Consider the following 115,343-nt stretch of genomic DNA (forward strand, 5'->3'; position numbering starts at 1 on the left):
TCGGGTATTTATTAACTAGGTCAGCCCAGTAATCTACCATCTCTTCTTTGCTCTTTCTTATGTTTGTCTTCCAGAAGAAATATGACCCATCCTCCTGATACATTTCTGTTGCAGCAGCATCAATAGCTATTCTGAAATCATCCCCGGGTTTGTAGCCGGCTTTTTCAACTGCCTCCAATATTACCTGAATTGCCTGTTCATCTGTTTCAAGATTTGGTGCAAAGCCACCTTCATCACCTACTGCAGTACTAAAGCCTTTGCTATGCAAGACTTTTTTGAGATTGTGGAATACTTCGGCGCACATTCTAAGAGCTTCCTTAAAGCTTTCAGCACCAACCGGCATTATCATGAATTCCTGTATGTTTACGCTGTTATCGGCGTGCTTTCCTCCGTTTATTATATTCATCATAGGCACCGGAAGTGTCTTTGCATTTACTCCTCCGATATATTGATACAAGCCTAATCCCACAGCCTCTGCAGCCGCTTTTGCAACAGCAAGGGATACACCCAGTATTGCATTAGCACCTAATCTCTCCTTGTTAGGTGTACCATCAAGATCAATCATAAGTTTATCTATGGCAACCTGATCAAATACATTCATTCCTTCCACTTCAGGTGCTATAGTATTATTAACATTGTCTACTGCTGTTTCCACGCCTTTTCCCATATACCTGTCGCTGTTTTCATCTCTCAGCTCAATAGCCTCGAAAGCACCGGTTGATGCTCCGGAAGGTACAGAAGCACGTCCGACAAAACCACCCTCGGCAATAACCTCGACCTCAACAGTCGGATTTCCTCTGGAATCAAGAATCTCTCTAGCGAAAACGCTTTCAATTGGTATATATTGTTTCATACTTAATTCTCCCTTCAAGGTAGTTATTCTTAATTAGGATACCATTTGCTTTACTTTATTGTAAAATATTTCCCTAAACATTATTTACCTATCGTCTCTTATTATATGTAGATGTTCAGATAAAATACAAAATATAACTTAACATTAATTGGTATCCTTATTAAAATTTTTATTTAATATATACCTACCACTGGGAATGATTTTTAAACACCTAAAAAACTAAATAAGCGAAAGCAGTACCTGTCAAGAACACTGCTTCCGCTTGACTAAGCTTTACTTTTATAGATTTAACTCTTTTACAGGCCTTGCCTCAATATACCCTCTATATCCCATTGGAGCAAGCTGAAACCTTGGAGCTTCATCGTCCGCCCACTGAAATCCGTATATTTCAGGGTTATAGTTATTTATTACCTTCCAGAGATATAATATAGATTCCTCAAACTTTTCATCTTCGTAAGGCTGACCCTGAAAAATCATCATCTTGCAAGGATTTAAGTCTATTATCTCAAATCCTTCCGGAATGTTTCCGGAATAGTCCAGGGGTACTTCAACCCCCTGAACATATGGTGACGTACCGGGCTTAATCATTTTTTCCGGCAGCCACATTCCTGTGGGCTCGTAAATTGCCTCCTTTATACCTGATAATATATCCCATATACCGCAACCAACTTCTTCACAATATTCAAAGTAATGTTCAGCATTTTGTCCTCTCTTTAATATGAGCTTTCTCGCAGGTCTTTCAACTACTTGCACAAATACGGTTTCGGTACATGAGTTAGGATTCTCAGCCATATTATCCACTCCTTTTTGAATTCTAAGGTAATATCCACGGATTTTTTCCGGAATATAGAATCTTATTTCCGGTTTTGTTTTTGAATACTGTTTCGGAGTTATGCCAAACTGCTTTGAAAAGGCTCTGGTGAAACCCTCATGAGAATCAAAAACAAAGTCAAAAGCAGCATCAATAACTTTGATATTGTTATCCCTCAGTTTCTCAGCGGCCATATTTAATCTCAATAACCTAATATACTCAAAGGGAGCTTTACCGGTAAGCTCTTTAAATATCCTCGCAGCATACCAAGGGGAGTATCCCGCTTCGTTAGCCAGCATGTGAAGCGAGATTGGTTCTGAGATGTGCTTGTCAATGTAGTTTTGCATTTTATCAACGGTTTTTATCTTACTCCATGCATCCATTTTAATCACCTCATATAAAAGGATATCATCAGGTACAACGGATTTATTGACCTTCTTTGCAAAGAATAAAACTCAAGTATAAATTTGAGTTTTTTCCTTGCAATATTATTGTATCGCATATTTTGTTCGTTTTCAACATTTTTCTAGAATATTTTATTCTATTTTATCAAATGATTTTTGTTGCCTGTTATATTTATATTTGGAGGCATATTATGAGATTTGGTGACAGATTAAGAGAACTAAGGGAAGAACGAGATATTACCCAAAAGGAATTGGGAGAATTAATAAACGTTTCTGCCAGAGTTATTGGTTATTATGAAGCTAATGACAGATTTCCCAGAGATGAAAATGTATTAAAAACCATCGCTGATTACTTTAGTGTGTCTGTGGATTATCTTGTGGGCCGTACCGAAATCAGACATTTTTCCGATGATATTGTAGCAGAATCAAAAATCCCTTATAACCTGGATGTTAAGGGGCTTCCTGATGAAGCTCTGAAAAAGGTTGAAGAATATATTGATTTAATTAAAACCAAATACAAAACCAATAACAATTCTCCTCAAAAAAATAAAAACTCCCGGAATGTCATTCGGGAGTAAACATAAATAATATTTTTACTATGTCATTAGCATTGAATTACTTTTAAATATCCTCAGTTCCCTTTCATACTCACTTATAAGCTGCCGCCTTCTGTCTTCAAAAGTACCGTGATCCTGAATAAAATTAGTATCTTCATCCAAAAATCCAACGTTGTCTGCATTATCATTAGTCCCTTGGGGCAATATATGAATTATTTTCCCCATAGTGTTGCTCATACTTACTCATCCCTTCCAAATAACTCTTTCTTCTTTCTTTACTTTTCTTTAGTATATCAAATTTTTTAATTAATACATTAAACAGTTCGTCTCTATAGTAATTAACCATAAGGATATGCACATAGGCCATAAATGGCTTTACAAACTCTCTGATTTCCTCTGTAGTTCTTCCCAACAGCTGTTTTTCAGATATTTCAATCTGCAAAAGTGAAACTATTCCCTCATTTTCACAGAATACTGGGATAGCAATGTATTGTTCAATATTGTTTTCAGTACACTTTTTACCGTATACAAATTCTTTTTTTATCTCACCATCATTTTTCAATATATGTAAATCATTTTGCTGTTCATTAAATATTTTTACATGGTAATAACTCAAATCACTGTCAAGATAGAAGTGTTTATCAAATATACTTGGCGAAATCTGATTTGAATTACCATAGCTAATCATTTTAATATATTCCCGGCCTGTTTTTTTCTCTTTGAACCTGTGCATCAGAGAAACCTGATGAGTGTCGTTTTCCGTTGAAATTTTAATAGCGTCATAAATGTTGTGGCATACCAGAGAGGCAATGTCCTGATAGCTGAGAGTGCTAAAGTCAGCTTTTGACGGTATCATAACTGCTTTAACACAGACACTTCTGGTTATGTCGTTGAGTTTTCTGCTAATTGTCTGATTGATAACGGCTTCCCGGTTTATTACTTCTCTCAGGCACTTTACCCTGCGATCCTTGTATTTCTGATAATTATCAATCATTAAGGTTACCCAATTGTACATGATAATAAACACGAATGTTATCAGTATATGCAGCTTATCTCGGTAAAATTCCTTTTCATAGATATTATATGTCTTGAAATCGGTTAGTTGCATTTGAAAAGCAAACACAAAAGTAAATAGAAAGTTGACAAAGGTTCTGAAATACGAGGATTTAAGCAGTCTATAAAAGTAATAGAGCACAGAACCCAACTTTTTGTAATTGTTGGCAAACTTCTTTATTCTAAATATGACTTTCGAGGGTTTTTTCATTTATTGCACCTCCCTACTTTTACATAATATATTCTATAAATGGTAAAAATATCCTTTATGGGTAATAAAAAAAATCCACCGTTTTTTTATTGCCCTACGGTGGATTTTCCTGAAATATAGTTATAACAGCACTTTGAACAATTATACTTTTTATTTTTGCAGAAGTGAAGTTCCTGTCATTTCAGCAGGCTTATCAACACCCATTATGTCAAGCATTGTTGGTGCCAGGTCAGCAAGTCTTCCTTCTTTAAGTGTTGCATTTCCCAAACCAATACCGATAAGTGGTACTACGTTTGTTGTGTGTGCGGTGAATGCTCCTCCATTTTCATAATCAACCATCTGCTCTGCATTTCCGTGGTCGGCAGTTATTAATACCACTCCGCCCTGTGCAGTAACAGCATCAACTACTTTTCCTACACATTCATCAACTGCTTCAACAGCAGCCTTTGCAGCATCAAATACACCTGTGTGTCCAACCATGTCACAGTTAGCAAAATTAAGAATTATTACATCGTATTGTTTTGAATCAATTCTCTTAACCGCTTCATCAGCAACTTCATATGCACTCATTTCAGGTTTCAAGTCATAAGTAGCTACTTTCGGGGAAGGTATAAGTGCTCTGTCTTCTCCTTCGTATTGTGTTTCAACACCACCGTTGAAGAAGAAGGTAACATGTGCATACTTCTCGGTTTCAGCAATTCTCAGCTGTCTGTAGCCAAGTCTGCTTATATATTCTCCGAAGGTGTTATCCAAAGTCTGAGGCTTAAATGAAACCACAACGTTTGGCATTGTCTTGTCATACTGTGTCATACAAACAAAGAATAGAGGGAAGAAGCCTTTTGCTCTTTCAAAGCCTTTAAATTCAGGGTCAACAAAGGTTCTTGTTATTTCTCTTGCCCTGTCAGGTCTGAAATTGAAGAATATTACCGAGTCATTTGCATCTATTGTTGCAACGGGTTTACCGTTCTCCATTATAGCTGTCGGTTTTACGAATTCATCAAATTCGTTTCTTGCAAAAGATGCCTCTACAGCTTCAACTGCTGAATTTGCAGTTAAACCTTTTCCGGATACCATTACATCATATGCAAGCTGTACTCTTTCCCAGCGGTTGTCTCTGTCCATGGAATAGTATCTTCCCATTACAGATGCGATTTTGCCCACTCCGATTTCTTTAAGCTTTGCTTCAAGTTCTTCAGTATATACCTTTGAGCTGTCCGGCGGAACGTCCCTGCCGTCGTAGAAGCAGTGAATAAATACATCTTTTAAACCATTCCTCTTTGCCATCTCAACTAAGCCATACAAATGTGTATTGTGGCTGTGTACTCCGCCGTCAGATACAAGTCCGAACAGGTGAAGCTTGGAATTATTCTTTTTGCAATTCTCTACTGCCTTTAGAAATTCCTCTTTCTCAAAGAAATCTCCATCTTTTATTGACTTTGTTATTCTGGTTAATTCCTGATAAACAATTCTTCCTGCACCGATATTGGTATGTCCGACCTCAGAGTTTCCCATCTGACCCTCAGGTAGTCCTACATCCATACCGCTTGTATGAACAATGGTATTTGTATATTTAGTAAGATAGCTGTCCAAATTTGGCTTGTTTGCAGCCTGTATGGCATTTCCTTCTTGTTTCGGGTTGTTTCCGAAGCCATCAAGGATCATTAAGGTTACTAATTTCTTTTCCATATGGTTATCTCCCTCTTTTAGTGTTACTATAGTTAGACCCTCCAGTACTAACCGGAGGGTCAGATAATTCATTTTTATGCTTAAACCTAAATTTGCAGACAGAGAAGATTTATGCTTTTGCTATTATTGAGAAATCCTCAACCTTTAAGCTTGCTCCACCAACGAGTCCTCCGTCTATATCAGACATTGCAAACAAGTCAGCAGCGTTCTTTGCATTTACGCTTCCGCCGTACTGGATTCTAACCTGTTCAGCTACTTCTGAGCCGTAAAGCTCTACAACCAACTCTCTGATAATTGTGCAAACTTCATTTGCCTGTTCATTTGTAGCAGTCTTACCTGTTCCGATAGCCCAGATTGGTTCGTATGCAATAACAAGCTTGCTAACCTGTTCAGCAGTCAAGCCAAGTAATGCTACCTTTATCTGATATCTGATATGGTCAGCTGTAACTCCCTGTTCTCTCTGAGTGAGTGTTTCACCACAGCAGATGATTGGAGTCATTCCATATTTGAATATTGCATGAGCCTTTTTGTTTATCATTTCGTTGGTTTCACCGAAATATTCTCTTCTTTCGGAGTGACCGATTATTACATAGTCAACACCAAGGTCTGCAAGCATTGGGCCTGAAACTTCTCCTGTAAATGCTCCGTTTTCTTCCCAGTGCATATTCTGTGCTGCAACCTTTATGTTTGAACCCTTAGCAGCTTCAACAACTCCAGGCAGGCATACAAATGGAACACCAACTACTACTTCATTTTTTGCATCAGCAACAGCAGGCTTTAATGCATTTACAAATGTAACAGCTTCAGAAGCAGTCTTATTCATTTTCCAGTTACCAGCAGCAATTACTTTTCTTGGATTTTTATCCATAAGTACTGCTATACCCGGAAGCTCTTTACCTTCGAGGAATTCAAGAGAAGCTCCTCCACCTGTTGAAATATGTGTAATCTTATCAGCGAAACCGAGTTGTTCAACTGCAGCAGCTGAATCTCCGCCTCCAACTATAGAAAGTGCTCCTGATTCTGCAACTGCCTTTGCAATTTCCTTTGTACCTGTTGCAAAGTTAGGGAATTCAAATACGCCCATAGGTCCGTTCCAGATAACTGTCTTTGATTTCTTTATTTCTTTTGCGAATTTTTCAATTGTAAGTGATCCGATATCCATACCCATCCATCCGTCTGGCATTGCATCTGATGGAACGTATTTGATTTCAGTATCGTTCTTGAATTCCTGAGCTACCATACTTCCTATTGGAAGCATCATGTTAACTCCCTTTGCTTCTGCTTTTTCCATAAGAGTCTTAGCAAGCTCAAGCTTGTCGTCTTCACAGATTGAATTTCCGATGTGATATCCTTTTGCCTTTAAGAAGGTATAAGCCATACCACCACCGATTATCAAAGTATCAACCTTGTCAATGAGGTTTTCAATAACTGCGATTTTGTCAGAAACCTTTGCACCACCAAGGATTGCTACGAATGGTCTTGCAGGGTTAGCTAATGCCTTACCCATGAAATCGATTTCTTTCTTTATAAGGAATCCGCATACAGCAGGAAGATAGTCAGCCAACCCTGCAGTAGAAGCGTGTGCTCTGTGAGCAGTACCGAATGCATCATTTACAAATATTTCAGCCATGCTTGCAAGTTCTTTTGCAAAGTTAGCATCGTTCTTTGTTTCTTCCTTATGGAATCTTACGTTCTCAAGCATAAGAACTTCGCCGTCTTTTAATGCAGCAGCCTTTGCCTTTGCATCTTCGCCTACAACATCTTTAGCCATTATTACTTCTTTTCCAAGAAGTTCGCCAAGTCTAACAGCTGTTGGCTTCATGCTGAATTTATCTTCAAAACCTTCCTTTGGTCTTCCTAAATGGGATACAAGTATAGTCTTAGCTCCCTTGTCAACAAGATATTTGATTGTAGGAAGTGCTCCAACTATTCTCTTGTCATCAGTAATCTTTCTGTCTGCGTCCAATGGCACGTTAAAATCAACTCTTACTATTACCTTTTTGCCGGCAACATCAATGTCTTCAATTGTTTTTTTGTTCATCATGCTCATAACTTCACGCTCCTGTATATATTTTATTTATTTAAAAGATGAGTCAAAATTTAGGAAATGATTGCAATATGTATAATATCCAAATTTCCATCCAAATAACCAAAGTAATTTTACCTCTTTTTACTGGCTATTTCAATACTTTGTTAGCAAATTAACATATTTGCGACCTTCTTTAATGTTGAATAAAAGCCTTCTAACTGCTATACTTTGAAAGAAAGTAGGCAATTATAAATTTTACTTAAATTATAGTTAATTTTAAGGAGCTAATATGAAGTTGCAAAAGCCTAAGATACCTGAAAAATTAATGCAATCTGAAAATATAAATGAAATAGTAATGAACTTAACCTCTTCAGGTTATGATATTGAAAATTATCACTTTAAAAACAGCTGTTTGAGTGATATTTCCTCCATTTCTGTGGAATTTAACAAATGTATCATTGAAAAATGTCGCTTTATGAAATGCGATGTGCAGAACTTCGTGTTTGACAATGTTATATTCAGGGATTGTGATATTTCAAATATGGATTTCAGCGATGCCGTATTCAGAAATACCGAATTTATCAACTGTAATCTGACTGGTATCATACTTTCTCAGGCAAGGCTTAGTGATATATCCGTCATCTCCTGCAATATGCAGTATTCCAATTTGACAAACTCAGATATCACCCGGAGTCACATTGAAAAGTCCAACCTCTCTAACGGCTACATATGGGAAGCGAATCTAAAGGATGTGGAATTTGAACAATGTACTCTGGTATCAGTAGAATTTACAGGAACTATGTTAAAAGGGATTGATTTTACCTCCTGTAAAATGGAGGGTCTGCTTATCAGAGGGCCTGAATTAAAGGGAGCCATAGTTAATGAATTTCAAGCCCTTTCCTTGTCAAAGTTGCTTGGAATTATCATTAAGGACTAATATTTCCGCTTATTGCTTTTTCTATTTTACCAAGTGCTTCTACATAACCGCAAAGGCTATCCCAGACTTCAAGTGCAGCTGTTTTGTAATTTACTTCCGCTTCCTTTAAAGACAGTTCGGTTGCAAGCTTGTAGTTATATTTATTGAGCTGTATTATGTACTTTTGGTAAAGTGCATTTGCCTTTTTTTCTTTTATATCTATTTCATAATATTTACTTTTATAATCAGAATAGTAATTCTGGAGTAAAGCTCTTCTTTGAACAAACCATCTCCTTGCTTCAAGTTCCGCTTGCTTTTTTTCGTTAACAGCAAGTTTTATCTCATTGGATGAATCCTTATAACATTCCTTTAATATACTTATTTTTCCATCCAGTATTCTTATCTTATCCCCCATCTGCATACTTTTGTAATCATTTAAGTAAAAGCTTTTCTCTACGTCAGGAAATTTTTTAAAGGGAATAGCTTTAATAGGTGCTACAGGAACACTGATTGTTACCGCCCTTGACGTGTCCATGCCGCTGCTGCTCAATAAATTCTCCATATTCGTGTTGACTTGCTGTGTAAGTAACTCCTGCTGACTAATGTAATAGTCATAATCGGCATTATATAAGTCTATATCTGACTGGAAGGCCATATCTTTTGATTTATTTATTTCTTTTGAATTTGCTTGGAGTCTGGCGAATTCGGCAAGGGTTTTCTGAACTAAGCCTTTTTCGTACAAAAGTTTCATATTATATATATTGTCTCTAAATAAGGATAATTGGGAAGTACGTTGAATGTTACGATATAGAGATGAGTTATTATATATAAATATACTGGTTTCCTTATTCACGTACAGCTCTGCCTTCTGTGTTATTAAATCAGCCAGCACCTGTTGATTTTCAACAACGTCCTTATTTTGGTCAATGAGTTTTTTTATGTTTATAATATCATTATTAATTTTATCAAACTCCAGAGAATACTGCTGATAAAGTAGACTGCTGTTCTCTATATCCATTTCTGTGCTTTGTACATTATAGTAATTATTTAAATACAAATTCTGCATTTCGTCATATGTGTACTTTGTTGAATTTCCCGTACCGTATACAAGGTTAAAGCTATCTCCCATACTCCAGCTCCCAAGGGACACAACAGAAGCAGCGCCAGTGGCACTACTAGATGCTGTCATCATGGATAATGCCAATATTACTGCACAAAATTTTTTTATAAACATTTTATTCTCTCCTATAACAAATTTTAAGCTATGCGACATTAATCAAGCAGATTTATTTTTTCAAGGAAATAACGTAAAAAGCTCTTTTCCTTGGTTATTACATTTGCTTCACATATCATTCCTGCCTTTATTTCTCCCTGTCTTCCGGAACTGCCCATCATTTTTGTTACCGGAACTGTTGCTTCAACAGTATAGTAGCTTTGTCCGTCTGCATTGTTCACCGCATCCTTTGATATACTTGTTATCTTTCCTGCTGCCTGACCATATTCCCTGTAAGGTAGAGCTGCAAAGCTGTATTTAACCGTATCCCCTGTATGTATTTCACCGATGTCTTTGTTACTGACAGTTATCTGCATTTTAAAAGCTGAATTTGTGTCAGGTATTATTGTTAATATTTCAGCGCCTGCTGCCACCAAGTCTCCCGGATACATTTCTGTTATTATGTTAACTTCCCCATTTACACTGGCCTTTACAATGGCATTGTTAATACTTAATTGCAGTTTTTTTATATTTTCTTTAAGTCCTGTAATACTGTCTGCTACTGCTTTAATCTTTTCATCAGCGGCAACCAATTCCTGAACCTTTGTTCTTTCCACCAGTGAATAATTAAGAGAGTCATTATTATTGCCATCAGCATCTGTTATGGTTTTAAGTTCTGCATCGGAAAGCACATTTTTTTGTCTTAGAGTATCGGCTGTATCGGTTAAACTGTCTATTGCCTGAGCTGCATCATTCCTCTCCTGTAAATACAATGCTTTCAAGCTGTTTTTCCTGTCCTTCTCATTTAAATCAAGAAGTCCCTGTTTGCCTTGTGTCCCGGAAAGCTTGCTTTCCTTTTCCTTTATGCTTATTTCAGAATTATTTATGTCTTTTTCCAATTCGGATAAAAACTTGCTTTTGTATGAAGTGTATTCACCTTGGGAATTCTGCATTTGTACACGTGCATCCTCCAGTTCGGATTTTGTAATGGCTATTCCGCTAAGTGAAAGGTATGCCTCGTATATTCTTTTTTTCTCATCGTATGTATTTTTCAGCAAGTTCAATCTATTTTCATAATCTGTGTAAAGGTACGAATACCTGTCCCCGGCCGGAAAATTATTTTTTGATTCACTGACGCTCTTTTTGAGTGTCTGATATGCCTTTAAATGAGATTTTTCCTCTTCTAATGATTGTTTCATGGCTTCGGGGCTGTTACTCTTTATTTCATTATCCTGTTGGTCGTATTTTCTTTGTATTTCTGTCTTTGCTATGAGGTACTTATCATATTGTTGTTTGTATTGCTTTTCCAGTTCATTTCCCGAATTCAAATAATTTTTATCGCTATCCAAGGATTTTATATACTTTTTTAAGTATTCTATTTCTTTAAGGTTTTTATTGAGTTGTGTGCTGTTCAGAATCTTTTCTTCACTAAGCTTTGTAGTTTTATATGCCGTGTCTGTTTGTGAAAATCTTATGTCCATCAGAAGTTTTCTTACTTTTTCATAATATACAGGCTCACTATTCGAATCAAAATTGTTTTCTTCCGTAGTAATGCAATTTCTATATATTTTAAGGTTTTCCAGTTCTTTTTCCAATTCTTTAAGCTTTTCTTCTGCGGACTCTTTTTCCATTAACAAATTGTCGTGTTTGATTATGTATAGAATATCACCAGCCTTTGCTGACATTCCTTGTTTGTAATAAGTGCTTTTCAGTTCTCCCCCCATAATGTTCCTGACAGTACTAATTCCTGATTCGGGTCTTACCTGTCCGGGGGCTTTTACAACTATTTCCTTTTTGCCAAAAGCCGCCCATATCACAGCCATTACAACCAACCCAATCAAAATATATGTAAATACCCACACGAAGGGATGAGGCTTAGAATGGTACATTTCACGGCTGTCTGTAAGTTCATTTATTTCAACTAATACTTCCTTCATGCTAAAGTCCCCCTCCTGTCATTGAATATGTAGCTGTTTCGGGCAACTGGCCCTTCCATAATTCAAAATATTTACCTCCAAGTTCCATAAGTTCCTGATGGCTACCCTGTTCAATAATACTGCCTTCCTCCATTACATATATCCTGTCACAGCGTTTAATGGTGCTTAATCTGTGGGCTATTATAATGGTAGTTACACCGCTGCACACGGTCTCCAGTGTTTCTTCAATGGCCCTTTCGGTAATCGAATCCAGATTGCTGGTGGCTTCGTCCATTATAAATATGTCAGGTTTTTTTAAAATTGCTCTGGCTATTGCAAGCCTTTGCTTTTGCCCTCCCGATAAATTTGTTCCATTTTCTTCAAGATAAGTTTCATACCGCAATGGAAGCTTGTTTATAAAATCATGTGCCTGTGCCATTCTGCATGCATCAATTATTTGCTCCATATCAGTATTTTGGCTACCCAAGGTAAGATTTTCCCGGATTGTTCCGCTGAACATAAAAATATCCTGAGAAATGTAGGCAAGCTTTTCTCTGAGAGACTCAAAGGATATATCCTTTATATTATAGTCTTTTATCGTGATCTCACCTTTTTCCCATGTATATAGATTTAATAAAAGCTTGACCAGCGTAGTTTTACCTGATCCGCTTTCCCCTACCAAAGCAATTTTTTCACCCTGCTTTATTTTAAAATCAATATTTTTTAATACCAGAGAACGTGTTCCATACCTGAAATCAACATTTTTAAAGGAAATATCTCCCTTTAGATCAACAGGTTTTATTTTTTCGCCTTCATTTTGGCACTTTTCCAATTCAAGGTCAAAAATTTCTCCGAGTCGGTCTGATGCTACTATTGCGGTTTGCAACATTGGCTGTAGATTGATGAGGTTTTTTATGGGATCAAGAAAATATCCCAGCAGCGCATTAAAAGTTAAAAGCTGCCCTACGGACATGCTGCCCTTAATTACATTCCATGCACCCGCCCACAAGATAACTATGCCTCCAGCCAGTGCAGCAAAGGATGTAATTGATGAACGTACATTATTAATTATACCGCCTTTGAATATAGAGCGGAGCAGCTTTACAAACCTTGTTTCGGTTTTTAGTGCTGCTTCGCCCTCAGCATTAAAGGACTTTACAGTTTCGATACCATTCAACGATTCAACAAGATAAGAGGTAAGTTGCGCATTCTCCTCCATCTGCTCCTGATTTATTTTCTTTATTGGTTTGTTAAATGCAAAAACAATAACTCCATATATTACCCCTATAATGGCTGCTATTAAAAAAAGTGTAGAATTCTGTGTATATAGTATGATTGCTCCTGCCAGCGCCATCAGCGTGTCAATCATAATTGTAAGAGTAGCACCTGAAATTGCATCCCTTACCTTTGATGCATCCATAAATCTTGAAACAATTTCTCCGACCTTCCTTGTACCGAAGAAATTCATAGGAAGTCCAAGAACATGCTGATAGTAGCCCAATATGAGAGGGATATCTATTTTCTGTGACAGATACAGTATCATATGAGACCTGAAAGCTCCCAACAAGGTCTGAAAAAGGTAAAGCAGAATTATGCCTATGGAAATTACATGAAGGGTTTTTTCAAGGTTGTATTGCAGAATATCATCAATTAAAAATTTAAAATAAAATGAACCTAGAATTCCTAACACCGTATATACTAAAGATGTTAAAAAAATATTTATTAAGAGCTTCTTTTGTGGGAGAAGCAGATTGAAAAATCGTGAAAACAGACCTTTTGTTTCATTCCCTTTGCTAAAGGAAACATTGGGAACCATCAGAACAAGTACACCTGTCCATATTTTAAAAAAATCCTCCGGTGTGTACTCTAACATACCCCTTCCCGGGTCAGCAACCAAAACCTTTTTTTTAGTTATTTTATGTATTACAACATAGTGCAATAACGTTCCGTCAACTACAACATGGGCTATGCACGGTAGCGGAAACTCAGAAAAAAAGGCCTCCTGATTGCCCTTCACTCCTTTTGCTGTGAAACCCAGACTTTCAGCTGCCTTTATCAATCCATATGCATTTGTACCTTGTTTGTCGGTGCCAGCCGTTTCTCTTATCTTTGTTATTGATGTTTTAAATCCATATTGCTTACTTATAGTTGCAAGACATGCTGCACCGCAATCAGTGATATCATGCTGCTTGACACAATAATAGCGTTTAAATGGGGTATTCATTTTTCGACTCTCCAATTTTACTATTTAATTACATAGTTTAACATATTTGATGAATTTATAGAAGAAAAACTTCAATTTTTGTAAAATTACTCATTGAAAGATGAAAGGCATTCAGCTTCTATTATTAGAAACCTGAACGCCTTTTCAATGAATACAATATAAGTTGTAAATAGAAATGAATATCGGTAAAACCGATACTTCGGAAAAGCTTAATAAATTAAACACATCATATTTCAAGCAAGAAGGAAATCCTTTTGCTGTGAGCTCCTGGATAGTTTGTCGTAGATATTCCAGCACAAAAAATTATGGATTTTGCTTGTTTCCTTTTCACTTTCTTTTGAAATACATACCGCATTAACCATATGAAAAATAGGTTTAAAAACATATTCACTCGATATAGTTATCCTTTTTGGTAGCGGGACAAGTATTTCCATATCTATCAAAGGTACTCCATTTTGCATTTCTATTGAAAATGTTACCGTTGTTATTGATCCAGATTTTTTTAAACCGTTATCTTTAAGAAATTTTTTTAGCTTAATAATTTCGAAAATGACCTCTTGACTTGTCATTTTTTTTCTTAAAGTAAGAACATTTCTTAATCGATAGTCCTTTTCTACTGCTGATAATGCCATTTTAAATACCTCATTTGCCAAATTTATTTAATGCTCCTATTATTACGTTGATTATTGCAGCAGCCAGAAAAATACTAGAAAGTATAATACCTACAACTGCCATCCACCTTTTAGTTGATTTTATACCGAGTATCCCCAATATCAGTCCTACAATTGAAACCGGAATCCCTATAATAGGCAACAACCAAGCCACGGTATCAACTATACCCAATATAAATGAAGTACGAGCTTTATCCATACAATCCGGTTCATTATTTGAAAAAGACAAACCTACAATTTATTCCACCTTCTATTCGTAACAAAATTGATAGACATTAAAAATAGTCTATAATTTTAATAATACCTATAATAATAGTTGTAATGCATTGCCTAGGCGAATCGATTCCCCCATCTACGTACATAGCCTCATCGTTTTCCAAAACTTCAAATTGATCTGCCTTAATATCCATACAAACGTTTTTCTTACTCATAAAAACCCTCCTTAAAAAAAACTGTATTTGGCAATGTCTCAACTTCAACCAAATACAGTTTATTATATTTACAGTTATATTCAATATTTTTTGCACAACATGTCTGTATAATGTCATAAAATGCATATAATCATATTTTTATATTAAGTAATATTTCCAGCTTGAATACTTTATTTTCACATATGGTGCTCAGGCTACCACCATATTTTCCCACACTATCATTGATATTTTTAAGTCCAAAGCCGTGTTGTTCCTTGTTTTGTTTTGTAGTTTCAATCTCTTTTCCTGTAATTTTTATATCCTTTTCAACTGAATTTTCCATTAGAATAAACAGGCATTTACCTTGAATGTAGGTGGAAACCTTGATAAACCGCTCAGAATCATCGGATTTCACAGCTGCTTCTATAGCATTATCCAGAGCATTTGAAAAAATTGTACTGATATCAAATGGATTTATAAAGTTTTCCCTTGGCAATATCCCGGAAAAATCAAATTTTATTCCCAAGTTATGTGCCATCTTATTCTTTTCGTTTAATATTGCATCTGTGATACTATTACCACTGCTTATTTCAAGGTCAAGTCCACGCATAGTATCCTCAATTTCGTCAAGCAGTTCCTTTGCTTCATCAATATCATTATTTTCAATCAGGGTCCTAATCAATCTTAAGTGATTTTTCATATCATGCTTTAGCTTTCTGGTTTCCTGGTTTTTACTCATTATCTGTTCGTAATGATTGAACTGGGTTCGTAGTTGAGCTTCGGACATTTCATTGAGATGTTTATATTTTTTATTAAGAATCATCTTATCAATTAAAATCATTACTATTACGTTGTATATTATAGTACATAAAGATGCAATAAGCAGAAATGCAGAGGTATTTATAGGGATGTTTACAAAATTCCTTACTCCCCAGTCGAGAATTGTGATGGTGGCAAAGCTGAAGGCAGGAAGCATGATGAGAATTAAAGTCTGTACAGATGATAATATATTTATTTTCAATGTTGTATTTGTAGCAAAGTTTTTCATCAGAATATATAAAAGTATGAACAGTATTAGCTTGATTACTGTAACCCATATTCCTCTTATACCTCCGGATAATGTACTGAAAAACAAATTATAGTTAAATCCCATATTTGTAAAGGAGATAATAAAAATATCAATAACATAGTTAAGGCAAACCGCTGTACAAAATGCAAATATTTTGTGTGCAAAGTTCCCTTTAAAAGCAGTAAAAACAAAAATTAGTACAAATAAAGAAGTGATAAAATCAACTAAAAACAAAATAGGAAAAATAATTTTAGCAACTTTAAGTAATCCGTATATAACAAAGTATAATATTACATTTTCTTTGGCTCTTTCGGTAAAATCTAAAAATATTGAAATCATAAAAACAAAAATCAATATTTCAAATATACTTGAAATCAAGTCAATTAGGCTGTTTCCCAAAATTCCTAGCATTTTATATTTCCTTTCATAAACGCCCTGAAAGCCTCCTTGAATGAATTAATCTTTAGTCTGCTGATTAAAACTTTCTGGTTGTTGGTCAAAATAATCTCATTATTTGAAAATTCGCAAACATGCTCAAGATTTACAAGATAACCCTTATGACATCTGAAAAACTGCTTGTTTCTGAGAGAGGCTTCTATTTGATTCATTTTCCCCAAAATCGTAATTGTTCCGTTTTTTGAATGAATGTCAATTTTTCTCCCGTTACACTCAAGGTAGTAAATATCCTCTATTTGAATTCTGAAAGTATGATTGTTACATACCGCTTCAAAATGGGTAGTTTTCCTGTCTATAACTTCATTTATCGCATTTTTGAGAATACTGTTAACTTTGTCTATATCAATGGGTTTTACAATATAGTTGTACGGCTTGACCTGAAAAGAATCAAAAACCATTTCCTTGTGAGATGTAAGAAATATAATCATTCCCTCATAGCCGCCTTTGCGAAGCTCACGGGCTGTTTCAATACCGTTTATTCCGGTCATTTCAATATCCAGTAATACAATATCGTTATATAGATACTTACTGTCAAGCAAATCCTCTCCACAATCATAGGAAAGTACTTCTATATCAGGCCTTATGCCTATTATATTAGCGGCTAATGTTCCAGTAATTTGATTTTCATCATCACAAAGGGAAATTCGTATCATTGTATCACCTGCAAAAAAATATTATGTATATTGTACCATAATTTTCTAATATTCTGAATATTTTTTGTAACAGATGATAAATGCATTTATAATCTGCTGAAAATCGAGAAATTTTTCACTTTAATGCTATCGTTAATTATATAAGTCCAGGTAGCCGACGGGGTTTGCAGTCCCTTATCAGCCAGCTCACTGTCATCCATGGAAAAGTCAGTATTTTCGAGAGCATGGAGTATTTTCCCATCGATTTCTTCCCGGAGTTGTTCAAATTTATTGATACTATGCCTGTTAAACTCGTCCACAGGGTCTTTTCTGCCTGCCGACACCAGATTTATTCCTTCCTTTATGTTTTCGCAGTATTCAAGAAAATCATACCAGACCTCGTCCATACAATTAAGAGATATTTTTCTCTGAATTTCATCAACCCTTTCTTTTCCATACTTACTGCACAGCTCTTTATACAGCTCTTTTTTTTCAATGGACAAAATCCCTGGGACATTGCAAGATAAGACATCAAACCTGCTTTTAAAGAATGTCCTTCTTTGCCATTCAAGCAGATATGAGTATCTTCCCAATGTTTTTCTTATCTCAAAATTCTGACCGTTGACTACTCTCTGTATATGGCATATCAATGACAAAAGCTTACTGTCATCAATTCTTTCCTCTTGTCTGAATCCATAGTATTTTGATGGGATAACTTTTTTAATGCCAAATTGGACTAGTAAATCGTCTTCCAAGCTTATAAAAAAACGTGAAGAGCCGGGGTCACCCTGCCTACCTGCCCTACCCCTCAACTGATTATCTATCCTGACACATTCATTTCTGCTAGTACCTATAACATAAAGGCCTCCCAATTCCAGAACCCTTTTTCTTTCTTCGGGAGAGTCCTCTCCGCCCAGCTTTATGTCCACTCCACGCCCTGCCATATTGGTAGAAACGGTAACAGCTCCAAACCTTCCGGCAAGTGCGATTATTTTAGCTTCCTCTTCATCATTCTTTGCATTTAATACAACACATTCTATCCCCCGTTGTTTGAGCATAGCTGCCAGCATCTCGGACTCCTTTATGCTGGAAGTCCCTATAAGTACAGGACGCCCCACATTATGAGAAGTACATACCTCTTTAACTACAGCATTGTATTTTGCTTCTTTATGAGTAAAAACATAATCATCGTTATCAATGCGAATACATTTTTTATTTGGCCGAACAACATATACATCATGTTCATATGTACTCCTGAATTCATCCTCAGACGACTTTGCCGTTGCCGTCATCCCTGAAATTTCAGGATATAAGCTTATGAAATTCTGAATTGATATTTTTCCAAGTATTCTATTACTGGCTGTGCATTTAATTCCGTGAAGAGCTTCCAAGGCCATCTGTAGACCATAATCCCATTTTCTTCTGTCCGCAACTCTACCTGTAAATTCATCAATAATTTCAATCTGTCCTTCTTTAATAATATAATCAATATCTTGTTTTAAAAGGACTTTTGCATGCAGGAGATTGTTAATATCCGTAAGTGTTTCAACGTTCTTACGGCTATACAGATTCCCGCAGCCAAGGTAATTTTCGACTACAGAACTTCCTTTTTCAGTTAAATAAACATTTCTGCTGTTCTCATCAGTCATAAAATCTATATTCCGCCTTAATAACCCTATCAGTTCTAAAAGTCGGTTATCTATTTGGTGTTGAGTCCCAATGCTCCCTGCTATAACCAGAGGTGTTCTGGCTTCATCAATAAGAATTGCGTCTGCCTCGTCAACAATTACACAGTTGAACGGCCTATGTACAATTTCATTTTTATCATAAACTATGGAATCCCTTAAATAATCAAAACCTGCTTCTTTTGGCGTAACATATGTTATGTCAGCCAAATAAGCATTCCTTCTTTGAAACCTGTCCATGTTTTCCTGAATATATGATGCTTTTAATCCCCAAAATTCATATATTTCCTGCATCCATTGGGCATCTCTTTTCGAAAGGTAATCATTAAAAGTAAAGACATGAACACCTTTTCCCATGAGGGCATTTAAAACTGCCGGGAAGACTGCCGCAAGGGTTTTTCCCTCTCCTGTTGGCAGTTCTGCAATTTTTCCAAAATATAGTGCTATTCCCGTCAATAGTTGTGAATCATACGGGTCAAGACATAACACTCGTCTGCATATCTCTTTCGTAATTGCATAGCATTCAGTCATGTATTCGTTAGCAAATTGCCGATTGTCACGAATATTGGAAATATCGTTATTATCAAGATACTGGAAATAGTTTTTTTTATAAGTATTTATTAATTGCTTCAACTCAGAATCAGAAAGTATTGTAAAGTCTTTTTCGTTTATTATGTTAACCAACACTTTGTACTGTGCCGGCTTTATACCTTTTTTTCTTTTTAAAAACATAAAATGCCTCCATTAATAATTTAAGGAGTTATCTCTCTTGCACCGTCACCTGTCTCACTTATATAGAATTCAGGAGTCAAGCCTGTCCGGTCTTTGTAATTCCTGCCAACCTGATTTATAAAAAGTTCAACCTTATCTTCCCGCACTATATTTACATTGCAGCCTCCAAAGCCAGCCCCTGTCATTCTTGCACCAATAACACCATCTACCTTTAAGGCCTCCGCTGTCATAATATCAAGCTCCCTGCCTGTCACTTCATATAAATCCCTGATTGAATCATTTGCCTCCACCATTAATCTTCCCAGTTCATATATATCATTTCTCTGCAAAGCATCTGCTGCTTTCAGTACTCTGGCATTTTCACCTATAACGTGAGTTACCCTTTTTCTGATTACTTCATTTTTTATTTTTGATTTATATTGTTCAAACTCATCTAATGTTATATCACACAGGTTATTTTTGTCAGTCATATATTGCCTTAGTATTCTTAAACCCTCGGCACATTCACTGACTCTTTCATTATATTTCGATTCTCCAAGTGCACGCTTTTTCTTTGTATTTCCAAGAACAATCCTGAACCCATCAAGTTTAAGAGGTAAATATTTATATTTTAATCCCCCACAGTCCAGCAGGATTGCATGTTCCTTTCTTCCCATGGCGGAAGCAAACTGATCCATAATTCCACAGCTGACCCCGCAGAATTCATTTTCAGTCTTTTGGCCTAATACCGCCATTTCCACCATATCTACATGCTTATTAATGTCATTTGCCTCGTTGCCCAGCGTCACCAGTGTAACTGCAGTAACCAGTTCTATAGCGGCTGATGAAGAAAGTCCCGACCCCAGAGGTACCGTATCATGAAACAGCATATCTACCCCTGTGAGGCTGTAGCCTGCCTTCTGAAGCATAAATGCCACTCCTGCCTGATAATTCCCCCATTTCAATTCTTTTGCACTCTCAAGGTCACCCAGACTGATTTCAACCCTATTCGGCAAATCGGTTGCCGCAAGACCCAGAACATTTTTTCCGTTTGGCCGTGCTATTACAGTTGAATCCAGACTTAATGCTGCCGGAAGTACATATCCTCCGCAATAGTCAATATGTTCCCCGATAAGATTTACCCTGCCGGGTGCGGAAAAAATTCGTAAATCCTCTTTTTCTCCTCCGTAAATATGGCAAAACTTATCTTTCAGTTCATCATAGTTCTTGTTCATATATTAAGCTCCAATTCCATTGATTTCAAAAATCTGCTAAAGGCTTCATGTCCCTTTTCATCCTGTTTAAACACTCCTGCATGCTCCAGACAAATTTCAAATTTTTTACCTGTTTCATTCTTAAGCGCCCGGTCTGCGTCATCCTCGGACATAGACATCCCGTACTTTGAAATAAGCTGCTCAATCCAGTTTTTGTGTTTGAAAAGGATATTGTCACTATCATAAATACTGTCTGTATCCGAATTACCCACCAGAATTTCTTTTATCTTAATGATTTCATTTTCTAGTCTACCCGGCAGTATTGCCAAACCCATTACCTCAATTAATCCGATATTCTCCTTCTTTATATGATGGATTTCCTTATGAGGATGAAAAATACCATCGGGATGTTCCTCTGTAGTTCTATTGTTCCTCAATACTAAATCGAGCCCATATCTACCCGATTCATTTATTCTTGCAATAGGAGTTATTGTATTATGAGGAACCCTGCCCTCCTCAGTGTCCGTACATGCTAAAACTTCCACGCTTTCGTCACTATAGCCTTTCCAACAGGTCAGAACATAATCAGAAAACTCAACTAATTCATCTATTCTCTCACAGGATAAACGGATAACCGACAGGGGCCATTTTACCAAACCAATGTCTACATTTTTGAATTTATCTGATTTATATTTTGCAGTTATAGGTGCCTTTTGCATTGGAAACAGGTAATTTCCGCCCTGAAAATGGTTATGGCTTAATATAGAGCCTCCAACAATTGGCAGGTCTGCATTTGAGCCACAAATGTAATGAGGGAACTGTCTAACAAATTCCAACAGCAATTGGAAGGTCATTTTTGAAATAAACATAGGCTCATGTGTTTCACTTAAAACTATGCAATGCTCATTGTAATAGACATATGGAGAGTATTGCAAATACCATTGTTCCCCGCAAAGGGTCACCGGTATAAGCCTATGAGTCAGTCTTGGAGGAAAATTAATCCTCCCTGCATATCCTATGTTTTCTATGCATAGCATGCATTCAGGATAATTGCTTTGGGGCTGAAGTCTTTCCATGGCAATGGTTTTGGGGTCCTTTTCCGGCTTGGTCAGATTAATGGTAATTTCCAGCTTTCCGTATTTTGATTCGTTAACCCATTTAATGTTCTTTGCTATCTGAGATGTTCTTATATAATTTGATGCAAGGCACAAATCATAAAAATAGTCTGTTGCAGCTTTCATAGACTGTTTTTCAGCCAAATCCGTAAAATTTCTTATTATTTCAGACTCTCTGGGCATCATTGTCCCCATTATTGCGGTATCAAAAAGTTCACGGCAGACGTAGATGTCTTTGTCAAAGAGTCCTGACTCACCGGCATAATCCACGATTCTTTCAAGTATTTCCCAGGGATATTTCATATATTCATCCGGTATTTTACCGTAAAATGGCTCTTTGAGTTTTAGTAAATCCAGAAGCTTATTTCTGGCAATAATTTTATCTAATTTATCTATCATTCCATGTCTTTCACCAAATTGAAGAAGTCGCTCAATCTCATAAGCAGGATTAATCAATGCTCTGCCCCCTTTTGCCCGTCTATTACTTCAACAAAAATGTACATTCAGATTATTTATTTTATTATATATCACTATACCACCGTTTTATAGAAAAATTTTCATAAAAAAAGCATAAAACCGGAACAACTGCACTATGCAGAATTTAACCGGTTTTATGCTTTTTAACAATAGTTTAATCTATGGCTTCAATACTTGCTTCTATGTCAACATCGGCGCTATAGTCAACACCTTCAAACTCAAAGCCGAAAAGTCTGAAAAACTCTTTTCTGTAGCCTTCAATATCAGTAATGTCTTTTACATTATCGTTATTAGCTTCATTCCAGAGTTTTGTTACCGCAGCCTGAACCTCTGGAAGCATTTCCAAATCATCCATACAGATTCTGCCCTTGCTGTCTAGTTTCAAGTCCCCTGAATAGAGCCTGTCACTGAACATTCTGTACATTTGTTCAATACAGCCCTCATGAATATTTTTTTCTTTCATTACTTTAAATAATGCACTAATATAAAGAGATATAACAGGTATGGCTGCGCTAGCTTGAGTTACAACCGCCTTATTAATGGAAACATAAGCTTTTCCGCCGATACCCTTAAGATTCTCGTTAATTTTTGCCACAGTAGCCTCAAGGTCATCCTTGGCTTTTCCGATAGTTCCCTCTCTGTAAACAGAATGAGTCATTTCAGGGCCTACGTAGGAATATGCAAGTGTAATTGCATTTTTCTCAAGAACATCAGCATTTTTCAGTGCATCCATCCACATTGCCCAGTCCTCTCCACCCATTACTGCAATAGTTTGTCTTATTTCATCTTCGTTAGCAGGCTCAATAGTTATTTCAGAAACAAGTTGTGTATGAAAGTCTACCGTTTTCGATGTATAAGTTGATCCAATCGGCTTTATAACCGAATTGAATACCTCACCGGTTACAGGATGTGTCCTTCTTGGAGAAGCCAAACTGTAAACTACCATGTCTATCTTACCAAGGTCTTTTTTTATCAAATCTATAGTTTTCTGCTTTATTTCATTTGAAAAGGCATCACCGTTTATACTTTTTGCATACAGGCCTTCTTCTTGCGCTATTTTTTCAAAAGCAGCTGAATTGTACCATCCTGCAGAGGCTGTTTTATTTTTGGATGAAGGCCTTTCAAAGAATATACCGATTGTGGCTGCTCCGCACCCAAAGGCAGCAGTTATTCTGGATGCCAATCCATAGCCTGTCGAAGCTCCAATAACCAGTACTTTTTTAGCACCATTTACCTTTTTCTGATTTTTAACATACTCAACCTGTTGCCTGACACTATATTCACAGCCGGCAGGGTGAGATGTTGTACAAATGAATCCACGGAATTTAGGTGTAACTATCATAAAATCCTCCTTGAATTTCAGCTTTATATATCATAAGCCGGATTAATGCTTAACATACTATTTTTTAGTCTACACTGTATATTATAGCACAGTATGAAGTGATTTAAAACTAGATATTAATACTTGGTACTAATTATTATCACTTTACTTATTCAAAAGACACATAATAGCTTCCACAATTGCCTCCAGGCAACATAAATTTAAAATTCGCAGTTTGTCCATACCCCAAATCCTCTGTCCAGAACATACCCGTTGTAATCTTTTCACCAACCATCCAAGGGCCATTGTTGACGCTGTAAACAAGTGTTGCATATGGCCTGTCCTGGCTCCACTTGGGATTTATTATTATTTTCTTATTAGAAGCATGGTTTATTGTTATATTGTATACAACACCATAGTTTCCGGCGTGGTATTTTGATGCACCCGGTTTTGAGTTTATTACACCGTCGTACTCATATGTATTAAGTGACTGAGGCCATTCACACAGGTTTGTTAAGTTACTTGAATCTGCATCAAGTGTAACATTTTTCTCGGTATAACCCAATTCACCGCAAAAACCATGTCCTACCCCCTTTACCGGAAGCGTTTCTTTGAAAACATCCTCAGCAGTTTTAGATTGTCCGGCTGCAAATACTCTCAACCAGACTCCAAATTTCTGATTGGATTTAAACTGAGCTCTACCATACACAAATTCAGAAAATCCGGGTGTAAATCTGAAGTCATCTGACCATACTATTTTCTTTTCTCCCGGATTAAGTATGACAGTCTGATATTTTGCCTTCTGAAAGTTTTTTAGCACCTGTGAAGTGTCTTCAATAACAGCGAAATTATATCCGTCCAGCGTTGCAGTACAACTTCCTTTATATGTTATTTTTGCGGGCTTTGGACCTTTGTTCATTATCGCCACTCCGACTCTGCAGGCTCCTGCATTTGACCAAGCGTTATACAAATGGTGATAAAATTCAACGTCCTTATAAGAATTTCCAAGGTTTGTACCATACAAATATACCAAATCCCCCGCATTAAGGCCAAAGGACTCCGGATTATTAACATAAATTAAATGGTTTCCACTGCTTGAAAACGTTGAACCGGTTAATGCATATGATGTAAAGCTAAAAAATAAACATAAGGTAAAAATAATGCAAATAAGCCTGATTAAGTTTGTTTTTTTCATTTGTTCCTCCTGCACCGGCAAAGATTAAGCCTAGCAGGCAGACACCTGTAGGCTTATCAGCTCTGAATCCGTATTTAATAAATTATTTATGTTAAGTATAAGCAAAAAATGGAAATTTAACAAGTTGTATTTTTAATGATATTATTTATTTAAAGAAATTAGGGCGAGAATACTCTTTATTCCGACATAGTATGCAGGATAACAAAAAAAGACCCGTCAGGAAAACCTGTCGGGTCTTTTTTGTGCACTTCACAGTGCTTATTTTATAATTAATTATTTAGCATCAACAGTAGCCATATGCTCAATAAGGTTAACAACTTTGTTTGAATAACCCCATTCATTGTCATACCATGATACTAACTTAACGAAGTTTCCGTTCAATGCGATACCAGCTTCAGCATCGAATATTGAAGTACGTGCATCGTGGATGAAGTCAGTTGAAACAACTGCATCTTCAGTGTATCCGAGGATACCCTTGAGGTTAGTTTCTGAAGCAGTCTTAACAGCTGCTTTGATTTCTTCATAAGTAGCTGATTTTTCAAGACGAACTGTGAGGTCAACAACTGAAACGTCAGCTGTAGGAACTCTGAAAGCCATACCAGTTAATTTTCCGTTCAATTCTGGAATAACCTTTCCAACTGCTTTTGCAGCACCAGTTGATGAAGGAATGATGTTTCCGAGGATTGATCTTCCGCCTCTCCAGTCTTTCATTGAAGGAGCGTCAACAGTCTTCTGAGTGTTAGTAGCAGCATGAACTGTAGTCATAAGACCTTCTACTATACCGAAGTTGTCGTTGATAACCTTTGCTAAAGGAGCCAAGCAGTTAGTAGTACATGAAGCGTTTGATACAACTGTCATGTCCTTAGTGTACTTGTCATTGTTAACGCCCATTACGAACATTGGAGCGTCAGCTGAAGGAGCACTGATAACAACTTTCTTTGCTCCACCCTTGATGTGAGCTGAAGCCTTTTCAGTAGTAGTGAATACACCTGTTGATTCAACAACATAATCAGCACCACAAGCGCCCCAAGCTATAACTGTAGGATCTTTTTCAGCAAATACTGCGATTTCTTTTCCGTTAACAACTAATTTGCCATCTTTTACATCTACAGTTCCTTCGAATTTACCATGAACTGTGTCGTAAGTAAGCATATATTTCATGTACTCGAGATCGATGAATGGATCATTGATTCCCTTTACTTCTACATTAGGGTTGTTTATTGCAGCCCTGAAAACAAGACGTCCAATACGTCCAAAACCATTAATACCCATTTTTACTGCCATTGGTGTTACCTCCTAAGTTTTTTATTAATTAGTCAAGCAAATTAATGCTTATCGACAAAAGAATTGGTTTCCTTTTCCTAAACCAAAATAATTCTATAATATTTCAAAAACATTTTCAATAGTATATACGCTTAATTTAATAATTATTTAACAAACTTCTATTGTGTATTTTTCAATCAAGTGATCAGGATTATAGGATAATTTGGCCTTTCTTAACCCTGCAATTCCCATGTCCTGTTCTCTATTTACATACTCCATATGGAGCCATTGATTGTTTATAAACTGCTGATTTATCATTGTGTAAACACCGTGAATTTCAGCGTTTGCCTTTTCAACATGAATTACTGCGGTATTTTTATTAAGTTGTTCTCCAACCGTAAAAGCCTGTGCTTCACCGTTAACCCTGATTAATCCGCCTTTTAAGCGAAGTATTCCGTAGTTGTCAAGGAGTTCATGGTTTGCGATTCTTTCATGAGAAAGGCTTTCATCATCTGATCTCTGATGATACCATTTTTCTACTATATTCTTGCAATCCTGTATATTTGCCAGTGTTATTTCTTCATACTCATGGCTGTAAAGTTTCTTGAACCTGTTAATATGGTTTCTCTTGCCGTCAAGCTTCTTTCCAGCCAATGTTGACAAACTTTTCACAGTATACACATAATCAGCATTGTCTCTATCTTCTGTAGAGTTATACTCGATTCCAATTTCGTCAAGAATTTCCCTCTGCTGTTTGGTTACTCTTGAGAATATTAAATTCCATCCCTCTGAAGCAAAATACTCCTTTATTAAGTATATAGTCTTTTTTAATTCTTCACCTTTTTTGTAATCTCCTACAGGAAAAAAGCAAAAAGGTTTTAAATCATCCCTTACTGACATTATGCATAAAAAATCATTTATTATTCCGAATCTTATTTTATAGTGGTCCTTCCACATGAAAAAGTTTGTAAAACTCATTTCAGATGCAAGGACATCGGCTGTTTCAAAATATTTATCGAAACACTCCTTGTCGTTAATAGATATTTCCTTATCTATTAAAGTAGTTTGCAACATATATATCCCCCTGTTAGCTGCCTCGTTGTCAGTTATTTGACGTTTTGTATAATTGCAGTAAGATAAGTAGCGGCATCTATCATATCCTTTATTGATATCTGTTCTTTAACACTGTGTACATTGGTCATACCAACGCTCAAATCAACTGCTTCAATTCCTTTTGAATTAAAAATGTTTGTGTCACTACCGCCTCCGGTAACTACTGTCTCAAATTCAATACCGCAGTCTTCCGCTGCTGACTTCATTATACTTATAATTCCAGAATTCATCGGTAAATTGTAAGCAAGATATTCCACTTCATAGTCAAATTCAACCTGTCCGCCGAATTTTTCTGCAGCCTGTACAAAACAGTCTTTCATATGATCTGTCTGCGCCTGCAGCTTATCCTGCTGTCTGCTTCTGGCTTCACCTTCAATCTCAACTCTGTCGCATACAATGTTTGTAGCTGTTCCGCCGTGAATTACACCAATGTTTGCCGTTGTTTCCTCATCAATTCTTCCAAGTTTCATGTTTGCCATAGCGTGAGCCATAATTGTAAATGCGCTTATTCCGTTTTCCGGCTCCATACCGGCATGAGCAGCTTTACCTTTTATTACCACATTTATCTTGTGGTGTGAAGGAGCTTTTACTGCCGCACAGCCTATCCTTCCGTCGCTGTCCAGAATGAATCCGTATTTTGCGTGTATTTTGCTGTAGTCCAGGTTTTTTGCACCAAGTAATCCGATTTCTTCAGCTACTGTGAATACTATCTGTATATCACCGTGAGGAATGTTTTCCTCTTTGAGAATCTTCATTGTCTCGAGTATAATTGCTATCCCGGAAGCATCATCACCACCCAGAATTGTTGTTCCATCGGTTTTGATTATATCTCCGTCCACAATGGCTTTTTTCCCAATTCCGGGAACTACAGTGTCCATATGTGCCCCAAGCAAAATAGCAGGTACATTCTTGTTTCCTTTAACGGTGCATATTATATTTCCGCTGTTTCCACCAATTTTCTCTCCTGCATTGTCCTCTACAGGCATATATCCCATATTTTCGAGCTTTCGCTTCAGTATATCGCACATTTGTCTTTCTTTTCCCGATAAGCTATCTATCTTTACCAATTCGAAAAATTCATCAACAAGTCTGGTTCTATTAACCATTTTAACCCTTTCTTAGGTTGCACAATTTTATTATACTTTTTTAATATACCCATTTTTTTAAGGTTAAACACCATAATATTTTTACCACTCGTATTTTACCATATGTCCCTCAAGCTTCATTTCTTTGAAATTCTGCTGTCTTAGTGCCTCATATAAAACGATTGCAACAGAATTTGAAAGATTAAGAGACCTGATGCTGTTTTTCATAGGTATTCTTATGCAATACTCCTTATTCTCTCTCAACAGTTCCTCGGGAAGGCCTGCTGTTTCCTTTCCGAACAGAATAAAACTATCGTCATCAAACTGTACGTCACAGTAGTTATTTACTGCTTTAGTGGTTGAATAATAGAAGGTTTTTCCCGGGAACTTTTCAAAAAACTCGTCAAGGCTGTTATAATACCTCACATCCGCCTCGTCCCAGTAGTCAAGTCCGGCTCTTTTCAGGTATTTATCCTCTATGGAAAATCCAAGAGGCCCCACAAGATGCAGCACAGTTCCCGTTGCTGCACAGGTTCTCACTATATTTCCGGTATTCTGCGGAATTTCGGGCTCCACCAGTACTATATTAAGTGCCATATTTAATCACATTCCTTTCAGTAACTTATCAAAGAATCTACTAAAATAAACATACAATAAAAAGATGGCTTTACTAACCATCTTTTTATTGTATGTTTATTTATTTTATCATTTTACTTATAATTTCTCAATCCTGAACGGATATATCAATCTCAAGAATCTCATTATCCGACAGATATAAAGGTATACATATTGTCTTCATTTTAGACTGTGAAATCTGCAAATTCTCACCAAGTAGCAATGAAGGAGGGGTGATTTCTATACCTATTCCTTTATTATAAAGTAAAGTGGCTGTATTCCCCAATATCATATTTGTAAGCTCGGACAGTGCACTTTTTGATATTTCATTTAATTCGTCAACAGGCATACCCATCATCATAGCTGAAGCTATTTTAAAGGCTACGTCCTTGGACATTGTAAAAATAGCTTGTCCACGAATTTTACCGGTAATTCCTACAATTATAAGTATCGACTCTCCCTGATAAGGAGAATTTTTCAAAAACACTTTTCCCAACCTAGCATCAACGTTCACAACTTGTTTAAGAACTGTCTGGCTTGCTTCAATAAATGGGTTTATATACTCTATGTTCATAATTCATCCACCTTGTTTTTATGTATTGTTCTTCTACATTCAAAATTTCGTTGATGAGTATAAAAAAATCTTCTTCAATTATAAACAATTTCAAGGTAAAATTCCATATATTTTTTTAAAAAGTAAAAAAAGAGGAATATTTAACTTAGCAAAACTAAAAAAATTACTTTAGCCTTGACCTTAAATATTCCTCTAAAATGTTTATTTTTTTGCTTTCGGTTTAAATATCGCAGCCATCATAAACCCAAAAAATACAGCTGCAGCAAGCCCCGCAGCACCTGCTTTGAATCCTCCAGTAAATGCTCCCAGCAATCCCGTTTCATCCACATCCCTGAACACACCTTTTGCCAGATTATAGCCAAATCCGGTAAGGGGAATAGTGGCACCTGCTCCTCCTATATCAACTATTTTCTGATATATTCCCAAGGATGCCAGTACTACCCCGGCCACTACATAAACTACCAATATACGTGCAGATGTTAATTTCGTTTTGTCTATCAATATTTGACCAATGGCACAAATTATTCCACCGACTATAAAAGCACTCAAGTAAGTCATTATTTCACCTCATTATTTTAACTTGTTAGTTTAATGTTCTGTGGATAGCCACAGCATGTGCTATACCCGGTATGGATTCCTTTTGCTGAGAACTTATAGGACTCATTAATGCCCCTGTAGCAATAAATAATACTCTCTTTAAGTTCCCCTGAGTTAGCTGTTTATATATATGTCCTGCAAGAACCGTTGCCGAACATGCACATCCGCTTCCTCCCGAATGAGTATCCTGCGTTTCTGCATCAAATATCATTACTCCGCAGTCATTAAATCTGGATTCTATATCCAACCCGTTTGACTTCAGCATTTCCTGACAAATTTGTTTTCCAACCTTACCCAAATCACCGGTTACAATAAGATCATAATAATCAGGCTGCAACCCTGTATCCTTAAAGTGAGCGAATATGGTATCCGCTGCTGCCGGAGCCATAGCCGCACCCATATTATTTGCATCTGTTATTCCTAAATCTATAATTTTTCCTGTTGTAATATGCTTAATATACGGGCCGGCACCACTAGAAGACAGTACTACCGCACCGGAACCTGTTACAGTCCACTGTGCAGTGGGGGTTCTCTGACTTCCCAATTCAAGAGGAAACCTAAACTGCTTTTCTGCTGAACAGAAATGGCTGGAGGTCATACATACTATGTTTTCCGCAAAGCCTCCCTCAACCAATAGACTTCCAATGCTCATTGATTCAGCCATGGTTGAGCACGCACCGTATAAACCAAAAAATGGAACTTCAGTTTCTCTTAGTCCGTAGTTTGCTGCTATACACTGGTTTAGAAGATCCCCTGCCAGAACATAATCTATTTGATCATTTGGGAGCTTTGCCTTCTGGAGAACTTTTGCAAAAGCTTCCCTTACAAGCTTACTTTCAGCTTTCTCCCAACTGTCCTCTCCCCATAACTCATCTGGAATAATATAATCAAAGTCGTTTTTTAAAGGGCCCTTACCTTCCTTTGGCCCTACAAATGATGCTGTAGCTTTAATGGAAGGTGGATTTTTTAAAAATACAGTCTGCTTTCCGATATGCTTTTCTGCCATGTTTATTTTATTAGCCTCCTTTAGCCATAGTTATTTCTTTATTTCCCTTCATCCGAACTTTTATGCGGATAAAAGAGGGCTATTAAGTAATAAGGTAGTGTATAATACCTGCAATTATTGATGAACAAATTCCATATACTATTACAGGTCCTGCAACAATAAACATTTTTGCACCCATTCCAAGGACGTATCCTTCGGACTTAAATTCCATAGCAGGAGATACTACAGAGTTTGCAAATCCCGTAATTGGTACTATCGATCCTGCTCCCGCAAACTTGCCTATTTCGTCATAAACGTTAAGTCCCGTTAAAAGCGCTGCCTGAAAAATCATTATAATACTGGTTATGGCGGATACAGCATCATTGTCCAAGCCTCTATTTTTAAGCAAATTAATAAATAGCTGTCCAATATCACATATAATACCTCCAACCAGAAAAGCCTTTAAAACATTTGTAAAAAGTTTAGATTTCGGCGAGACTTCTTCAACGTATTTTGAGTATTGATCCTTGGTAAAACTCTTTTTCATAAAAGGCCTCCCATATGAATATAAAAAAATGAAAATGCAATTTGCTATATTTAATATACTTTGCATTTTCATTCTAATTATTATGGTAAATTTTATATTCTGTTATAATCTTAATTCAATAGGACTATGGTTTAAAACATAAACTCCCTTGTTGTGTATTTTTTTTGAAGACGGGAAACCGGTGAGAACCAGCACAATTATTATAGCTCCCAAAATCAACGCAGCTATGACTGCAATAATAGCTTTGGTTTTATAAAAAGTCATTTTTCCTGTTTTAAAGTTGTTAATCATATCAAAATGCCACCTCTTATGATGTATAAACCGTTGACCTTTAATTATTGTTTGCAATCATTTTAGATTTAATATCCCTAAGTATCTTCTTTTCGATTCTGGAAACTTGTACCTGAGAAATCCCTAGCAGTTTTGCTATCTGAACCTGGGTCTTTTCCTTGAAATATCTTAATATGATTATCTGTCTCTCTCTTGTATCCAGTGTATCCAGTATTTGTCGTATTGCAATTTTGTCAATAAGATCGACTTCACAGCTGTTATTGTCTGCTGCATCTATCCTGTCTATAAGCAGTATGGGCGAATTGTCTCCATCGCCTATAGTACTGTACAGGGATTCAGGAGTACATCCTGCTTCAATAGCCATGACAAGTTCTTCAGGTGAAATATTCATACGCTGAGCAATTTCATTAATTGTAGGCTCCCTACCAAGTTCCTTACTCATTATCTCCTTGGTTATACGTGCTTTTGAGGAAACCTCCTTGAGAGATCTGCTTACTTTTATTATTCCGTCATCTCTGATAAATCTTTTTATTTCACCAATTATCATAGGAACAGCATATGTAGAGAATTTGACATCATAAGATGTATCAAACTTGTTTATTGCTTTGATTAACCCAATGCTTCCTATTTGAAATAAATCGTCAACTTCATATCCTCTGTTCTGAAATCTCTTTACAATGCTCCATACAAGGCCTACATTCTTTTCAACCAGAACGGATTGGGCTTGTTTGTCGCCAGCCTTGGCCTTTATTATAAGAGTTAAAACAGCATCATCTGATGTTTCCTTCATATTTTCTGCCTAAACCTTTCTGTCACATATTTTGCCTGTCCAGGCCGTATCTTATTACTTCGGGGAATGAAATCTTGTATAATCTAATTATTAGCCGCAATATATATATTTATACATAAATTCTAATTATTTACATTTAAATGCAAAAATCTCTAGCCCCCGGTGTTATTTCTATTCTGAAAATGTTTTTAAGATTTTAATTTTTTAAACATTGTGACAGTTGTACCCATATTGGGTTCAGAAACTATTTCGACGCTGTCCATAAAACTCTCCATAACAGTAAAACCCATTCCTGAGCGTTCCATGTCCGGCTTTGAAGTGTAAAGAGGCTGGCGTGCCAGCTCAATGTCTTCTATTCCTTTTCCTTTATCTGATATGATTATCTGAATACCTTCGTCATATAGTCTGCAAATCATTTCTACTGTTCCTGAAGAATCTTCATATCCATGTATTATGGCATTTGTCACAGCCTCGGAAACAGCCGTTTTTATATCCGCCAATTCCTCTACAGTAGGGTCAAGCTGAGACGCAAATGCCGCAGCAACAACTCTTCCGAAGGATTCATTATTGGATTTACTCATAAATTCAAGCTTCATCTCATTAACCAGTTGCATTTTTCTTCCTCACTCTCTTTAACATGATGTTACATTATTAACCGCACATGCTTGAAATAGCTGTATCCAAACTGTTGTACACAGGAATAATCTTTAATACGCCGGACATCTCAAATATTTGCAATATTTTTGGATTTGCATTTACTATAGCTGCCTTACCGTTCAACTTGCATACATTTTTGTACCTACCTACAACAACACCTATACCAGAGCTGTCCATGAAGTTTACATTGGTAAAATCAAATACAATATTTTTTATAGTTGCCTTGGTAATCTCACTGTCTATCTTTTGTCTGAGATACTGTGCAGAATGATGGTCCATATCTTCCATTATTCTTACAACAAGGGTTGTCCCTTTTTTTGAAAGTTTAACATCCAAACCTGTTTCCTCCTATTTGTTTATTCACAGTATCAATTCTATATTTCCCTGATTTTACCTTTCGTTATTTTTTCTAATCTCATCAGCAATTTCATCCAGCTTTCTTAATCTGTGGTTTACTCCTGACTTTCCAAGTTTCGGGTGAAGCATTTCTCCAAGCTCTTTAAGGCTTGCATCACTGAATTGAAGCCTTACGTCGGCTATCTCTGCAAGGTTTTCGGGGAGCATGTCTATTCCTATTGTGGATTGAATATACTTTATATTTTCTATTTGTCTAATAGAAGCATTTACCGTTTTCTCAAGATTCGCCGTTTCGCAGTTTACTATCCTATTTACACTGTTCCTCATATCTTTTAGTATTCTTACGTTTTCCAGTTCCATAAGCGCTGTGTGTGCACCAATAATATTCAGGAAATCCACTATCTGCTCTCCTTCTTTTATATAAGCCACAAAGCTGCCTTTGCGTTTGATTATCTTTGTATTTATATCATAATCATCCAGCAAGTCTTTTATAATTTCGGCAGACATAATATTGTGAGTTGCTATTTCCAGATGATATGTCTTTTCAGGATCGCTTATTGAACCTCCCGAAAGAAAAGCCGCCCTCAAAAAGCTTTTTCTGCAGCACACCTTTTCAAGTGTACTTGCAGTTGGAATATATTCGTCTCCAGAGAAAGCGCTTATTCCAAAGTCATACAGTATTCTGTTTATCATCTGGTTCGGTACCAGCGTAAGAGAATACGATACATGCTTTTTGAGTTTGCTGCTTCTTCTGATAGCAACCTCCGGGCAAATGCCGTATATTCTCCGGAATATTGAATATATTCTTCTGGCAAAAGCGGCATTTTCAGTGACCACTTTTGTATTTCTTAATACTTTTTCATGGGAAAAGAGGTTACCTGTAAGGATAACCCCTAAAATTTCGGATTTCATGCAACATTCCTCATGTAGCTCAATCCTGCAAAGCTCATCTTTTACTATAGTCGAAAAAGACACTTAACAACACTCCCGCACACTAATAATTTATTCTTTGACCAAGCTGGTCAATACCTATGTCTTCAACAGCAGCCCTCAGTATCTCGGAAACACTCCATGCCTGTGCAAAGCATCCTCTGGGATAGTGTGGATTGTCCCCGTCAAATATTTCTGAAATACTGCCCAATCCACCGTTTTTAACATGATCTGAAAACGGGTTTATAAATTCCAGAGCATTTCGTCGTGCCTGCTCTGTTCCACCCTTTATGTGAATATATGCCTTTATAAACCTTCCCAGAAGCCATGTCCAGACTGTTCCCTGATGGTACGCACCGTCTCTTTCAAGTTGGGTTCCGCAATAAACGCCCTTGTATCCACTGTTAGTACTGGATAATGACCTAAGCCCATAAGGCGTATATAGCTCTTCCCACACCTTATTCAGTATTTTTTCAGCCTTTTGTCCTTCAATAACCGGATAGGAAAGTCCTATGGCCAGAATCTGGTTTGGCCTGATATCTGAATCTTTCCCTTCAGAATTAATTACATCATACAAGCATTGATCCTTTTCATTCCAGAATTCCTTTTGAAAGGACTCCTTCGTTTTGGAGGCTATAGCCGAATAGATATCAATATCACCAAATCTTTCAGCAAGACCGGACATAATCATTAAAGCGTTATACCATAACGCATTTATTTCTACGGCTTTCCCATGACGAGGCGTTACTACCCAGTCTCCTACCTTGGCGTCCATCCATGTTAGCTGTGTATTTTCACTACCTGCCGTTACAAGGGCATCATCCGTCATTTTAATGTCATAGATGGTACCATTTACAAATCCACTACATATATCCTTGAGACAAGCGTATATATTCTTCTGAATAAAATTATAGTCCTCTGTGTAAGAAAGATAACTATTAACAGCCTCAAAATACCACAAGGCAGCATCTACACTGTTATAGGCCGGTTCTTCCCCGTCATCCGGAAACATATTGGGTATAAGCCCATGATTAACATACTTTGAGAATGTCAACAATATATCCTTTGCATCTCCATATCTGCCCGTTGCCAAGGTAAGGCCGCTGAAGGCAATCATAGTATCGCGGCCCCAGTCTGTAAACCATGGATACCCTGCTATAACCGTCTTTGATTTTGTTGATTTTCTGTATACAATGAAGCTATCCGCAGCAAGTACCAGCCTTCTGCATAGCTCGTTCTGAACACCGGCCCTGTCCAGAAGCTCTTTTAATCTTTCTTCTTCAGATTGTATAACTCGTGATGCATTTATATTTTCAAGGTCATAGTTTTCAGTTGATGCAATAAATGAAACTGTTTTTGTTTCCCAAGGTTTAACTTTTATGCTGAAACAGCCCGGTATAAAATGGTCTTCAGTATAGTCCAATCCCCGTTCCCTCTCAACCTCATAAAACATGTCATAAAAAAAGCAGTCATTGTAGCTTTTAAATTCTCCGCCATCAACCAGAAACCTGATTTCCGATTCTCCGTCTCCTGATACACGGATTACATTTGCTTCATGTTTTATGCTGAATTTTAAATGACTGCTTTTACTGGTATAATGATGGTCTCTGTTGTTTACAAGGGGGGTCAGCTTAAAAACCGCTTCCTTATTGCCGTTTCGTACCTCATACTGTACAATCACGGTATTATCTCCCTGCTTCATTGATACTTTCTTTTTTACAAAAATATCTTTATAAGAATAAATGAATTCCGGAAGATAATTATATTCAACCCTTTGAAGATGTGTATAGCCGTTATTTATATATCCGGTACCTGTTTGAAAGGAGCTAAGAGATACAGTAATTCCATCTTCAAAGCTCATGTCTTCGAGAATATTGGAAAGAAAAAGCTGCCTTTTAGTTGGAGGTACTGATGCAGAAACCAGTAAGCCGTGGTATCTTCTATTATTTGAACATATCAGGGACAGTGATGAATAACCTCCGATGCCATTTGTGATTAACCATTCTCTTTGACAGCCTTGCTGGTAGCTGTACCAGCAGCTTTTTCCAAAGTCCATATTATCAGCCTCCGATTTTATTGATTCTATCTTTTGCATAATAATAGTCAAGTATTCTGTCTCCGTCGTTTGCCAGAACAAGCTCGGTTACCAGTTCCATAATATTTTTTGCCAGCTTGTTTGAATCATGCCTTACATAGCCATTATTAATACTCTTAAAATCTCCGGTAATTATCTCAATCCCCATCTTCTTGACTACGTCAAAGTCAACCTTGACAAGCTCAGCTCCGTCTTTGCTGTATCTTTCCGCCATTTCTTCAGGAATTGTTGACGTATTTACAATACAGTAATCAATTAAACCCCTGTGAGAGTGTTTTTCTATTGCCTTTATATGATCACTCAATTTGTAGCCTTGAGTTTCACCCGGCTGTGTCATTACATTACACACGTATACTATAACAGCCCTTGTTTTGCCCAATGCATCACATACCCCGTCAACCAGAAGATTCGGTATTATGCTTGTATAAAGGCTTCCGGGGCCCAATACAACAATATCCGCTTCCAAAATGGCTTCAATTGCTTCATTCAAAGGCTTAACCTTTGTCTGATTCAGGAAAACTCGGTTTATTCTGGATTTATCACTTTCACTTCTGTGGCCTATGTTAAATTCGCCAAGGATTGTGTTTCCATTGTCTGTTTCGGCACATAACCTGACATCTTCAAGGGTAATAGGCAATACTGTTCCTGTTACTGCCAGAACATCACTCATTTTTTTTACAGCCTCTTCAAAGCTGTCTGAAATACCATCCATTGCAGCCAGAAACAGGTTTCCGAAGCTCTGTCCTTTTAACATTCCATCCTGAAATCTGTATTGAAGCAGTTTTTGCATTATAGGCTCCGTATTTGCCAATGCAAGAATACAGTTTCGGATATCACCCGGAGGCAACATACCAAGATCTTCCCGCAATACCCCTGAACCGCCTCCATCATCCGCTACGGTAACCAATGCTGTAAGATTTGACGAGTACTTTTTTAGTCCTCTCAACATTGTTGAAAGGCCTGTACCGCCTCCTATTGCCACTATTTTAGGCCCCTTGACCGAAATTTTTTTTTCATGGAGAAGGCTACTTATATCCTGTCCGTTCATTAACTTACCTGCAAAATTTTTCACAAGAAGTCTGAAAGCTGCAAAAACACCTGCAAGACCCAAAAACGCTAAAGTAGCCATTTCAATAATGTATGGGACTCCCTTATCGTAATTATATATGGTAAATAAGATACTGAAACATATTAAGGCTATACCTGCTGAAAGTAATGCTATCCACCTTTTGATTCTGGCACCAGGCTTCATCCAACTGAACCGACTCATTTTCCAACCCCTTTACCGTCTTTCTCTATATCTCTGTGTTCAATAACCACCCTATGCATTTTTTCTTCCAGTCTTCTATATATTTCATCCGCTATTGCAACCGACCTGTGTCTTCCGCCTGTACAACCTATTCCGATGTCCAACTGGGATTTTCCCTCTTTTATATAGTTTGGAATCAGGAAATCCAGCATATCGTCCAGCTTTGATATAAACTCCTTTGTTTCCGAAGCAGTTAGTACGAATTCCTTAACCATCTGATCCTTTCCTGTCTGTTTCTTCATAGGAGCTATATAATAAGGGTTAGGTATAAACCTGACATCAAAAACAAGGTCGCAATCTGTTGGAATCCCATATTTAAATCCAAAGGATACCACATTGATTATTATCCCTTTAAAAGTTTTGCCTTCTAAAAATATACCGTTTATCTCCTGTTTGAGTTGTCTGGTTACTAGAGTCGATGTATCTATTATATAGTTTGCATTTGATTTTATGGTCTGAAGTGCTTTTCTTTCTTCCCTGATTCCCTTAATAAGGCGGCCTTCCGGTGATAAGGGATGCTGTCTTCTGCTTTCCTTATATCTTTTTACAAGAACATCGTCATCTGCTTCAAGGAAAAGTATTTCATAGCTGAAACCCGATTCCTTGACCTCTGCTAAAGCAGGGAAAAGGTCGTGTAAAAGTTCACCGCCTCTAATATCTATAACCAGAGCAATTTTTTCCATCTTGCCCTCGCTCTGGGCACTGATTTCGGCAAATTTGGGAATCAGTGCTGGAGGAAGGTTATCGACGCAGAAAAATCCTATATCCTCTAAATATTTGGTAACAAGGCTTTTGCCCGCACCTGACATTCCCGTTACTATTACAAATCTCATCCTAATCCCCCAAATCTTTTGTATGTGTAATCTTTATTAGTTAAAGTCTCCTATAATCCTTAGTTCAGGCTCTAACTGAACTCCAAATTTCTCATCAACCGTACTCTGTATGTGCTTTATCAAGGCTAAAACATCACTACATGTAGCGCCTCCCCGATTTATAATGAAGCCGCTGTGTTTATCTGATATTTGTGCCCCTCCAATCCCAAAACCTCTAAGTTCACTATCGTCAATAAGCTTACCCACAAAATATCCCTGGGGTCTTTTGAAGACACTCCCTGCACTGGGCCATTCCAAAGGCTGCTTATCCCTTCGCTTAAAATTGAACTCATCCATTTTTTCCTTTATTTTTAAGCTGTCACCCTTCTGAAGCTTTAATCTTGTTTTGAGAACTATCCCCTTTGATTTCTGTATGATACTGTTTCTATAGGAAAAACAATGTTCATCCCCGATTATCGTCCTGATATTCCCCTCTCGATCCATGTATTCGGTCTGGTGAACAACCATACACATTTCACCTATATAGGCTCCTGCATTCATAGTTACGGCCCCGCCCACAGTACCTGGGATTCCTTCAGCAAATTCCAGCCCTGTAAGTGAATATTCAAGTGCCAGTTTAGATGCCTTTGAAACAAGTATTCCTGCTTCAAGCTCGATTGTATCATTGTCAACCTTGAAGGCTGCCATATTGTCATATATTTTAATTACAACGCCCCTGATTCCCTGGTCTGACACCAGCAGATTAGTACCGTTTCCCATAACCATAAATGGGACATTGGATTTCATGCACTCTCTTACAATGTTTACTAGCTGAGTGCTGTTTTTGGGATAAGTCATTATATCAGCAGGCCCGCCTATTTTAAAGGAGGTATGATTAGACATAGGTTCATTAACTGACACTCCGTCCTTTCCGGTAACAGAAACTAGCTTCTGAACAAACTCCTCATTCTGTAATATAACGCATTCCTCCTTCTCTAGCATATCTATTTTTCAATACGTTTTTTCCTTTCGGAGAGATAATTTTCCATCTTCTCAACAGAAGTAGTAACAACCAGATCTTCCGGCATCTCCACTTCCTTTAAAATCTTCATGACATTATCAAACCTGCCAATATTAAAGCTTATGTGAGCGTCTGTCCCTGTTGTTATCCTTACACCGTATTTTTTACACATTCGTGCTATGTCCCTGCAATTCCCTTCACTTCCCTTGCGCACATTAAAGGAATGGTTGTTCAGTTCAATAAGCTTGCCGTAATCCTTAGCTGTTTTAACAACCTTCTCAATGTCTATCTGGAATTGGGGATTTCCCGGATGAGCAAAAATATCTATATATGGATTTTTTAATATTTCAATGGCTGCATTGGTATGATTTTCAATCGTAGAAGGTTCTATACAGATATCATGAAAGCTGGCAAGAACCAGCTCCAACTTTTTTAAATATCTCTCCGGCAAATCAACCGTACCATTATAATCCGTTATGTTTAATTCTATACCACGAACAATCCTTACCCCATACAATATATCCGGTATGATTTCAAGATTCCCGAAATGATAGAGAAATGGAGCTCCCTTCATTGCCGGACCGTGATCGGAAATATTAATCATGCGAATTCCATTTGTATAAGCCTCTTTGGCGTTTTCCTGAACTGTACTGTATGCGTGTCCACTTGAAACTGTATGTGTGTGCGTATCAACTACTATATTCAATGATCCTACCTCCCCAGCCGGGTTTTAAATGTATTTATAAATCTTTATTTATATTTCCAAGTACTCTTTCGCTAAGAGCTTTTGCAGCATTGTATCCCATTTTCTTCTGTCGGTTGTTCATGGCAGCTACCTCTACTATAATTGCCAGATTTCTTCCGGGGCTAACCGGAATATTAAGACAAGGCACTGCAAGACCCAATATTTCTGTAAATTCATCTTCAAGACCAAGTCTGTCATATATTTTCTTATCGTTCCAATGTTCAAGCTTTATTACAAGGTTTATATTCTCTGTCATTTTAACGGAACCTACGCCATAAAGGTTTTTTACATCAAGAATACCGATACCTCTTATCTCTATAAAGTGACGTATTATATCAGGAGCAGTACCTACAAGGGTCTTATCCGAAACCTTTCTGACTTCGACATTATCATCGGCTACAAGCCTGTGTCCTCTTTTTACCAGTTCCAGAGCTATTTCACTTTTTCCAACTCCACTTTCTCCAAGTATCAGTATACCTTCACCGTATACTTCTACAAGCACGCCGTGCATACTTGTTCTTGGTGCAAGCTGAAGATTCAGATATCTTATTACACCGCTCATAAATCTGGATGTTACATCATCTGTCCTTAAAACAGGAATGTTATATTTACGGCCTACTTCTATCATTTCAGGGAAAACCCCTAATCCTCTTGCTACAACCATACACGGGAATCCGCATTTAAAGAAGTTATCCAGTCTCTTATACCGTTCTTCCTCTGTTAGCTGCATCAAGTAGGCAGTTTCACCTTTACCGATTATCTGCATTCTATCTGTTCCAAAATATTCCATATATCCGGCAAGCTGTAATCCCGGCCTGTTCACATCGGCTGATGAGATTTCCACATTCTCGTAGTCCGGGGTCCCGGTTAATTCTTCAAGCTGAAACTCTTCCATTATCTCTCTTATGGTTACAGAAAACATCTGAAACACCTCAATTCGTTGTATATTAGGCTAACGCAATACACTTGTTTTCTTCTTTTTGATACATACCTTATTATTATATTATAATGGAGATAAAAAGGAAATGGGCTGGAGCAAAACTGTGCTTTGGCCGTATGTTTCAGCCAAAGCACCAACTGTATTTATGTTCCCTCTAGTTTTTCTTGTCTATCCTCATTCTATAGAAGGATCTCCATACAAAGAATAATGCACATACCAAAAATACTAACCCCACATAAGGTGCAGCATCCTTGAAGGTATCTGAAATAGCTATTTCCATTGCCAGCAGGCCAAAAAGAGTAGTAAATTTGATTATCGGGTTAAGAGACACAGAAGAAGTATCCTTAAAGGGGTCTCCTACCGTATCTCCTACTACCGTGGCATCATGAAGAGGTGTACCCTTCTGCTGCAAATCCACTTCAACCACCTTTTTAGCATTATCCCAGCACCCTCCGGCATTTGCCATAAATATTGCCTGATACAGACCGAAAACTGCTATAGACATCAGATATGACACAAAAAGTGCTACCGAATCATTTCCTGATTTTGGAGAAGACAAAAATGCAAACGCCAACGAAAATGAGAAGATTGCCACAAAAATATTGAGCATTCCTTTTTGCGCATATTGTGTGCAAATTTTTACAACCTCTTTAGATTTCTCCACAGCTGCTTTTGAACTGGCATCCTCATCCAGCTGTATGTTTTTCTTTATATATTCTACTGCCCTGTAAGCGCCTGTTGAGACAGCCTGAGTAGAAGCTCCCGTAAACCAGTAGATTACAGCTCCACCGCAGAGAAAGCCAAGAATAGTGAAAGGATTAAGCAGGTTTAATATTTCCTCAGGTTTGACTCCAAGAGTGTCCTTAATCACCAGTATCAGTGAAAAAATCATTGTTGTGGCCCCAACTACTGCGGTACCTATCAATACCGGTTTTGCTGTTGCCTTGAAGGTATTGCCCGCTCCGTCATTTGCCTCCAGATAATACTTTGCTTTTTCAAAGTCAGGCGTAAAACCAAAGTCTTTTTCTATCTCGAGATCAATTTCAGGTATAGATTCTATTAATGATAACTCATATATAGATTGGGCATTATCCGTAACAGGCCCATAGCTGTCAACTGCAATGGTAACAGGCCCCATACCTAAAAATCCGAATGCCACCAAACCGAAAGCGAATATTGAGGGGTAACTCATTATATCTGCCAGCCCAATCCTGCTTGCAATATAAGCTGCAAACATCAGAACAATGAAAACCATGCCCTTCCAGAAGGCACTAAAATTACCGGCTACAAGTCCGGAAAGGATATTAAGGGATGGTCCTCCTTCTCTGGAGGCTGTAACCGTTTCCTTTACATGAACTGATTTGGGACTTGTAAATATCTTTGTAAACTCAGGTATAAGCGCAGCTCCCAGAGTTCCGCAGCTTATTATTAAAGATAAGACAAGCCATAATCCGTCTGAAGTATCGTTTGTTAAGGTTCCCGGGCCTATCATAATAAAGCTTGTCAGGAAGGTTGCTATTATTGACAAAAAAGAAGTAATCCAGACGAGGCTTGTCAGAGGCTTTTCAAAATCAATATTTTCACTGTTCCCGAATCTGATTTTACTGAGTAATTTGTTTATATAAAATGATGCTATTGAAGTTATTATCATGAGAATGCGCATTGTAAATATCCATATGAGCATATGACTTTGAAGATTGCATGTTACAGCCAGCATAATAAATGTTATCAGCGCCACTCCTGTGACTCCGTAGGTCTCAAAGCCGTCCGCTGTAGGGCCTACACTGTCTCCCGCATTATCACCTGTGCAATCCGCTATAACACCCGGATTTCTTGGATCGTCCTCCTTGATTTTAAAAACAATTTTCATAAGATCAGATCCAATATCAGCTATCTTGGTAAAAATGCCTCCTGCTATACGCAATACGCTGGCTCCAAGGGATTCACCTATTGCAAATCCTATAAAACTTGCACCTGCCAGTTCACCGGGAACAAACCTCAGAATTATAAGCATCATAACAAGCTCAATGCAAATAAGGATTACACCTATACTCATTCCCGAATCAAGAGGTATAAAGAGCAGCTTCAAGGGTTTTCTCTCCAAGGAGGAAAAAGCCATTCTGCTGTTCGCCATGGTGTTCATCCTTATACCATACCACGCAACGCTGTACGAACCCAAAATACCTATTACAGTGAAGCACAGTATCAGAGCCACCCCTCCCGCTCCCTTATCCTGTAGGAAGCCAAAGTAGAAAGCAATGCATACTCCAATAAAAATGAGCAGTAAAGCCAGAAACTTCCCTTGCTGAACCAGATAGGTTCTGCAGGTTTGATAAATGGTATCTGCAACGTCCAACATGCTTTTATGTGCAGCAATTTTTTTTATCTTCAGGAATTGGAATACTCCGAATAACATACCCAACATACATACCAGTATTCCTATGTAGAGTATATTGTTCTGAATAGAGGATAGCGGCGGAGTTTTGAGATCCACCTCCCCTGCAAAAACAGAAAGAGGTGATAAAGCAACCATTATTGAACTTATTAATAATACTCTCAATACCTTCTTCCACAACTTTTTATGCTGCGAATACATATTTCCTCCTTTTACCATAAAGGTTAAAAAATCCTATATACTATTTTATAGGCTATGTATTCTCAACATTCGGATTTTTATGAATTTCTTGCTGAAATAGCACGTACAAGCTTATTTCATGTTGACAAAGCATAAAAAAAGAACTGTTTTCTAAGAAAACAGTTCTTTTTTATGGAGCGGGTGATGGGAATCGAACCCACGCAATCAGCTTGGAAGGCTGATGTTCTACCATTGAACTACACCCGCAAATAGTGGAGCGGGTTACGAGATTTGAACTCGCGACTTTCACCTTGGCAAGGTGACACTCTACCGCTGAGTTAAACCCGCATCACTGACTGCAAGAGATATTATACCGAGCAGCAACTGATTTGTCAACCCGTTTATTTAATAAAAGTAAATTTTTCTACATAAAAATCATTTTTATTATATAGTAAAAAACAGGTATGAAAACAGCCGGAAGTAAATTTCCTACATTTATCTTCTTAATCTCCAGAAGATTAATACCTATTGCAAATATTAATACTCCTCCTATAAGCGACATCTGAGAAATTACAGCATCTGAAAGCCATGGTTTTATTACTCCAGAAAGCAGGGTTATTCCACCCTGATAAACAAATATAGGTATAGCCGAAAAAGCAACGCCAATTCCAAGCGTTGAAGCAAATACCAATGATGTTACCCCATCAAGAATAGATTTTGCAAACAATGTTGAAGGGTTACCGGAAAGACCGTCTTCCAGAGCCCCAACTATAGCCATGGCACCTACACAGAAAACAAGGCTTGCAGTCACAAAACCGTCTGAAAAAGAGCCTCCTTTGTCAGGAATCCTTTTTTGAAACCATACTCCCAAATTTTCAAGCCTTTTTTCTATTTTCAAGAACTCACCCGTAAGACCGCCTATTACCAAGCTGAAAATCATAAGCATTATATACTGCCTGTCCAACTTATTGCCATTGACTATGGTCACCATTTCCTTAATTGTACCCGATATTCCTATAAATACTACCGAAAGACCTATCGCCTGCATTACAATCTTTTTATACTTTTCCGGTATACCATTTCTAAGTACTGTCCCTGCCAATCCCCCAACTATTACAGCGCCTGCATTTACAATTGTACCAATTCCAGTCATAACCTCTCCCCTACTTCATACGCTTCTTCGCAAGTTCCAATAATTTTTGTTTTTCATTAAGCTCCGGACATTCCAATACACAATCGCATAAATAATCCAGCATTTCTCGTATTTCTATGCCGGGTTTCATTCCAAGCAAAAGTATCAGATCATCTCCGTTGACAGCCATATCTTTTTTGTTCAAGCACTGCTGTTCACTTTTTATGTCTGAATAAATCTTATCTATTTTTATCCATTTTATAATCCGCTCCGGAAGAAAATCCGGATTCTGAGCCATTTTATCGGCCTTCTGGACCTTCAGCAATAATGGAAACAATTCATCACCAATTTTATTTACTGCCTTTCTTATAGATTTTGGAGTATCCTCTATATCCATATCGTGGTGTTTTACAAGCAAAACAATCTTTTTTATTGATTCCTTGTCAAATCTCAACCGATTAAGTACTTTTTCCGCAATTTGACTGCTTACTGCCTGATGCCCGTAAAAATGATCTATTCCTTTGGCATCAGTTGTTTTTCTTGGTGGTTTACCCACATCATGCAGAAGCATTGTCCACCTGAGAATATGATCATTATCAATACTTTTTACCGCATACATTGTGTGGTCTGCTACATTGTAAACATGATAAGGATTTATCTGTTCAGTTTTATAGCACCTCTCAAACTCAGGAAGAATATATGGCAATAGACCTGTCTGGTGCAGATAGTTGAAATGTAAAGGATTCTCTGATACCAACGTTTTATTCAGCTCATCCCTTATCCTCTCACTGCTAATATTGGCTATAAGTGCCGAATTGTTTTTTATAGCTTCAAATGTAGCTTCTTCAATGGAAAACCCCAGCTGTGCACTGAATCTTATTGCCCGCATCATACGCAAAGCATCTTCCCGGAACCTCTGCTCGGGGTCACCAACCGCTTTTATAACTTGCTTTTTTAAATCCTGTAAACCGCCGAAAAAATCAACTAGACCGTGCTCAGGATGATATGCCATGGCATTAATAGTAAAATCCCTTCTTGCCAAATCCTCTCTAAGACTGGATGTAAACTCAACCTTTTCCGGCCGGCGAAAATCTTTGTAATCTCCATCTATCCTATATGTTGTAACTTCCAAACTCATTTCTCCTGCAAGTACAGTAACTGTACCATGCTTTATCCCTGTATCATAGGTTTTGTCAAATAATTTCTTTATATCAGCAGGTAATGCATTTGTTGTTATGTCCCAATCATAGGGTGCCTTGCAAAGGATACTATCTCTTACGCAGCCTCCCACAAAATAAGCTTCGTAGCCGGCTTCGTTAAGCTTTTTTATAACATATCCCGCATTTTCGGGGAACTCAAATTTTTCACATAAATTCATACATATACCTTTTTAACGTATTTTAATAATTAATAGTAATTGTATCACAATATTCAATTTCTGATACATAATAACTTATATACTTTGCTTCATATACTATTATGTACAAAGGCTGTGACAGCTTCAAGAGGAATCTCTGCGATTGTCCCGATTGTTTGGTTGTAAGGACAAATAGTGCAAAACAGAAAATTAACTCTCTTCCCGCTACAAGAATTTCCCAAGGAACATTCCGGCGGTGCAGACGGCAGTATTAAAAGTTTTAAGTATGCGTCCGTTTGAAGTAGCAAAACACCTGTAAATCCGTTCCCGGCAGCTCCTCCTGAATTGACAAATACGGTTACCGTCTGTCCCTCATATTCTCGATAATTTATATGTTGCTTTTTTATACATGGACTTTTCTCAGGAACTATAATTTGTACTTTTTCTGATTTGGCCTTACTTCTCTTTCTTTGGGTTAAACTCATACATGCCTCCGTTTACCTTAAAGAGTTTTATATCTTATTATATTTTCTTTAACGTATAATGCTAATCAAAAATTAAAAGATGTGTAACACAATTTATCAGCAATGAATACTATGTTATTAGCCATTTAGTTACCAAGCTAAAAATTTAACATTAATCTTTGGAGGGAGTTGTGTACCTATGTCTGACAAGAAAGGTTTCTTAGGTGGATTTAACGGCTGTATCGATGAAAGAGTAATTTTCGCTCTTATTATTATCTTTATTATCAGCGTCTGTTGCGGAAATAAGCATGACTGCTAATGAAAATGGCCTAAGGAGCTACATAAGCTTCTTAGGCCATTTTAAGCTTTTTTAAAGGTCTACTCTTTTAAGCTCTATTTCTTTTTTCTTCTTTTCCTCGTTTTTTGACTTAAATACAGAGAAAATTACGCTGGCTACTAATATTGTAAATATTGTAAGCAGTGAGTAAAGTATAGGTATTTCAAGGTCAAAGAACAAAATGCCAAGTTTTACACCTGTAAATACAAGTATAAGTGCTACACCGTATTTCACATACTTGAATCTTTCCTGCAATGCTCCGAGAACAAAATATAAGCTCCTGAGTCCCAATATGGCAAATATATTTGATGTATAAACTATAAACGGGTCAGTTGATATTGAAAAAATAGCAGGTATTGAATCTATTGCAAACAGGATATCCGAGGATTCAATAAGTACGAGTATTGCCAGCAGAGGAGTTGCATATTTTTTACCATTTTCTACGATAAAGAATTTCTCTTCGTGCATCTTGTCTGTCATAGGTAAAAATTTACCCATTATCTTTAATACTTTATTATCCTTGTGGTCCACAGGTTTTTCGTGACCAAACATCATCTTGCAGCCGCTTATTATCAATATTACTCCGAAGATATACAGAATAAAGTGAATCTTGTTAACAAGAGTTATTCCCAAAACTATAAATATCAGTCTTAAAACTATAGCTCCAAATATTCCATAGTTCAAAACTCTTCTCTGATAAGCCGGCTGAATTCCAAAGCTTGAGAATAAGATAAGGAACAGGAACAGGTTATCAACGCTGAGACTTAATTCAATAACATACCCGCCAAGGAATTGTGATGCTTTGGCAGGGCCCTCAATCAGCAGAATTCCGATATTAAATATTATGGCTAATGCCATCCAGAATCCAACCCATTTCAGTGCTTTTTTAGTAGACATTTTTTACCCCCTAGTTAGTTTTTATTTAATATTGCCAGTCTATATATACTTCATACAATTTGCCGGAGATATATATAAACAAAAAGACCCTGAATGTATAAAAGCACTACATTCAAGGTCTTGCTTTCCATATGGAGAATAAAGCCAGGCTCTTTTTTAAAGCCGGTTGTTGACTTTATCGCTTATAAGCTACTCCCCTTTACTTTAAATGTAGTTTATCAAAGTATGAGTATTTAGTCAATAATTTATCCATAAAGTTACATTTAAAAGAGGCCGTTTGCAAAAATGTACATTTCTGCAAACGGCCTCTTAAACTAGATAGCTGCACTTTTTTATATGTTTTAACATATAAGCTTACTCTGTAAGCAATGTGCGGCAGCAAAAGCACAAGATTAAATAATTTCTATATTTGAAAAATTACTTTTAACTAATTTATCAAGAATACTTTTTATATCTTTAAAATTAAGCTTTGAGTTAATGTAGTTATCCTCTTTTTTATCCAGTAACCTCTTTACCTCTTCCTTCAGCCGGTCATAAGGATTTTCATTTTTGTGAACAAACATATCTAAACCAATAAGTTCATTATTAAGATACATACCTTCCGGCGTCTTTCTAGCCTTTAACTTGAAGGTAGTCTTTTCATACTTTATTAGTTTTACAGCAAGATTTCTGCTGCCAAGTTCATCCATACTATAGCTGGCCCCACAGGTTGTGCAGATAAACATGGTTTCTGAAAACCTGTTTTTTCTGGTGTTGCTTCCGCATACACAACAGGTGTGGAAAATATCAACGGAACTCACTTTTGCAGGAACGGGCAATCCCTTTTGCGGAAGCTTGTATTCCAGTACTCTTACAAGCTCATTGTACATTTTACAACCATATGCAGGTTTATGTACTGTTCCTTCTTCCCTCCAACTAAGTTTGTCACCCTTACCCACCAGATTCTGAAGAATTACCATTGATTTGTTTTTAAAAGCTATATCTGCTATAGTGTTTGCCATCTTACATATAATTTGTTTTCTATCATTTGTATTTCGGCAGTTTTCAAGGCTTCCCTTTTTAATTGAGTTTCCTTTTTCATCTACAATTGTGTAATTAATATCGTTCCTGATACCCCTGCTGACACCCATAAACGTTGTAGTTTTTACTTCCTGCTCCTCGGGAAGGTTTATACTCATGCTCAGAAAGTACTCGTTATTTTTATACAACAGGCGTGCCGTTCTAAGAATTTCAGGCCTGTCAATAGCCTGTTTAAGCATATTTTCCTGCCATTTTCCGAATGAAAGGGGAACTATAATGAAGGTTTCCCTTTTTAAGCATTTGGCAGGCTCGGGATTTTTTGATATATATATAAGTTCTCTTTTATTAGCTGATATTTTACGTCCCTTGGCATTCTTTATATTCATCAGGAACAGTTTAGCAAAATACTTGTTACTGTCAGGGTCATAAAGCAAGCAAAAACTTCTTTTTGTGTCATACCTGCAAAAATAAATAGGTCTTAGCTTTTCCTGCACCTGAGCATTATCCTGTTTGAAATTCGGAAACACCATATCGGGCTTTGTTTGCTTCTGAACAAAATAACTTGCCATCGTCATCCCAAAGTCAAGCTTCAAAGAGTCCTTGAAAGGCTGAACGTCAAACTCGTTCAATTCATTTGATTTTTTACTGTCTATCCATTTTGAAAGAGACAGTGTACTGTAAGTCCCCTTAGGGGATTTATAATTACTTTCAATATCATCTATATTATCAAAAGCAGTTTTTAATAAATAATTAAATGCATTATTATAGTTTTCAAATGCTTTTTGTATAATTTCACGTTTAAGCTTACCGGGTTTATGAAGTTTTAAATGTATTGTCCTTAGACCCAAGAAAGCTCCCCCTCCCTAGCAATACTCTATACTGATATGTTTTCCCGTATGTGTAAGCAATGCGGCCAGTTCTTCCACTAGCTTGAATTTCATTCCCATGTTAAGTGGAAATTCAGGATTCTGATGTGCCGGATTCATTGCCCTTCCAACAAAGAAATATATACTGGTACTCTCCTCAAGGAGCATTTTTGCCAGCCTTGAAGCACCATCCTTTTTATTAAGCTTCAGCATATCTCCCATACCGCTGTCAGGCGAAACGCAGGCTTTAAGCAAATCAAGTGTTTTTCTAAGGGTCAGTACGCCTTCTGTAGTCAGGTTAATACCTTCTATCTCTGCCGTAGGAGGAACCGCAGGATTAAAGTATTCTATAGATGTCTTAATTTCCTTCCCCAAAACTCTGGCAACAATTTGTGACGTAGTACCGCCACAAATAACTTTTTTACCTTCGTTTCCTATAAATCGGGATACAATCTCCTCATCCCGCGCAGAATCCACAGGCGGTCCGATCATCAGATTCAGCTTCACAGGTTTTTTTGCTTTTAGGGTAACAACTGTAGTGTCATCGCCGGGTTCATGGGAATAAAGGTTGTCACAGGCTGACAACAAGAGTTTTGCGAGTGTCTTTGAGGATGCATCCTTTTTATAGGTCTTTTGTATATACTCACTGACATTATCCCACTGCCAGCCCAAATTTAGGGTCTGGCCTATTCCGGCATGGATAACTCCGTCGCTTATCATTACAAACAAGTCATCAGGACTGACTTTGAACCTGGCTTCTTTTATAAGTTTATCATTAACGACCCTGCTTTCTGTCTCCAGGCTCATTATCTTACCTTTTCTCAGCCTTACTACAGAAGGATTATCAAATTCGGCCAAGTATCCTTCACCGTTGTTGAATATCTGTATTATGGAGAAAGTTGAATATGCAACCCCTCGCTCCTTGCAAACAGGGAGGGTTTTTGCAACCGTATTAACAGCCTCTTCTATATCCAGACCATTTGACATAATCGTACCTATGATCTTTGAAGTAAGCGTTGCAAGTATATTTGCCTTCACACCACTTCCCAGACCATCAGCCAAAACCACTACCACTGAATCAGGGCTTCTGATTATTTCAACCTTGTCTCCGCATAATTCTTCCCTATATTTATTTATACTTTCGTAACTTACATCAATATACAGGCTCACTATAATTCACCCATCTCTGACATAATGGATTTTTTAAGCTTGGTTAAAGCCACCTTTGTTTCGGCAGTAGTTTCACCAAGAAGACTGGCAATCTCCTGAGCCACTGTCATTTGTTTTTCCATAATTTTCTGAGCAATATCTATATTCTGAGAACGACTTTCCAGAATTTTCTGCCTCTGGGCCTCCTCTTTTGTAATATCATTTACTATAACTATAACAGTATTATGCTGTTTTACGTTTATGATGGATTGTTTGACCACCATACCGTAACTTTCATAAACATATTTTTCATCATATACATTTTCAGCACCTTCCAATACCTGTTCAAAATCGTCGCAGGGAAGTATTTCAGAAATACTTCTGCCATTCATGTTTTTGGCTCCCAGGTTGAACATCTGCTGGGCTGACTTGTTAAGTTCCTGTATTTTAAGACTCTCGTCCAGTGCAAAAATAGCATATGGTGTATAATTTATAATTATATTTGAAATAGACTCAGCCCTTTCCCTCATATAGGGCAGACACATATGAACCTGTGCTTTTCCGTGAAATACGGCTGTAGCCTTTTCCCTGCAGGAGTGATAACCGCAAGCCCCGCAGTTGAGCTCTTTGTCTTTGCTGAATTTTCCAATACTATTTAATATACCTTGTATTACTGCCTCTGACGGTACTTCCAGCTTCTTTGACCTGTCAACGAATTTCTTTGATAAGTCGACCTTGGTCAAAGCCATTACAGAGTTTGTCAAACCTGTGTCCGTTTGAACCCCTGTTCTTTTTGCATAGTTTAAAAGTCTCTCTCTAGCAGTGAGAAATCCTCCGGGTACATGTTTCATACAGGGGCCTCCCAAACAGCCACCCTTACAACTGCTCATTTCAATCAGGTAATTTTCAATGTCACCTTCTACTATGGATTGAAGAACATCCATGCATCGTTCAACACCGTCTACACTGATAGACCTGTAGTTCTTTTTATATTTTCTGTCAATAGTCTTTAAAATTCCGCCGGGTACGGGATATATTCTCGCTGACGTATCAAAGCTTTTTATACCGTCAACGATTTCATTTGACTCGTACAGGCCTTCTTCTTCAAACCACTTGTCCAAATCATCAAAAGTTACTACCGCATCAATTTGACTACCGTTTTGAAGATCATTAAATTCTTCTTTCTTTGAAATACAAGGTCCTATAAATACTACTCTGATTCTTTGTCCATATGTTTCCCTGAGCATTTTAGCATGGGCTATCATGGGAGAAACTACCGGAGCAAGCTGATCCAACAGCTGAGGATAATATTTTTCTATAAGTAATATTATTGATGAGCAGCAGCTGGTTATGATATTTTTCATTTTCTTCTGCTTCAAAAGACTTTCATACTGCCTTGATACCTGATAAGCACCATTAGCTGTTCCTTCTATGTGTGTAAAACCGAGCTTTTTCAGGGCATAATAAACCCACTTTTCATCATGGTCAAATGCAGAAATAAATGAAGGTGCAAGACTTACATAAACTTTTTCACGCTTCTGTATAAATTTTTTAACTTTTTCAACATCGCTGTTAACGCTTTTTGCATTCTGAGGACATACTGTGAGGCAATTTCCGCAGAGCATGCACTCGTCATGTATGATTTCAGCCTGATCGTTCTTAAATGCAATAGCGTTTACAGGGCAGCTTCGTATACATTTATAACAGTTTTTACAGTTCGCTTCTTTAAATTGAATTATGCTCATAAAGTCGCCTCCATAGCCCTGACGGCTCTTATGCAGTCATTAGTATATTCTGCCTGTCGCCCTATGTAAATTGTAATAATTTACATTATCCCTTCTTGCCTTCAATTGTGTTAATTACTTTCTCTGTAAAGAAACTTTCAGCATTTATTACGCCTACATCTCCATAAAAAGTATCGCCTATTTTAACGCAAACACCTGTTGTGCAATGCCCCATGCAAAAGGATGCCTTTAATTCAACTTTGCTTTCAAGATTATTTTCCTTAATCATTCTTTGAAAGCAGTTGATTATCTGATAAGACCCCTTAAGATGGCAGGAACTACCAACACAAACATATATATCAAGCATATATTCCACCGCCTATGTTTGTTAAACAAATAACAATATAATTGTAAATTATATATTTTTTTATGTCAAATCCATTTAGTTACTAAAAATCTAATTATATATATGAAGGTCTTTAATTTAAGCTTATGGTCTATTTACGTCCTGAAAATGCAGGTACCATACCTAAAAACAGCGGGCTTAATTCACAATAGGATTTATTACAGCTGTTACAGCAATACTCCATATCTGTTTTTGCTTCATCAACCATCATTAACTGCATGCAAATGCTAATATCATTGCCTGCTACATTACACAACATATTGTTTTCGTTATTCATCATGGTATCCTCCCTTTGCCTTATTGGCTTATAATTGTTTTTTTGCTTCTTTAATATATGAGATTGTTAAAACAGATGGGGCCAAAGACTTTTAACCTTTGAACCACATCTGTAAGTTTAATATTTTAATGTTTTCCGTCTCTGTGAAGAATATGTCTGTTGCTGTTTAGAATGCCGTTATACAAAGCATCTATAGTTGGATTGTCATCAGAACGTTTTATCGGCAAGGACTTATCTACCTTGTATATACCCTTTGCTCTTAATTTTCTTACATTTTCATTCTGTGGAATCGGCTGTCCTGCACCGCCTATACACCCTCCCGGGCAAGCCATTACTTCAATAAAGTCGAATTTTTCTTCCCCGCGTTTTATTTTTCTGATTAGTTTTTCAGCATTTTTAAGTCCATGAACTACTCCGATTCTTACTGTTCTGCCGTCAATTTCAGCTGTTGCTTCCTTGACACCTTCCATACCCCTCACTCCTGAATATGAGATGCCTTTGAGTGTTGAAGCGTTTCTTTCCTTGTAGTAATAACGAAGTACTGCTTCGGACACACCTCCGCTTACACCGAATATTACACCTGCACCGCTGGTAAATCCGAAAGGCATATCAATTGCTTCGTCTTCAAGCTCATTAAACACTATACCGTTTTCCTGTATCATAATTGCCAGTTCCTGTGTTGTTATGACCATATCTACCTGTCTTTCACCGTTTATAGTATTTTCAGGTCTTGAAGCTTCATATTTCTTAGCGGTACATGGCATTATGGCGATAACAATGTTTTCTTTTTCGTTGGAAGACTGTTCCTTTTTAAACTGTTCCTTTATAACTGCTCCAAACATCTGCTGTGGAGACAGGCAGGAGGACACATTTTCCATGAGCTCAGGATGCTTTTGCTCCGCGTATTTGAACCAAGCAGGACAACATGAGCTGAACAAAGGTAGCTTTTCCTTTCTCTGAATTCTGTCCATGAGCTCTTCCGCTTCCTCTATAACAGTCAGGTCCGCACCAACAGCTGTATCAAATACCTGATCAAAACCAAGTTTTCTGAGTGCTGCCACAATCTTACCCATTGATATCTCACCGGGTTGAAGTCCAAAATCTTCTCCGATTGCAACACGTACGGCAGGTGCTATCTGAGCTATTACACGCTTGTTTTTGTTCTGAAGTGCCTCATATGCCCTGTCAATATCTTTCTTTATCATTAATGCCCCGGTAGGACAAACAACCCTGCACTGACCGCAGTTAACGCAATCCACTTCCTGCAATGATTTATTGAAGGCAGTTGTTACCTGAAGATTTGATCCTCTATAAGCAAAGTCCAGTACCCCAACGCCTTGAATTTCCTGACATGCTCTTACACAGTCTCCGCAAAGAATACACTTGTTTGGATTTCTGATTATTGATGGCCCAAGGTCATCTATAGGCATTTCTTTCTTTTCCTGTCCAAACCTTACTTTCTTTACTCCAACTTTTAAAGCTATTTCCTGCAGCTTACATCTTCCGCTCTTTTCACAGGTTGTACAATCCCTGTCATGATTGGCAAGAAGAAGCTCCAATATCATTTTTCTGTGCTTTTTGAGCTTATCTGTATTTGTCCATACCTCCATACCATCCTTTGGAGGCGTTGAACATGAGGTTATTGTACTGCCCCACTTATCCTCAACCATACACATTCTGCACGCACCGTAAACACTAAGTTCTGAGTGGTAGCAGAAGGTCGGAAGCTCAATACCTGCTTTTCTGATTACTGCCAGTATATTTTTTTCATCTGTATATTCAACCAGCTGTCCGTCAATTATCATAGTTCCCATTGTTATTTACGCCTCCTTTATTGCTGCAAATGGACATGCTTCCAGACAGGCACCGCACTTGATACATTTTGACTGATTAATTGTATACGGTTCCTTAATTTTTCCTTCGATTGCCTGAACTGGACATATTCTGGCACATTTGCTGCAGCCCTTGCATTTTTCCTTTTCTATTACTATAGAAGCTAAAGCTTTACAGGTATGTGTTTTGCACTTCTTATCTATAACGTGTTCCAAGTATTCATCCTTAAAATATTTCAATGTACTTACGACAGGGCTTGCAGCTGACTTACCTAGTCCGCATAAAGCCGTACTGCTTATGGTATCTGCCAGTTCTTCGAGTAAATCAAGCTCTTCTTTAGTACCTTTTCCGTTTACTATCTTTTCAAGGATTTCAAGCATTCTCTTGGTTCCTTCACGGCATGGCACACATTTTCCGCAGGATTCGTTTTGTGTGAAATTCATGAAGAACCTTGCTACTTCAACCATACAGGTGTCTTCATCCATTACTACTAGTCCGCCTGAACCAATCATTGCTCCTACTTTTTTAAGGGAATCGAAGTCCAACGGCAATTCCAGATGTTCCTCTGTGAGACATCCTCCGGAAGGGCCTCCTATCTGAACTGCCTTAAATTTCTTGTTGTCTTTGATACCGCCACCGATATCAAATATTACTTCCCTCAGGGTTGTTCCCATTGGAACTTCTATCAAACCTGTATTGTTGACGTTTCCGGTTATGGCAAAGGCTTTTGTACCCGGACTGTTTTCAGGCCCGATACCTTTGTACCATTCACTGCCGTTGGTGATAATTAAAGGAACATTGGCGTATGTTTCTACATTGTTAAGTACTGTCGGCTTTTCCCAAAGTCCTTTTTCCACCGTTCTTGGAGGTTTTACCCTTGGCATTCCTCTTTCGCCTTCTATTGATGCGGTTAATGCACTTCCCTCACCGCATACGAAAGCTCCTGCGCCTTTGTTTATGTTTATATCAAACGAAAATCCGGAATTTAGTATGTTCTCACCCAACATTCCGTGCTTTCTTGCATCTTCAATAGCTATCCTTAGTCTTTCAACTGCCAGAGGATATTCTGCTCTAACATATATATATCCGGCAGTACTTTTGGTTGCATACCCGGCAATAGTCATACCTTCGATTACACCGTGAGGATCGCCCTCCATAATACTTCTGTCCATGAAAGCTCCGGGGTCACCTTCGTCGCCGTTACAGACAACATATTTGATTTTGCTGTCCTGCTTTAATACCTGCTGCCACTTCCTTCCGGCAGGATAACCTCCGCCCCCTCTTCCTCTGAGGTTGGAGTCCAGTATGGACTGACATACTTCCTGAGACTCCATTTCAAACAATACTTTGCTCAGGGCCTGATAACCGCCCTTTGCAACATATTCTGCAAAGGATTCGGCATTGATGCTTCCGCAGTTTTTCAGAACCATTCTTGTCTGCTTTTTATAGAAAGGAATGTCCTCCTGTGCCTTATACACCTTGTTATCTGCCGTATACATAAGTCTTTCAACAGCTTCATTGTTTATAAGGGTTTTGTATACGATTTCTTCACAATCTTCTATCTGAACTCTCAAGTACAAGTAATTTTCAGGTTCTATTCTTACCAAAGGCCCCATTTCGCAAAAACCGTGGCAACCGCTCTTTTTAACTCCTATTCCTTCTTTTTCATAATCCAGTTCAAGATCAACCAGAAGGCCTTTTTCATCTATAAGCTCTTTGATTCTGTTGTATATCTCTAATGATCCGCCGGCTACACAACCTGTTCCCGCACACACCAGAACCTTCTTTTTTTGTTTCTCCATTGCCTGTGCCGACCTGTCAGAAAAGGCTTTAAATTCTTGCAAATTATTAATTTTCATTATCCTTCACTCCTCAAAGTCTTTATTAATTCTATTGTTGAATCCGGCGTCATTTTAGCGTGTACCTTATCATTTATTGTAATAACCGGTGCAAGTCCGCAGGCTCCCAAACAGGAAACTGTTTCAACTGTAAACAGCTTATCATCTGTAGTATGTTTGCTTTCAGACAGGCCAAGTTCTTTTCTCATTGCATTTAATATAGGAATTGATTTTCTTACATGACAAGCTGTACCGTCACATACCTTTATAATGTATTTTCCCTTAGGAACCAAAGAAAAGTTTTCGTAAAACGTAGCTACACTGAATATCTTTGAGAGATTAATCTCCAGCTTTTCAGCTACATAATTTAAAACATCCTCGGGCAAATATTTGTATTCGTTCTGGATTTCCTGTAAAACTGCTATCAGGTGCGATTTATTATTGTCATACTTATTCAAAATCCCGTCAACCAGACTGCATTTGCAATCATCCATTTTGTTTTCCCTCCTCAAGTACTTGTAAAGTGCATTCACTTATCAGCTATCATTGTTATTTTTTTGACAATTTAATTCTAGCCAGAGGAATACCTTCTGCCAATGTTTATATAGAAATACAATGTCTGAAACCCAGTTATAGATAAGGTTTTTGGAATTTATTTCAAATAATTTCAAGGATAATTCGTTAAAAGAATACAAAAAATCAGCACATTGCAATGTTTAATTATTGCAATGTGCTGATTTTCTCTGAGTAAGTTCAAAATACCAAGTTTGATGGTAATATTAACTTATTTATTTGTATCCCCAAATGCACCAATTTCTTTCAACCTGCTTATTATCGGCAAGTGCTGTGTACATTTTCCTTCGCATAAACCACATTCTATACAGTTGTTAACATCCTCCTGCTTAATTCCCCAGTGACCTTTCAGGTTATTAAGAACGTCCTCCGTATTACCTAAAATATGATTGTTGTAAGAAAGCATATATTTTGATACGGGGATTTCCTTAGGACAGTACTCGCAATAACGGCAGCCTGTACAAAGCTTATCCATGGAATTAAACAGCCTTCCTTCTATTTCCTTCAACTTGGTTTGTTCAAGTTTAACCAGGTTATCGCCGACCTTACAGTTTTGAACTACCTCGTCAATACTGCCCATTCCGGCTAATACAGTGGTTATTTCATCATGGGAAGCATTAAATCTTAATGCAGCATTAACTACATTTTTATCGTCTTCACTTTTTATAAAATCAAAATAATCAGCCTTTTGAGGAATCAGACCTCCTCCAAGGGGATTCATTGTAGCAATACCGAGTCCCTTTTTATAAGCAGCTTCCAAACCCTTTTGCCTGAACGGGAAGTTAAGTATATTATAACCGACTGTCATTCCTTCGAAGCAGCCTTCATTTACTATTGTTTCAATCTCATCCCCTGTGCAATGGGTTGAGAATACAATATGTTCTATAAGTCCTTCTTCCTTTGCCTTTAACGCAGCCTCATAAGCACCGCCTTTTACCATCCTGCTTTTGTAATCGTCCAGGCTAAGAATACACCATATATGGAAAAAATTAATTTTTTCAAGATTCATCCTCTTTAAAGATGTCTCCAACTGCTCACGTAGTTTTGATCCATCCTTCCGGCTGCTTTTTGTTGAAACATAGAATGGCTTCTTCATGTTCTTAAAAGCATGGGACATAATAAATTCGCTATGGTCGTCGTTATATCCCGGTGCAGTATCAAAATAATTCACACCAAGTTCATTTGCACGTACTACTATCTCTGCACATTTATCGTAATTATAACTATCTCCGGTTTTTGGAAACCTCATACCTCCAAACCCTATTGCAGATATATCCTTACCTGTATTACCGTATTTTTTGTAAATCATCCTATAATACCTCCGGGTTACCAATTATATTCATCATTTTTCATATATTAATCTAAGTAGTATTACGTTAAAATTATACTTTTATAAAACTAAATTTCAATGTACATTCTTATCTTTTTTGCATGTAATTTTATAACTATTTTTAATCAAATGATAAAGTACAACCATTTTCCTTCAACCATTTTTTGTAAACTTTATAATCCGGCATAACAGCTTCAACAAGGCTCCAAAATTTCCCTGAATGGTTCATCTCTTTCATGTGACAGAGTTCATGTATAACTACGTAATCAACTATCGGCAAAGGCGACATAACAAGTTTCCAATTAAGGTTAATATTACCTTTCGAACTACAACTTCCCCACCTTGTTTTTTGCTCTTTGATAGCCACTTTTTTAGGTGATAAACCAGTAAAAGATGAGTATAATCTGATTCTTTCAACCAGAAGCTCTCCGGCCTTTGATATATACCAGTTTTTTAGGAAAGATTTAATTTTGTCCTTATTTGCAGTTTCCGATATTTCCAAAACCATTAGTTCCTCTTCAAACCGTACTTGTGGTTTTTTGATAATATTATTTTCAACAATTTTAAGTCTGTATGATTTTCCCAGATAATAAAACAAATCACCGTTTTCAAAGGATTTTTTTATCACAGCAGAGGGTTTCTCGCTGATTTCATCCAACTTTTGTACAATCCACCTCTCTTTTTCAAACAGAAGTTTCTCAATGTATGCAATCGGAGTTTTTAGCGGACAACATACAAAAATCTGTCCTGTATTTTTTATCATAATGGAAATTGTTCTTCTGCTGCTTCTTTTGAGGTTATATACCAGTTCTTTTCCGTTGAGGTTAATTCGTGATAATATTTCTACAGTTTTTTGAGATTTATTCAATTTAAATATTCCTCCGCAAGCATAAATAAATGTATCCCGATATTAGCAAAGCAAATCCGTAATGTCAATTAACAAAATTTTATATTGAAATATTATTAAAAGACTTTGAATACACATATAAAAGTAACGCAATTTGTTTGAATTTCATAGCATGATATTAAACAAAGTCAATAAGAGAGCTGCATATATGAACTATAACGTATCTAAATATTTGGCAAGGGTCTATGATGTATTTCTATGCTTTATTATATATTCTTTCTGCGGTTGGCTAATGGAAACAGTATATTTATCCGTTTATCACTGGCAGTTTATAAAAAGAGGATTTCTCATAAGCCCTTTATGCGGAATTTATGGAGTGGGTACAATTTTGGTTGTATTTCTTCTGGACAAATTAAAATCACGCCCCATCCTTGTATTTTTTGGTGCAATACTTATTACTACCGTTCTGGAGCTTTTTACAGGCCTGCTCCTTCAAAATGTTCTGAAACGTGAACTATGGGATTACAGCGGGGATTCTTTAAATTTTCTTGGAATAATATGTTTAAGGAATACTCTGATTTGGGGAATAATGTCCCTTATAGCAGTTTATAGCATCCATCCTGTAGTAATAAGGAAAATAAAAGTTCTTTCACTGCGTACCAAGGCATTAATCAGCAATATTTGCTTTGTATGGATTTCGGCAGACTTATGCATTTCCATCTTTACAAGCCTCCACGGCATAAATAATATTCACTGGGTATCCGGCTTAGTGTTCCACAGGCTAAAGGACATTGGAAGTATGACCGTAAAGGTAGTTTATTATATAAGACATTAAATTTTTATTCCCATTGATTCCAAACATCAGGCTGATAGCCTACGGTTGCCAGCTTTCCGTTTCTTACTATGGGACTTTTAAAGAGCTTGGGGTTTTTTAAAAGCACCTCTTGTGCAACATTGCCTACTCCTAGATTTCTCACATTGAGCTTTTCGTATTCCTTTGATTCTGTATTTATCAAATTACTTATACCGACGGAAGCTTTTACACTTTCGAATTCTCCTTTGCTCATTCCATACTTAAAGAGATCTATATACTGGTAGCTGATTTTTCGCTCTTTGAAATATCTCTCTGCTTTCTGTGTATCAAACCCTTTGGCCCCATAAATCTGTATATTCATAAAACTCCTTTTAACTTACTGTTTATAAAAATCTTTTATTTTAATATTGAGAACAGTATCTTAGGAATATTCTCAAGGGACGTCTGCTTTTCTACTGCTCCAATTTCATATGCAACTCTTGGCATACCGTAAACAACACAGGACTTCTCATCCTGTCCGATGGTCCTTGCGCCTTTTCCTCTCATAGCCAATAGTCCCTTGGCTCCATCAGAACCCATTCCAGTTAATATGACTCCAACTGCATTGTTCCCGGCTTCCTTGGCTACTGATTCAAATAGTATATCGACAGAAGGACAATGTCCATTAACCTTTTCACTCTGAAATACTTCAACCTTGTAACGTTCTCCTGTTTTTCTTACTCTCATATGGTAATCACCCGGTGCAACAAGTACTTTTCCTTCTTCAATATAGTCACCGTTACTAGCCTCTTTAACTCTTAATCCGGTTTGATTATTGAGTCTTTCGGCGAACATACGTGAAAACATTGGTGGTATATGTTGAACTATAACTATACCGGGAATGTTTGGCGGCAACTGTTTAAGAATGTTGAAAACAGCCTCAGTTCCTCCTGTTGAAGCACCTATTGCAATAATTTTACTGCTGTCAAATTTCATATCCGAGGAGACAGTTTCACCGATAATTCTGATTCTTTCAGGAAGTTTGGACTTTTTCGCAGTTTTTACTTTAGTTATCAATTCGTTTATAAATTCTTCTACGTTTTTGGATATTTGCATTTCCGGCTTCAGTATAAAATCTACTGCTCCAGCTTTTATTGCATCGAACACAGCTTCACTAATAGAGCTTACAACAATAATTGGAATCATATGCTGCGGTAAAAGCCTGCTGATAAACTCAATACCATTCATTTTAGGCATTTCAATGTCGCAGATCATAACATCGGGGTCATACTCTTCTATTTTATCCCTGGCATCAAAGGGATCAACCGCCTTAGCAACTACTTCTATTTCCGGGTCTATAGTTATCCCTCTTGAAATTACTTCACGAAACAATAAACTGTCATCAACAACCAGCACTTTGATTTTTTTCATATCATGTAACCCTTCCTGTATAATCATATGGTTAGTCTGCTCTACATTAAAACACCATACCCCTTTTTTAAAGAGGTATGGCGTTTTTTGAGTCTAATATTTTAAATCTATTAGCTTACTGGTTTTCAGGTAAAAATGTTGCACAATCTGTTTCCTGAGTGTCTCTTGCATTTCTAGGCTGAACTTCAATCTGTTCAGCAGTGCAGTGATCACCATTCATATAATAGTGACATGTATTAACAACACATTTTATACCAGTATTAGGCTGGCTCATTTTTTTAACAGACATTGTGTATTCCTCCTTTGAAAATTGATTCCTAAAGTATTATTTGCACAAATTCTGTTTTAATTCACTTAAGCAAAATTTGCATCATCTACTCTTTTATGTACAAAGAAGGCTTAATATATCTAAAACCAGTTTTTTCACGGCTAATCGACTCAGAATGACCTATAAATAAGTATCCGCCATACTCCAATATATCATAAAACTTATTAATAAGTGTATTTTTTGTGAAATTATCAAAATAAATCATTACATTTCTACAAAAAATCACATGAAATTTTTTCTTAAAAGGAAAACTATCCATCAGGTTGAACTTTCGAAATATGACATCCTCCTTTATCAGATCTTTTACTACCGAACTCCGGCTGTTATATTTTTTAAAATAATTTGTTTTCCAGCACACCGGAAGCTGAAGAAGCTCCTCATCATTATATATGCCGTTTGAAGCAGTTTCCAGTACTTTTTGTGATATATCTGTAGCCAGAATTTTAGTATCCCAATATACTTTTTCATTTCCCAAACAGTCACGGTTTATCATTGCCAAAGTATAGGGTTCCTCGCCTGTGGAGCATCCTGCACTCCATATCCTTAAATCCTTGTTTCTTACATTCTGAACCAGATATGGCAATACCTTGTTTTTGTAATATTCGAAGTGTTCAGCCTCTCTCATAAAAAATGTATGGTTTGTTGTAATCCTGTCAATTAGTATTTGTTCTGAGTTTTCTGTTCTGTCGCTGGTAACATGCGTGAAATAATCAGTAAAGTTATCAATATCCAATGAATTTAAGACATTTTGAAGTCTTCCCATTACAAGAACCCGTTTCTCTGGTTTCAAATGGATACCATATCTATATTCAATATACTCCGATAACTGTTTAAATTCCTTTTCAGTAATAGAAATCATTAAAAATTCCCCACCAGATTTGTAAAATTTAATATTTGCCGAATTCCTTGTCGCTTAAATCTATTGTTTTAGTTCTCACATTCTGGGTGGTATTTCTGCTTTTTTCACTCATTTTATTAAGAATTTTCAGTATTTCCGGGTTAATTTCACCGTCTCCTCTGTAGTTGTCTGTTGAACGTACAGCTTTCTTGAGTGTGAACCTTTCCACCTGTTCGCTCAAAAGCTCTGCCTGACTGGAAAGCTCTTCACTTGCAGCAGCACTTTCCTCAGAGGTTGCTGAGTTAGCCTGAATTACCTGAGAAACCTGCATAATGCCCTGATTTATTTGTTCAATTCCCGCAGCCTGCTCATTTGATGCTTCCGCAATATTACCTACAAGATCAGCAGCCTTGGCAACACCATCCACAATCAGTTCGAGTGCTTCTGCAGTCTCATTGGCTATCTTTGTTCCACCTTCTACCTTACGTATTGAACCTTCAATCATATCGGTAGTTTCCTTTGCGGCGTTTGCGGAACGAGCAGCCAGATTTCTGACCTCCTCTGCAACTACTGCAAAACCTTTTCCGTGTTGTCCTGCTCTTGCTGCTTCTACAGCTGCATTAAGGGCAAGTATGTTTGTCTGAAATGCAATCTCATCTATTACCTTGATTATTTTTGAAATATTACTTGACGAATCGTTAATGTCATCCATTGCACTGAGCATTTCCTTCATATGCTTGTTGCCCTTTAAAGCTATTGTTTTTACATTTTCCGCAAGACTGCTGGCTTGTGTTGCATTTTCAGCATTTAATCTTGTTTGGGCCGATATTTCTTCAAGGGATGCAGTTAATTCTTCTATTGAGCTGGCCTGTTCAGTTGCGCCCTGAGAAAGTGCCACACTGGAATCAGACACCTGTCTGGAGCCTGAGGATACCTGTTCCGCAGCCGAACTGATACTGGATATGACATCGTTCAAATTGTCCGACATCTTTTTAAAGGCTGAAGCAAGCATTCCTATCTCATCTTTAGAATTTTCCTTAACATCCACATTCAAATCACCGTCTGCAATTTTTTCGGCAGCAATAACAAGCCTATTTACGGGAACACTTATTATTCTGGAAATAAGAATTCCCAGAAGTACTGCTGCAATCACCGCTATCACCACAACCGCAACCATCATGTAAACAGTAGTGTCCGTATCTCCGGAGTATTCTTCTGATCTCTCCACTCCACCAGTTTCCTTTAGGTCAAATAATTCATCTATGTACTGTTTTGCTAATTTTGCAGGTTCCGCTCCTTCGTTATAGAATAATGTAATAGCTTGCTCATTCTGTCCTGCAATTGACATATTTATTACCCTGTCCCTGATTTCATTGTACTTGTTTAGATTTTCATTAAGTGCCTTATATGCTTTTTGTCCTTCCTCAGTTTGCAATGAATCATAGAGCTCTTTAAGGTTTAATTGAACATCCTTATCCAGGTCCTTAATCTGGTTGCTGTAGTTTTTCTTGTCTTCAACACTATTACTAAGCAATATATCTCTGGTTACTGCCCGGATACTATTAAAGTCTGTACTTGCCTTTCCTATGTTAGCGGTAGCTATACCAAAGTTTTCATAAAGTTCGGTATAGTTTTTATCTACCTGTTTGATATTGATTATACCTACTATTCCAACTACTCCCGCTAATAGTGCCACAATTATAAATGTTGATACAAGCTTTGTTCCTATTTTTAAGTTGTTAAACCATTTCATTGTGAAAGGCCCCCTAATTATTAAAATTAATTAACATTTCTACGTCATTTTCATTCAACAATTTCTCACAATCCAGCAGCATTTTAACATCATTATCTACTTTGCCTATACCTTTTATAAATCTGTTCCCTGTTTTCTTAATATCCGGGGGCGGAACTATATCCGATTCCGGTATTGTTATTACCTCAGATACACTATCTACAATCAGTCCTGCCGAGAGGTCATCAATATCGATGACAATAACGCAAGTCCGGTCATTATACTCCTTGAAAGGCTTTTTGAACCTTAATCTTACGTCAATTACCGGAATTATCTTTCCTCTTAGATTAATAATACCCCTGACGTACTCTGGCAGTTCCGGAACCTCAGTTATTGGCTGTATCCCTATGATTTCCGTTACATGCCTTATTTCCATTCCATAAAATTCCTTTCCTAACAGAAATGTAAGAAATTTGTCTTTTTGAGTATCTTCATCCTGTTCGTCTATTTCCTGAACTATTGCATTTTCCATAATCACAGCTCCTTTTTATTAAGATGTTATAATTTATTTGTCAAAATAAGTCGGGATACGTCAAATATAAGACTTATATTTCCGTCCCCCAACAAAGTGCAGCCTGTAAAATCAGAGTTTTGGTATATTTTCTTAATATATGGAGGCAGTGTTTTAACAACCACCTGCTGTTGACCCAGCAATTCATCAGCAAAGATACATATGGATTTTTCGTCCTGTTCGACCATTAACAATATTCCCCGGTCAAATTCAGTTATTTCTGTTTTTATGCTATAAATGCGGTGAAGCCTGTATACGGGATAACATATTCCTCTTACCATTATCATCTCATTTTCGTCAGGGTCGGTTATTAAATCTTTTTTACCCGGTCTGAAAGATTCCTTGATAGCTGTCGTAGGAATTGTAAACCTTGAATTGCCTACCTTTATGTTCATACCATCAATAATGGCCAGTGTAAGGGGAATTTTAAGCGTAATTACGGTACCCTTCCCTTCGGTACTGTCAACAGACACACTTCCTCCGACTGCTTCAATATTCTTTGCAACTACGTCCATTCCCACGCCTCTGCCTGAAAATTCAGTAATGTTGTTGTTTGTAGTAAATCCCGGAAGAAAAATCAAGTTGTATATTTCCCTATCCGGCATTTCATTTTCAGGCTTATATATAAGACCGTTTTCTCTTGCTTTATTCATTATTGAGTTTTTATCAAGTCCCTGTCCGTCGTCTTTCACCATAATCAATACATCACTACCGGAATTTTTCGCCTCAAGAGTTAGAGTACCACGTTCCGGTTTTCCTGCTGTTAATCTTACTTTGGCTGTTTCTATTCCGTGGTCTATGGAATTTCTTATGAGATGCATTAAGGGGTCGGATATGTGCTCAATAATGTTTTTATCAACTTCAGTGTCTTCTCCCATTAAAACCAGATCCACCTTTTTATCAAGCTTTTTGCACATATCACGTACAATCCTGTGCATTTTATGAAAAGAAGTTGCCAAAGGCACCATTCTTATAGACATTACCATCTGTTGAATTTCATTATGTATTTTTCGCATTTGTCGTGCTGCTTTATAAAAATCAGGCAGCTCTAAATTTTTTAAATCAGGATTTTGCGTAACCATGGCTTCGGCAATAACCATTTCTCCAACGAGATCCATAAGGGTATCAAGTTTTGAGACACTGACACTTATCATACTTTGATGTGTGTTGGTACATGATTTCATTCCTTCTTGGGATTTGTTATTTGCCTCCTCATGTTTTCCACAGTCCTGACTATTATTATGAACCAGTTCCAAATCCTTCAGAAAAATTATTTGACTGAAAAAATCATGTAATTCTTCATATGTCTTATCTGAATTAAAGAATATTTTGAAACCGTTTTTTTGTATGATGTTGGAGCTATTATCATCATCTACGATGTCATCCGGTATATAGTAAAAATCCTCTGTAATCTGCTTTAGATTATGAATAACCGAATATGCGCGGATATTCTCCATTTCGCAGCCATCCTCAAATCGGATTACTGCCTGAAATTCTTTTAGGGAAGTGCTTACTAAAGCATTTTCCTGCTTTGTACAATCACTATTTTGATTTACCGATTCTTTAACTTTACTGTCCTTTTTAATGTAACTTAAAAGGTCTCTTATACCTGCAATAAGATTATCCGCCTTACCATCAGCAGTATCGTTTCTTTTGATCTTTTGCAGCTCAACCTTGATAAAGTCTACACCATCCAGAACTATATCAGAAATGGCAGAAAAATTAACATATTGATTTTTTTCTTCACGGATAAAAAAGAACAAATCCTCAAGTGCATGTGCCAAAGTTGAGATATGATTAAATAGCATCATGGCTGAAGAACCTTTAATAGTGTGCATTATTCGAAATATTTCGTTTACAGTTTCACAGGTATAATTACCGACTTTTTCACTTTCAATTATAATAGTTTCAAGCTGTTCTATAAGCTGATCTGTTTCATACAAATATATCTCAAGCATTGGTTCATTACTGGATTGCTCTGACATAATGTACCTCCACCCGTAATTACGGGTACAAATTAATGATATTATCTTATATGGCAAAATTAGGTAATTAGGTGAATAAAAAAAGAAAAGTTACGAATCGGCGATTTTTCTTAATGTGTTTATAACATGCTCATCTTTATATGGCTTAACAATAAAGCTTGTAGCTCCATGCAATATAGATTCTCTGACCTGAGCTTCCTGCCCCATTGCAGAAACCATTACAACCTTTGCATTGGCATTGATTTGTCTTATGGCTTTTAAAGCCTGCAAACCGTCCATTTCCGGCATTGTAATATCCATTGTTACTACATCGGGCATAAATTCCCGATACTTATTAATAGCTGTAAGACCATTGTCAGCCTCACCTACAACTTCAAAGTCATTTCTTTCAAGTAATAGTCTTAAAGAAGTACGCATAAAAACAGTATCGTCAACAACAAGAACCTTTTTCCCCATTTTATGTATCCTTTCATTGAAGGCGAAATTCATAAACGAATTCCGCCTGATATAAGTTATTATTTGTTTGCATAATTAGTTTACCGTTGAATTTATAAGGTTTACTAAATTTAGCTTATGTTTACAAACAATATTATAAATTTATCCAATATTTATGTCAACTATTGACTTTTTGAGAAAAGATATAAATTTTTCAGAAAAGTTTCAGACATGGTCCGTGACCAGACATCAGATATTTTAACTGCAAGGCTGAAATGTCTTTTTTTAGGCGTTCAAGAGCTTCCTGAGACGGCACTTTCTGCGAGTTGATATTTTGTATCTCCTCATATATTTTTGAATCCTCCATAGGCTTTTGGATTTTACCGGTTCTGGTAAAGATATCACTGCTGTATAGTATTCCCTGATTTGTTTCAAACACCATTAAACCTTCCCAAAGATGCATTTCAGAAGGGTATGATATGAATTCAAACAAACTGTCTCCAATTTTCATCTTGTCCTGAGGATTAACAACTACAATATTGGTAGTAATTCCAAAGCCCATCAGTTGTCTTGCCGTTATCTGGGAACATATAGCTTTTATTTCGGGATAGAAATTTTTTAAAAGTGCCAGACCACCGCACTCGTCTGATTCAAAATGTGAAATAAACACATACTCCAAAGGGCGACTGCCCAATACTTCCTTGATTTTTGGAAGTAACACTTCAGTCTGGTCTATGGCTCCTGTATGAATTAGCATTGGAATTGGAGTTAAAACAAGAAACTGATTGAATGACAGATCAATTGCATCAATATAACTATTAAAAAGGTATACGTTATCCATTACTCTGTATTCTTTCATAATAATCTCCCTGTTTGCTACGTATTTTTATGAATTTAATATTAGTGTACATAAATTCATTAAAAAATATTGGTATAAACTATTTCCAATACCAATATCCAATAAATCTGCTTCAATTAATATCCCTTTGTTATTTTCCTTACAAACTAAAATTTTAAACTTGCGCTTAGCAAATGCCTGTACATAATCTCTTTTTCACTGAGTATAAAAGATGTTAATTGATTCTGTGTCGCATACATAGAATTTTTGTCCCTGTGCATCAGCTGTATACCGTACTCACATCTTCCGAAGTTTACGTTTTTTCTGACTATGGTTGCATCATATTTAATAACACTATTGCTAAGGAATGCACTAATCTCAACCTCATCGTCTTTATTGAACTCATCGTTAGAATATATGCACATACCTGCATAGCTGAAATCCTTTATACATATGGGTTCTCTTTTGCTGGAATTTACAAGCTTAATTTCACCTGTCAGTGAAGTAGGGAATCTCTCGTATTGTCTTCTTTCAGTATCGGAAGCTATATTTTGAGGATTATTCGCGTGGATTATGTATTCTTCTTCTTTTGGTAAGACACCTACTATATTGCCGCCGCTTAGATAAAGAGATTCGTCACTATTAAGAAAGCCAATTAGCACGGGGTCTCCCTTTAGAATTTGAGCACCATTTTTTTCATCTTCACATAACTTAACAGTGAATACTTTTTGAGTATCACCGCTCACAATATTACAGTGCATAGGTTTAACCTTATTATAATGTCTTAATACCAAGTTCAACTTTTCCATGCTATCCTCCAGTACCAAAATACATAATATTAAGTTTAGGATTGTATATTCTTGATACACTTATTCCACTGATAAAAGAATAGCACATTCTAATTTCTTGAACAAGACCATTTCTGGGAAATGTAATATTTATTTACATAATTTATTTAAAAAATTATCCTTTTTAAAAACTATTTTATAAATTATTCTGATATAACTTTATCTGAAACCACAAGATTCCTTCCGGTATGCTTTGCTTTGTAAAGAGCATCATCAGCCCTCTCTATTATCTGTGTTATATCTGTGACTGTTTCAGGATAGGAAGATATACCAATGGATATTGTTACATTAATTTTCCTGCCGTAAGAAATCTCAAACTCATTATCAGCAATTATTTTCCTGATTCTTTCAGCTATTTCAATAGCCTTATTGTTTGAAGCATTTTCGAGTAAAATTGAAAATTCTTCACCCCCATTTCGTGAAATCTTATCATCTGCTCTGCAATTTTGCCTTAATATTTTTCCTATTTCTTTTAAGACCCTATCTCCTGCCTGGTGACCATGTGTATCATTTATTTTTTTGAAAAAATCTATATCTATTAAAAGTAAAGAGAATTTTTGATTATTGCTTACGGCCTTTTCTATTACAAGCCTGAATAATTTATTAAATTCCCTTACATTGTTAAGGCCTGTCAGATAATCTTTGGTTGATTCCTCTTTTAGCTTTCTAAACAATAAGCTCATGTTATTAAGATATATCATATATTTATATACTGTATAACTGACGACAACAGTTCCCAGAATAAAGTATGGGTAAATTGTAAAAAGGATTGATAAATTTTTTTGAAAAATATAAAAGTAAACACCACAGCTTACAATGGTCATGTATATTGTTGATACAAACCATTTCTTCCCCTGAGACCTTCTTGTTTTAAAAATCAACGAAATTCCTATTGTTACCAATGTAATAACAACTGCCCCAGCCTCAGAATATCTGTTAAGTCCAAAATATGCAATTCTGAAGCCTCCCATCACAAGGCCTGAAACAACAGCCGATAATCCTCCTCCTACAGTAGCTGCCAACAAAGTGGCTATATTTCTGAAATCCACCAGCGTTTTGTTTTGGATTCTGACACTATACCACATTAGAAGTATACCTAAAATCCCACATACAACTCCTGCCAAAAGCTTAAAAATAGGGCGGGATTGTATTTCTAAATCTCGGTCTCTATAGAATTGACTTGCTATGCTTAAAAAAGAAATAAGTATAGCTGCATTTATTATCAGATCACTTAACATCCTTTATTCCCTTCTTATGTATACCTCCTCATATATATACGGTTATTATGAGATTTCACATTAAAAATCCTTAACTAGTATTTCTTTATATGAGTTCAGATATTCTTGAAACCTTTTATTGATATAAGGTAATTATATCAAAAATTAAGCCCGGATAAATCACCCGGGCTTTTGGATTATTACAAGTATTTTTTACCATTTATTTTTAAACTCTTTTAGTATATTAATTTCTCTAAATAAGGCTTGACTTGGTTAATAACTTATTAATAACCGATGCAGTTTCAGCACGTGTAAGATTATCGTTTGGTGCGATTACTGTCAAGTTTTTTCCTGACACGATTCCAGCCTTAACGCAGGCAGCAGCTGAATTTTTTGCCCATGTTGCAAGCTTGTCCGAATCATTATAGCCTTTAAGTAATTTAACTACTTCATCTGCGGTATAAGCAGTTTTTAGCCCGGTAATCTTCATTGCTTTTGAAACTATAGTCATAGCTTCCTGACGGGTTATTTTACCCATAGGTCTGAATTCACCGTTTTCATAACCTGAAATGATACCGTATTCGTATGCTATACCTACTGCATCATAATAGCTGTTGCTACTACTTACATCTGCAAAAATATCTTTTCCCTCACCAGTTCGATAAAGCCCCATAGCCTTTACCAAAGAGTCAATGAACTCGCCCCTTGTGATAGCCATGTCAGGATTGAAGTTATCATTATCAACACCGTCCATGATAAGTCTTGAAGCAATATTGTTTACAGAACTCTTCGACCAGTGATTCTCAGTATCTTTAAAGGTCCTTGCACTTGATATCAACGCATATGTGCTGTTGGTCAAACTGTTTATTTTTGCATAGTATTTGCCGTCTTTACTTACTATAGTTGTAGGTACATGTGAGAAACTACCGTCCCTATTGAGCACTATTCCTGTTATAACCTCACCTGGGATTATTCCTCCATTTATTGCAATTGTTCTTTCAACATATCCGCTAAATTTGGAAATTTCAATGTTTTTAGTACCATTTGAACATGTTACGTTAAATTCTACCGGATTGGAAGCCAACTTGTAATTATTCTTACCTGCGGTCTCCTTTACGGCATTATTTACAGCATCAGGCACTCCTGAAATACTTATATTCACCTTAACGTCAAGGTTGCCTTCTAACGCAGACAAAATCTTTTCAATATCTATCCTTGATGCCGGCATTGCATACGTCATGTTGTCGCTTTTTATCTCCAGAACAGCTTCCTTCTCAGCCATATTTTTTATGGTTTTAGCAGTTAACTGTCCGGTTACAACGTCCGATTTTGCAATTGGTTCTAATACTATTATGGTCTTCTCACCAAGCAATTCTACAACCCTATTTTCATCTACAACTATACTTGTAACTTTTTTGCCGTCCTTGTATTCAGTTACTGCTTTTGCAATGGATACTTCCTTTCCGTTAACGGTACCCTTTACGTTGTCCGAAGTAGTAGTACTATCCGACGGTGATGAAGGCGTTGAAGGTGTTGTCGGAGTGCTGCTGCCATCGCTCAGTGTAAGCTCACCATATACAGAGGTGTCTTTATAACCTACTCCTGTAGTATCATTCCAATTTCTATATCCGGTACGTGTCCCATCCTTGGCATCATTAATCTGAGCATCAAATCCGATTTTAAGATTATTTGCCGGCGTCATAGTTTTAAACGGTATTTTCATTTCAACAGTATAGCTTGTACCTGAAACTTTAACAGCCGATTCGAATCCTTCTTTTATTTTGTCAGGATTAAATGTTCCTTCATTTTCGAAATTTACTCTGTATTGTCCGTCATCATTCTCATATGAGGCGGTTTTTCCGTTATTTTCATCAGCAAATACTTCTACAGAGTCCTGTTCCCAAGGATTTGCACTTGATTTGTCAAGAACAGAATCTTTTACCTGAATTAAAACATAGAGGTTTTTGTCATCCCAAAGAGCTTGGGCAGTTCCGTTTGCTATCTCCCATGCTGTTTTAGTCTGATTTATCGGAAGCTTCTGTGTATTACTCCAAATACCATCTACTGTTCCGTCTATTACAGGTGTACCTTTTGCAGCCGTTCCCTGCTTTATCTCAACTGTAGGCGGTGCCTCATGCTCAGCCATGTATTTATCAGGGTCGATTATAGCGTAGTATGCATTTTTTGCCTGCAATTCACTGTCAAATGGCAGAGGGCAAGCTTCTTTTCTCCAACTGTGGCCATCCTCAAGTCCCCAAATTGTAACACGGCTTATATTATCAGCGTGAGCCTTGTAGATTTTCATCAGCTGTGCGTACAAGTAAGCCTGTGCATTTATCTCATCGCTGCTCTGCTTTTGGTCGCTTCCGGCCATAATATCCAGCTCGGTTACGCTTACTTCTACTCCTAAATCAATAAATCTTTCCAGAGAATCCTTTACATTCTGAGGTTTTGTAGATGTATTGTAGTGAGCCTGCATCCCTATGCCGTCAATAAGTAGCTTGTCAGGGTAAGTTTTCGCATAGTTTGTATTGATTTCATTTACCATGTTAGCTATAGCTATAGATTTATTCTGATCATCTTCATTATAGTCATTATAATAAAGCTTTATATTGCCTAAATTGTTGTTATCAAGAACTTCCCTTGTGATTAAAAATGCTTGCTCTACATAATCATCACCAATTGACTGATACCACATTGAATCTTTACGTAAGCAATTCTTCCAATTGGAAGGGTCGCTGATTCCATCCGCCATTGCTTCATTAACTACATCCCAGGATATGACTTTGTTACCGAAATGCTTAACAACGTTTTCAATATGGGTTCTCATATTTTCAAGAGCATCTTCCCTTGAAATGGGAATATTTTTACCGTTTCCGTCCTTTTTATATTTTGTTGTATCAACATCATCCGGTACGCTATTCATCCATGCAGGTGTCTGTTGATGCCAAACTAATACATGACCGTGAACCTGCATATCGTTATCCTTTGCTTTTTGTATCATTGCATCAGCTGTTTCAAACGTGAATTCCCCTTTGGTTCTCTGAAGTGCATCCGGTTTCATATCATTGCCTGCTGTAATAACATTGAAATGATGCTTTAAAAGCTCAAAGCTTTTTCCCTCAAGTTCGTTTGGAGCTATTGCATTTCCGAAAAGGAAGTCATTCTTATATACGTCCTTGAAAGGAGTCAGGTCGGTTTGGACGGGTAGTGACACAGAACCTGTATTAACCACACTGATATCATCAATATAAAACGCTGCTTCTTTGTTAGCACTTTGTAAATATATAGTTATATATTCGCTTGAAGTATCATAATAACGTTGTTTACCCTCAAACTTTACCCAACCGTCAGTGTCGTTAATTGTCTTTTTAAATAATGAAGGATATTCTACACCATCTCCATTACCAATCTGAGTACTAAGATCAATTTCTGCACTTTCTGCATCTGATGCCAGCTTCACCCATACCGTCACTCTATATTCACTGCCTTGATCTATATGCTTCTCCACACGCAACGACGGGCCACAGTTTGCATTTTCTCTGCCCCCGTCCACTTTAAGGGCATGTCCTCCACCATCGGTATGGTTAGCTTCATTTGTTACGGTTAGAACTTCTTTACCAATTCTTGGTGTAAAGCCACTTGCCGTCCCATCCTCGAAGTCAATGGTTTTCATTGAAGGTGCAGGTCCGGTTATAAGTACATCGCCTATGTAAAAAGGAACTGTAGCTCCTTTATCGTTTGACTGGACTCGTATCCTGTCATCCTTACTTGTATCTACCGTGTACTTACCTTTTAATATAAATGGTTTTCCTGCTATAAAATCAGTACTAGCGACTACACCATAACTGCTTATGCTTTGCAGAAATGCCTGTGCCCCTGCCGGTACAGCAGTATTTGTATCAACATAGCCAATTACTGTTATTTCATAGGATTTTCCGTTCTCCAGACCTATGTCACTGAACACAAAATCTGCCCCATCATAGTTGTTAACTCTGGTATCCACATATAAAGCAGCCCCGTCTTTATTTAGCACAGTTCCCTCAATATCACCTGTGGGAAAAGTTTTTTCGGTAACAGGCGTCAGAGTCGCACTACCGGATTGTTTTGCCAAGCCATTACCGCTTGCAAAGGTTTCGTGGTAAATTGTTTTTTCAGTTACCGGTGTTGGTGATGTTGATTTTTCTCCTGTTACAGTTATCTCTCCGATATAAAAAGAAACTTTTGCTCCCACATCATTGGATTGAATACGTACGGCAGAATCCTTGCTGGTATCAACAGTATAAGTTCCTGTTAATGTAAACTCTTTTCCCGCAACAAACCCGGCACCTGCAATCCAAGCATAGCTGTTTACAACCTGAAGAAAGGCCTGTGCCCCTGATTGTACTATCGGATTTTCGGGGTCAGTTTCAGGGTCAACATATCCCTTAACTGTTATGGTATATTTATTCCCTTCTTTCATCCCTAATTTCTCAAATGAAAAGTCAGCTCCATCCCAGTTGTTTTTTCTGGGATTTACGTACAGAGCAGCCCCATCATCGTTGCCGGTAAAAACTTTGTCAGTAACTGTTGTCAGGGTCGCATCTCCGGCTTGTACGGCTACCCCCTTTCCATTAGTAAAATCCTCATGATAAATTGTTGTAATTTCTGCTTTTACCGAATTGTTTAAAGGCATTACCGAAAAAAGCAGGGCGATTGTCATTACAAATGATAAAACTCTTTTCCATTTTACATTTCTCCTCAAATAAATGCACCTCCATTAAAATAGAACTCTAAATATCTGCCTTTTGTATCCATCAATGTCTTATTAATATAAAAGCCGACCCCTTTAAACTTTTACGGGGCCGGCTTAAAATGAAATTCAGTTATTATTTTGCGGACAATTTCTTTACTATTGATTCTGTTTGTGAAACAGTTATATTTTCTTGTGGCGCCAGCATTTTTCCGCTTTTGCCTGACACAATTCCTGCTTTAATACAAGCAGCAACAGAACCTTTTGCCCAGCCGGCAACTTTGTTTGAATCCTTAAATTCCTTAAGTATTTTATTTATCTCATCAGCTGAGTAATTGGCATTTTTTCCTGCTACCTTCATAGCCTTGGCAATTATTGTCATCGCTTCCTGACGAGTAATCTTAGCCTGTGGCTTAAATTCTCCATTCTTGTATCCTGATATTATGCCTTTTTGGTAAGCAACACTTACAGAAGCATAATAGCTGGCATCCTTGGTTACATCTTTGAAGGAGTCTTTAACCTGAACATTTTTATTCAAACCTAAAGCTTTAATGATAGAATCAATAAATTCTCCTCTTGTAATGTAATTAGCTGTATTATTGCTTTCAGAATTACTGAGGGTAAGAACACCATATACTGATGTATCCTGATATCCTGTTCCTGTAGTATCGTTCCAGGTTGCAACACTCTTACGTGAACCGTCTTTAGCATCATTAACCTGAACATCAAAACCAACTTTCATATTATTGGAAGGAGTTACAGATTTAAAAGGTATCTTTATTTCAACAATATAGCTTGTTCCTGAGACTTTAGTTGCAGACTCAAACCCGGCTGAAATTGCTGCAGGGTTAAATGAAGTCTCATTATCAAAGTTTACTCTGTACTGACCGTCATCATCCTGATAGAATGAAGTTTTTCCGTTGTTCTCATCAAAGAATACTTCAACAGAGTCTTGTTCGTATGTATTTGCACTCTTCTTATCAAGCTCTGAGTCACTTACCTGAACGAGAACATAAAGATTTTTGTCATCCCAGAGAGCCTTTGCAGTTCCTGTTGCTCCCTGCCATGCCATTTGATATGTGTTTACAGGTATAACCTGTGCTTTACTCCAAACACTGTCTACGGTACCGTCTATTACAGGTGTTCCATATTTTGCAGTTGTTAATTTAGCACCTTTAGGTGTTTGAGGTTTATGTTCGGCCATGAACTTAGCCGGGTCTACTACCCCGAAAAACGCAGGCTTTGCCTGAAGATTTTTATCAAACGGTAAAGGATTTGTGGATGATCTCCAGCTTGTACCGTCATCTATTCCCCAAATAGTAACACGGCTTATATCTGCTGCATGCTTCTTATATATATCGAATAACTGTGCATACAAATATCCCTGTGCGTTTGCAACATCATCTGACAATTTGAAGTCACTGCCTGCCTGAACATCAAGCTCTGTTATGCTTACTTCAACACCCAGTGAAATAAATCTCTCCAAAGAAAGTTCAACGTTGGAAGGATTCGTTGACATGTTGTAATGTGCCTGCATACCTACACCGTCGATAAGACGCTTGCCGGGATGAGTTTTTGCATATTTTTCATTTAATTCTTTTACCATATAATAAATAGCTTTAGATTTATTTTGATTATCATCGTTATAATCATTATAATAAAGCTTCACATCCCAATCAGGATGAGCATCCAGAACCTCTCTTGCTGCTAAAAACGCCTGTTCCATGTAATCTGGGCCAATTGCCTGATACCATGGGCTTTGACGCAATGCGCCCTTCCAGTCTTCTGGGTTAGTAGGATTATCGTTCATACCTTCATTTACTACGTCCCAGGATATTACCTTGTTACCGTAATGCTCAACAACTGTCTTAATATGAGTTCTCAGATTTGTAAGAGCTTCCTCACGTGACAAAGGTACGGTATTTCCGCTTGCATCAACTTTTGTATTTAGCCATGCAGGTGACTGCTGATGCCAAACGAGGGTATGCCCGTGCATCTTGAATCCCTCTGCCAAAACCTTGTCAACAAGTTTATCTGCATCTGCGAATGTAAAGTTGCCCTTTGTAGGCTGTAATGCATCAGGCTTCATAGCGTTGCCGGCGGTCATTACATTAAAGTGCTTCTTTAGAAGATCAAGTCTGATCCCTTCCATATCCTCTGCTGCTATTGCGTTTCCAATAAGGAAATCATTTTTATATACATCTTTGATAGATTTCAAATCATTTTGGATTTTAATTGGTCCTGAACCTGTTTGTTCAAAGCTGATATCATCAATATAGAAGGATGCATTAGCACTGCTTGCGCTTTCTACATATATAGTAATGAATCCGCTTGAAACATTGTTGTAGCGGTATGTACCCTCATATTTAACCCAACCGTCAGAAGTACCTATTGTTTTTGCTGCAAGGCTTACGTAAGAAGCACTTCCACCATTTCCAACCTGTGTTGAGAGTTGAAGTTGTGAGCTTTCAGGACTAATAAGTTTTACCCATGCAGTAACCTTGTATTCGCTACCTTGGCTTACAAACTTCTCAACATGCATTGAAGGACCATGCCAGGTCATTGTTCTGTTTTCTACTTTTAATGCGTATGAACCCCCATCTGTATGGTTGGCTTCTTTTGTTACAGTCAGTTTTTCTGATCCTTCACCGCCTCTGGCTTCAAAGCCTCCTGTGGCATTATCTTCAAATGTTATTGTTTTGAAAGTTTCCGCCTTTGGTTGGTTAGGATCAACGGGTACTTCTTCAACGGCCTCTTCTGTTATTGAAATGTCTCCGATATAGAAAGGAACCTCTTTACCTTCATCATTAGATTGAACACGTACTCTGTCGTCCTTTGAAGTATCAACAGTATACTTTCCGCTTAATGTGAAAGCCTTTCCTGCAACGAATTCTGCACCTGCCAGCCATGCGTAGCTGTTTGCAACCTGAAGAAATGCCTGTGCACCTGCCGGAACCTTGGCATTGGAGTCAACAAAACCTTTTACGGTTATGTTATAAGTCTTACCGTTTTTTAATCCAATATCGGTAAATTTGAAATCAGCTGCGTCCCAGTTATTTTTTCTGTTGCTTACATATAATGCTACCCCATCATCATTACCTTCAAAAACCTTATTTCCAACCTTGTCAAGATTAGCTCCTCCGGATTGGGATGCTGCTCCCTTTCCGTCTGCAAAAGTTTCGTGATAAGTAGTTTTTGTATCTGCCATTACTGAGCTAAAAGGCATAACGGAAATGAGCATTGCAAAAGCTAAAAGCAATGCTAAGACTTTATTTCTGTTCCTGTACATTCAATCGTCCTCCTGATTTTAAATGTTTTTCCACTTGATTAAATATTGTGCGGATTTTCTAAGAACTCGATTATTACCGTACTGTCCCCCTTTCAAAATGTAGAGTTGCTTTATTAATTACTTTTAACAATTACTTGAACTAAGTGGCTATAGTATCAATTTATGTGAAAAACAGAAATTAATGTAGTAATTTTTTTCTACCTTGTAAGCTCTAATTAAACGAGGTTCTTTGTTCTTGTATGATAAAATTTAGAAATTAACGTATTTAAATTAATATTATATATTTGCTCCGATAATTTATGAATTACAGCTTAAAATTCCTCCTTGAAATAGGACTGATGCACTGTATAAACTGGAATATAATACTATATTTAAAATACTACTATTGTTTTTACAAGTCACGACTGATTTTACATAATTAGTACCGAAAAATCTTATATCTTTTTCTTATTATTTTTTTATTAATGGAAATTCAACATGAATTGTGAGTTGATTTTTATACAAGTCTGCACTTACATTTCCGCCCAATTCTTCTGCCAGGATTTTTACAATTGCAAGACCAAGACCTGTTGTTTTGCTTCTTGATTTGTCTCCTGTATAGAAGCGGTCAAACAGACGTGTTATATCTATCTGAGATGTGTTTTCTACCGGATTTTTTATTGATATGACTGCAGTTTTATTTGCTGTCAATTTAACTTCAACGTTTCCGGCAGAATGTGTAAGACAATTTCTCAAAAGGTTTTGAATAATACGAAATGTCATCTCTTTATCTGCCATAATAAATATGGGAGGTGTCTCAGTGAAGGACAATGTCAGTCCGTGTTCCTCAAATGAGGAAACATACCCTGCAAGACATTCCGTTACAAGGTTTGTAAGATTAATTCGTTCCATTTGAGGTTTAAGTTCTGAGTTTAAAAGATATGAGTATTCAAAAAAATGTTCAACCAGATGTCCAAGCTGCTCGGCATGTTTTTGTGCAATGCCAAGTCTCTTTCTCTGTTCCTCTGTTAGCTGTCCCTTTTCTATCAGCTGTTGATAGCCTCTTATTGCTGTAAGAGGGGTACGCAAATCATGGGATATATTTGCTATTAGTTCTTTAAACTGTTTTTCCTCTCTAACGCAGTCAAGACGGAGGGTTTCCTCCGCCTTCAAGCACTTGTTTATATTGGAAATCAATTGACTAAGTTCATGGTTAATAAGCTCCACCCTAACAGGCTGCCTTGTATCTCCTGCAAGCCTGTTCTCCAACTGGCGATTAATTCTCCGCAATTGAGTCTGAACAACTACAATGTAAAGAATCAGCAGCAAAACTATGATTATTAGAATTCCAATTCCAATTGACAATCGCTTCACCTGACCTTCTATTACTTTATTTCTGATTTTCTGAAAATACCATAAGTAATTGTAATAACTACAATACCAAATATTATACTTACTACAAACGCCTTAAAAAGTTCTCCGCCTCCGGATTGTACAGTCAAAAACATTCTGTTTCCTCCAAAGGGAGTCAAAGACAAAATATCGTTAACAACTTCTGACCGTGATGCTAAAGATGACAATTGCCCGCTAAGAATGGAAATAGCATAATATATTGCAACCACTAAAACAGGCTTTTTAACTGCAAATGCAATGGGCAGGCATAAGCTTAGCTGTGACATGTGAACCAATATCAGCGTACCTGTTACTACAATCAGCTTTGCCAACACAGATGCACTAAGTTCAATACCTGATTCTTTAGATAATACATTTAAAAATCCAATGGATACCGAACCCATATCAAATTTATATCCGGTACACACCGCAATGATTGTTGCTAGAGCATAAGGAAGAATAATGAACAGAATTGAACAAAAGAACACAATGGATTTACTGACTATTATCCTGCCTCTACCGTCCCCATCCGCTATAATGTTATGGATTGTTTTGTTTTCAAAATCTCCGCAAATAAAAATTCCTGCTGTTACAGCTCCAAGAATACTCATTGTATTCATATCTGAGAACATAAAGCCAATCCCCGTATATTCCCCTCCAAGACTGCCCTTGGGAATAAGGTATGCAAACAATACCATCATTAAGGAGCAGAATAACGTAATTGCAAATAAAACCTTTATTACTGTTGATTTAAATACTTTATATAAGTCAGCACGAATCATGTTAACCATTCTGTTCACCACCAATCACTGAAATAAAATAATTTTCAAGAGTATCTCCCTGTATTGAAAATTCAGTTACCAAAATACCATTATCAAAAATTGCCCTCGATACTGCTTCTCTGTTATCAAGATAATCGTAAAGCTTTATTCTCTTATCCGGCATTACCTTATAGTTAGTTGTACCAAGCTGGGTTTCCAGAACACTTGCCAGTTTTTCGGGCTGGTCGCATTCGATAAAGATATGATGTTTACATTTTTCTTCCAGTTCTGACAGTGTAACTGCCTGTTTCACCACTCCCTGATGCATTATTATATAGTCTGTAGCAACCTGATAAAGCTCCGGCAGATTGTGGCTGGATATCAGAATGGTCATATGTCTTTCATCACTCAGCCTGTTAAGGAGATTCCTTATCTCTACTACTCCTAGAGGGTCAAGCCCATTAATTGGCTCGTCCAGAATCAGCAGTTCCGGCTCTCCCAATAATGCTATGGCTATTCCCAGGCGCTGCTTCATTCCAAGGGAAAAGTTTTTAGCCTTCTTTTTTCCTGTATTTGCAAGACCTACAAGTTCAAGCAGTTCCTGCTCTACGTTAACGTTTGGAATACCTTTAATTATCCGATAATACCTGAGGTTTTCCTGTGCGGACATGTAAGGTATGAAACCGGGATATTCAATCATGCAACCCATTCTTTTTCTTTGGGTCTCAAGCAGCTTATCTCCCTTCTTTCCAAACAGCTCCACATGGCCTCCTGTGGGAAAAGCAAGTCCGGCTGCTATCCTCATAAATGTCGTTTTACCGGCTCCGTTCCTGCCTATCAATCCGTATATTCTGCCTGCCTCTATAGCTAGAGATACATTATCCAGTACTTTTACACCATGATAACTTTTAGTCAGGCTATTTGTTTTCAAAACATATTCCTTCATTTTTTTCACTTCCCTTTCTTCACCTTAAAGTTCCATTATCTATACCTTTAAGGAACGTTCTGACTATGCTTTTAGTATAAAATCTAATGGTTTAGAAAAGGTTAAGCTGGGAAACAAATATGTAAGGTTTTTGATAAGATTTATTCTTTGTACAGACGGTAACCGAGTCCCCACACTGTTTCTATATAATCTTGCTGAGAATTTGCGTTTTTAAGTTTACTTCTTAGATTGCTCATGTGGGTTTTCACTGCATTATCATCTCCGAGATATGCATCCTGCCAAATGGTTTCATAAAGATTTGCTTTGGTAAATACCTTCTCCCTGTTCTTTATGAGTAATTCCATTATCCCGTATTCCTTGGCTGTCAGTTCAAGTTCCGTGTCATTGACAACTATCCTTTTTGAAGCAATGTCAACAGCCATATCCTTATAACGTAATATTTTTTCTGACTGTGTCTTTCTGCGGGAGCGCCTGAGATTTGCTGAAACTCTTGCAACAACCTCACCTAAGTCAAAAGGTTTTGTTATATAATCATCGGCACCCATTTTAAGCAAATCAATTTTTAATCCAATTATATCTTTGGCTGAAATGACGATGACAGGTACATCTGAAAATTCACGCACTTCTTTTAGTATCTCGTCACCGCTTTTAAACGGAAGCATAATGTCAAGAAGAATCAGATCATACTGATTCTTCTTTATCTCTTTAAATCCATCGGTTCCGGTATATGCCGAAAATACTTCAAAGCCTTCCTCTGTAAGTATTTCCGACAACATTAAATTTACATCTTTATTATCTTCAATAATGAGTATTTTTTCCATATTTGTTCTCCATATATTAGTACTTTTAAAATTATACCAGACCTTTCACATAATCAATAGTCCAAAATCATTCAACCATTTGGACTATTCTTTTCTTTCCCACATAAAGTTGTATATCCTTAACAGCCTGTCCGGGGCCACCTGCATTTATGAAAGAATCCCTCATCCTTAGTGCATTCTCCCGGTATGAATAGTCAGACATTATTGTTTGTACCGATTTTTTTAGTAAGTCGGAAGTAATCTTTGATTTTTTCAGACAAATACCACTTCCGGTTCTGACTACCTGCATTGCTACATGGGCCTGTTCCTGCTGTTGTGGTATGATTATTAACGGAACTCCGTAGTAAAGACCTTCTTGTGTACTGTTCATTCCTCCATGTGTCATGAATATATTGCATTCTTTTAATATTTCCAACTGGGGAACTTCAAAATAGTGTTTTACGGTAAAGTTGTTCGGGATTGTCAATGCTGATATATCAATACTCTTTCCTACTGACATTAGTACATCTATTTCCATGTTTCCAAAAGCCTCAGCACAGATATTAAAGAAATCTTTATTGTTATTGAATATGGTCCCCATGGATATGAACAGCAGTGGCCTTTTAGCGTTCCTGTTGAGCTTTAGTTCCGGTACATTCTCTTTTCTGAACATACTGGACGGGCCTACAAACTTGTAATGTTTCATAAGTTTTTCTGACTTTGGCTGGAATTCCTTTGAGGTATATACTAAATTTATCTCTTCCTTGTTAAGGACAACATCCAACAGACTGTTTACTTTTATATTATATTTTCTTTCAATTATTTTTTTACTTCTTCGTACTTTTATCATGTTAGGTATATTTTTTACTATATTAAAAGCCAGTGCTAAAACAAAACCGGCGGTTAAAATAAATCCGTCCGGTTCCAAAGCTATAGTTGAAAAAGTATTAATTGCAGGTATATTTGTAATTTCGGCCAAATGTTTTCCCCAAGGGCACATAGTATCATGTACTATATATGTAGGCTTATCTCTTTTCACATCCTCTATCAATTCATCAAGTATTAATGAACTCAATTCAAGATGAACCCTGAACAAATCCGTAATATTATATGTTACATAATTTTCATCCAGATAAAATTTACTGCTGTACCTTCTGAACACAGCTCCGGTACTTTCAATCTTTTCTCTGAAACTTTCGTTGCAATAATATATTACTTCCTCGCCGCTCTTAACCAACTCGCTAACCAAACCCAAACTGGGATTTACATGACCATGAAAAGGAATGTTGAAAAAAAACACCTTGGACATATCTATTTTCCTCCTTTATAGCCTGTTTCAAATTCTCTGCAAAGCTCTCTTAATAAACCTTCTTCTCTACCTCCGATTGTTTTTATTGTATCTATTACTTTCTGAAATGAAACCAATATATCCTCAAAGTTCACAGCAGCAGGATTGAAATTAAATCTTAACATATGCTCCAAATCAAAGAATGTAAGCCTTGCAGTGTTCATCTTTTCCACCAGTTTATTAAATTCATTCAATAAGTCGTCTAATTTTGCTGATGTGTAGTATTTATCTGCAATATATTTAAACCTGTCATAAAGTCCTCTTTTATGTTCGTATAATAAATGAATACTTCTGTAGTCAATTGCAGGCATTATGTCCCCCAGCATCTTTTCCTTAAACTGCTCTACCATCCCCTGAACATCCAATCCTTGAATGATGTCTCTGCCAAGCTTTTCAAGGCTTTCTACCATTGCACTGTATATTTTGGGGCCATATATTAAATTAGTACACATTTGCTGTTCTTCCAAAGGTATAAGTTTTTCAATTCTGGATTTATCCAGGTTTGAACCTTCCAGGTATTTATATATTTCTTCCATGAATTTGTTCAAATCAAATTTATATTCCCCTGCCGTTTGCTTTGGTGTCAGCAGCTGTATTGCTTCGGTCTCTGCCCATGGTGCCGTATGCTTATAATTTGTCTTAGCCGATTCATATGCCTTGGCAAAATCATCGTAGTAAAATTCAAGCTCTTTAAACACCATATTTGTGTCAAAACCCAGCCCCATTAATTTTCTTTCTGCTTTATCATAACCAAAAACCATTGATTGGTGAACATAGTGATGTTCATTGTAGCTGCCCTTCTGGGGCAAGTAATATTCATCAACATTTATTGTAAGATATGTGCCGGAGTCAATGCTCTTTTCAACAAAATCAATAATATCAGACTGTTGTTCAGCGTAAGTAAGGTATTTCTCTTCAAATATATCTTCAAAGTTGTTTTTTGGCTCTAAAAACTCCAATCTTGAAAAACTGTTATTGTATGTAATGAAAAATAATTGAATATAGTGTTGATAAAACCATGTATAATACCTTTCGTCTGATAAAATAGCACATAGAGGAATAGACCGATGCAAATATGTTGTTATATCCCTTTGATATTTTATTTTCAACTTTTTTCCTTCTGTTTTATTATGGAGCATAACAATCTCTTTTTCTAAATTGTCAGTAGTATGCATATTTTTGACTATTTCTGAAATTGTCCTATAGTTAAAAATATCATTGGGCGTCACCTGAATACCCTTTTCCAAACAAATGTCCGTTATCATTTCTGCTTTAAATGAATCTCCTCCCAAATCAAAGAATCTGTCATTTACATCTAATGTCTTTACATGCAGTACTTCCTTCCAGATATTTGCCAGTATGTCCTCAATTTGCCCCACATTCTGTTTTTCGTTCATAAATATCCAACACCCTTTCTTTTAAATTATGTCATCCTATCAATGCTTTTTTATATAAGAACATATCTCCTCTGCGGCACGCTCCGGCCCGCCTGCTTTTAAAAACGAATCCTTCATTTTATCAGCATTTTTTCCGTATGAATCATCAGAGGTTATTTTTTTATAACATTCTTTTAACGACTCCGGCGTAACTTCCGACATGTCAAGATAGATTCCGCTTCCTGTTTCAGCTACCCGTTTTGCCATATGAGACTGTTCTAACTGCTGTGGTACGACTATCAATGGAATTCCGTTCATAAGTCCCTCGTGGACGCTGTTCATTCCTCCGTGAGTTATAAATACATCGCATTCTTTTAGTACTTCTAACTGGGGTATCTCGTAAAAATGCTTTACTGTAAAGTTTTCTGGAATTGCAAGGGATGATATATCTATTTTCTTGCCTACCGACATGAGAACATCCATATGCATGTTGCCAAAAGCCTTGATACATTTTATAAAGAACTCTCTGTCATTATTAAACACCGTACCAAGGGAAATAAAAAGTAAGGGTCTGCCTTCTGACCTGTTTAGCCTGAAACCTTTTATTTTCTCCTTCCTATACATACTTACAGGCCCTATAAATTTGTAATCGTCCCCAAACTTTTCAGAATACGGTTGAAATTTACGGGATGTAAATACCAGTGTTAAGGCCTCTTTATTGTCGATAATATCAATCAAGCCTTTTACTTTTATATTGTATTTCTTTTTTAACCTTCTGGAAATTTTTCGTATATCTATCATTCTTGGAATGTTTTTGAGTATCAAAAATACCACTGCCAAAACTAAACCAACTGTCTTTAAAATACCTTCCGGTCTTTCTACAAATGTTGTATACATATTGACAGCCGGTATATTCGAGGCCTGTGCCGCATGTTTTCCCCATGTAGACATAAAATCATGGATTATATAGTCAGGCCTGTCCCGTTTTATATCGTTATACAGTTGTTCCATTATAAGTTCACTTAACTCCATGTGAACTCTCAATATTTCAATATTATTGTGTGTAACAAAATCATCATTCAGGTAAAATTTATCTCCATAGCTTCTGAAGACAGCGCCAGAGCTTTCAATCTTTTCCCTGAAGCTGTCAGTACAGTAGTATATGACTTCTTCGCCTTTTTCTACCAACTCCCCGGCTAGTCCCACACCGGGATTAACATGTCCGGAAAATGGTATGCTGAAAAAAAACACTTTTGACATATTAACCTCCAATTTTAGAAACAGAAGAAATTATTTTCGTCTTTCTTACGTATGTAAATATCTCCTCGACTCCCCTTTCAGGGCCACCGGCATCAATAAAAGAATCTCTCATTTTCAGTGCATTTTCCCTGTATGAATGGTCGGACATAATTTTTTCTACCGATTGTTTAAGCAAAGCCGGTGTAATTTTGGAATTTTTCAGACAGATGCCACTTTTAGTTCTCACTACCTGCATTGCAACATGAGCCTGCTCCTGCTGCTGAGGTATTATAATCAATGGAACACCATTGTAAAGTCCTTCATGAGTACTGTTCATTCCGCCATGTGTCATGAAAATACTACATTCTTTAAGTACCTCTAACTGTGGAATTTCGTTGTAAGGCTTTACTGTAAAGTTTTCAGGAATTAAAAGAGACGGTATATTAATGTTCTTGCCTACAGACATTAATACATCCAGCTCCATATCCCCGAAAGCCTCTGTGCATTTATCAAAGAACTCCCTGTTATTATTGAATATTGTACCCATGGAAATAAATAACAAAGGTCTGTTTCCTCGCCTGTCAATACTAAATCCGGTTATAGATTCTTTTCTGAACATACTTGTAGGCCCTATAAATTTATATTCATTACCCAGTGCCTGCCGGTTAGGCTGAAAGATGTCCGAAGTATAAACAAGGTTTAAATCCTGCCTGTTGCATAAAATATCAACAAGGCTTTCTATATGTACATTATATTTATTTTTTAGATTTTTCCTTATTTTTTGTATTTTTAATACGTTGGGTATATTGGTTATCATGGCAAGAGCAAAACTAAGAATAAAGCCTGCTGTAAGTAAAAAACCGTCAGGCGCAAGTACTATGGTAGTAAAGGTGTCAATTGCCGGAATACCCGCAGCCGCTGCCGCACATTTGCCCCATGTTGCCAAAGAGTCATGTACAATATAATCCGGTTTGTCTCTTTCTATATCCTGCAGCAGTTTATCCATTATGAATTCACTGTTTTCCATATGAACTTTGAACAATTCGGTTAAGTTATAGGTTACAAAATTCTCGTCCAGATAAAATTTATCTCCGTAGCTTCTGAATCTGGCGCCGGTACTTTCAATCTTTTCCCTAAAGCTGTCTATTCCGTAATATATAACTTCCTCTCCCTTTTTAACCAATTCCTGTGCCAGTCCCAAACTTGGATTAACGTGTCCATGAAAAGGAATGTTGAAAAAGAATACTTTTGACATACTTATCTTCCTCCGTTAAGTTTGTTCTGGATTTCTGTGTAAATCTGCCTGAGTAATATCTTTTCTTCATCACCTGCTGATTTAACGGCAGCCGTCATTTGTTGAAAGGATTGGAACAGTTCGTTAAAATTGATTTTATTCGGGTCAAAGCCTGCGTTAAACATACTCTCTAAATCAAAGAATGTAAGTCTTGCAGTATTGAGTTTTTCTATGATTTTCAGGTACTTATCTGCCAACTGATTTAATACTTTCGAAGAACCAAAATTATCAATAATATACCTTATTCTATTGTAAATGCCCTTTTTATGCTCATACAGTAAGTGCATACTTCTATAGTCCATTGATGGCATGATATCAGCCACAGCTTTTTCTTTGCACTGTTCAATGATATTCTGTACGTCAAGGCCCTTTATAATATCACTGCCCAGCTTTTCAAGGCTTTGTACTATGACATCGTATACATCAATACCATACTTTAACTGATCAAAAGTATTCATTTCATCAGTGGACACCAGTTTTACGATTTTATCGCTATTTACAGCAGAGGAAGTCAGGTAGTTGTCAATACTCACAAGTACACTTTCCAGGTCTAATTTATAATCTTTGTCAAATTCCCGGGGAATAAGCAGCTGTACGGCTTCCGTTTCTGCCCACGGTGCAAATGTCCCGTAATGTATCTTTGCTGATTCATATGCCTCAACAAAATCATTAAAATCAAAAGTAATTTCATTGAATATCATTTCAGAGTCAAAACCTATTGCCATAAGCTTATTTTGTATATTGTCATAACCATATATAAGAGACGGGTGTACAAAGTGATTTTTTCCGTAACTTCCCTTCTGTGGAAGGCAGTATTCGTCTATATGCACTGAAACATATACCCCTGAGTCAATTTTATCCTTTATAAATTGCAGAATATCTGGTACTTCCTCAAATTTCAAAAAGGCCTCATGAAATACAGCATCGTAATTATTTTTTTCTTCAAGAAATTCAAGTCTGGAAAAACCATTTTGGTATGTTATTGAAAAGATTTCAATATAGTGCTGATAAAACCATTTGTAGTTTTCTTCACAAGAAAGTATGGCGCATAACGGCAGTGACCTGTGCAAATAAGTTGTTATCTCCCGCTGAAGGTTTATTTTGAGCTTTTTAGTACCGGCCTGTTCATTAAAAATTGTATCTGTGTTATGATGATTATCATTTACAGTATCAAAATTCACATTTTGCACTAATTTTGCAATGGTCTTGTGAGTAAAAATGTCCTTTGCAGATATTTTTATCCCATTTTCTAAACATAATTCAGATATTTTCACGGCTTTCATTGAATCTCCGCCAATGTCAAAAAATCTATCATTTACTCCTATTTTTTCTAAGCCCAATACTTCCTGCCAAACGGCTGTAAGCTTTTCTTCCTGAATATTAACAGGTGCCGAATATTCCACCCCTGTGGCTATATTTACCGTATATTTGGCAAGAGCATTTCTGTCTGCTTTTCCATTTTGCATTAGCGGAACTTCAGCAAGCTTTATATATTGCGAAGGTATCATATATTCCGGCAGCATGCTAGATAGATAATCTCTGAGTTCTACAGCAGTCAATTCCCTTTCTGAAACAATATATGCGCATATGTATTTGCTGCCTTTTGTATCTTCATTGACCATTACAATACATTCCTTGACAGGCTCATAGCTTAACAGGCTGTTTTCAATCTCACCCAGTTCTATTCTGAAACCTCTTATTTTCACCTGATAATCAGCTCTGCCCAGAAACTCTATATTCCCGTCATCATGCCATTTAGCCATATCGCCTGTTCTGTAAATTGTAATTGAGGCATTATTAATTTGTATAGATATAAATTTTTCTTCAGTTAGCTGCGGACGCTTTAGATAACCTCCCGTAATACCTGCACCCGAAACACATAATTCACCGGGAACACCGGCAGGAACAAGGTTTAAATCCCTATTTACAATAAATACACTATGGTTTGATATAGGTTTTCCGATAATCGAGGTAGTGTCCCTTGTCATTCCTTTATATGATGTAGTGGCAATTGTATTCTCAGTTGGGCCGTATTCATTTGATATCACAATTTCAGGATTTATGTAATTACTCATATCTATGAGACTCTCATCGGCCTTTTCCCCTGCAAGAGTTACAAATCTAACATTACTTAGCTGTTCTCTCTTTGCCCCATCAAGAATAGCTCTGTACATAGATGGTACAAGACACATATTGGTTACACTTCTGTCCTCCAATACATTTCTTATAAAGCTGTAGTTTATCCTGTTTTCTTCTTCTATAATTACAAGTGTACCCCCGGACAACAGGCTGGAATAAAAAATAGAACCAAAGCCGTCAAAGGCAACGGACAGCAATTGAAGGGATACATCCTTTGTATTGTAGTTATAATTGCCAATACGCCAATTTGAAAAGTTTACCATATTTATATGTTTTACCAATACACCTTTTGGCGTCCCGGTCGAACCTGATGTATATATAACACATGCCAAATCCTCCGGTTTGTTTACTTCCTCAAGGTTTTCATCATTTATATGGTACATCTCTTCGTTATCTATATGTATAATTTCTCCAATAAATTTAACCTTGTCTGCAATATCGCTATGTGTCAATAGCATATTGGTTTCGCTGTCTTCCAGTATGAGGTTTATCCTATTCTGAGGGTAATCAGGGTCAATGGGAAGGTATGCTCCTCCAGCCTTTAATACAGCCAGTATGCCAACTACCATCTCATAGGATTGGCGAGGCATTATAGCTATAATACTGTTGGGCCTGACTCCTTTTTTCCTTAACAGTCTTGCAAGCCTATTGGATTTTTCGTTTAATTCTTTAAATGTTATATTTTGTGCAACACATTTGCCATTGTGCTCTGAAACGCAGCTTACTGCCGTATTGTCCGGGGTAAGTGCAGTCTGCTTTTCAAACATCTTATGAAGAGAAATATTACTTTCGGGGTATGCTACTGTGGTATCATTAAAATCTTTAATAATTTTTTCACGTTCCTCAGCTTTAATCAGTTCCACTCTTGCTATTTGGATATCCTGATTTGAAAGAAGCTGTTCCAATATGTAAAGATAGGATTTTTTAAACTGAATGATACTCTCATTCTTAAACTTGTTTGAATTATATGTAATCTGTGCAGTTATACAGCCATCAGTTTTAAAAAAATAAAAAACAAGGTCATTTTCTAGGTGGCATATTTCGTCTTCATTAATGTTATGTATGTCTTTATAAATTGAAATAGCTTTAAACAGGGATGTCCTGTCCACGGGGCAATACTGATTTCTATAATTTGTGGTTATTTCTCGAGTTACATTCTCCAAAAAATCTCTGACAGTCATTTTACCCTGTACACAGGAATAAAACTCCTGTATCCCGTCCAAAAGAGGTATACCCACAAGAATGTCGTTCTGATTGGTGTATTTATAAAGAAGGATATTTATAGCAGCCGTGAGCTTTATGAAAACACTAATATCTTTATCTTCTTCGATGCAACATAATTTATTAGTCAACTCCCTGCTTATTTCAAAGTGAAATCTTTTACTTCTGTTACCCGATTTTCTTTCTAAATCACAGGGCATTGATACTTCCGAAAGCTCTCCTGATAACTTCTGTTCCATTTGACAAATACCTGCCTTCCTTATAAACTGCCAGTTTTAGATTGTAACCCCGCTTCTATGAACAACTTGTTTAACCTTACCTTCTGTTCATTAACCGGTAACAATTTTGTATTGAATATTTGTTTTAATAAATCCACAGCCTCTTCAATATGCTCTTCGTTAGGCTGTATTCTTTGTTTTATCAACTCTTCTTTCAGTTCAACTAATTTTCTGTAAGACTCAACTACACCTTTCTGATATGTATTTTCGTCCCAGTTGCGGTTTTTCGTACTGACCGCAGCTGCAATACAACCGGTTATAAACATCAGACCGTTATCTACAGGCTTTTCCGAATCTTTTGCCGAAACCAGTTTTTTCTTCATAAGTGATATATCTTCCGTTGTTTCTGATGTAAATACCGTTATTGTCGTATTGCTCCGCAAAAGGTTTTTTAAAACAGCTTTTGGCCCCATTTCAACAGCTTTATTAATGCCGGAGTTCTGTAAATACTCTATCGTGGACTGCCATTTTACAGGATTTGTTATTTGCAGTGTCAAATAATCAATAATTTGGTCTTTGCCGGGGTATGGCTTTGCCGTAACATTTGAAATTACAGGCCATTCCATTTCGCAGAAGTCATATTTCTCCAGTTCCTCTCTGAATCTGTCAGCTGCGGGCTGCATCAACGGGCTGTGAAAGGGTGCACTTACTTTCAGATAAACCACTCTTGCACCCATGGACTTCAACTGCTCTCCCATATCATTAACTGCTTTTACATGCCCTGATATTACTATTTGCTCCAATGAATTATAGTTGGAGACCACCACAATATTCCCTTCTTTTGATACCCGGGAACATTCCTTTTCTATAATTTCCTTTTCAACACCGCTTACCGCAGCCATACTACCCATTCCTTCAGGAACTGCTTGCTGCATAAGCCTTCCTCTCTGCCTTACAAGCCTGACAGCGTCTGTAAACCCTATACCTCCTGCACAGCAGAGTGCAGAAAGCTCTCCAAGGCTGTGTCCGGCGGTATAGTCTGGCTTAATGCCTATCTCCTGCATATACACTCTGAATGCTGCAACACTTGCAGTCAGGATGGCAGGCTGGGTATTTTCTGTTTTTGTCAATTCGTCCATACTTCCATGCAAGCACATTTTTTTTAAATCAAAGCCAAGGGCTTCATTTGCTTCATCAAAGACCTGTCCTGCAACCGAAAAGTTTTCACAAAGTTTATTACCCATACCGATATATTGAGCCCCCTGTCCCGGGAACAAAAATGCTAGCTTATTCATACCATATCCATCTCCTTTTGAAATTTGCTTTCTATACCCAAATTTGTAATTTCATAAAGATACTTTTTAAATTTATCAAGCAGCTCTTTCATTGTACTTTCGTAATACTGATGCTTGTTGTAATGCAAAGTAACATTCAAGTTGCCATCCAGAATCATGAGTTCAATAATCAAGGTGTACTTTCTTTCAGATTCAGGACTCTCATTTAGGTTTTTATATAGAGGTGATATGCTGAAGCCCTGAAAATCCTCATTTGTCCGGCCTGCAAAATCACCTGAATAATTAAATAATATTTCCGGGTGCAGGTTTAGTTTTAAATCCTTTTTATTTTCAGGCAGAGTTACCTCCCTCAAGATTTCATACCCAAGTCCCCTGCCGGGAACATTTCTGAACATATCTCTGATTGATATTATCTGGGCCGGGAGATCTTCCAGCTTGGACATATCAAGTATTGCCGGAAACTCAGTGGCAAACCAGCCCACTGTCCTTGAAACATCAATCTCGTCAAAAATGTTCTCCCTGCCATGAATTTTATAATCTATGAGTATATTGTTCGTGCCTGTCCACTCTTTTACAGCTGCCCCGAAAGCCGTTGCCAGTAAATCCTTTATATCTGTGTCAAAGCTCTGATTTACATTCTTCATTAGTACCTTTGTTTCATTTCCTGAAAGCAGTGTTTCGTTTATGGCAACATCATACTTATGCCTTTCCTCACCAAATGTTGTATCCTTTGGAAGCAGTGCTATAGGTGTGCTTTCTACTTTTTCCCAATAATCAATTTCCTTTAGAAATTCACTGCTGTTGGAATAAGTATATATTCTCTCGGACCAGTCCTTTAAAGAAGAAGTTTTTGGAGGAAGTGATATCGACTCATTTCTTTGCAACTGATTATACACTGCTGCTGCATCCTCTAGTACTGTCATAAGTGATAGCCCGTCACAAAGCAGGTGATGTATCACAAGCAGAAGATGGTCTCCGTCGTGGCGTCTGAAAAGTGCCAGCTTTACAAGGGGCCCCTCTGTAAGATTCATGCTCCTGTGTAAGGCATATGCCGTATTATCCATATTGGTTGTATCATCCTTGTCAGCTATACAGTCAAATATACTTATTTCAAATAATTCACCGTCTATGCCTCTGTTGTATTGGGTTATTTTTTCTCCGTCAATCCTGAAATTTATTCTAAGTGCATCGTGCTGTTCTATTATTCTGGAAAAAGCCTTTTTAATAATATTCTCATCAAGCCTGTCTTTCCTGAACATCATTACGGATATGTTCCAGTGATTTATTTCCGTCCTTGTTTTTCTGAAAAATCCTTTCTGGGTAGGAATCAAGCCTAATTCTCCGGTAACGGGTTCCTCTGCTTCATTCTTTGTGGAATATTTTACTAACCCGCTTAAATTTGCTATTGTCTGGCCTTCAAACAAGTCTTTTATTTCAAGCTGTAGTCCCAATTTTTTCAGTAATATGATTGTTTCCATTGCTTTTAAGGAATCCCCGCCGATATCAAAGAAATTGTCGTTTATTCCAATCCTGTCTAAGCCTAATATTTTCTGCCATATATCTGCCAGCTGTTTTTCCGTGTCGTTTCTTGGAGCCGTATAAACTCTGTCTGTTACAATCACAGGAGTGGGAAGTGCCTTCCTGTCTATTTTCCCATTGGGGGATAGAGGCATTTTTTCCAGGAAAACATAAATTCTTGGAACCATATATTCCGGGAGACTCTTTTCAAGGAATGACTGAATACTTCCTTGTTCCGCTCTCATACCATTTTTGCATACTACATATGCTACCAGCTGTATATCACCCTCGCCTTTTCTCCATGCAACTACCACACACTCTTTTACTTCCGGGTGAACCGTTAGCTGCTTTTCTATCTCACCAAGTTCAATCCTCAGCCCTCGTATTTTAACCTGAAAATCCATCCTCCCCAAGTATTCAATATTTCCGTCCCGTCCCCACTTTGCCAAATCACCGGTGCGGTAAAGTCTCCGGTTGGGTTGGTATGGATTTTGAACAAATTTCTCATTTGTGAGTTCGGGTTTGTTCAGGTACTCTCTTGCCAGACCGATACCGCCGATACACAGCTCTCCTGCTACCCCCACAGGCTGGAGCTGCATATTTTTGTCCATTATAAGGAGCTTTGTATTATCAATAGGCTTTCCAATAGGAATAGAATCCAGTTCGGCCTCTGTGTCACAGTCAAAATATGATACATCTATTGTTGCTTCCGTAGGCCCGTAAAGGTTTGTAAGTCTGGTTCCGTTTTTTGAAAACAGTGCCTTAAAAGCTGCTACCTGTGAAGGTGTTAATGCCTCTCCGCTGGCAAAAACCTGCTTTAGTCCGGCAACCCTTGATGCCTCACCCGTTTGTTTAAGATATTCCAGAAAAATACTTAGCATTGATGGCACAAAATGAATAACTGTAATATTGTTTTTTTCAATAGCTTCCACAATCTTTCCGGGGTCTTTTTCAGCTCCGGGTTCAAGAAAACATACTTTGGCTCCCGCCATAGACCACCAGAACATTTCCCAGACTGAAACATCAAAGGTGTAAGGTGTTTTCTGGAGGATAATATCATCTACATTTAACGGATATTTTTTCTGCATCCAGTTAAGCCTGTTGACAAGAGACCTGTGTTCTATCAACGTTCCTTTAGGCTTACCTGTGGAGCCTGATGTATAAATTACATATGCAATATTCTCAGGACGTGATATCAAAGGCAGATTGGCCTTATCTCCACAGGATAAATCAACTAAATCAAGATTTATCTTTTTTATGTTTTGAGGAATTTTAAAGTCTACAAACTCCTTATGGGTCAGCAATATCCCAGTATGACTGTCTTTGAGTATATAATCTATTCTATCGACAGGAAAATGGGGGTCCACCGGGAGATATGCTCCTCCTGCTTTCTGTACAGCCATTATTGCTATTATCATCTCAAGTGAACGTTCCATCATTACTGCTACAATACTGTCCCGTCCTACTCCATTTTCCTGCAGAAGCCTTGCAAGGCTGTTTGCTCTGTAATTAAGTTCACCGTAGCTCAATTTCTTATTTGCAAATATTACTGCCGGATTCATAGAATTTATTGCTGCCTGTTCCTCCAAGTATTGATAGATAACCTTGTCGCCAGGAAAATCTGCATCAGTATTATTAAAGTCCGATAATATCTGTCTCTTTTCTGTTTCTGTAATATATTCAAGCCTGGAAACCTTCTCGTTAGGCTTTTGTACTATATTTTCAAGTAATTTTATCAGATGCAGCGATATTGATTTAACTGTTGAAGGTTCAAATAGCGATATGTTATAGTCAAACCCTCCCTTTATCCCTTTTTCTGTCTCTGTCAGCTGCAACCTTAAATCAAAAGGAGCCATATCGCTTGCCACAGCTATTTCGGTTATTTTCAATCCGTCAAGGTCCAGTTCAGCTTTCTTATTGTTGTGGAGTATAAACATAACCTGAAATAACGGAGCTCTGCTTAAGTCTCGTTCCAGTCTCATTTCTTCAAGCATTTTGTCAAAGGGCAGTTCCTGATGTTCATATGCCTTAAGAGTAGTTTTTTTAACTTTTGAAAGAAGGCTTAAAAAGTCCGGATCCTCGTCAAAATCAGTTCTAAGAACCAATGTATTTATGAAAGGCCCCACTGTATTTTCAATTTCAGCTCTGTTTCGGTTTGCAACTACTGTACCCGTAAAAATATCATTTTGCCCCGAATACCTGTGTAATAGTGTCTGGAATGCCGCAAGAATAAGCATAAACATTGTTACACCCCGGTCATTTGAAAGTTGCCTTAGCTCCTGCACCAGTTTTTCGGGAATTACAATACTCTCAAAACCACCTTCATATGTACGGTTTTTAGGTCGGGCCTTATCGGTGGGAAGTTCAAGAGTTGTTGGATTTTCAAGCTGCTTTTTCCAGTATCCCATAAGCTTTTCCAATCTTTCTCCTGAAAATCTGTTCCTTTCCCATATGGCATAGTCTGCAAACCTTATCGGGAACGATTTTATTTCTATGGCTTGTCCTTTGGCAAGCTGACTGTAGTTGTGCAAAAATTCTTCTACTATAATCGTATTTGACCAACCGTCAGATATTATGTGATGTGTTGTCATTGAAAAAATATATTCATTTCCGTTGAGTAAGAAAAGGCAGAATCTGAACAACGGGCCTTTTTCCAGATTGAATATATAACGTGCCTCTTGCTTTAATAGTTCTCTGATTTCTCCTTCATTTTCTGTTGTCAGGTAGGTCAGGTCAATTTCATTTATCTCAACGTCAATGTTGTCCTTTATAACCTGCACAGGGCTACCATTTATGTTCTTGAATGTTGTTCTTAAAGCTTCATGGGACAATACGGCATTTTTTAGTGTCTGTTTAAGGATTTCAATATTCAGTCCGCCGCTTATACGTACAGCACTGGACAAATTGAAAACTGCATTACCCTTGTTCAACTGGTCATAAAACCACATGGACTGTTGTGAAAAGGAAAGAGGAAATTCTTTTTTTCCGTCACAAACCCTTGATATATGGTCTTGTGCATCATCAGAATTATCTGTTTCTTCAAATTCCCCTATTAACTTCCCCAATTGTGCTATGGTTCTGTTCTCTATAATCCATTGGAGAGGAATGTATTTATGGAATCTGTCCCTAAGTCTGGAAATTATGGAAACAGCAGTAAGAGAGTGTCCCCCCAGCCTAAAGAAATCGTCATTCACTCCTATTTTCTCAACTCCAAGTATCTCTTGCCAAATTTCAACCAGTATCTTTTCAGTTTTATTGCCGGGAGCTTTGTATTGTTGGTTTGTGGTTTCGACAGGTTTCTTACCCCTACAGGCCCCATGAACAGGCAGTGCCGCAAGCAGTTTCCCCGAAGCATTTTCAAGGGGAAGCAGATATGCTTTGTGGAGAAGCATTTCCCTGTTTACTTCAAGAACTTTCCAGTCATTATTTACTAACGTCTTTTCTTTTTCTTGTTTTATGCAAACCGGCTCATATTTTGATTCTGTTGCTACTGTGGACTTTACTTTGGACTCAAATTTAGAATCATAGTAACAATCTACCAGATCTTCATGTTCAGGTATTGCTTTAATATCCAATTGGTATCTGCTGAATCCGCTCCCTTCTTCAATACTTTTCCAACCACTCTTTTCAAGAAATTGCTTAAAGGGCATATTTTTTTCAGTAGGTCGGAACTCTGCTTCAAGTACCTTTGCACCTGTTTTAATACAAAGCTTTTTAAGGCCAACAAGTATCGCATCTTCGATCCTTCTTCCCAATACTCTGCAACTCAGCAGGAATGTGTCTATTAACAGCTTGTCACCGTTTTCCTTTGATATTACCACACCTACAAGCCCGTAATCACCGAATCTGTCGCTTACCTCTATTGTATGGCATTTGAAACCCGGCAAACTTGTCAGTAACCTCAATTCCTCTTCCGTTCTTCTTATAGTGCTAAGATTAAACTGATTGGTCCTATGTGTCAGTTGGGCTACTCTCATGTATTGTGAATCCCCTATGGGGTTCATACTCATTTTAAGTTCAAGGCCTTGTATAAAACCGTCCAGAGAATGAACACTGTCCTGCATTTGCTTTCTTTCCTTCTCGGCTATATACATTTGTGTTCTTTGAGCATCCTCTGCGGTGACTTTGAATCTGTCAAAGGCCCAGACATGCTGTAGATACGACGGTATTTGTTTTGCATTTTCAGGCAGGTTAAGGGTTAATACCTCCGGCAGTTTTATCATTACCTCACTGCACTCCACAGGACTATCATCTATAAAAATAAAGCTGTCAATCCCAAGATTAAGCTCATGGGCAATTCCACTTATGTTGTCGGCTTTTGACTGCCAGTTTATTCTCCATGATACAAAATGCTCCTTTTTCAGCAACATTCCCGTGTTATTATCAAATACATCCCATACATCTGCTTCATTGTTTTTACTGCAAAGAGCCAGCAGCATACCTTCTCTGTAGCGTTCCAGCATAAACTCCTGTAATCTCTTAAAGGGTTCACTTATTATAACCCCTTGTGGTCCTTCTTCTCCGCATACACCTTTCCATAGGGTATTGTCACAATCAAGAACTATAACCTTGAAATTCTGCTTTCTCAATGCACATATCTTTCTGGCGGCAAATGTTCCTAAGGCACTGAAATACATATCGCTGAAAGGCATATGTGCTTCCGTATCTTTCAGGAGATCAAACACTGTATCAATAGCAAACTGCTCATCCAGAGTTCCGCAGTCCATTACATATACGTTTTCCATATCCTCTAAAGCCAGTTTCCATCTATTGTTCATATCTTCTATGTATTCACTGACTCTTTGACTCATATTTGAATACCTACAGACAGGAAATACCGCAATAAAATAAGGTATAAACTTTGCTTTTGATTTTAAAATATTTATAAGATACCTATAGTTCTCTTCAAGCTTTTTAATCTGTTCATCATCGCCGGACTTATCGTTTCTAAGCCAATCCTCAAAACGGATTAGCAATATATTGACACCGTCATTTGAAGAAATAAGGCTTGTTTCGTCTAAAAGTTGCTGAAATACCTGGTTATACGGTGCAAAAACCACCTCATTCTTAATATCGAATCGTTTACACCACCAATTTGTATAATCTTCAACAGGTTCAGCTGTAAAGGTTGCTGTAACAGCTATTTTTAGCTTATGTATTTTTTTAATATCCTCCTGAGTGAATATCGGAAGCTGTGTAATTTTTTGCCCCTGATTTTCTACTATACATTCTATTGTCGAAATTAGGTGCCTTACCAAACTTCTGATGGTAGAGGAATCAAAAATTGAAACGTTATAGTCAAAGCCTCCCTTTAAACCTTCTTGTGTTTCAGTAAGTTGCAGCCTTAAATCAAATGGAGCCATACCGCTATCTATATCAAGAGGCTGCATTTTTACTCCGGGAAGCTCTAGGTCCACTTTTTGAGTGTTTTGCAATATAAACATAACCTGGAAAAAAGGGTTTACTCCATCCTCTCTGGGAGGTTTCAGCTCCTCCACCATCTTGTCAAAAGGCAATTCCTGATATGTAAATGCGTCATAGGTGGTTTTCTTCACCCTTTCCAGTACCTCCGAAAAACTGCTATCCCCTTCAATACGGGTACGCAATGCAAGAGTATTCATAAAAAATCCCACTGCACGCTCAATCTCTGTTCTGTTTCTGTTTGCTACAACAGTACCAATACAAATATCCTCCTGTCCCGAATACCTGTAAAGCAAAGTTTTAAAAGCAGCAAGAATCAATATGAACTGTGTAACACTTTTATTTTTACAAACTATATTTATTTTTTTGGTAAGTTCCGGGGATATTACTACAGGTTCATATCCACCCTCAAAAGTACGCACTGTAGGTCTTTCACGATCCATAGGAAGTTTTAGTGTACTGGTATTTGTCAGCTGTTTTTTCCAGTAGTCCAGCAAATTTTCCAATAACTCTCCCTGCAGCCTGTTTTTTTCCCAGTATGCATAATCCGCAAATTGTACCGAAGGCAGCGGCAATACCTGAACTACACCCTGTATACCAGCTTTGTATAAGGTAAACAGCTCTCCTACCAATACCGTATTTGACCAGCCGTCTGATATTATATGGTGTATAACCATAGTTAATACATATTCCTCATCACTAAGTATAAATAGGTGAAAACGGAATAAGGGGCCAGTTTCCAGATTAAAGACCCTCCTTGCTTCCTCTTTTAAAAGGTTTTTAATCCGGACTTCATCAACGGACCTCTCCAGATATGTTTTACAAAGCTCTGCTTCTATTTCTGCTTTTATTACCTGAACGGGATTTCCATCAATACTTCCGAAGGTAGTCCTCAAGGCTTCATGTCTTCTTACCAGTTCATTTATTGCATTTTCAAGGGCATCAATGTCAAGTTCACCTGTTATTTTTACAGCATTTGATATATTAAAAGCAGGATTTCCCTTTATAAGCTGATCATAAAACCACATGGACTGCTGTGAATAGGAGAGTGGAAATTCCGTTATGCCGTCTCTGGGAGCCTGCGGAATTTGTTCATTATTCGAACTTGCTTCCATTTTTAATTTTTTAAGAAATTCTATTATTTCATGCTTATTTTGAGATATTTCAGAAAGTAATGTTTTGTTTACTACTCCTTTTGGAGCCTGATACTTTAATTCATCCTTGTCCAGCCATAAATTTACTCCCATATTACGCAGTCTTGACAGAAATTGCATTACAGACACTCTAACCACCTCCTAAAATTATATTGTTCCGCCTTCCAAGTCCTCTTCAGCAGCAGCTGCCTCTCCTTCTCCCTGCATTGCCCATTGATAGGTTTCAACCATTTCTGCGACATCCGCTATTGTTGTAGCCTCCAAAAGCTTGGTCATTGGTATTTGAATATTGAATACCTTACTTAAATCTGATGCAACGGCGGCAGCAATCAGCGAATGCCCTCCCAGCTCAAAGAAATCGTCGTGTATTCCCAGTTTTTCAAAGCCAAGAACCTTTTTCCAGTGCTCCGCAATTACTTTTTCAACTTCACTTGAAGGTTCCACATAAGGTACATCCAAATCGGGACGAGGCCTTTTGCTAAGCTTTTCGGAACCATCCATATTTTCTGAAATTTTTTCCGACCCTTTTAGCAATAGGGGTGAAACGTTTATTTTACCTTGGAATTCAGAGCACAGCTTTTCAAGTTTTTCTTTAAAAAGAAGAATATCTTCTATTTGCTTTTTCTTTGCTGATTCATCCAAATCTACTGATATTGATATATTCCCCTTAATACACTCTGCAAGAACCTTTTCATCAATTTCTGATTTATCTGAAACAGGGAACTCTGGTTGCTGAGTGTTTTTATTTTTTACCCCGGGTTCAATCCAATATCGCTGCCTTTCAAATGGATATGTGGGCAGAGGAATACGGTGTCTCTTTTCTTCTTCATAAAATTTATTCCAGTCAACTTTTGCTCCGTAAACCCAAATCTTTCCTATACATTCCATAAATGACTCAGATGGACTTTTGTTTTCAATCTGAACTGCAATCAACGAAGTGCCGACTTCATTCAAGAACCTTTCCCCGTTGCCTATTTCAACAAAAATCCTTTCATTATCGGACAGAATTTCCTGCAAGCCCTGAGCTGAAAAGCTGCTGTTACGCTGTTTCAACCAGTAATCCGTATTTGTGGCCAAGGAATCATCTATCCAATTTCCACTCATGGATGATACAAAGGGTATTTGAGGTACATTTAAACTGATTTCCGAAAGAATTTCCGGATAATCCTCGTCTTCTGAAGCAGTAATTCTCAATGCATCTTCAAGGCTCAATACTTCTGAAATACAAGCGGCGACATATTCTCCCGTACCTTCTCCTATCAGGCTTTCAGGTTTCAAGCCTGATTCTTGAAGCAGTTTTGCCATTGAATACTGTGTAACAAAAGCTACTGACCTTTCAATGCTATTTTCATTTGCAGTCCTGTCTGAATCAAGTAAAGTTCTAATATCGGTACCCAGTATTGACAATAGAAGGTCTGCACAGTAATCCACAGTATTTTTGAATTTCTCTTCTGTCCTGTACAATTCACCGCACTCTTTTATGTATTTTGCATTGCCGGGAAACATAAATACAACCGGCCTGTCCTTGTGTTTCTGGAAGTATGAGATAACATTACCGCACGTGGAATTACTTAATTTCATTTCCAAATCTTCAAGGTTTTTACAAACTGCAATTCTACGGTGGTTGAAACTCCTTCTGCCTACATGTTGTGTAAATGCTATATCTGACAAATTCAAGTCAGGATTCTTCTTTATATGTTCAACAAGGTTTTGTGTCATTTTTTCAAGGGCTGTTTCTGTCTTTGCTGATAGTGAAATTAATTGGTAAGGCCTTTGTGATTTTTCGGATGGCTCCACAGCAGGAGCTTCTTCCAGAACAACATGGGTATTGGTGCCGCCGATTCCAAAGGAGCTAACACCTGCTCTAAGTGGAAAACCTTCTGTTTCCCATTTTGATAGTTCACTGTTTACATAGAATGGGCTGTTTACAAAGTCTATTTTGGGGTTCGGCTCTTCGAAATTCAGACTTGCCGGAATTATCCTGTGTTTCATGGAAAGTACCGTTTTTATCATACTGGCCAGACCACCGGCATTTACAAGATGTCCTATATTGGTTTTTGCCGAACCAATGGCACAAAATCCTTTTTTATCGGTATAAGCCCTGAATGCCTTGTTCAAAGCGGCTATTTCAATGGGATCTCCAAGGTTTGTACCGGTTCCGTGAGCATCTATGTATGTAATTGTTTCAGGATTGACACCCGACATTTCTATAGCCTCAGCAATACATTCCGCTTGACCGTCTACATTTGGAGCAGTATAACTGTTTTTTGAGGAACCGTCATTATTAATACCTGTCCCTTTTATAATTGCATGTATATAATCTCCGTCAGCAATTGCATCCTCAAGTCTTTTTAATGCTAAAATGCCCAGTCCGCTTCCGCTTACCGTACCGTTGGCTTTGGAGTCAAAAGCACGGCAGTGTCCGTCTGCTGAACCTATGCCGCCTTCCTGATAAAAGAATGCCTCATTTCTGGACACCTGAAAGCTTACTCCTCCTGCCATAGCGATATCACACTCAAAGTTGTTAAGACTCTGACAAGCGTAGTGAACTGCTACCATAGATGATGAACAAAGAGTATTGACATTTACGCTTGGCCCCATAAGATTCATTTTGTAGGACACTTTTGTTGCAAGGAAATCCTGTCCGTTTGCTATCATTATTTTGAATGAGCCCAGACTTTCAACCAGTCCAGGATTGGAATACAGGTTTCTTACCATGTATCCGCTTAGGTTCGCACTTGCATAGACTGCGATTCGTCCGTCATACAGGTCAGAATTATATCCGGCACTTTCAAGTACCTCCCACGCACTCTCTAAAAACAAGCGGTGCTGCGGATCCATAATTTCGGCTTCTCTGGCCGAATAATCAAAAAACTCGGCGTCAAACATGTCCATTCCGTCTAAAATAGCATCAGCCGCAACATATTTAGGATTATCCAGCAGATGTTCGTCTATCCCCATCTTTACCAGGTCATCGTGTTTAAAAAATTTCACAGACTCCACACCATTATAAAGATTCTCCCAGAACTCATCAGTATTATTAGCACCCGGGAAACGGCCTGCCATACCTATTATGGCAATTGTACCGTCCAGGGAACCGTTTTCTTCAAAATTACTCATTAATGATTCTCCCCCCTCTGTATCATCATCCTTTGTTTTCTTTGCTTTAATCTTTCCTGCTGTTTGCTGACCCTTTCATTTATGCGTTTAAAGCTTGGCTTTTCTTCCTGATGGTTTTCACCCTCAAGCTTTGAGGCCAGAAGTGCTATTGTATTGTATTTATATAAATCAACAACGGCTAAATCTGTGGGGAATATTTCTTTTATTTTTGTATGTAGCTGTACCAATAGAAGAGAATCTCCACCCAGTGCAAAAAACTCATCATGAATTCCTACCCCCTCTATACCAAGAAGATTTTGCCATACGGGTACAAGCCTTTTTTCAGCCTCGCTTTTAGGTGCAGAATAGGCATTGGGAAGGTCAGGTCTTGGATGTAATGTTTTTTGTTCGTCCTTCTCAGCAACGGTATTGATTTTTTTATTTATATAACCTGCGTTTGCAATAGCTTCACTAATTTCTTTGGTCGATACAATAACCTGATTGTTAAAATACTGTCCTGACAGTATCTTTTCAAATACCTTCCTGCCTTCGGCTGCCGTCAATCCCGAATCCATAATATTGCCACTGTTTGAACTGTTAATTAAGCTGTTATAGACTTGGGTGTCTTCGGTAAAGGAGTTTAATTTCCGGCTTCTGTTTTTAATGTTTTCACTGTTCTCATCTGAAATTTGCCTCATGGAAAAATTCTTTATTTCAATTAGCTGAACACCTTTTTCATCCAAAACATCAATATCACAGGTTATTATTTCATTGGGTGCATCGTATTCGTCCCTGAATGTTATATTTGCATAAATTTTTTCAGGCAGTCTTTGTCTTACAATTATCTTCTCGTATGAAACAGGAAGAAAATTTCTTTTGGATGCCAGCCTTACCGAACCGGTAGCAACATCCAAAAGAGAAGGATGTATATTAAAGTACTTTAAATCATCTATAAATTCCGGGGCCAGTTCTATCTCTGCAAATCCTTTTGTACCGTGGAATCCAAGCCTTTTCAGTGTCCTCCATCTGTTCCCGAAAGTTATAAATTCTTCAAAATCTTTATTAATGTAATCAAATTTTTCTTCATTAAATATGTCTGCTGATCCAGAAATATCAATCTGTTTATATTCCGGGTCAATTGCAGCCGCAATCTTTCCCTGTGCATGTTCTCTCCATGGGTTTTCTTCCACATATGAACAGAGTCTGCTAAATATTTTGAATTCATAATGTCCGCCGTTTCTTTGCAATATTGTCAAAACTTCCTGTTCTTCATTTTCCCTAACTGCCATTGGAGTTAAAAAGGTCACATCTGAAAATTCAACAGGTTTATCTCCATTTATATCTGCAAAAGCAGCTCTAGCCATTTCAATATATGTTGTTCCCGCTATTGTAGGGATTCCCATCACAAGATGTTCACTCAACACCCAGTCCTTTTTAGGATTAAACCGTGATAAATATACTGCTTTATCCGGAGATTCGGATATCTTTCTATCCAGTAAAGGATGAACAGATTTTTTATTGTCTATGGCCATACCTATTCCGGGCCATCTGTCCCAGTTGACTGATACAAAACGTGTTCCATGTCTTGAATCATGGGCAATTGCAAATGCGTTCATAAAATTATTAGCGGCACTGTAATCTGCTTGTCCAAAACCTCCTGTTATGGAGTTAAGGGATGAACTCATAATGAAGAAATCAAGCTTGCAATCCTTTAATACTTCATACAATACCTGTGTTCCCGTGACCTTTGGTGCAAATACATTTTCAACAAAACTTTCTTTCTTTATCTGTATCATACCGCCGCCGGGATTTCCGGCTGCATGAATTACTCCGTCGATTTTTCCAAAGTGATTCTGAACCTGCTGACGTACTCTTTGCATTTCTTCCATATTGTCAACATTTCCACGGCAGATGAGAATTTCTGAGCCAAGTTCTCTTATATTCTTTAAGATTCTTATTTTTGTGGAAGTTTTGTCAGCCTTCCCCTTATTCTCCAGCCATTCATCCCAATTTTCCATTTCAGGGAATGAAGATCGTCCCACAAGGACAAGCTTTACTTTTTCCCTCTCGGCAAGGTATTCTGCCAGAACCAATCCGATTCCGCCCAATCCGCCTGTTATAATATAAGTTCCTTTATTTTTTATTTGAAGTACAGGCTTTTGTGTATTTTGGAGTTTCATTTTATCAAAGCTTTGAATCCAACGGCTTTCCCCTCTGTACGCTACTGTGGTATCTTCGGAATCACTATAGGCTTCATATAAAAGCTGCTCCAACAGTTCCCTTTCACAAGGACTGCCCTCTTCACAAAGCATAAAATCCACACTTCTGCACTTGATATTTTCATATTCCCTTGGAATTACTCTACAAGGGCCAAGTACCAAAGCTTTTTCAGGATACAGCACGGATTCGCCGAATACCTTTTGCATACCGTTTGTTAGAACAATAGTAGTTATTTCTTTCTTTAACTCCTGTTTTCCCAACGCTTTTGTTAGAAACAGCATACTGTAGAAAAGGTCCTTGCCTCGGTTTTCATTTGAAATGCCCAGCATATTTATAATTCTGTCCGGTACGTTGCCTTGATTTTTCAGTTCTGTCAGCAGTGTATCATAGTCCTGCTGCTGTATTGGATTAACCTCAATGACCTTTGCCCCTGCTTTTCTTAAAAGCTCAACAAATTTATTTTCAAAGTTACTTTCTTTAGCCAGTACCAGTATGGATTTCTTATTTTCAGGCAGTGTAAGCTCTGACGGAATATTGTAAACAGCCTGTTTCCATACCGGTGCATAAAAATAATCATTGATATCCTTCTTGACTGCTTTTTTTGATTTTGCCCAGAAGGACTGTCCTTCAAAGGGGTACACCGGAAGATTAAGCTTGTTTCTTCCCTGTCCTTCGTATAAGCTTATCCAATCTATTTTTTCACCTTGTAGCCAGAAAATTCCCAGTTCTTCCTCTGTATATTCCTTCAAATTTTCCAGATTATAACTTTTACCATTCTTTATATTATTGGCATATATTAAATTATCATTTTCTATAGCTTCTATTGCTTCTTCTCTTGTATTGCAAACAAGCAAGCACCTGTACTCAAACTCTCTGCGGCCCAGCTTTAGTGTGTACGATGCATCGTTCATATCTATACCGGGATTTTCTTTTAAATGTAATGCAAAGTTTGATGTCATTCTCTCTAGTGCACTTGAAGTTTTAGCTGAAAATATCAATAAATGCCTTGATTTTTCAAGAGTTACATCTTTTTTTACCGGTGCTTCTTCCAGAACTGCATGTGCATTTGTACCTCCGATTCCAAATGAGCTTACTCCTGCTCTTCGGGGTATCCCATCAGTTTTCCATTCGGAGAGTTTTGCATTTACATAGAAATGTCCGTTTTCAAAATTGCACTTGGGATTAGGCTTATCAAAATTGAGACTTGGGGGTATTTTGCCGTTCTTGATGGCAAGAACTGTTTTTATAAGGCCTATTACCCCTGATGCCGCATCCAGATGACCTATGTTTGTTTTGACCGAACCAACTGCACAATACTTTTTCTTGTCAGTTTTTTCACTGAATACCTTCTCCAGCGCTTCTATTTCTATAGGGTCTCCGAGTGGTGTCCCTGTTCCGTGGGCTTCAATATATGTAATGGTGTCAGGATTTACTCCGGCAAGTTCCTGTGCCTTTGCAATAACACCCGCTTCACCTTCAATTCTTGGGGCAGTGTAACCTACTTTCAGCGACCCGTCGTTGTTGACCGCAGTTGCCTTTATTACTGCACAGATGTTATCCCCCTGTGCTATGGCATCCTCCAGCCTTTTTAGAACAACTACTCCAGCACCGTTTCCACCCACCGTTCCTTTTGCTTTTTCATCAAAGGCTCTGCAATGTCCATCCGGTGACAGTATCATTCCTTCCTGATACAAATAACCTGTTTTTTGTGGAAGTCTTATACTTACACCGCCAGCTAAGGCCATATCACATTCCTTATTCAAAAGACTCCTGCAAGCAAGATGTACTGCAACCATTGAGGATGAGCAGGCTGTCTGAACGGTTAATCCGGGGCCTTCCAGATTTAGTTTATAAGCTACTCTGGTGGCAAGAAAGTCCTTATCGTTATTTATCATTATCTGGTAGTTATTTGCAACATTGCCGATTTCATTGTCTTCTGTAAGATTTTTTATATATGTATTCATGCCGACGCTTGCAAAGGTTCCTATTGCACCGCTGAACTTTTCGGAATCGCAGCCTGCATCCTCCATTGCCTTCCATGCTTCTTCTAGGAATATTCTCTGCTGGGGGTCCAGTATTTCCGCTTCCCTTGGATTAAAGCCGAAAAACTGTGCATCAAATTTGTCAGCATCCTCTAAAACACCCCAAGCCTTCACGTATTCCGGCTTTTTTAACAGTTCGGGGGCTATGCCCTCTGCTATTATTTCTTCGTCACTGAAACGGGTTATTGATTCCCTTCCCTGGCAGAGATTTGTCCAAAACTCATCTATATTCTTTGCACCGGGTACTCTTGCACTCATACCTATTACTGCTATATCATTGCTTTGTGAAGAAGTAGTTTTTGGAATACTCGGTTTATTATTTATAACAGCTGTTTTTTTGCCCAGCCTCTGTTCAAGATATTCTGAAAGTGTGTTGACTGTAGGATATTTGAACAAATCCATAACCTGCAAATCTATATTCATTGTTTTGGATATTTTGCTGCGTACTTTTGCCAAAAGGAGTGAATGACCTCCCAAGTCAAAAAAATTCTCATTGATTCCTATGGTTTCCCTTCCAAGAACCTCTTTCCAAACGTCTGATACTGTCTTTTGTACCTCATTTGACGGCTGTATCGTGTCTGAGTTTGCTCCTTGGGTGGTTTTTTCAGGTATTGGCAGAGCTTTTCTGTCTATTTTATTGTTTGGTGTCATTGGAAAGGAATCAAGCTTTACAAAATACGAGGGTATCATATAATCAGGCAGTCTTTCCCTGAGGTAGGCCCTTAACATAACCGTATCTGTTTCCTTTGTTTTCGGGATTACATAGGCTATAAGTGCTTTTTCTCCCGAGAATATTTCTCTGCATATAACTACACTCTGACTTATCAGAGGATTTTTGTTTAAAAGTGTCTCAATCTCACCCAACTCTATGCGGAAGCCTCGTATTTTGACCTGATGATCACTACGACCAACAAATTCTATATTTCCATCAGGCATAAACCTGACAATATCTCCTGTTTTATATAGTCTGGAACCTACTTCGCTGCTAAATGGGTTGGTGATAAATTTTTCTTGGGTCAACTTTGGAAGTTTTAAATATCCCCTTGCAAGGCCTGCTCCACCTATATATAGTTCTCCCGGAACCCCTACAGCAGTTGGTTTCATTTCATTATCAAGTATATATACCGTTGTATTTGCAATGGGTTTTCCTATTGATACCGGGCCTTCTTTTGAATCTAACCGTAGCATGGTAGACCATATTGTAGTCTCAGTAGGCCCATAAACATTCCATAGGCATGAACATCTGTCCATCAGCTCATTTGCCAAATCTCTTGGCAGTGCCTCTCCTCCGCAGAGTATTTTGAGACTGCTGCTGCCCTGCCATTGTGCTTCTACAAGCATTCGCCATGTGGCAGGGGTTGCCTGCATAATAGAAATATTATGCTTATCCATAAGTGATATGAGTTTTTCTCCGTCTATTACTTCATCCCTTCCTGCGATTACAACTGAGGCACCTGTTACTAACGGCAGCAGCATTTCAAGTCCTGCAATGTCAAATGAAAGAGTGGTTACAGCCAAAAGTCTGTCCTTCTCACATATATTCGTACTTGTACCCATTGAGAGCAAAAAGTTAGTTAATGCACGGTGTTCAATCTGCACACCCTTGGGATTTCCAGTGGAGCCTGAAGTATATATTACATATGCCAGATTATCCGTTGTCGCTCTGTTTTCAGGTTTTTCAATGCTTTGTTCCGATATTTCCTTCCATTGTTCACTGATGCAGATAATTTTTGCTTTGTTTAAAGGCAGTGTATCCTTGATTATAGTATCAGTTAAAATGATAGGAACCTGTGCATTGTCCAGCATAAACTCCAGCCTGTCCTTTGGAAAAACGGGGTCCATAGGAAGGTATGCTCCACCTGACTTGTGGACACCAACTAAAGCCGTAAGCATATCTATGGAACGCTCCATATATATACCTACTATGGTTTCAGGGCCGACTCCCAGAGATACAAGATAATTTGCAAGCCGGTTGGCTCTTGTGTCAAGGTCACTGTAGGAAAGCTGTCTGTCTCCCTTTACTACGGCAACGGCATGGGGGTTAATTGACACCTTGTCCTCAAAAAGTCGTATCCACAAATCACCCTCAAAATCCACACGGGTATTGTTCCAGCCTTCCAGTAAGGTTTTACTCTCCTCTGAACTTAAAATATCAAACTTTTTGATTTGTGTTTCAAAATTTGCAGTTAAGTTCTCCAATAAATATGTGTAATGTTCTGCCATTCTTACTATGTATTCCGCATCAAATAAATCTGTATTAAATTCAAAGTTTACTTCCAGACACGATCCACTGTCGTTTATATCAACAGAAAGGTCAAATCTCGCTGTGTCACCCTCCATGTCAATACTTGAAATACTCATGCCGGACAGCCTTGCTGACCGTACAGGAGTATCCTGAAGGCTGAAGAACACCTGAAAAAGGGGATTGCGACTCATATCGCGTTCCAGATTAAGTTCTTCAACTATTTTTTCAAAAGGAACATCCTGATTAGAGTATGCTTCAAGGGTGACATTTCTTACATTTCTCAAAAGCTCACGAAAGCTGCTATTTCCGCTGAAAGCCGTCCTAATGACCAGATTGTTTGTAAAGAACCCTATCAATGGTTCCAGCTCTGAACGGTTTCTGTTTGCAACAGGTGAACCGATGATTATGTCTTCTTGTCCTGTATATTTAAAAAGTAAGACCTTAAAGGCTGCAAGTAGAATCATATAAAGAGTAGCACCTTCTTGTTCCGCACCTCTTTTTAGTTTTTGATATAACTCATCTGAAAGGCTGCAACGGAAGTTGGAACCCTTATAGGTTTGTACTGTGGGCCTTTGCTTTGAAAAAGGCAGTTCCAGTATAGGAAGCTTTCCGCCTAACTTTTCTTTCCAATAGACAAGCTGTTTCTGAATAGTATTTTCCTTGTATCTGTCTATTTGCCAGCAAGCATAATCCGAATATGTAATTTTTAATTCCGGCAAAACATAATTTTTATTTTGTATATAGGAATTATATAAGATTGCCAATTCTTTAAGCAGTACCTTAAATGACCACCCGTCAAATACCATATGGTGGGCTGCCAGAATCAGTACATACTCGTCTTTTTCAAGTTGAAGCAATTTTCCTCTTATAAGAGGTGCCTTACTTAAGTCAAAAGGACAGCTTATTCCCTCTTTTGCAAGAACCATGGCTTCTTTTCTTCTGTTCTCTAATGGTATTTCTACAAGACTAATAAAAGGCAGCTCCATGCGAACCCCTTCCATTACCGTTTGCACAGGCAGTCCATCTTCTTCTAAAAAGGAGGTTCTCAAGCTCTCATGTCTTTCTATAATTGTATTAAGGCTTTTTAACAACAAATCATAATTTAGGGTTCCCTTTATATTAAGACCTGAATATAACATGTATTGAGAGCTGTTTTCGTTTAGTCGGTCAAGAAACCATATCCTCTGCTGAGCATAGGAAAGGGGTAAAGTACCTTTCTCCTGCAAACGCTGTATTCTATTTTCATCATCGGATATTTTATCTGATTTTTCAACGATTTCAGCAAGGACATCAAGAACAGGGTTTTCAAACAAAAGGGTCTGTTCAAGTTCAGCTCCGAACTCTTCTCTTATTCTGGAAATTGTTTGAGTAATCTTCAAAGAATCCCCGCCTAATTCAAAAAAGTTATCCTTTATGCCTATTTTCTTTACACCCAGTACCTCTTGCCAGATTCTTGCCAGTTTGGCCTGTATTTCATTTTCAGGCAAGTCAATTGGTCTGCTTTCTGCTTCTGATTTAAGCAGTAATCCTATTTCATTTTTTATAGTATCAAACTCACCATTGATATAGCTTTCACGAAGTTTGTAACGTTGTACTTTACCACTGGTGGTTTTGGGAATACTCTTTATTGGAATTACCTGTGACACTTCTATTCCCATTCTCTCACTGATTAATTTTCTTAGAATGCGTACTGTTCCTGTAAATTTATCTGCTTTCATTTTAAACAGAACAAAGAGTATCAGTTCGTCAGACTTGATTTTTTCATTGAATGCTCCCACCGCAACAATCTTTCCGAGTTCAATCCCCTCAGCTTCCTGTGCGATACGCTCAATATCATGTGAATAGTAGTTTTGGCCCTTTACAAAGATTACATCTTTAGCACGTCCTGTTATAACAAGTCTTCCATCCCTCATAAAACCCAAATCACCTGTATTAAGCCAGCCGTTATTGGTTATTGCTTTGCGGGTTGCTTCCTCGTTGTTATAGTAGCCGGATGTAACATTGGCACCCGATATGCATATGTAGCCAATTTTGTTTTCGCCTATGTCATTGTTGTCACTGTCGCATATTCGGACATAGCAATCATATATTGGATATCCTTCATCCGCAAAGCTGCAGCCTCTGGCGTCACCCTTGCCTACTTCTCTTACAATGTCACCTACATTCAGGTAATTACGGTCAAGGCTTATAAACCTCATTTCATCACCAAGGCGTGGAAATGTTACTGCAATAGTTCCCTCTGCCAGACCGTAAACGGTATACATTGAGTTTCTTTTTAAGCCATAAGGAGACAGCTTTTCCAGGAATTCATCACACAATTCATAAGATATGGGTTCTGCACCATTGTATATAAGCCTGACCTTTGACAAATCCCAGTCCTTTTTTACTTCCGGCTTAAAAAAGGTCAGAAAATGTTTGTAGCCGAAATTAGGTGAATACAATAGTGTAACCTTGTGTTCACTGGCTTTTTGTATCCATAGCGAAGGATGTCTGATAAAGAGCTGTGTCTCGATATTGTATTGGTTTATACATGCAATTACATCCTTTATGTGTGTACCTATGAGGCCCATATCATGGGTCAGGGGCATCCAGTTTAGACCTGAATCCTCTGAATTTATATTTACCCAGCGTATTACGGAGCCTATATCATAGAGGACATTCCTGTGGGTGATTATTACGCCCTTGGGGTCGCCTGTAGAGCCTGATGAAAACTGAATAAATGCAATATCATTTTCCTCGGCTTCTGCAATCTCACCTAAAAATTCAGTTTGCCCTAAATTCTCCATGCTTAAGGTTTTTGTTTGCATTAAGTCAACTTGTTCAGATAAGCCGTTTTTGTCCCCAAAGCTTTTGAGTCTTGCAAAAAAATCATCGGAAGCCAGCATTTTGGGATTTTTGAGTATATCCCATATCTTAAACAGCTTTAGTTTGTGTTCGTCATTTGTCCCCGTTGTAACCGGAACCGGAATCATCCCTCCAAGTATGCATGCCCAGAAGGCAAACATGAATTGTCTGTTGTTATCTATCTGAAATATAACTTCGTCGCCTTTTTGAAAGCCTGATGCCTGCAAATTGTATAAAAGTTTCATTGCTCCATGATATAACTCACTATAGGATACAAAATGTTCTTCGGTTTCACTTAGTATAAATGTGATACCCTTGGCTTTTTCGTCCTGCCTTGAAACAATTAAATCTACCAATGTTTTAAAAGCATACATTCTTTTCACCGCCTCTTAAACTAATATTATTGAAATACGGAAATCTTCTCAAAAGTAGGTTTATCAGTCACTTTCAACGTATTTCTGGGGGAAAAATATACTTCCAGCGAAAGAGTATCCGGTTGAAAAACAGTCATACTCAATGTGGCTTTAGTATATAAATACCTTGTATCCAATAAAGCTCTTGGTGAGCCTTTGGTATAAGTCATGATTTTTTTGATATCCTCCGGGGTATACTTTGATTGTGCTCCGGTCAGTTGCTCTTTTATGTATTTCCATCTTCTTGTGTTAAATTTATTTCGGGTATGATTGTCTGTGCTGCCCTCCAGAATAAATGAATTTACAGAAGCGACTGCATCCTTTATTCCCCATTCAACACCTTTATTAAGTCTTGATTCATCAGTTCTGACGGCACGCCTAACCCGTCCTGCTCCGGTACCTCTCCCGCTGAAATTGTTTTCCAGAACTTTACTCTCATTTGGGTCAGAAAATACAATCAGGTGATTTACCGAATACTGTTTATTTTCGTCCTTCATAAAATCGATAGTGGTTTCCATTTTGTCGGTGTTTTCCAAGGCATATCTTAAATCCAGAGGATAAGACCTTTTCCCCGCCGACGAATATGCCGCTCCTGATGTTGATTCCTGAACCGCAGCAAATATCTTTCTGTCATTAAGCCCGGTTATTATACCCATAAAGCCCATATATCCAATGGAGCATATGCTGCCTTTTGCATTTTTCATTGTAATAACCGCCTGAATTCTGGGTAGTTGATTCTTGTTTCCGCCATACCAATCAAGAATTCTTCCGGTAATTGTTTTTCCCGTTACACTCTTTGAACCAAATACTGATACAAAACTGCACTGTGTAGATCTGATGACGTCTAGGAATAAATTGAACAGAATAAACTCGTCCTTTGATATTTTGTTGTCTCCCCTGATATTTTTGTCACCGCCGGAAAACACTTCCGACATGCCTTCAATTTCATCTCTGTATTCTTTATCAATCTGTGCTTTTACATCATCAACTCTCCAAAAAGCTTCATGATACTCACTTTTGAAAAGGTTTTCAGCTATGTATGAATCCACCAGAGCTTCATAATCAGGTACAACAGAAAGTATTCCTCTGGCAAATTCTTTTCCTATCTCTTTGTGGCTTAATCCTTTTGTAAAATCAAGTGATACATCGAAATAGTTTCCTT

83 protein-coding genes and 2 tRNA genes (2 of these 85 only partly in view) are annotated in these 115,343 nt (G+C 37.5%); 3 read left to right on the forward strand and 82 right to left on the reverse strand.

The window, feature by feature from the left end; all coding sequences use genetic code 11:
- On the reverse strand, positions 1-853 hold the 5' portion of the coding sequence (gene eno / locus CLO1100_RS13025) for a phosphopyruvate hydratase (protein ID WP_014314217.1). The gene continues 443 nt to the left of window position 1, outside the view; 853 of the gene's 1,296 nt are visible here — the first part of the coding sequence; it begins with the start codon at positions 851-853; the stop codon falls past the left edge of the window.
- Positions 854-1,132: 279 nt separating this feature from the next.
- Positions 1,133-2,047, reverse strand: coding sequence for an AraC family transcriptional regulator (locus CLO1100_RS13030; protein ID WP_014314218.1), 915 nt, complete (start codon positions 2,045-2,047; stop codon positions 1,133-1,135).
- A 212-nt stretch (positions 2,048-2,259) separates the two neighbouring features.
- On the opposite strand from CLO1100_RS13030, the gene CLO1100_RS13035 reads away from it, so the two are divergent.
- Positions 2,260-2,646 carry a helix-turn-helix transcriptional regulator gene (locus CLO1100_RS13035; protein WP_014314219.1) on the forward strand — a complete coding sequence of 129 codons (387 nt, stop codon included), beginning with the start codon at positions 2,260-2,262 and terminating at the stop codon, positions 2,644-2,646.
- 18 nt (positions 2,647-2,664) lie between these two features.
- Here CLO1100_RS13035 and CLO1100_RS13040 read toward each other — a convergent pair whose 3' ends face one another.
- The 4 genes from CLO1100_RS13040 to tpiA form a co-directional block, all read right to left on the reverse strand.
- Entirely contained in the window at positions 2,665-2,862 is a 198-nt protein-coding gene (locus CLO1100_RS13040; protein WP_014314220.1) for a hypothetical protein, read from the reverse strand.
- On the reverse strand, positions 2,813-3,889 hold the full coding sequence (locus CLO1100_RS13045; RefSeq protein ID WP_014314221.1) for a hypothetical protein: 1,077 nt from the start codon (positions 3,887-3,889) through the stop codon (positions 2,813-2,815). The genes CLO1100_RS13040 and CLO1100_RS13045 overlap by 50 nt, the downstream gene beginning before the upstream one ends.
- A 150-nt stretch (positions 3,890-4,039) precedes the next feature.
- On the reverse strand, positions 4,040-5,575 hold the full coding sequence (gene gpmI / locus CLO1100_RS13050) for a 2,3-bisphosphoglycerate-independent phosphoglycerate mutase (RefSeq protein ID WP_014314222.1): 1,536 nt from the start codon (positions 5,573-5,575) through the stop codon (positions 4,040-4,042).
- A gap of 109 nt (positions 5,576-5,684) precedes the next feature.
- On the reverse strand, positions 5,685-7,625 hold the full coding sequence (gene tpiA / locus CLO1100_RS13055; RefSeq protein ID WP_014314223.1) for a triose-phosphate isomerase: 1,941 nt from the start codon (positions 7,623-7,625) through the stop codon (positions 5,685-5,687).
- A 268-nt stretch (positions 7,626-7,893) separates the two neighbouring features.
- Between tpiA and CLO1100_RS13060 the strand changes: the two genes are divergently transcribed.
- A complete protein-coding gene (locus CLO1100_RS13060) occupies positions 7,894-8,541 on the forward strand; it encodes a pentapeptide repeat-containing protein (protein WP_014314224.1) in 648 nt (215 codons plus the stop codon).
- Here CLO1100_RS13060 and CLO1100_RS13065 read toward each other — a convergent pair.
- From CLO1100_RS13065 to CLO1100_RS13300, 49 genes are all read right to left on the reverse strand, one after another.
- A complete protein-coding gene (locus tag CLO1100_RS13065; RefSeq protein ID WP_014314225.1) occupies positions 8,531-9,754 on the reverse strand; it encodes a hypothetical protein in 1,224 nt (407 codons plus the stop codon). The two genes, CLO1100_RS13060 and CLO1100_RS13065, sit on opposite strands and share 11 nt — an antisense overlap.
- Positions 9,755-9,792: 38 nt before the next feature.
- Complete coding sequence (locus CLO1100_RS13070) at positions 9,793-11,670, reverse strand: HlyD family efflux transporter periplasmic adaptor subunit (RefSeq protein ID WP_014314226.1); 1,878 nt, start codon at positions 11,668-11,670, stop codon at positions 9,793-9,795.
- 1 nt (position 11,671) lies between these two features.
- A complete protein-coding gene (locus tag CLO1100_RS13075) occupies positions 11,672-13,873 on the reverse strand; it encodes a peptidase domain-containing ABC transporter (protein ID WP_014314227.1) in 2,202 nt (733 codons plus the stop codon).
- A gap of 233 nt (positions 13,874-14,106) precedes the next feature.
- Complete coding sequence (locus CLO1100_RS13080; protein WP_014314228.1) at positions 14,107-14,505, reverse strand: hypothetical protein; 399 nt, start codon at positions 14,503-14,505, stop codon at positions 14,107-14,109.
- Between the two features lie 10 nt (positions 14,506-14,515).
- The gene (locus CLO1100_RS13085) at positions 14,516-14,773 is read right to left on the reverse strand and encodes a hypothetical protein (RefSeq protein ID WP_014314229.1); all 258 of its coding nucleotides are present in this window, start codon (positions 14,771-14,773) and stop codon (positions 14,516-14,518) included.
- A gap of 46 nt (positions 14,774-14,819) precedes the next feature.
- Positions 14,820-14,975: a hypothetical protein gene (locus tag CLO1100_RS20835; protein ID WP_014314230.1), complete on the reverse strand. Its 156-nt coding sequence runs from the start codon at positions 14,973-14,975 to the stop codon at positions 14,820-14,822.
- A gap of 130 nt (positions 14,976-15,105) precedes the next feature.
- Positions 15,106-16,434 (reverse strand): GHKL domain-containing protein, encoded by a 1,329-nt coding sequence (locus CLO1100_RS13090; protein ID WP_014314231.1) that lies wholly within the window; start codon positions 16,432-16,434, stop codon positions 15,106-15,108.
- Entirely contained in the window at positions 16,428-17,132 is a 705-nt protein-coding gene (locus CLO1100_RS13095) for a LytTR family DNA-binding domain-containing protein (protein WP_014314232.1), read from the reverse strand. The genes CLO1100_RS13090 and CLO1100_RS13095 overlap by 7 nt, the downstream gene beginning before the upstream one ends.
- Positions 17,133-17,218: 86 nt before the next feature.
- A complete protein-coding gene (gene secA2 / locus CLO1100_RS13100) occupies positions 17,219-19,528 on the reverse strand; it encodes an accessory Sec system translocase SecA2 (protein WP_014314233.1) in 2,310 nt (769 codons plus the stop codon).
- Positions 19,529-19,548: 20 nt separating this feature from the next.
- Complete coding sequence (locus CLO1100_RS13105; protein WP_014314234.1) at positions 19,549-20,742, reverse strand: galactokinase; 1,194 nt, start codon at positions 20,740-20,742, stop codon at positions 19,549-19,551.
- Positions 20,739-22,292: a UDP-glucose--hexose-1-phosphate uridylyltransferase gene (locus CLO1100_RS13110; protein ID WP_014314235.1), complete on the reverse strand. Its 1,554-nt coding sequence runs from the start codon at positions 22,290-22,292 to the stop codon at positions 20,739-20,741. The genes CLO1100_RS13105 and CLO1100_RS13110 overlap by 4 nt, the downstream gene beginning before the upstream one ends.
- A 175-nt stretch (positions 22,293-22,467) precedes the next feature.
- Positions 22,468-23,655 carry an enoyl-ACP reductase FabV gene (fabV, locus tag CLO1100_RS13115; RefSeq protein WP_014314236.1) on the reverse strand — a complete coding sequence of 396 codons (1,188 nt, stop codon included), beginning with the start codon at positions 23,653-23,655 and terminating at the stop codon, positions 22,468-22,470.
- Between the two features lie 148 nt (positions 23,656-23,803).
- Positions 23,804-24,829 (reverse strand): hypothetical protein, encoded by a 1,026-nt coding sequence (locus CLO1100_RS13120; protein ID WP_014314237.1) that lies wholly within the window; start codon positions 24,827-24,829, stop codon positions 23,804-23,806.
- Between the two features lie 273 nt (positions 24,830-25,102).
- Positions 25,103-26,113 carry a type I glyceraldehyde-3-phosphate dehydrogenase gene (gene gap / locus CLO1100_RS13125; RefSeq protein ID WP_014314238.1) on the reverse strand — a complete coding sequence of 337 codons (1,011 nt, stop codon included), beginning with the start codon at positions 26,111-26,113 and terminating at the stop codon, positions 25,103-25,105.
- A gap of 147 nt (positions 26,114-26,260) precedes the next feature.
- Complete coding sequence (locus CLO1100_RS13130; protein WP_014314239.1) at positions 26,261-27,166, reverse strand: DUF2156 domain-containing protein; 906 nt, start codon at positions 27,164-27,166, stop codon at positions 26,261-26,263.
- A gap of 32 nt (positions 27,167-27,198) precedes the next feature.
- A complete protein-coding gene (locus CLO1100_RS13135) occupies positions 27,199-28,311 on the reverse strand; it encodes a M20/M25/M40 family metallo-hydrolase (protein ID WP_014314240.1) in 1,113 nt (370 codons plus the stop codon).
- Positions 28,312-28,392: 81 nt separating this feature from the next.
- Positions 28,393-28,887 carry a tRNA (uridine(34)/cytosine(34)/5-carboxymethylaminomethyluridine(34)-2'-O)-methyltransferase TrmL gene (gene trmL / locus CLO1100_RS13140; protein WP_014314241.1) on the reverse strand — a complete coding sequence of 165 codons (495 nt, stop codon included), beginning with the start codon at positions 28,885-28,887 and terminating at the stop codon, positions 28,393-28,395.
- Between the two features lie 127 nt (positions 28,888-29,014).
- Complete coding sequence (locus CLO1100_RS13145; RefSeq protein ID WP_014314242.1) at positions 29,015-29,479, reverse strand: chemotaxis protein CheX; 465 nt, start codon at positions 29,477-29,479, stop codon at positions 29,015-29,017.
- A 201-nt stretch (positions 29,480-29,680) separates the two neighbouring features.
- Positions 29,681-30,037 carry a stage V sporulation protein AE gene (spoVAE, locus tag CLO1100_RS13150; protein WP_014314243.1) on the reverse strand — a complete coding sequence of 119 codons (357 nt, stop codon included), beginning with the start codon at positions 30,035-30,037 and terminating at the stop codon, positions 29,681-29,683.
- 25 nt (positions 30,038-30,062) lie between these two features.
- A complete protein-coding gene (spoVAD, locus tag CLO1100_RS13155; protein WP_014314244.1) occupies positions 30,063-31,082 on the reverse strand; it encodes a stage V sporulation protein AD in 1,020 nt (339 codons plus the stop codon).
- Between the two features lie 82 nt (positions 31,083-31,164).
- Entirely contained in the window at positions 31,165-31,608 is a 444-nt protein-coding gene (gene spoVAC, locus CLO1100_RS13160; protein WP_014314245.1) for a stage V sporulation protein AC, read from the reverse strand.
- A 102-nt stretch (positions 31,609-31,710) separates the two neighbouring features.
- Positions 31,711-31,899: a hypothetical protein gene (locus CLO1100_RS13165; RefSeq protein ID WP_014314246.1), complete on the reverse strand. Its 189-nt coding sequence runs from the start codon at positions 31,897-31,899 to the stop codon at positions 31,711-31,713.
- 40 nt (positions 31,900-31,939) lie between these two features.
- Positions 31,940-32,689, reverse strand: a complete 750-nt coding sequence (gene sigF, locus CLO1100_RS13170) for an RNA polymerase sporulation sigma factor SigF (RefSeq protein WP_014314247.1) — start codon at positions 32,687-32,689, stop codon at positions 31,940-31,942.
- Positions 32,690-32,877: 188 nt separating this feature from the next.
- Positions 32,878-33,303, reverse strand: coding sequence for an anti-sigma F factor (gene spoIIAB / locus CLO1100_RS13175; protein ID WP_014314248.1), 426 nt, complete (start codon positions 33,301-33,303; stop codon positions 32,878-32,880).
- 37 nt (positions 33,304-33,340) lie between these two features.
- Complete coding sequence (gene spoIIAA / locus CLO1100_RS13180; protein WP_014314249.1) at positions 33,341-33,682, reverse strand: anti-sigma F factor antagonist; 342 nt, start codon at positions 33,680-33,682, stop codon at positions 33,341-33,343.
- Between the two features lie 54 nt (positions 33,683-33,736).
- The gene (gene whiA, locus CLO1100_RS13185; RefSeq protein WP_014314250.1) at positions 33,737-34,678 is read right to left on the reverse strand and encodes a DNA-binding protein WhiA; all 942 of its coding nucleotides are present in this window, start codon (positions 34,676-34,678) and stop codon (positions 33,737-33,739) included.
- 19 nt (positions 34,679-34,697) lie between these two features.
- Complete coding sequence (locus tag CLO1100_RS13190; protein WP_014314251.1) at positions 34,698-36,689, reverse strand: amylo-alpha-1,6-glucosidase; 1,992 nt, start codon at positions 36,687-36,689, stop codon at positions 34,698-34,700.
- Positions 36,690-36,693: 4 nt separating this feature from the next.
- The gene (locus CLO1100_RS13195) at positions 36,694-37,998 is read right to left on the reverse strand and encodes a YvcK family protein (protein ID WP_014314252.1); all 1,305 of its coding nucleotides are present in this window, start codon (positions 37,996-37,998) and stop codon (positions 36,694-36,696) included.
- Positions 37,995-38,870, reverse strand: a complete 876-nt coding sequence (gene rapZ / locus CLO1100_RS13200; RefSeq protein WP_014314253.1) for an RNase adapter RapZ — start codon at positions 38,868-38,870, stop codon at positions 37,995-37,997. Before rapZ ends, CLO1100_RS13195 begins: the two co-directional genes overlap by 4 nt.
- Positions 38,871-38,906: 36 nt before the next feature.
- Positions 38,907-39,851 carry a UDP-N-acetylmuramate dehydrogenase gene (gene murB / locus CLO1100_RS13205; protein ID WP_014314254.1) on the reverse strand — a complete coding sequence of 315 codons (945 nt, stop codon included), beginning with the start codon at positions 39,849-39,851 and terminating at the stop codon, positions 38,907-38,909.
- A 2-nt stretch (positions 39,852-39,853) separates the two neighbouring features.
- On the reverse strand, positions 39,854-40,576 hold the full coding sequence (locus tag CLO1100_RS13210) for a phosphatase (RefSeq protein WP_014314255.1): 723 nt from the start codon (positions 40,574-40,576) through the stop codon (positions 39,854-39,856).
- A gap of 34 nt (positions 40,577-40,610) precedes the next feature.
- Positions 40,611-41,537 (reverse strand): HPr(Ser) kinase/phosphatase, encoded by a 927-nt coding sequence (gene hprK, locus CLO1100_RS13215; protein ID WP_014314256.1) that lies wholly within the window; start codon positions 41,535-41,537, stop codon positions 40,611-40,613.
- 172 nt (positions 41,538-41,709) lie between these two features.
- Positions 41,710-44,151 carry a sodium-translocating pyrophosphatase gene (locus CLO1100_RS13220; RefSeq protein WP_014314257.1) on the reverse strand — a complete coding sequence of 814 codons (2,442 nt, stop codon included), beginning with the start codon at positions 44,149-44,151 and terminating at the stop codon, positions 41,710-41,712.
- A gap of 172 nt (positions 44,152-44,323) precedes the next feature.
- Positions 44,324-44,397 (reverse strand) — tRNA-Gly (locus CLO1100_RS13225).
- 6 nt (positions 44,398-44,403) lie between these two features.
- A tRNA-Gly gene (locus tag CLO1100_RS13230) sits at positions 44,404-44,478 on the reverse strand.
- Between the two features lie 76 nt (positions 44,479-44,554).
- The gene (locus tag CLO1100_RS13235) at positions 44,555-45,283 is read right to left on the reverse strand and encodes a DUF554 domain-containing protein (protein WP_014314258.1); all 729 of its coding nucleotides are present in this window, start codon (positions 45,281-45,283) and stop codon (positions 44,555-44,557) included.
- Between the two features lie 10 nt (positions 45,284-45,293).
- On the reverse strand, positions 45,294-46,640 hold the full coding sequence (locus CLO1100_RS13240; RefSeq protein ID WP_014314259.1) for a CCA tRNA nucleotidyltransferase: 1,347 nt from the start codon (positions 46,638-46,640) through the stop codon (positions 45,294-45,296).
- An 89-nt stretch (positions 46,641-46,729) separates the two neighbouring features.
- On the reverse strand, positions 46,730-47,104 hold the full coding sequence (locus CLO1100_RS13245) for a hypothetical protein (RefSeq protein WP_014314260.1): 375 nt from the start codon (positions 47,102-47,104) through the stop codon (positions 46,730-46,732).
- 349 nt (positions 47,105-47,453) lie between these two features.
- Positions 47,454-48,317: a TerC/Alx family metal homeostasis membrane protein gene (locus tag CLO1100_RS13250; protein ID WP_014314262.1), complete on the reverse strand. Its 864-nt coding sequence runs from the start codon at positions 48,315-48,317 to the stop codon at positions 47,454-47,456.
- A 392-nt stretch (positions 48,318-48,709) separates the two neighbouring features.
- Positions 48,710-50,185 carry a zinc ribbon domain-containing protein gene (locus tag CLO1100_RS13255; RefSeq protein ID WP_014314263.1) on the reverse strand — a complete coding sequence of 492 codons (1,476 nt, stop codon included), beginning with the start codon at positions 50,183-50,185 and terminating at the stop codon, positions 48,710-48,712.
- 15 nt (positions 50,186-50,200) lie between these two features.
- Entirely contained in the window at positions 50,201-51,373 is a 1,173-nt protein-coding gene (locus CLO1100_RS13260) for a SpoIIE family protein phosphatase (RefSeq protein WP_014314264.1), read from the reverse strand.
- A complete protein-coding gene (locus CLO1100_RS13265; RefSeq protein WP_014314265.1) occupies positions 51,373-53,097 on the reverse strand; it encodes a [Fe-Fe] hydrogenase large subunit C-terminal domain-containing protein in 1,725 nt (574 codons plus the stop codon). The genes CLO1100_RS13260 and CLO1100_RS13265 overlap by 1 nt, the downstream gene beginning before the upstream one ends.
- Before the next feature lie 85 nt (positions 53,098-53,182).
- Positions 53,183-53,443 (reverse strand): (2Fe-2S) ferredoxin domain-containing protein, encoded by a 261-nt coding sequence (locus CLO1100_RS13270; RefSeq protein WP_014314266.1) that lies wholly within the window; start codon positions 53,441-53,443, stop codon positions 53,183-53,185.
- 130 nt (positions 53,444-53,573) lie between these two features.
- The gene (locus tag CLO1100_RS13275; protein WP_014314267.1) at positions 53,574-53,762 is read right to left on the reverse strand and encodes a hypothetical protein; all 189 of its coding nucleotides are present in this window, start codon (positions 53,760-53,762) and stop codon (positions 53,574-53,576) included.
- Between the two features lie 122 nt (positions 53,763-53,884).
- Entirely contained in the window at positions 53,885-55,573 is a 1,689-nt protein-coding gene (locus tag CLO1100_RS13280) for a [FeFe] hydrogenase, group A (protein WP_014314268.1), read from the reverse strand.
- A gap of 6 nt (positions 55,574-55,579) precedes the next feature.
- Positions 55,580-57,451 carry an NADH-quinone oxidoreductase subunit NuoF gene (locus CLO1100_RS13285; RefSeq protein ID WP_014314269.1) on the reverse strand — a complete coding sequence of 624 codons (1,872 nt, stop codon included), beginning with the start codon at positions 57,449-57,451 and terminating at the stop codon, positions 55,580-55,582.
- Complete coding sequence (locus CLO1100_RS13290; protein ID WP_014314270.1) at positions 57,451-57,924, reverse strand: NAD(P)H-dependent oxidoreductase subunit E; 474 nt, start codon at positions 57,922-57,924, stop codon at positions 57,451-57,453. Before CLO1100_RS13290 ends, CLO1100_RS13285 begins: the two co-directional genes overlap by 1 nt.
- A gap of 290 nt (positions 57,925-58,214) precedes the next feature.
- The gene (locus CLO1100_RS13295; RefSeq protein WP_014314271.1) at positions 58,215-59,312 is read right to left on the reverse strand and encodes an aldo/keto reductase; all 1,098 of its coding nucleotides are present in this window, start codon (positions 59,310-59,312) and stop codon (positions 58,215-58,217) included.
- Between the two features lie 142 nt (positions 59,313-59,454).
- Positions 59,455-60,201 (reverse strand): SprT family zinc-dependent metalloprotease, encoded by a 747-nt coding sequence (locus tag CLO1100_RS13300; protein ID WP_014314272.1) that lies wholly within the window; start codon positions 60,199-60,201, stop codon positions 59,455-59,457.
- Between the two features lie 187 nt (positions 60,202-60,388).
- Between CLO1100_RS13300 and CLO1100_RS13305 the strand changes: the two genes are divergently transcribed.
- Positions 60,389-61,015 carry a putative ABC transporter permease gene (locus CLO1100_RS13305; protein WP_014314273.1) on the forward strand — a complete coding sequence of 209 codons (627 nt, stop codon included), beginning with the start codon at positions 60,389-60,391 and terminating at the stop codon, positions 61,013-61,015.
- 4 nt (positions 61,016-61,019) lie between these two features.
- On the opposite strand, the gene CLO1100_RS13310 is transcribed toward CLO1100_RS13305, so the two are convergent.
- From CLO1100_RS13310 to CLO1100_RS13435, 27 genes are all read right to left on the reverse strand, one after another.
- Positions 61,020-61,355, reverse strand: a complete 336-nt coding sequence (locus CLO1100_RS13310) for an arsenate reductase family protein (protein WP_014314274.1) — start codon at positions 61,353-61,355, stop codon at positions 61,020-61,022.
- A gap of 35 nt (positions 61,356-61,390) precedes the next feature.
- Complete coding sequence (locus CLO1100_RS13315; protein ID WP_041700452.1) at positions 61,391-62,404, reverse strand: chemotaxis response regulator protein-glutamate methylesterase; 1,014 nt, start codon at positions 62,402-62,404, stop codon at positions 61,391-61,393.
- Between the two features lie 115 nt (positions 62,405-62,519).
- Positions 62,520-62,693 (reverse strand): DUF1540 domain-containing protein, encoded by a 174-nt coding sequence (locus CLO1100_RS20295; protein ID WP_014314276.1) that lies wholly within the window; start codon positions 62,691-62,693, stop codon positions 62,520-62,522.
- Between the two features lie 85 nt (positions 62,694-62,778).
- Positions 62,779-63,591: a protein-glutamate O-methyltransferase CheR gene (locus tag CLO1100_RS13320; protein WP_014314277.1), complete on the reverse strand. Its 813-nt coding sequence runs from the start codon at positions 63,589-63,591 to the stop codon at positions 62,779-62,781.
- A 28-nt stretch (positions 63,592-63,619) separates the two neighbouring features.
- Positions 63,620-65,323 (reverse strand): methyl-accepting chemotaxis protein, encoded by a 1,704-nt coding sequence (locus tag CLO1100_RS13325; RefSeq protein WP_014314278.1) that lies wholly within the window; start codon positions 65,321-65,323, stop codon positions 63,620-63,622.
- Positions 65,324-65,336: 13 nt separating this feature from the next.
- On the reverse strand, positions 65,337-65,834 hold the full coding sequence (locus tag CLO1100_RS13330; RefSeq protein ID WP_014314279.1) for a chemotaxis protein CheW: 498 nt from the start codon (positions 65,832-65,834) through the stop codon (positions 65,337-65,339).
- Positions 65,835-65,860: 26 nt separating this feature from the next.
- Positions 65,861-67,858, reverse strand: coding sequence for a chemotaxis protein CheA (locus CLO1100_RS13335; protein WP_014314280.1), 1,998 nt, complete (start codon positions 67,856-67,858; stop codon positions 65,861-65,863).
- Positions 67,859-67,948: 90 nt separating this feature from the next.
- A complete protein-coding gene (locus CLO1100_RS13340) occupies positions 67,949-68,314 on the reverse strand; it encodes a response regulator (protein WP_041700453.1) in 366 nt (121 codons plus the stop codon).
- Positions 68,315-68,507: 193 nt separating this feature from the next.
- Entirely contained in the window at positions 68,508-69,152 is a 645-nt protein-coding gene (locus tag CLO1100_RS13345) for an MBL fold metallo-hydrolase (protein WP_014314282.1), read from the reverse strand.
- A gap of 146 nt (positions 69,153-69,298) precedes the next feature.
- A complete protein-coding gene (locus CLO1100_RS13350; RefSeq protein ID WP_014314283.1) occupies positions 69,299-69,940 on the reverse strand; it encodes a PilZ domain-containing protein in 642 nt (213 codons plus the stop codon).
- 182 nt (positions 69,941-70,122) lie between these two features.
- Positions 70,123-71,217 (reverse strand): diguanylate cyclase, encoded by a 1,095-nt coding sequence (locus tag CLO1100_RS13355; RefSeq protein ID WP_014314284.1) that lies wholly within the window; start codon positions 71,215-71,217, stop codon positions 70,123-70,125.
- Between the two features lie 232 nt (positions 71,218-71,449).
- Complete coding sequence (locus tag CLO1100_RS13360; RefSeq protein ID WP_014314285.1) at positions 71,450-75,940, reverse strand: endo-1,4-beta-xylanase; 4,491 nt, start codon at positions 75,938-75,940, stop codon at positions 71,450-71,452.
- Between the two features lie 124 nt (positions 75,941-76,064).
- A complete protein-coding gene (locus CLO1100_RS13365) occupies positions 76,065-79,217 on the reverse strand; it encodes an endo-1,4-beta-xylanase (RefSeq protein WP_014314286.1) in 3,153 nt (1,050 codons plus the stop codon).
- Between the two features lie 450 nt (positions 79,218-79,667).
- On the reverse strand, positions 79,668-80,570 hold the full coding sequence (locus CLO1100_RS13370) for a HAMP domain-containing sensor histidine kinase (RefSeq protein WP_014314287.1): 903 nt from the start codon (positions 80,568-80,570) through the stop codon (positions 79,668-79,670).
- An 11-nt stretch (positions 80,571-80,581) separates the two neighbouring features.
- Complete coding sequence (locus CLO1100_RS13375; RefSeq protein WP_014314288.1) at positions 80,582-81,379, reverse strand: ABC transporter permease; 798 nt, start codon at positions 81,377-81,379, stop codon at positions 80,582-80,584.
- Positions 81,372-82,295 carry an ATP-binding cassette domain-containing protein gene (locus CLO1100_RS13380; protein ID WP_014314289.1) on the reverse strand — a complete coding sequence of 308 codons (924 nt, stop codon included), beginning with the start codon at positions 82,293-82,295 and terminating at the stop codon, positions 81,372-81,374. The genes CLO1100_RS13375 and CLO1100_RS13380 overlap by 8 nt, the downstream gene beginning before the upstream one ends.
- Before the next feature lie 140 nt (positions 82,296-82,435).
- Positions 82,436-83,116, reverse strand: a complete 681-nt coding sequence (locus tag CLO1100_RS13385; protein WP_014314290.1) for a response regulator transcription factor — start codon at positions 83,114-83,116, stop codon at positions 82,436-82,438.
- Positions 83,117-83,183: 67 nt separating this feature from the next.
- Positions 83,184-84,404 carry a macrolide family glycosyltransferase gene (locus tag CLO1100_RS13390; RefSeq protein WP_014314291.1) on the reverse strand — a complete coding sequence of 407 codons (1,221 nt, stop codon included), beginning with the start codon at positions 84,402-84,404 and terminating at the stop codon, positions 83,184-83,186.
- A gap of 2 nt (positions 84,405-84,406) precedes the next feature.
- A complete protein-coding gene (locus CLO1100_RS13395) occupies positions 84,407-85,840 on the reverse strand; it encodes an acyl carrier protein (protein WP_014314292.1) in 1,434 nt (477 codons plus the stop codon).
- A 39-nt stretch (positions 85,841-85,879) separates the two neighbouring features.
- Entirely contained in the window at positions 85,880-87,079 is a 1,200-nt protein-coding gene (locus tag CLO1100_RS13400; protein WP_014314293.1) for a macrolide family glycosyltransferase, read from the reverse strand.
- A gap of 1 nt (position 87,080) precedes the next feature.
- On the reverse strand, positions 87,081-88,313 hold the full coding sequence (locus CLO1100_RS13405) for a macrolide family glycosyltransferase (protein ID WP_014314294.1): 1,233 nt from the start codon (positions 88,311-88,313) through the stop codon (positions 87,081-87,083).
- A gap of 2 nt (positions 88,314-88,315) precedes the next feature.
- Positions 88,316-91,951, reverse strand: a complete 3,636-nt coding sequence (locus CLO1100_RS13410; RefSeq protein WP_014314295.1) for a non-ribosomal peptide synthetase — start codon at positions 91,949-91,951, stop codon at positions 88,316-88,318.
- A 20-nt stretch (positions 91,952-91,971) separates the two neighbouring features.
- On the reverse strand, positions 91,972-93,225 hold the full coding sequence (gene fabD / locus CLO1100_RS13415) for an ACP S-malonyltransferase (RefSeq protein ID WP_014314296.1): 1,254 nt from the start codon (positions 93,223-93,225) through the stop codon (positions 91,972-91,974).
- Positions 93,222-101,438 (reverse strand): non-ribosomal peptide synthetase, encoded by an 8,217-nt coding sequence (locus CLO1100_RS13420; RefSeq protein ID WP_242836733.1) that lies wholly within the window; start codon positions 101,436-101,438, stop codon positions 93,222-93,224. The genes fabD and CLO1100_RS13420 overlap by 4 nt, the downstream gene beginning before the upstream one ends.
- A 27-nt stretch (positions 101,439-101,465) precedes the next feature.
- The gene (locus tag CLO1100_RS13425) at positions 101,466-104,438 is read right to left on the reverse strand and encodes a type I polyketide synthase (protein WP_014314298.1); all 2,973 of its coding nucleotides are present in this window, start codon (positions 104,436-104,438) and stop codon (positions 101,466-101,468) included.
- On the reverse strand, positions 104,438-114,142 hold the full coding sequence (locus tag CLO1100_RS13430; RefSeq protein WP_014314299.1) for a non-ribosomal peptide synthetase: 9,705 nt from the start codon (positions 114,140-114,142) through the stop codon (positions 104,438-104,440). Before CLO1100_RS13430 ends, CLO1100_RS13425 begins: the two co-directional genes overlap by 1 nt.
- 26 nt (positions 114,143-114,168) lie before the next feature.
- On the reverse strand, positions 114,169-115,343 hold the 3' portion of the coding sequence (locus CLO1100_RS13435; RefSeq protein WP_014314300.1) for a C45 family peptidase. 124 nt of this gene lie beyond the right edge of the window; 1,175 of the gene's 1,299 nt are visible here — the last part of the coding sequence; its start codon lies beyond the right edge, outside the window; it ends in the stop codon at positions 114,169-114,171.

This window comes from Clostridium sp. BNL1100, from assembly GCF_000244875.1.
GTDB lineage: Bacteria > Bacillota > Clostridia > Acetivibrionales > DSM-1351 > Ruminiclostridium.

Coding starts and splice junctions, on each gene's coding strand:
- CLO1100_RS13035 (WP_014314219.1), top strand. CDS start 2,260: ATGAGATTTGGTGACAGATTAAGAGAACTAAGGGAAGAACGAGATATT.
- CLO1100_RS13130 (WP_014314239.1), bottom strand. CDS start 27,166: ATGTTGCAAACTACTTTAATAGATAAGGAAATATCTATTAACGACAAG.
- CLO1100_RS13425 (WP_014314298.1), bottom strand. CDS start 104,438: ATGAGTAATTTTGAAGAAAACGGTTCCCTGGACGGTACAATTGCCATA.
- tpiA (WP_014314223.1), bottom strand. CDS start 7,625: ATGAGCATGATGAACAAAAAAACAATTGAAGACATTGATGTTGCCGGC.
- CLO1100_RS13345 (WP_014314282.1), bottom strand. CDS start 69,152: ATGAAAGAATACAGAGTAATGGATAACGTATACCTTTTTAATAGTTAT.
- CLO1100_RS13400 (WP_014314293.1), bottom strand. CDS start 87,079: ATGTCAAAAGTGTTTTTTTTCAGCATACCATTTTCCGGACATGTTAAT.
- CLO1100_RS13395 (WP_014314292.1), bottom strand. CDS start 85,840: ATGAACGAAAAACAGAATGTGGGGCAAATTGAGGACATACTGGCAAAT.
- CLO1100_RS13075 (WP_014314227.1), bottom strand. CDS start 13,873: ATGAATACCCCATTTAAACGCTATTATTGTGTCAAGCAGCATGATATC.
- CLO1100_RS13280 (WP_014314268.1), bottom strand. CDS start 55,573: ATGGGAACTATGATAATTGACGGACAGCTGGTTGAATATACAGATGAA.
- CLO1100_RS13120 (WP_014314237.1), bottom strand. CDS start 24,829: ATGAAAAAAACAAACTTAATCAGGCTTATTTGCATTATTTTTACCTTA.
- CLO1100_RS13330 (WP_014314279.1), bottom strand. CDS start 65,834: ATGGAAAATGCAATAGTTCAGGAAATAGACGAACAGGATGAAGATACT.
- CLO1100_RS13270 (WP_014314266.1), bottom strand. CDS start 53,443: ATGCTTGATATATATGTTTGTGTTGGTAGTTCCTGCCATCTTAAGGGG.
- CLO1100_RS13190 (WP_014314251.1), bottom strand. CDS start 36,689: ATGGACTTTGGAAAAAGCTGCTGGTACAGCTACCAGCAAGGCTGTCAA.
- gap (WP_014314238.1), bottom strand. CDS start 26,113: ATGGCAGTAAAAATGGGTATTAATGGTTTTGGACGTATTGGACGTCTT.
- CLO1100_RS13135 (WP_014314240.1), bottom strand. CDS start 28,311: ATGGTTAATAGAACCAGACTTGTTGATGAATTTTTCGAATTGGTAAAG.
- CLO1100_RS13195 (WP_014314252.1), bottom strand. CDS start 37,998: ATGAGTCGGTTCAGTTGGATGAAGCCTGGTGCCAGAATCAAAAGGTGG.
- CLO1100_RS13365 (WP_014314286.1), bottom strand. CDS start 79,217: ATGTACAGGAACAGAAATAAAGTCTTAGCATTGCTTTTAGCTTTTGCA.
- CLO1100_RS13165 (WP_014314246.1), bottom strand. CDS start 31,899: ATGATTAACAACTTTAAAACAGGAAAAATGACTTTTTATAAAACCAAA.
- rapZ (WP_014314253.1), bottom strand. CDS start 38,870: ATGAGATTTGTAATAGTAACGGGAATGTCAGGTGCGGGCAAAAGCCTT.
- CLO1100_RS13325 (WP_014314278.1), bottom strand. CDS start 65,323: ATGAAATGGTTTAACAACTTAAAAATAGGAACAAAGCTTGTATCAACA.
- CLO1100_RS13065 (WP_014314225.1), bottom strand. CDS start 9,754: ATGTTTATAAAAAAATTTTGTGCAGTAATATTGGCATTATCCATGATG.
- CLO1100_RS13375 (WP_014314288.1), bottom strand. CDS start 81,379: ATGGTTAACATGATTCGTGCTGACTTATATAAAGTATTTAAATCAACA.
- CLO1100_RS13145 (WP_014314242.1), bottom strand. CDS start 29,479: ATGAACATAGAGTATATAAACCCATTTATTGAAGCAAGCCAGACAGTT.
- CLO1100_RS13240 (WP_014314259.1), bottom strand. CDS start 46,640: ATGAATTTATGTGAAAAATTTGAGTTCCCCGAAAATGCGGGATATGTT.
- gpmI (WP_014314222.1), bottom strand. CDS start 5,575: ATGGAAAAGAAATTAGTAACCTTAATGATCCTTGATGGCTTCGGAAAC.
- spoVAD (WP_014314244.1), bottom strand. CDS start 31,082: ATGGCAGAAAAGCATATCGGAAAGCAGACTGTATTTTTAAAAAATCCA.
- spoVAC (WP_014314245.1), bottom strand. CDS start 31,608: ATGAAAAAGAGTTTTACCAAGGATCAATACTCAAAATACGTTGAAGAA.
- CLO1100_RS13315 (WP_041700452.1), bottom strand. CDS start 62,404: ATGAAAAAAATCAAAGTGCTGGTTGTTGATGACAGTTTATTGTTTCGT.
- CLO1100_RS13405 (WP_014314294.1), bottom strand. CDS start 88,313: ATGTCAAAAGTATTCTTTTTCAACATTCCTTTTCATGGACACGTTAAT.
- CLO1100_RS20835 (WP_014314230.1), bottom strand. CDS start 14,975: ATGAGTAAGAAAAACGTTTGTATGGATATTAAGGCAGATCAATTTGAA.
- CLO1100_RS13355 (WP_014314284.1), bottom strand. CDS start 71,217: ATGTTAAGTGATCTGATAATAAATGCAGCTATACTTATTTCTTTTTTA.
- CLO1100_RS13420 (WP_242836733.1), bottom strand. CDS start 101,438: ATGCAATTTCTGTCAAGACTGCGTAATATGGGAGTAAATTTATGGCTG.
- CLO1100_RS13060 (WP_014314224.1), top strand. CDS start 7,894: ATGAAGTTGCAAAAGCCTAAGATACCTGAAAAATTAATGCAATCTGAA.
- trmL (WP_014314241.1), bottom strand. CDS start 28,887: ATGGCACTTAATATAGTACTGGTGGAGCCCGAAATTCCGCAGAATACC.
- CLO1100_RS13250 (WP_014314262.1), bottom strand. CDS start 48,317: ATGTCTACTAAAAAAGCACTGAAATGGGTTGGATTCTGGATGGCATTA.
- CLO1100_RS13430 (WP_014314299.1), bottom strand. CDS start 114,142: ATGTATGCTTTTAAAACATTGGTAGATTTAATTGTTTCAAGGCAGGAC.
- CLO1100_RS13350 (WP_014314283.1), bottom strand. CDS start 69,940: ATGGAAAAGTTGAACTTGGTATTAAGACATTATAATAAGGTTAAACCT.
- CLO1100_RS13040 (WP_014314220.1), bottom strand. CDS start 2,862: ATGAGCAACACTATGGGGAAAATAATTCATATATTGCCCCAAGGGACT.
- CLO1100_RS13390 (WP_014314291.1), bottom strand. CDS start 84,404: ATGTCCAAGGTGTTTTTTTTCAACATTCCTTTTCATGGTCATGTAAAT.
- CLO1100_RS13235 (WP_014314258.1), bottom strand. CDS start 45,283: ATGACTGGAATTGGTACAATTGTAAATGCAGGCGCTGTAATAGTTGGG.
- CLO1100_RS13245 (WP_014314260.1), bottom strand. CDS start 47,104: ATGAGTTTAACCCAAAGAAAGAGAAGTAAGGCCAAATCAGAAAAAGTA.
- CLO1100_RS13410 (WP_014314295.1), bottom strand. CDS start 91,951: ATGGAACAGAAGTTATCAGGAGAGCTTTCGGAAGTATCAATGCCCTGT.
- CLO1100_RS13070 (WP_014314226.1), bottom strand. CDS start 11,670: ATGAAGGAAGTATTAGTTGAAATAAATGAACTTACAGACAGCCGTGAA.
- CLO1100_RS13265 (WP_014314265.1), bottom strand. CDS start 53,097: ATGAGCATAATTCAATTTAAAGAAGCGAACTGTAAAAACTGTTATAAA.
- CLO1100_RS13285 (WP_014314269.1), bottom strand. CDS start 57,451: ATGAAAATTAATAATTTGCAAGAATTTAAAGCCTTTTCTGACAGGTCG.
- fabV (WP_014314236.1), bottom strand. CDS start 23,655: ATGATAGTTACACCTAAATTCCGTGGATTCATTTGTACAACATCTCAC.
- murB (WP_014314254.1), bottom strand. CDS start 39,851: ATGCTAGAGAAGGAGGAATGCGTTATATTACAGAATGAGGAGTTTGTT.
- CLO1100_RS13090 (WP_014314231.1), bottom strand. CDS start 16,434: ATGCTAGGAATTTTGGGAAACAGCCTAATTGACTTGATTTCAAGTATA.
- CLO1100_RS13305 (WP_014314273.1), top strand. CDS start 60,389: ATGAACTATAACGTATCTAAATATTTGGCAAGGGTCTATGATGTATTT.
- spoIIAB (WP_014314248.1), bottom strand. CDS start 33,303: ATGCAACTGGTTAATGAGATGAAGCTTGAATTTATGAGTAAATCCAAT.
- CLO1100_RS13340 (WP_041700453.1), bottom strand. CDS start 68,314: ATGGGGAAAAAGGTTCTTGTTGTTGACGATACTGTTTTTATGCGTACT.
- CLO1100_RS13380 (WP_014314289.1), bottom strand. CDS start 82,295: ATGAAGGAATATGTTTTGAAAACAAATAGCCTGACTAAAAGTTATCAT.
- CLO1100_RS20295 (WP_014314276.1), bottom strand. CDS start 62,693: ATGTCTGTTAAAAAAATGAGCCAGCCTAATACTGGTATAAAATGTGTT.
- spoVAE (WP_014314243.1), bottom strand. CDS start 30,037: ATGACTTACTTGAGTGCTTTTATAGTCGGTGGAATAATTTGTGCCATT.
- CLO1100_RS13220 (WP_014314257.1), bottom strand. CDS start 44,151: ATGTATTCGCAGCATAAAAAGTTGTGGAAGAAGGTATTGAGAGTATTA.
- CLO1100_RS13080 (WP_014314228.1), bottom strand. CDS start 14,505: ATGGCATTATCAGCAGTAGAAAAGGACTATCGATTAAGAAATGTTCTT.
- CLO1100_RS13290 (WP_014314270.1), bottom strand. CDS start 57,924: ATGGATGATTGCAAATGCAGTCTGGTTGACGGGATTTTGAATAAGTAT.
- fabD (WP_014314296.1), bottom strand. CDS start 93,225: ATGAATAAGCTAGCATTTTTGTTCCCGGGACAGGGGGCTCAATATATC.
- CLO1100_RS13310 (WP_014314274.1), bottom strand. CDS start 61,355: ATGAATATACAGATTTATGGGGCCAAAGGGTTTGATACACAGAAAGCA.
- CLO1100_RS13105 (WP_014314234.1), bottom strand. CDS start 20,742: ATGAACAAGAACTATGATGAACTGAAAGATAAGTTTTGCCATATTTAC.
- sigF (WP_014314247.1), bottom strand. CDS start 32,689: ATGAAGGAAACATCAGATGATGCTGTTTTAACTCTTATAATAAAGGCC.
- CLO1100_RS13030 (WP_014314218.1), bottom strand. CDS start 2,047: ATGGATGCATGGAGTAAGATAAAAACCGTTGATAAAATGCAAAACTAC.
- secA2 (WP_014314233.1), bottom strand. CDS start 19,528: ATGTTTTTAAAAAGAAAAAAAGGTATAAAGCCGGCACAGTACAAAGTG.
- hprK (WP_014314256.1), bottom strand. CDS start 41,537: ATGTTTTCTGTAACCATAAGAGAGATAATGGAAGAGTTTCAGCTTGAA.
- CLO1100_RS13095 (WP_014314232.1), bottom strand. CDS start 17,132: ATGATACGAATTTCCCTTTGTGATGATGAAAATCAAATTACTGGAACA.
- CLO1100_RS13385 (WP_014314290.1), bottom strand. CDS start 83,116: ATGGAAAAAATACTCATTATTGAAGATAATAAAGATGTAAATTTAATG.
- CLO1100_RS13335 (WP_014314280.1), bottom strand. CDS start 67,858: ATGTCAGAGCAATCCAGTAATGAACCAATGCTTGAGATATATTTGTAT.
- CLO1100_RS13275 (WP_014314267.1), bottom strand. CDS start 53,762: ATGATGAATAACGAAAACAATATGTTGTGTAATGTAGCAGGCAATGAT.
- CLO1100_RS13320 (WP_014314277.1), bottom strand. CDS start 63,591: ATGATTTCTATTACTGAAAAGGAATTTAAACAGTTATCGGAGTATATT.
- CLO1100_RS13295 (WP_014314271.1), bottom strand. CDS start 59,312: ATGATTTACAAAAAATACGGTAATACAGGTAAGGATATATCTGCAATA.
- CLO1100_RS13045 (WP_014314221.1), bottom strand. CDS start 3,889: ATGAAAAAACCCTCGAAAGTCATATTTAGAATAAAGAAGTTTGCCAAC.